The sequence below is a fragment of the Pseudomonas oryzagri genome, assembly GCF_020831405.1.
Taxonomy (GTDB): domain Bacteria; phylum Pseudomonadota; class Gammaproteobacteria; order Pseudomonadales; family Pseudomonadaceae; genus Geopseudomonas; species Geopseudomonas oryzagri.
Genome location: NZ_JAJHPU010000015.1, coordinates 225,346 through 318,456 on the forward strand (window position 1 = coordinate 225,346; position 93,111 = coordinate 318,456).

General features: G+C 69.2%; 88 protein-coding genes and 1 riboswitch (1 of these 89 only partly in view). Of the genes, 55 read left to right on the plus strand and 33 right to left on the minus strand.

Annotated features, from left to right (window positions below; translation table 11 throughout):
• The 3 genes from LMJ29_RS04375 to ligB form a co-directional block, all read left to right on the plus strand.
• Positions 1 to 520: the final stretch of a sensor histidine kinase gene (locus tag LMJ29_RS04375; RefSeq protein ID WP_229604288.1), read on the plus strand. It extends 1,295 nt beyond the left edge of the window; 520 of the gene's 1,815 nt are visible here — the last part of the coding sequence; the start codon falls outside the window, past its left edge; the stop codon is at positions 518 to 520.
• Positions 517 to 1,905 (plus strand): sigma-54-dependent transcriptional regulator, encoded by a 1,389-nt coding sequence (locus LMJ29_RS04380; RefSeq protein ID WP_229604289.1) that lies wholly within the window; start codon positions 517 to 519, stop codon positions 1,903 to 1,905. Before LMJ29_RS04375 ends, LMJ29_RS04380 begins: the two co-directional genes overlap by 4 nt.
• A 324-nt stretch (positions 1,906 to 2,229) precedes the next feature.
• Entirely contained in the window at positions 2,230 to 3,921 is a 1,692-nt protein-coding gene (ligB, locus tag LMJ29_RS04385; RefSeq protein ID WP_229604290.1) for an NAD-dependent DNA ligase LigB, read from the plus strand.
• A gap of 101 nt (positions 3,922 to 4,022) precedes the next feature.
• Here ligB and LMJ29_RS04390 read toward each other — a convergent pair whose 3' ends face one another.
• A complete protein-coding gene (locus LMJ29_RS04390; RefSeq protein ID WP_229604291.1) occupies positions 4,023 to 4,469 on the minus strand; it encodes a c-type cytochrome in 447 nt (148 codons plus the stop codon).
• 166 nt (positions 4,470 to 4,635) lie between these two features.
• Positions 4,636 to 4,764: riboswitch (S-adenosyl-L-homocysteine riboswitch) on the plus strand.
• Positions 4,765 to 4,771: 7 nt separating this feature from the next.
• Between LMJ29_RS04390 and ahcY the strand changes: the two genes are divergently transcribed.
• The 3 genes from ahcY to LMJ29_RS04405 all read left to right on the plus strand — a co-directional run bounded on the left by ahcY (position 4,772) and on the right by LMJ29_RS04405 (position 9,365).
• A complete protein-coding gene (gene ahcY / locus LMJ29_RS04395; protein ID WP_229604292.1) occupies positions 4,772 to 6,178 on the plus strand; it encodes an adenosylhomocysteinase in 1,407 nt (468 codons plus the stop codon).
• A 135-nt stretch (positions 6,179 to 6,313) separates the two neighbouring features.
• The gene (gene metF, locus LMJ29_RS04400; protein ID WP_229604293.1) at positions 6,314 to 7,159 is read left to right on the plus strand and encodes a methylenetetrahydrofolate reductase [NAD(P)H]; all 846 of its coding nucleotides are present in this window, start codon (positions 6,314 to 6,316) and stop codon (positions 7,157 to 7,159) included.
• A 277-nt stretch (positions 7,160 to 7,436) separates the two neighbouring features.
• Positions 7,437 to 9,365: a DEAD/DEAH box helicase gene (locus LMJ29_RS04405; protein WP_229604294.1), complete on the plus strand. Its 1,929-nt coding sequence runs from the start codon at positions 7,437 to 7,439 to the stop codon at positions 9,363 to 9,365.
• A gap of 33 nt (positions 9,366 to 9,398) precedes the next feature.
• On the opposite strand, the gene LMJ29_RS04410 is transcribed toward LMJ29_RS04405, so the two are convergent.
• Complete coding sequence (locus LMJ29_RS04410) at positions 9,399 to 10,433, minus strand: amino acid ABC transporter substrate-binding protein (protein WP_229604295.1); 1,035 nt, start codon at positions 10,431 to 10,433, stop codon at positions 9,399 to 9,401.
• Between the two features lie 119 nt (positions 10,434 to 10,552).
• Between LMJ29_RS04410 and LMJ29_RS04415 the strand changes: the two genes are divergently transcribed.
• The gene (locus LMJ29_RS04415) at positions 10,553 to 11,980 is read left to right on the plus strand and encodes a GGDEF domain-containing protein (RefSeq protein WP_229604296.1); all 1,428 of its coding nucleotides are present in this window, start codon (positions 10,553 to 10,555) and stop codon (positions 11,978 to 11,980) included.
• 48 nt (positions 11,981 to 12,028) lie between these two features.
• On the opposite strand, the gene LMJ29_RS04420 is transcribed toward LMJ29_RS04415, so the two are convergent.
• Together LMJ29_RS04420 and LMJ29_RS04425 are read right to left on the minus strand one after the other, a co-directional pair.
• Complete coding sequence (locus tag LMJ29_RS04420; protein ID WP_229604297.1) at positions 12,029 to 12,604, minus strand: YceI family protein; 576 nt, start codon at positions 12,602 to 12,604, stop codon at positions 12,029 to 12,031.
• A gap of 33 nt (positions 12,605 to 12,637) precedes the next feature.
• Positions 12,638 to 13,192: a cytochrome b gene (locus tag LMJ29_RS04425; protein WP_229604298.1), complete on the minus strand. Its 555-nt coding sequence runs from the start codon at positions 13,190 to 13,192 to the stop codon at positions 12,638 to 12,640.
• Positions 13,193 to 13,361: 169 nt separating this feature from the next.
• Here LMJ29_RS04425 and LMJ29_RS04430 point away from each other — a divergent pair, with 169 nt between their 5' ends.
• Both LMJ29_RS04430 and LMJ29_RS04435 read left to right on the plus strand, forming a co-directional pair.
• Positions 13,362 to 14,765, plus strand: a complete 1,404-nt coding sequence (locus tag LMJ29_RS04430) for an adenosylmethionine--8-amino-7-oxononanoate transaminase (RefSeq protein WP_229604299.1) — start codon at positions 13,362 to 13,364, stop codon at positions 14,763 to 14,765.
• 156 nt (positions 14,766 to 14,921) lie between these two features.
• Positions 14,922 to 15,641, plus strand: coding sequence for a 16S rRNA (uracil(1498)-N(3))-methyltransferase (locus LMJ29_RS04435; RefSeq protein WP_229604300.1), 720 nt, complete (start codon positions 14,922 to 14,924; stop codon positions 15,639 to 15,641).
• Positions 15,642 to 15,714: 73 nt separating this feature from the next.
• Here LMJ29_RS04435 and LMJ29_RS04440 read toward each other — a convergent pair whose 3' ends face one another.
• The 8 genes from LMJ29_RS04440 to pilG all read right to left on the minus strand — a co-directional run bounded on the left by LMJ29_RS04440 (position 15,715) and on the right by pilG (position 29,905).
• The gene (locus LMJ29_RS04440; RefSeq protein ID WP_229604301.1) at positions 15,715 to 16,191 is read right to left on the minus strand and encodes a chemotaxis protein CheW; all 477 of its coding nucleotides are present in this window, start codon (positions 16,189 to 16,191) and stop codon (positions 15,715 to 15,717) included.
• A 16-nt stretch (positions 16,192 to 16,207) separates the two neighbouring features.
• A complete protein-coding gene (locus LMJ29_RS04445) occupies positions 16,208 to 17,227 on the minus strand; it encodes a chemotaxis protein CheB (RefSeq protein WP_229604302.1) in 1,020 nt (339 codons plus the stop codon).
• Positions 17,220 to 25,412, minus strand: a complete 8,193-nt coding sequence (locus tag LMJ29_RS04450) for an Hpt domain-containing protein (RefSeq protein WP_229604303.1) — start codon at positions 25,410 to 25,412, stop codon at positions 17,220 to 17,222. The genes LMJ29_RS04445 and LMJ29_RS04450 overlap by 8 nt, the downstream gene beginning before the upstream one ends.
• Before the next feature lie 24 nt (positions 25,413 to 25,436).
• Entirely contained in the window at positions 25,437 to 26,300 is an 864-nt protein-coding gene (locus LMJ29_RS04455; RefSeq protein WP_229604378.1) for a CheR family methyltransferase, read from the minus strand.
• A 62-nt stretch (positions 26,301 to 26,362) separates the two neighbouring features.
• The gene (locus LMJ29_RS04460) at positions 26,363 to 28,411 is read right to left on the minus strand and encodes a methyl-accepting chemotaxis protein (RefSeq protein ID WP_229604304.1); all 2,049 of its coding nucleotides are present in this window, start codon (positions 28,409 to 28,411) and stop codon (positions 26,363 to 26,365) included.
• 88 nt (positions 28,412 to 28,499) lie between these two features.
• Positions 28,500 to 29,036 (minus strand): chemotaxis protein CheW, encoded by a 537-nt coding sequence (locus LMJ29_RS04465; RefSeq protein WP_229604305.1) that lies wholly within the window; start codon positions 29,034 to 29,036, stop codon positions 28,500 to 28,502.
• A gap of 44 nt (positions 29,037 to 29,080) precedes the next feature.
• Positions 29,081 to 29,446, minus strand: a complete 366-nt coding sequence (pilH, locus tag LMJ29_RS04470; RefSeq protein ID WP_229604306.1) for a twitching motility response regulator PilH — start codon at positions 29,444 to 29,446, stop codon at positions 29,081 to 29,083.
• 48 nt (positions 29,447 to 29,494) lie between these two features.
• Entirely contained in the window at positions 29,495 to 29,905 is a 411-nt protein-coding gene (pilG, locus tag LMJ29_RS04475; protein WP_229604307.1) for a twitching motility response regulator PilG, read from the minus strand.
• A 244-nt stretch (positions 29,906 to 30,149) separates the two neighbouring features.
• Between pilG and gshB the strand changes: the two genes are divergently transcribed.
• The 7 genes from gshB to LMJ29_RS04510 all read left to right on the plus strand — a co-directional run bounded on the left by gshB (position 30,150) and on the right by LMJ29_RS04510 (position 35,998).
• Positions 30,150 to 31,106, plus strand: coding sequence for a glutathione synthase (gshB, locus tag LMJ29_RS04480; protein ID WP_229604308.1), 957 nt, complete (start codon positions 30,150 to 30,152; stop codon positions 31,104 to 31,106).
• Between the two features lie 123 nt (positions 31,107 to 31,229).
• Complete coding sequence (locus tag LMJ29_RS04485; RefSeq protein WP_229604309.1) at positions 31,230 to 32,123, plus strand: energy transducer TonB; 894 nt, start codon at positions 31,230 to 31,232, stop codon at positions 32,121 to 32,123.
• Between the two features lie 61 nt (positions 32,124 to 32,184).
• The gene (locus LMJ29_RS04490; RefSeq protein WP_229604310.1) at positions 32,185 to 32,751 is read left to right on the plus strand and encodes a YqgE/AlgH family protein; all 567 of its coding nucleotides are present in this window, start codon (positions 32,185 to 32,187) and stop codon (positions 32,749 to 32,751) included.
• Positions 32,748 to 33,182 (plus strand): Holliday junction resolvase RuvX, encoded by a 435-nt coding sequence (gene ruvX / locus LMJ29_RS04495; RefSeq protein WP_229604311.1) that lies wholly within the window; start codon positions 32,748 to 32,750, stop codon positions 33,180 to 33,182. The genes LMJ29_RS04490 and ruvX overlap by 4 nt, the downstream gene beginning before the upstream one ends.
• Before the next feature lie 17 nt (positions 33,183 to 33,199).
• A complete protein-coding gene (pyrR, locus tag LMJ29_RS04500) occupies positions 33,200 to 33,715 on the plus strand; it encodes a bifunctional pyr operon transcriptional regulator/uracil phosphoribosyltransferase PyrR (RefSeq protein WP_229604312.1) in 516 nt (171 codons plus the stop codon).
• A 10-nt stretch (positions 33,716 to 33,725) separates the two neighbouring features.
• Complete coding sequence (locus tag LMJ29_RS04505; RefSeq protein WP_229604313.1) at positions 33,726 to 34,730, plus strand: aspartate carbamoyltransferase catalytic subunit; 1,005 nt, start codon at positions 33,726 to 33,728, stop codon at positions 34,728 to 34,730.
• Positions 34,727 to 35,998, plus strand: a complete 1,272-nt coding sequence (locus LMJ29_RS04510) for a dihydroorotase (RefSeq protein ID WP_229604314.1) — start codon at positions 34,727 to 34,729, stop codon at positions 35,996 to 35,998. Before LMJ29_RS04505 ends, LMJ29_RS04510 begins: the two co-directional genes overlap by 4 nt.
• Positions 35,999 to 36,056: 58 nt before the next feature.
• Here the strand turns inward: LMJ29_RS04510 and LMJ29_RS04515 are convergent, their stop codons facing one another.
• The 3 genes from LMJ29_RS04515 to LMJ29_RS04525 form a co-directional block, all read right to left on the minus strand.
• The gene (locus LMJ29_RS04515; protein WP_229604315.1) at positions 36,057 to 36,461 is read right to left on the minus strand and encodes an NINE protein; all 405 of its coding nucleotides are present in this window, start codon (positions 36,459 to 36,461) and stop codon (positions 36,057 to 36,059) included.
• Between the two features lie 114 nt (positions 36,462 to 36,575).
• Positions 36,576 to 37,724 (minus strand): PilT/PilU family type 4a pilus ATPase, encoded by a 1,149-nt coding sequence (locus LMJ29_RS04520; protein ID WP_229604316.1) that lies wholly within the window; start codon positions 37,722 to 37,724, stop codon positions 36,576 to 36,578.
• A gap of 72 nt (positions 37,725 to 37,796) precedes the next feature.
• Entirely contained in the window at positions 37,797 to 38,831 is a 1,035-nt protein-coding gene (locus LMJ29_RS04525) for a type IV pilus twitching motility protein PilT (protein ID WP_229604317.1), read from the minus strand.
• A 71-nt stretch (positions 38,832 to 38,902) separates the two neighbouring features.
• Here LMJ29_RS04525 and LMJ29_RS04530 point away from each other — a divergent pair, with 71 nt between their 5' ends.
• From LMJ29_RS04530 to LMJ29_RS04575, 10 genes are all read left to right on the plus strand, one after another.
• Positions 38,903 to 39,610, plus strand: coding sequence for a YggS family pyridoxal phosphate-dependent enzyme (locus LMJ29_RS04530; RefSeq protein WP_229604318.1), 708 nt, complete (start codon positions 38,903 to 38,905; stop codon positions 39,608 to 39,610).
• Between the two features lie 34 nt (positions 39,611 to 39,644).
• Entirely contained in the window at positions 39,645 to 40,463 is an 819-nt protein-coding gene (proC, locus tag LMJ29_RS04535; protein ID WP_229604319.1) for a pyrroline-5-carboxylate reductase, read from the plus strand.
• A gap of 9 nt (positions 40,464 to 40,472) precedes the next feature.
• Positions 40,473 to 41,066: a YggT family protein gene (locus tag LMJ29_RS04540; RefSeq protein ID WP_229604320.1), complete on the plus strand. Its 594-nt coding sequence runs from the start codon at positions 40,473 to 40,475 to the stop codon at positions 41,064 to 41,066.
• The gene (locus LMJ29_RS04545; protein ID WP_229604321.1) at positions 41,066 to 41,371 is read left to right on the plus strand and encodes a DUF167 domain-containing protein; all 306 of its coding nucleotides are present in this window, start codon (positions 41,066 to 41,068) and stop codon (positions 41,369 to 41,371) included. The genes LMJ29_RS04540 and LMJ29_RS04545 overlap by 1 nt, the downstream gene beginning before the upstream one ends.
• 206 nt (positions 41,372 to 41,577) lie before the next feature.
• Complete coding sequence (gene metX / locus LMJ29_RS04550; RefSeq protein WP_229604322.1) at positions 41,578 to 42,717, plus strand: homoserine O-succinyltransferase MetX; 1,140 nt, start codon at positions 41,578 to 41,580, stop codon at positions 42,715 to 42,717.
• A gap of 15 nt (positions 42,718 to 42,732) precedes the next feature.
• Positions 42,733 to 43,323 (plus strand): methionine biosynthesis protein MetW, encoded by a 591-nt coding sequence (metW, locus tag LMJ29_RS04555; protein WP_229604323.1) that lies wholly within the window; start codon positions 42,733 to 42,735, stop codon positions 43,321 to 43,323.
• Positions 43,324 to 43,350: 27 nt separating this feature from the next.
• Positions 43,351 to 43,788: a DUF4426 domain-containing protein gene (locus tag LMJ29_RS04560; protein ID WP_229604324.1), complete on the plus strand. Its 438-nt coding sequence runs from the start codon at positions 43,351 to 43,353 to the stop codon at positions 43,786 to 43,788.
• Complete coding sequence (gene rdgB / locus LMJ29_RS04565; RefSeq protein ID WP_229604325.1) at positions 43,785 to 44,381, plus strand: RdgB/HAM1 family non-canonical purine NTP pyrophosphatase; 597 nt, start codon at positions 43,785 to 43,787, stop codon at positions 44,379 to 44,381. The genes LMJ29_RS04560 and rdgB overlap by 4 nt, the downstream gene beginning before the upstream one ends.
• 50 nt (positions 44,382 to 44,431) lie before the next feature.
• Complete coding sequence (gene hemW, locus LMJ29_RS04570; RefSeq protein ID WP_377656673.1) at positions 44,432 to 45,565, plus strand: radical SAM family heme chaperone HemW; 1,134 nt, start codon at positions 44,432 to 44,434, stop codon at positions 45,563 to 45,565.
• Positions 45,566 to 45,743: 178 nt separating this feature from the next.
• Positions 45,744 to 46,067, plus strand: a complete 324-nt coding sequence (locus tag LMJ29_RS04575) for a DUF3392 domain-containing protein (protein WP_229604326.1) — start codon at positions 45,744 to 45,746, stop codon at positions 46,065 to 46,067.
• Positions 46,068 to 46,270: 203 nt separating this feature from the next.
• On the opposite strand, the gene trmB is transcribed toward LMJ29_RS04575, so the two are convergent.
• From trmB to LMJ29_RS04595, 4 genes are all read right to left on the minus strand, one after another.
• On the minus strand, positions 46,271 to 46,942 hold the full coding sequence (gene trmB / locus LMJ29_RS04580; protein ID WP_229604380.1) for a tRNA (guanosine(46)-N7)-methyltransferase TrmB: 672 nt from the start codon (positions 46,940 to 46,942) through the stop codon (positions 46,271 to 46,273).
• 134 nt (positions 46,943 to 47,076) lie between these two features.
• Positions 47,077 to 47,874 (minus strand): thiazole synthase, encoded by a 798-nt coding sequence (locus LMJ29_RS04585; protein ID WP_229604327.1) that lies wholly within the window; start codon positions 47,872 to 47,874, stop codon positions 47,077 to 47,079.
• Between the two features lie 51 nt (positions 47,875 to 47,925).
• On the minus strand, positions 47,926 to 48,126 hold the full coding sequence (gene thiS, locus LMJ29_RS04590) for a sulfur carrier protein ThiS (RefSeq protein ID WP_229604328.1): 201 nt from the start codon (positions 48,124 to 48,126) through the stop codon (positions 47,926 to 47,928).
• Between the two features lie 89 nt (positions 48,127 to 48,215).
• Positions 48,216 to 48,596: a DUF423 domain-containing protein gene (locus tag LMJ29_RS04595; RefSeq protein ID WP_229604329.1), complete on the minus strand. Its 381-nt coding sequence runs from the start codon at positions 48,594 to 48,596 to the stop codon at positions 48,216 to 48,218.
• A 165-nt stretch (positions 48,597 to 48,761) separates the two neighbouring features.
• Between LMJ29_RS04595 and LMJ29_RS04600 the strand changes: the two genes are divergently transcribed.
• From LMJ29_RS04600 to LMJ29_RS04610, 3 genes are all read left to right on the plus strand, one after another.
• Positions 48,762 to 49,112, plus strand: coding sequence for a cupin domain-containing protein (locus LMJ29_RS04600; RefSeq protein ID WP_229604330.1), 351 nt, complete (start codon positions 48,762 to 48,764; stop codon positions 49,110 to 49,112).
• A gap of 110 nt (positions 49,113 to 49,222) precedes the next feature.
• Complete coding sequence (gene mtgA / locus LMJ29_RS04605) at positions 49,223 to 49,918, plus strand: monofunctional biosynthetic peptidoglycan transglycosylase (protein ID WP_229604331.1); 696 nt, start codon at positions 49,223 to 49,225, stop codon at positions 49,916 to 49,918.
• A 123-nt stretch (positions 49,919 to 50,041) separates the two neighbouring features.
• On the plus strand, positions 50,042 to 50,380 hold the full coding sequence (locus tag LMJ29_RS04610) for a hypothetical protein (protein ID WP_229604332.1): 339 nt from the start codon (positions 50,042 to 50,044) through the stop codon (positions 50,378 to 50,380).
• A gap of 107 nt (positions 50,381 to 50,487) precedes the next feature.
• Here LMJ29_RS04610 and rpoH read toward each other — a convergent pair whose 3' ends face one another.
• The 4 genes from rpoH to ftsY form a co-directional block, all read right to left on the minus strand.
• Entirely contained in the window at positions 50,488 to 51,342 is an 855-nt protein-coding gene (gene rpoH, locus LMJ29_RS04615; protein ID WP_229604333.1) for an RNA polymerase sigma factor RpoH, read from the minus strand.
• Positions 51,343 to 51,458: 116 nt separating this feature from the next.
• Positions 51,459 to 52,469: a permease-like cell division protein FtsX gene (gene ftsX / locus LMJ29_RS04620; RefSeq protein ID WP_229604334.1), complete on the minus strand. Its 1,011-nt coding sequence runs from the start codon at positions 52,467 to 52,469 to the stop codon at positions 51,459 to 51,461.
• On the minus strand, positions 52,469 to 53,137 hold the full coding sequence (gene ftsE, locus LMJ29_RS04625) for a cell division ATP-binding protein FtsE (RefSeq protein WP_229604335.1): 669 nt from the start codon (positions 53,135 to 53,137) through the stop codon (positions 52,469 to 52,471). Before ftsE ends, ftsX begins: the two co-directional genes overlap by 1 nt.
• Complete coding sequence (ftsY, locus tag LMJ29_RS04630; RefSeq protein ID WP_229604336.1) at positions 53,134 to 54,393, minus strand: signal recognition particle-docking protein FtsY; 1,260 nt, start codon at positions 54,391 to 54,393, stop codon at positions 53,134 to 53,136. Before ftsY ends, ftsE begins: the two co-directional genes overlap by 4 nt.
• A gap of 124 nt (positions 54,394 to 54,517) precedes the next feature.
• Between ftsY and LMJ29_RS04635 the strand changes: the two genes are divergently transcribed.
• From LMJ29_RS04635 to LMJ29_RS04660, 6 genes are all read left to right on the plus strand, one after another.
• Positions 54,518 to 55,897, plus strand: coding sequence for a M16 family metallopeptidase (locus tag LMJ29_RS04635; RefSeq protein ID WP_229604337.1), 1,380 nt, complete (start codon positions 54,518 to 54,520; stop codon positions 55,895 to 55,897).
• A complete protein-coding gene (locus LMJ29_RS04640; RefSeq protein WP_229604338.1) occupies positions 55,890 to 57,377 on the plus strand; it encodes a M16 family metallopeptidase in 1,488 nt (495 codons plus the stop codon). The genes LMJ29_RS04635 and LMJ29_RS04640 overlap by 8 nt, the downstream gene beginning before the upstream one ends.
• On the plus strand, positions 57,377 to 57,994 hold the full coding sequence (gene rsmD / locus LMJ29_RS04645) for a 16S rRNA (guanine(966)-N(2))-methyltransferase RsmD (protein ID WP_229604339.1): 618 nt from the start codon (positions 57,377 to 57,379) through the stop codon (positions 57,992 to 57,994). The genes LMJ29_RS04640 and rsmD overlap by 1 nt, the downstream gene beginning before the upstream one ends.
• A 141-nt stretch (positions 57,995 to 58,135) precedes the next feature.
• Complete coding sequence (locus LMJ29_RS04650) at positions 58,136 to 60,937, plus strand: diguanylate cyclase (RefSeq protein ID WP_229604340.1); 2,802 nt, start codon at positions 58,136 to 58,138, stop codon at positions 60,935 to 60,937.
• An 85-nt stretch (positions 60,938 to 61,022) separates the two neighbouring features.
• Positions 61,023 to 61,502, plus strand: a complete 480-nt coding sequence (gene coaD, locus LMJ29_RS04655) for a pantetheine-phosphate adenylyltransferase (RefSeq protein WP_229604341.1) — start codon at positions 61,023 to 61,025, stop codon at positions 61,500 to 61,502.
• Positions 61,503 to 61,575: 73 nt separating this feature from the next.
• Positions 61,576 to 61,827 (plus strand): YfhL family 4Fe-4S dicluster ferredoxin, encoded by a 252-nt coding sequence (locus tag LMJ29_RS04660; RefSeq protein ID WP_229604342.1) that lies wholly within the window; start codon positions 61,576 to 61,578, stop codon positions 61,825 to 61,827.
• Positions 61,828 to 61,875: 48 nt separating this feature from the next.
• On the opposite strand, the gene LMJ29_RS04665 is transcribed toward LMJ29_RS04660, so the two are convergent.
• The 3 genes from LMJ29_RS04665 to mutM form a co-directional block, all read right to left on the minus strand.
• On the minus strand, positions 61,876 to 63,714 hold the full coding sequence (locus LMJ29_RS04665; protein ID WP_229604381.1) for a Na/Pi cotransporter family protein: 1,839 nt from the start codon (positions 63,712 to 63,714) through the stop codon (positions 61,876 to 61,878).
• A gap of 207 nt (positions 63,715 to 63,921) precedes the next feature.
• Positions 63,922 to 64,290, minus strand: a complete 369-nt coding sequence (locus LMJ29_RS04670) for a multidrug transporter (RefSeq protein ID WP_229604343.1) — start codon at positions 64,288 to 64,290, stop codon at positions 63,922 to 63,924.
• A 110-nt stretch (positions 64,291 to 64,400) separates the two neighbouring features.
• Complete coding sequence (mutM, locus tag LMJ29_RS04675) at positions 64,401 to 65,213, minus strand: bifunctional DNA-formamidopyrimidine glycosylase/DNA-(apurinic or apyrimidinic site) lyase (protein WP_229604344.1); 813 nt, start codon at positions 65,211 to 65,213, stop codon at positions 64,401 to 64,403.
• A 131-nt stretch (positions 65,214 to 65,344) separates the two neighbouring features.
• Between mutM and LMJ29_RS04680 the strand changes: the two genes are divergently transcribed.
• The 4 genes from LMJ29_RS04680 (at position 65,345) to LMJ29_RS04695 (ending at position 70,142) form a co-directional block, all read left to right on the plus strand.
• Positions 65,345 to 66,538, plus strand: coding sequence for a class I SAM-dependent rRNA methyltransferase (locus LMJ29_RS04680; protein WP_229604345.1), 1,194 nt, complete (start codon positions 65,345 to 65,347; stop codon positions 66,536 to 66,538).
• Positions 66,539 to 66,749: 211 nt separating this feature from the next.
• Entirely contained in the window at positions 66,750 to 68,588 is a 1,839-nt protein-coding gene (gene ilvD, locus LMJ29_RS04685) for a dihydroxy-acid dehydratase (RefSeq protein ID WP_229604346.1), read from the plus strand.
• 185 nt (positions 68,589 to 68,773) lie between these two features.
• Entirely contained in the window at positions 68,774 to 69,412 is a 639-nt protein-coding gene (locus LMJ29_RS04690; RefSeq protein ID WP_229604347.1) for a hypothetical protein, read from the plus strand.
• 115 nt (positions 69,413 to 69,527) lie between these two features.
• The gene (locus tag LMJ29_RS04695) at positions 69,528 to 70,142 is read left to right on the plus strand and encodes a helix-turn-helix transcriptional regulator (RefSeq protein ID WP_229604348.1); all 615 of its coding nucleotides are present in this window, start codon (positions 69,528 to 69,530) and stop codon (positions 70,140 to 70,142) included.
• A gap of 63 nt (positions 70,143 to 70,205) precedes the next feature.
• Here the strand turns inward: LMJ29_RS04695 and LMJ29_RS04700 are convergent, their stop codons facing one another.
• Positions 70,206 to 70,721 (minus strand): dihydrofolate reductase, encoded by a 516-nt coding sequence (locus LMJ29_RS04700; protein WP_229604349.1) that lies wholly within the window; start codon positions 70,719 to 70,721, stop codon positions 70,206 to 70,208.
• Positions 70,722 to 70,944: 223 nt separating this feature from the next.
• Between LMJ29_RS04700 and LMJ29_RS04705 the strand changes: the two genes are divergently transcribed.
• The gene (locus LMJ29_RS04705) at positions 70,945 to 72,324 is read left to right on the plus strand and encodes a DUF2868 domain-containing protein (RefSeq protein WP_229604350.1); all 1,380 of its coding nucleotides are present in this window, start codon (positions 70,945 to 70,947) and stop codon (positions 72,322 to 72,324) included.
• Complete coding sequence (locus LMJ29_RS04710; RefSeq protein ID WP_229604351.1) at positions 72,317 to 73,687, plus strand: GTPase/DUF3482 domain-containing protein; 1,371 nt, start codon at positions 72,317 to 72,319, stop codon at positions 73,685 to 73,687. Before LMJ29_RS04705 ends, LMJ29_RS04710 begins: the two co-directional genes overlap by 8 nt.
• Positions 73,688 to 73,705: 18 nt before the next feature.
• Here the strand turns inward: LMJ29_RS04710 and LMJ29_RS04715 are convergent, their stop codons facing one another.
• Positions 73,706 to 74,449 (minus strand): hypothetical protein, encoded by a 744-nt coding sequence (locus LMJ29_RS04715; RefSeq protein WP_229604352.1) that lies wholly within the window; start codon positions 74,447 to 74,449, stop codon positions 73,706 to 73,708.
• Between the two features lie 258 nt (positions 74,450 to 74,707).
• Between LMJ29_RS04715 and LMJ29_RS04720 the strand changes: the two genes are divergently transcribed.
• Together LMJ29_RS04720 and LMJ29_RS04725 are read left to right on the plus strand one after the other, a co-directional pair.
• Complete coding sequence (locus LMJ29_RS04720) at positions 74,708 to 75,331, plus strand: 2OG-Fe(II) oxygenase (RefSeq protein ID WP_229604353.1); 624 nt, start codon at positions 74,708 to 74,710, stop codon at positions 75,329 to 75,331.
• A gap of 77 nt (positions 75,332 to 75,408) precedes the next feature.
• Complete coding sequence (locus LMJ29_RS04725; RefSeq protein WP_229604354.1) at positions 75,409 to 75,840, plus strand: DUF4399 domain-containing protein; 432 nt, start codon at positions 75,409 to 75,411, stop codon at positions 75,838 to 75,840.
• 55 nt (positions 75,841 to 75,895) lie between these two features.
• Here LMJ29_RS04725 and serA read toward each other — a convergent pair whose 3' ends face one another.
• Entirely contained in the window at positions 75,896 to 77,128 is a 1,233-nt protein-coding gene (gene serA / locus LMJ29_RS04730; RefSeq protein WP_229604355.1) for a phosphoglycerate dehydrogenase, read from the minus strand.
• Positions 77,129 to 77,310: 182 nt separating this feature from the next.
• Between serA and LMJ29_RS04735 the strand changes: the two genes are divergently transcribed.
• The 4 genes from LMJ29_RS04735 (at position 77,311) to LMJ29_RS04750 (ending at position 81,546) form a co-directional block, all read left to right on the plus strand.
• The gene (locus tag LMJ29_RS04735) at positions 77,311 to 78,702 is read left to right on the plus strand and encodes an FAD-binding oxidoreductase (protein WP_229604356.1); all 1,392 of its coding nucleotides are present in this window, start codon (positions 77,311 to 77,313) and stop codon (positions 78,700 to 78,702) included.
• Positions 78,703 to 78,812: 110 nt separating this feature from the next.
• Positions 78,813 to 79,478, plus strand: coding sequence for a fumarylacetoacetate hydrolase family protein (locus tag LMJ29_RS04740; RefSeq protein WP_229604357.1), 666 nt, complete (start codon positions 78,813 to 78,815; stop codon positions 79,476 to 79,478).
• Positions 79,479 to 79,589: 111 nt separating this feature from the next.
• On the plus strand, positions 79,590 to 80,516 hold the full coding sequence (locus LMJ29_RS04745) for an SdiA-regulated domain-containing protein (RefSeq protein WP_229604358.1): 927 nt from the start codon (positions 79,590 to 79,592) through the stop codon (positions 80,514 to 80,516).
• Positions 80,517 to 80,598: 82 nt separating this feature from the next.
• Positions 80,599 to 81,546: an SdiA-regulated domain-containing protein gene (locus tag LMJ29_RS04750; protein WP_229604359.1), complete on the plus strand. Its 948-nt coding sequence runs from the start codon at positions 80,599 to 80,601 to the stop codon at positions 81,544 to 81,546.
• 9 nt (positions 81,547 to 81,555) lie between these two features.
• Here LMJ29_RS04750 and LMJ29_RS04755 read toward each other — a convergent pair whose 3' ends face one another.
• Together LMJ29_RS04755 and rpiA are read right to left on the minus strand one after the other, a co-directional pair.
• Entirely contained in the window at positions 81,556 to 81,894 is a 339-nt protein-coding gene (locus LMJ29_RS04755; RefSeq protein ID WP_229604360.1) for a YegP family protein, read from the minus strand.
• Between the two features lie 173 nt (positions 81,895 to 82,067).
• Positions 82,068 to 82,739, minus strand: a complete 672-nt coding sequence (gene rpiA, locus LMJ29_RS04760) for a ribose-5-phosphate isomerase RpiA (RefSeq protein WP_229604361.1) — start codon at positions 82,737 to 82,739, stop codon at positions 82,068 to 82,070.
• Between the two features lie 136 nt (positions 82,740 to 82,875).
• On the opposite strand from rpiA, the gene ilvA reads away from it, so the two are divergent.
• From ilvA to LMJ29_RS04775, 3 genes are all read left to right on the plus strand, one after another.
• Positions 82,876 to 84,390 carry a threonine ammonia-lyase, biosynthetic gene (gene ilvA / locus LMJ29_RS04765; RefSeq protein WP_229604362.1) on the plus strand — a complete coding sequence of 505 codons (1,515 nt, stop codon included), beginning with the start codon at positions 82,876 to 82,878 and terminating at the stop codon, positions 84,388 to 84,390.
• Positions 84,391 to 84,464: 74 nt separating this feature from the next.
• The gene (locus LMJ29_RS04770; protein ID WP_229604363.1) at positions 84,465 to 85,730 is read left to right on the plus strand and encodes an SDR family oxidoreductase; all 1,266 of its coding nucleotides are present in this window, start codon (positions 84,465 to 84,467) and stop codon (positions 85,728 to 85,730) included.
• Positions 85,727 to 86,194: a DUF2269 family protein gene (locus LMJ29_RS04775; RefSeq protein WP_229604364.1), complete on the plus strand. Its 468-nt coding sequence runs from the start codon at positions 85,727 to 85,729 to the stop codon at positions 86,192 to 86,194. The genes LMJ29_RS04770 and LMJ29_RS04775 overlap by 4 nt, the downstream gene beginning before the upstream one ends.
• A 162-nt stretch (positions 86,195 to 86,356) precedes the next feature.
• On the opposite strand, the gene LMJ29_RS04780 is transcribed toward LMJ29_RS04775, so the two are convergent.
• Positions 86,357 to 87,013 (minus strand): histidinol-phosphatase, encoded by a 657-nt coding sequence (locus tag LMJ29_RS04780; protein ID WP_229604365.1) that lies wholly within the window; start codon positions 87,011 to 87,013, stop codon positions 86,357 to 86,359.
• A gap of 141 nt (positions 87,014 to 87,154) precedes the next feature.
• Here LMJ29_RS04780 and LMJ29_RS04785 point away from each other — a divergent pair, with 141 nt between their 5' ends.
• From LMJ29_RS04785 to LMJ29_RS04805, 5 genes are all read left to right on the plus strand, one after another.
• Positions 87,155 to 87,634 (plus strand): RNA pyrophosphohydrolase, encoded by a 480-nt coding sequence (locus LMJ29_RS04785; RefSeq protein WP_229604366.1) that lies wholly within the window; start codon positions 87,155 to 87,157, stop codon positions 87,632 to 87,634.
• 44 nt (positions 87,635 to 87,678) lie between these two features.
• Entirely contained in the window at positions 87,679 to 89,958 is a 2,280-nt protein-coding gene (gene ptsP, locus LMJ29_RS04790; protein WP_229604382.1) for a phosphoenolpyruvate--protein phosphotransferase, read from the plus strand.
• Positions 89,959 to 90,154: 196 nt separating this feature from the next.
• Complete coding sequence (locus tag LMJ29_RS04795) at positions 90,155 to 90,937, plus strand: sulfite exporter TauE/SafE family protein (protein WP_229604367.1); 783 nt, start codon at positions 90,155 to 90,157, stop codon at positions 90,935 to 90,937.
• 9 nt (positions 90,938 to 90,946) lie between these two features.
• Positions 90,947 to 91,747 (plus strand): prolipoprotein diacylglyceryl transferase, encoded by an 801-nt coding sequence (lgt, locus tag LMJ29_RS04800; RefSeq protein WP_229604368.1) that lies wholly within the window; start codon positions 90,947 to 90,949, stop codon positions 91,745 to 91,747.
• A gap of 276 nt (positions 91,748 to 92,023) precedes the next feature.
• Positions 92,024 to 92,818, plus strand: coding sequence for a thymidylate synthase (locus tag LMJ29_RS04805; protein WP_229604369.1), 795 nt, complete (start codon positions 92,024 to 92,026; stop codon positions 92,816 to 92,818).
• 66 nt (positions 92,819 to 92,884) lie between these two features.
• Here LMJ29_RS04805 and LMJ29_RS04810 read toward each other — a convergent pair.
• The coding region (locus LMJ29_RS04810; RefSeq protein WP_229604370.1) for a TRAP transporter large permease subunit at positions 92,885 to 93,111 on the minus strand (227 nt) is incomplete at its 5' end.

Consider the following 93,111-nt stretch of genomic DNA (forward strand, 5'->3'; position numbering starts at 1 on the left):
CGCCCGCCGCGACCGCAAGGCGCCGGAGACCGTGGCGCTGCAGCCGGCCCTCGACGACGCCCTGGCGCTGCTCGCCCAGCGCCGCCGCGCCCTGGAGGTGGAGCTGCTGCGCGATCTGCCCGATGCCACGCTGTGGGTGCAGGCCGGCGAGACGCGCCTGCGCCAGGTGCTCGGCAACCTGCTGGCCAACGCCCTCGACTCCCTCGCCGAGCGCGCGCCGCCGCGGCGCCTGTGGCTCAGCGCGCAGACCCTGGCCGACGGGCGGATCAGCCTCTCCCTGCGCGACAATGGCCCGGGCTTCACCGCCGAGGCGCTGGCGCGCGCCCGCGAACCCTTCTTCACCACCAAGACCACCGCGCGCGGCCTGGGCCTGGGCCTGGCGATCTGCGACAGCCTGATCCGCGCCCTCGGCGGCGAGCTGCTGCTGGGCAACCATGCCGATGGCGGCGCGCTGGTCACCCTCAACCTGCTGCCGGCCAGCGCCGGCCCCGGCACCCAGTCCCCGGAGGATCATCCATGAGTTCCGCGCCCAGCGTCGCCGCCACCACCGAAGTCCTGCTGGTCGACGACGATCCGCACCTGCGCCAGGCGCTCGCCCAGACCCTCGACCTGGCCGGCCTCAAGGTCGAGGTGCGCGGCGACGCCCGCGGCCTGACCGAGGCGCTGCCGGCGGACTGGCCGGGCGTGGTGGTCAGCGACATCCGCATGCCCGGCCTCGACGGCCTGCAGCTGCTCGAGCAGCTGCGCGGCCGCGACGCCGAATTGCCGGTGATCCTCATCACCGGCCACGGCGACGTGCCGCTGGCGGTGCAGGCGATGCGCGCCGGCGCCTGGGACTTTCTCGAGAAGCCGTTCCCCAGCGATACCCTGCTCGACGGCGTGCGCCGGGCCCTGGCGATGCGCCGCCTGGTCCTGGAGAACCGCCAGCTGCGCCAGACGCTGTCCGGCCGCGATGCCCTGGAGGGCCGCCTGATCGGCCTGTCGCCGGGCCTGGTGCGCCTGCGCCAGCAGGTCGCCGCGCTGGCCGGAACCAGCGCCGACGTGCTCATCCTCGGCGAGACCGGCAGCGGCAAGGAGGTGGTGGCGCGCGCCCTGCACGACCTGTCGGCGCGCCGCGACGGCCCGTTCGTGGCGATCAACGCCGGCGCGCTGGCCGAGTCGGTGGTGGAGAGCGAGCTGTTCGGCCACGAGGCCGGCGCCTTCACCGGCGCCAGCAAGCGGCGCATCGGCAAGTTCGAGTACGCCAACGGCGGCACGCTGTTCCTCGACGAGATCGAGAGCATGAGCCTCGACGTGCAGGTCAAGCTGCTGCGCCTCTTGCAGGAGCGGGTGGTTGAGCGCCTCGGCTCCAATCAGCTGATCCCGCTGGACATCCGCATCATCGCGGCGACCAAGGAGGACCTGCGCCAGGCCGCCGACCAGGGCCGCTTCCGCGCCGACCTCTACTACCGTCTCAACGTCGCGCCGCTGCGTATCCCGCCCTTGCGCGAGCGCGGCGACGACGTGCTGCTGCTGTTCCGCCACTTCGGCGCCCTGGCCGCGCAGCGCCACGGCCTGCCGCTGCGCGAGCCGGACCCCGGCGAGCGCGCCGCGTTGCTCGGCCACGCCTGGCCGGGCAACGTGCGCGAGCTGCAGAACGCCGCCGAGCGCTTCGCCCTGGGGCTGGATCTCGGCCTCGATGGCAGCGCGGCGCTACCGCCGCTGCCGACCGAAGGCAACCTGGCGGCGCGCGTCGAGGCCTTCGAGCGCAGTCTGATCGCCGCCGAACTGGCCCTCGGCCACACCTCGCTGCGCAGCCTGGCCGAGGCCCTCGGCGTGCCGCGCAAGACCCTGCACGACAAGCTGCGCAAGCATGGCCTGGGCCTTGGCGAAGGGAGCGGAAATCCCCAGGACGAGCTGGATTGAGGCGGCCGGACTTTCGCTAAGCCCGGCGCGCGCCCGGAAACGGGAGGCGCTGCTGCCGGGCCGGGCTACAGGGCGGGGGCCAAGGCCCGGTCTGCATGACCTGGCGGAACACCGGCGCCACCAGGTCCTGGCTCGCCCGGGCCCTGCCGAACTGGCTGGGGACAAGCTGATCGCAGCCCCCTTGCGCTGGTAAGGCGTTCGCCCCGTCTCCCGTCGGAGTTTCTTCGTCCGACGAAGGGCGCGCGGTTCCGCGACCCGGCGCACAGCCGACCCGCCCTGCCGCCGCTAAGCTGCCGTCTCCCTCGAGCAAGGACGCTCACCCCCATGCCTCGCCGCCCTCTGCGCGCGCGGGCCGCCGCCGTCCTGGCGCTGGCCCTGCTGCTGCCTACCCTCGCCCACGCCGACTGCCCCGACTGGTCCGAATCCCGTGCCGCCCGCGAGGTGCAGATCCTCGCCGCACGGATCGAAGGCTGGGACACCGCCTATCACCGCGACGGCCAGAGCCCCATCGACGACAGTCTCTACGACCAGGCGCGCGCACGCCTCGCGCAGTGGAACCAGTGCTTTCCGGCCCTGGCCTGCGAACCCCAGGCCCTCGCCGCCGCGGCCGGCCCGCTAGCCCATCCGGTGGCGCACACCGGCCTGGCCAAGCTCGACGACACGGCGGCGGTGGAAGCCTGGGTCGCCGGGCAGAGCGACCTGTGGGTGCAGCCCAAGGTCGACGGCGTGGCGGTCAGCCTGGTCTACGAGGACGGCCGGCTGGTCCGGGCGATCAGCCGCGGCGACGGCCGCCATGGCCAGGACTGGACCGCCAACGCGCGGCGCATCGCCGCCATCCCTGCGCGCCTGGACAGCGGCCCCGGTCGCCTGGTGCTGCAGGGCGAGCTGTACTGGCGGCTCGACCGGCACGTGCAGGCCGAACACGGCGGCGCCGGTGCGCGCGCCAGAGTCGCCGGCCTGCTGGCCCGCCAGGCGCTGAGCGAGGCGGACGGCCAGCGCATCGGCCTGTTCGTCTGGGAGTGGCCGGAAGGCCCGGCGGCGATGACCGAGCGCCTGGCCGGCCTGCGCCGGCTCGGCTTCGACAGTCCGGACTACACCCAGGAGGTCACCCATGCCGACGACATCGCCCGCTGGCGCGAGCACTGGTATCGGCAGGAGCTGCCGTTCGCCAGCGACGGCATCGTCATCCGCCACGGACAGCGCCCGCCGGCCACCCGCTGGCGCGCCGAGCCGCCCTACTGGGCGGTCGCCTGGAAGTACCCGGCCGAGCAGGCACTGGCCGAGGTACGCCAGGTGGAGTTCCGCATCGGGCGCAGCGGACGCATCACCCCGCTGCTGCACCTCGAGCCGGTGGAGCTGGACGGCCGGCGCATCGCCCGGGTCAGCGTCGGCTCGCTCAGGCGCTGGCGCGCGCTGGACATCCGCCCCGGCGATCAGGTGGCGGTGCGCCTCGCCGGCCAGACCATCCCGCACCTCGACGGAATGGTCTGGCAGGGCAGCGAACGCCCGCCGCTGCCGGTGCCGGATCCGGCGCGTCATCATTCCCTGAGTTGCTGGCGGGCCAGCGAGGCGGACTGCGCCGGGCAGTTCCAGGCCCGTCTGGCTTGGCTGGGCGGACGCCAGGGACTGGCACTGGAGGGCGTCGGCCCGGCCACCTGGCGATCCCTGCAGGAGGCGGGGCTGGTCGACGACCTGCTCGACTGGCTGGCGCTGGAGCAAGATCGGCTGGCCGCCCTGCCGGTCTTCGGCCCGGCGCGCGCCGCCAAACTGTGGCGCAGCCTGCAGACGGCCCGCCAACGACCGTTCCACACCTGGCTGCGCGCCCTCGGCCTGCCGCCGGCCGGGCGCACCCAACTGGCGGAGGACTGGGCGACGCTGGCCGCCCGTGCGGCGGCCGACTGGCAGGCCGCGGGCGCCAGCGCGAAGCAGGCCCGGCAGTTGCAGGCGTTCTTCAGCCATCCGCAGGTGGGCGAGCTGCGCAGGCAGCTGCAGGCGGCGGGCGTGGCGGGGTTCTGAGCGCTTGAGGGGCGATGTCCCCTGGCGCCCTTTGCAGGCGCCTTCGGGGCAAGGCGGACAGCGGTCATTCGGCGTGGCGATCGGCGCGCCGGGTGCGGCCGTCAGTAGATGCGGAATTCCTCGTGGCAGGCCTTGCAGGCCTTCTCCACGCGGTCGACCGGCGCGGCCAGCGCCTTGGCCTCGAGCGGCTTGGCGGTGCTGGCGACGACCAGCGCGGCGGTGCTGGCCTCGAGGTCGCGGGCCAGTTGCTGGAAGCGCTCCTGGCGTTGCCAGACGTCGTTGCGGGCGCGGCTGTCCTCTTCGCGCACCGCCGGGAAGTGCTGCCAGGGCTCATGCGACAGCGCATCGAGCTTGGCCGCGCCGGCGACGAAGCGCTGCTCGTCGAAGGTGATACGCCCGCGCAGCATGCCGCCGAGGTCCTCGCTGGTCCTCAGCATCTCCTTGAACAGCGCCTGGCGCTTGCCCAGCGGCGAGTTGGGATCGACGCGGTCGCAGGCGGTCAGGGTCAGGCCGCACAGGGCCAGCAGCAGCAGCTTTCGAACAGTCATGGCTAGATCTCGCAGGGCACAAAGCGCGCGACAGTATCCGCGCATCGCCGGCCGCGGCCAAGCCCGCAGAGCGTGTCCGGTCGCCGCACGACACGGAAAACTTGGGCGCAGCCGCATGCGCCGCTATAATCGCCCCTCCTTGCGGCCCCGCGCCGCAACCCGCCACCTGTCCGAGGGGCGCTGCAGCAGGCGTTGCGCCGGTCCTCCACCGGCCGCCTGTCAGGCTCGGACGGCTGTCGTTCCGGCTGGCCGCCTCCTGCGCCGCCGCTTCTGACTTCAACGGCGCCCATTCGCATACACGAATGGAGATACGCATGAGCGCTGCTTTTGCCGACTACAAGGTTGCCGACATTGCCCTGGCCGACTGGGGCCGTCGCGAGATCATCATCGCCGAGTCCGAGATGCCGGCGCTGATGGGCCTGCGCCGCAAGTACGCCGCGGAACAGCCGCTGGCCGGCGCGAAGATCCTCGGCTGCATCCACATGACCATCCAGACCGCGGTGCTGATCGAGACCCTGGTCGCCCTCGGTGCCGAAGTGCGCTGGTCGTCCTGCAACATCTTCTCCACCCAGGACCAGGCCGCGGCCGCCATCGCCGCCGCCGGCATCCCGGTGTTCGCCTGGAAGGGCGAGACCGAGGAGGAGTACGAGTGGTGCATCGAGCAGACCATCCTCAAGGATGGCGAGCCGTGGGACGCCAACATGGTGCTGGACGACGGCGGCGACCTGACCCAGATCCTCCACGCCAAGTACCCGCAGATGCTGGACAAGATCCACGGCATCACCGAGGAAACCACCACCGGCGTGCACCGCCTGCTCGACATGCTCAAGGCCGGCACCCTGAAAGTCCCGGCGATCAACGTCAACGACTCGGTGACCAAGAGCAAGAACGACAACAAGTACGGCTGCCGCCACAGCCTCAACGACGCCATCAAGCGCGGCACCGACCACCTGCTGTCGGGCAAGCAGGCGCTGGTGATCGGCTACGGCGACGTGGGCAAGGGCTCGGCGCAGTCGCTGCGCCAGGAAGGCATGATCGTCAAGGTTTCCGAGATCGACCCGATCTGCGCCATGCAGGCCTGCATGGACGGCTTCGAGGTGGTTTCCCCCTACCTGAACGGCGAGAACGACGGCAGCGAAGCCAGCATCGACAAGGCCCTGCTCGGCAAGATCGACCTGATCGTCACCACCACCGGCAACGTCAACGTCTGCGACGCCAACATGCTCAAGGCGCTGAAGAAGCGCGCAGTGGTGTGCAACATCGGCCACTTCGACAACGAGATCGACACCGCCTTCATGCGCAAGACCTGGGCCTGGGAAGAGGTCAAGCCGCAGGTGCACAAGATCCACCGCACCGGCGCCGGCCAGTTCGATCCGCTCAACGACGACTACCTGATCCTGCTCGCCGAAGGCCGCCTGGTGAACCTGGGCAACGCCACCGGCCACCCCAGCCGGATCATGGACGGCTCGTTCGCCAACCAGGTGCTGGCGCAGATCCACCTCTACGGCGCGAAGTTCGCCGACCTGCCGGCCGCCGCCAAGGCCGCGCGCCTGGCCGTCGAAGTGCTGCCCAAGAAGCTCGACGAGGAAGTGGCGCTGGAGATGGTCAAGGGCTTCGGTGGCGTGGTCACCCGCCTGACCGGCAAGCAGGCCGAGTACATCGGCGTCGCTGCCGACGGCCCGTTCAAGCCGGACAGCTATCGTTACTGATCGTAGGGTGGGCGCGGCCGCAGGCCGTCACCCACCGACCGGCCATTCGGCCGGCAATGGGGATGCCTGCCGGCATCCCTGGCGGGTTGCGCCGCGGTGCGGCCAACCCTCCCTGCGCATTCAAGGACCCATTCCATGTCCCAGGAACGCCGCTACAGCTTCGAGTTCTTCCCCTGCAAGACCGAAGCCGGGCATGAAAAACTGCTGAACGTGGCCCGCCAGCTGGCCGGCTACAACCCCGATTTCTTCTCCTGCACCTACGGCGCCGGCGGCTCGACCCGCGACCGCACGCTGAACACCGTGCTGCAGCTCGACGGCGAGGTGAAGGTGCCGACTGCGCCGCACCTGTCCTGCGTCGGCGACAGCAAGGCCGAGCTGCGCGAGCTGCTGACCACCTACAAGGATGCCGGCATCCAGCGCATCGTCGCCCTGCGCGGCGACCTGCCCTCGGGCATGGGCCTGGCCAACGGCGAGCTGCGCCACGCCAACGAGCTGGTCGAGTTCATCCGCGCGGAAACCGGCGACCACTTCCACATCGAGGTGGCCGCCTATCCGGAAGTGCACCCGCAGGCGCGCAGTTTCGAGGATGATCTGCTCAACTTCGTGCGCAAGGCCAAGGCCGGCGCCGACAGCGCGATCACCCAGTACTTCTTCAACGCCGACTGCTATTTCTATTTTGTGGAACGCGTGCGCAAACTGGGTGTCGAAACCCCGATCGTCCCGGGTATCATGCCGATCACCAACTACAGCAAGCTGGCGCGTTTCTCCGACGCCTGCGGCGCAGAGCTGCCGCGCTGGGTGCGCAAGCAGCTGGAGGCCTACGGCGACGATCTGGAGAGCATCCAGGCGTTCGGCGAGCAGGTGGTCACCGAGATGTGCGAGAAGCTGCTCGCCGGCGGCGCGCCGGGGCTGCACTTCTACACCCTGAACCAGGCCGAACCGAGCCTGGCAATCTGGAACAACCTCAAGCTGCCCCGCTAAGGGACGGCACACGCCGCGGCCAACGGTCGCTCGTGCACTGAGAACGAGCCCTCCGGCTCAGGGAGCCTGCCCGCGCGCCGCGCGGACGGCTTCTCCCAACGCTACGGACCTCCGTCCAGACCACCGCCCGGCGCAGGGCGATGGCCGTCGGGCGGGGGCGCGGGCCAGTTCCGCGCCCTGTTCGCAGCCGATGATGATGCGCGCGGGATCCACCGGCCGGTAGCCGGGTCGATCCCCCCCGAGTCGGCGGGTTGCCGACGTGAAACAGGAACCCCGCATGTCCTTTACTTCCCTCGGTCTCTCCGAGGCCCTGGCCGGCGCCGTCGAAGCCGCCGGCTACGCCCAGCCCACTCCGGTGCAGCAACGCGCCATTCCCGCCGTCCTGCAGGGCCGCGACCTGATGGTCGCCGCGCAGACCGGCACCGGCAAGACCGGCGGCTTCGCCCTGCCGGTGCTCGAACTGCTGTTCCCGGGCGGCCATCCCGACCGCGAACACCGCCACGCCGCCAAGCAGCCGCGCGTGCTGGTCCTGACCCCGACCCGCGAGCTGGCCGCCCAGGTGCACGACAGCTTCAAGGTCTACGCCCGCGACCTGCCGCTGAAAAGCGCCTGCATCTTCGGCGGCGTCGGCATGAATCCGCAGGTCCAGGCGGTGGCCAAGGGCCTCGACGTGCTGGTCGCCTGCCCCGGCCGCCTGCTCGACCTGGCCAACCAGAAGGCCATCGACCTCGGCCACGTGGAAATCCTCGTCCTCGACGAAGCCGACCGCATGCTCGACATGGGCTTCATCCACGACGTCAAGAAGGTGCTCGCCAAGCTGCCGGCCAAGCGCCAGAACCTGCTGTTCTCGGCGACCTTCTCCAAGGACATCACCGACCTCGCCGGCAAGCTGCTGCACAACCCCGAGCGCATCGAGGTCACCCCGCCGAACACCACGGTGGAGCGCATCGAGCAGCGCATGTTCCGCATCGCCGCCACCCAGAAGCGCGCCCTGCTCGCCCACCTGGTGACCGTCGGCGCCTGGGAGCAGGTGCTGGTGTTCACCCGCACCAAGCACGGCGCCAACCGCCTGGCCGAGTACCTGTGCAAGCAGGGCCTGCCGGCCGCCGCGATCCACGGCAACAAGAGCCAGAACGCGCGCACCAAGGCACTGGCCGACTTCAAGGCCAACGCCGTGCGCATCCTGGTGGCCACCGACATCGCTGCCCGCGGCCTGGACATCGACCAGCTGCCGCACGTGGTCAACTACGAGCTGCCCAACGTCGAGGAAGACTACGTCCACCGCATCGGCCGCACCGGCCGCGCCGGGCGCAGCGGCGAGGCGATCTCGCTGGTGGCCCCGGACGAGGACAAGCTGCTCAAGGCCATCGAGCGGCTGACCAAGCAGCGCATCCCCGAAGGCGACATGCAGGGCTTCGACCCCAGCCAGGTGGTGGACAACGCGCCGGCCGACAGCGACGAGCGCCCGCCGCGCCAGGGCCGTGGCCACGGCCGCAAGGACCTGCCGCAGGAGCGCAAGGAGCGCCCGGCACGCGCCGCCAAGGCCGAGAAGAGCGAGTCCGGCGAGAACGCCGCCAAGCCGGCCCGCGGCGAGCGCAGCGCCAAGCCGGCGCGTGGCGAAAAGACCGACAAGGCGCAGGCCAAGCCGGCCCGCGGCGAGCGCCAGCGCGGCGACAAGGCCGGCCAGAGCGCCCAGGGCGGCGACAAGGGCCGCAACCGTCGTGACGGCCAGAGCCAAGGGCAGGGTCAGGGCCAGCGTCGCGGCAAGGCGGCGGTCCAAACGGCGCCCGGCGAGCTGCCGCTGCCGGCGCGTGCCGACCGCGACCCGGAGGCCTTCCTCGACGACGACTACGACAACTTCGGCAACAGCGTCGACTACGTCAGCCCCTACCAGGGCAAGAAGCAGGGCCGCGGCGGCCGTGGCCAGGGTGGCGGCAACCGCAACCAGGGCGGCCAGCAGGGCAATCGCGGCGGCAACGCCAATCGTGCCGCCCGCGACATCGGCCAGCGCGCCCGCGACAGCCTGCTGCGCGAGCCGCCGCTGCGCGAACCGGCCGCCGTACGCAGTCCCCGCGACACCCAGCCGGTGATCGTGCACAAGCCCTCGCGCCTCGATCGTCTGCCCACCGCCGAGCAGCTCGACCAGCTCGAGCAGGACAGCCGCCCGCGCAGCGAGAAGCCGGCGCTGCTGACCCGCAACAAGTGAGTCGACGCCCCGCCGCCCGCGGCGGGGTTCCCCTCAGCGCAGCGGCGGCGGGAAGAACAGCCCGCCGTCGCGCCACAGCCGATTGAAGCCGCGCGGCAGACCCAGCGCCGAACCCTTGCCCAGGTTGCGCTCGTAGATCTGCGCGTAGTTGCCGACTTGCGCCAGCACCTGGCGCGCCCAGTCGTCCTCGAGGCCCAGCGCCTGTCCCAGTCCCGGTACGCGTCCGGCCAGCGCCAGCTGCTCGTGGCCGGCCTCACTGCCGAGCGCGCCTAGGTTGTCCGCGCCCAAGCCGTGCAATTCGCCCAGCTGGGTGACGTTGATCGTCCAGCGCACCAGGTTGAACCAGCGTTCGTCGCCGGCCGCCACGTAGGGGCCGAGCGGCTCGCGCGACAGCGACTCGTCGAGCAGACGCCAGCGCGCGGGATCGGCGATGCGGCTGGCGCGCGCGGCGGCCAGCTCCGAACGGTCGCCGCTGACCAGTTCGCAGTCGCGGCGCAGGAAGCGGTTGAGGCGCTCCTCGGTCTGCGCCGCCAGCAGCGGGCGCAGGTCGAGACCGCGGCTGCGCGAGACGTCGTCGAGGTTGGCCGCCGTGGTGGTGCCGGCCTGCACGCAGACGCTGCGTCCGCGGGCATCCTCCAGGCGGCGCACCGGGCTGTCGGCCCACACCATCAGCGCCTGGCCGTCGAAGAAGGTCGGCGCGACGAAGCGCACTCCCAGCTCGAGGTCGCGGGCGTAGGTCCAGGTGGCCATGCCGAAGGCGATGTCCACCTCGCCACGCACCAATGCCTTGAACTTGTTGGCGGTGTTGATCCGTTCGATCTCCACCGCCTCGCCGCTGCCCAGCACCGCCGCCGCCACCGCGCGGCAGAAGTCGACGTCGAAGCCGGCGGGACGCCCGTTGGCGTCGATGCCGCCGAAGCCCGGCGTGCCGTCCACCGCGCAGCGCAGGACACCGCGCGCCTGCACCTGCGCCAGGGTATCCGCCGCCGCGCTGCCCGCTGCCGTCCCCAAGCCGAGCAGCACCACCGCGCCTGCCCATACCCTCGCCCTGCTCCGTGTCGTCCGCATGTCCTGGCCTCCTGGCTGGGCGGCCGCCGGCACGGCCGCATGTGGCCATATGCTAGCATTTCGCTATAAGCCTTCTGCCAGAACGACGCCCGGCCCGCGCCCGGCGTCCGGAGATCCCCATGACCGAGCCAGCCCCGCGTCTTCGCGGCAGCGTGCGCGCCCGCCTGCGCCGCTTTTCCTGGCTGATGCTCGGCGTGGTGCTGCTGGCCATCCTCAGCCTGCTGGTCAGCCAGTTCTGGCTGGAGCGCACCAGCCTGCGCCTGCAGCGCTCGCTGCTGCCGCACTGGCAGACCGCGCAGCAGCTGAACACCGACACCCGCGCCCTCGCCGCCCAGGCCGCCCGCCTGCCGCTGGCGCTCGGCGAGGGCGAGCTGGACACCCTGCTCATGCAGGTGGAAAGCCGCCTGACGCTGCTCGACGAGGACCTCGACCGCCTGTTCCGCCATACCGGCGAGAGCCGCGATGTCGCCAGCCTGCGCCAGGCCGTCGCGCAACTGCACACCACCATCGCCCGTGCCGGCGCGGTCACCCGCCAGCGCATCGCCGTGGAGGCCGCTGCGCGCGATGCCGCGGGCAGTCGGCAGAGCGATGCCCTGCGGCGGATGGAGCGCGACCTGGCGCGGCTGCTGGACGAGCAGACGGTGGTGCTGACCAGCTACGCCAGCGCGCTGGCCAGCGACGCCGACCGTCTGCTGCTGGCCCAGCGCAACGAGTTCGCCCTCAAGCACTGGCTGCAGACCCTGCTGATCCTGCTCGCCGGCCTGACCATCGCCATCCTGCTGGTGGCCCAGTCCAACCTGCTTGAGCGCCAGCTGCTGCAACGCATCGACGCCCTGCGGCGCAGCATGCTGAGCGGCGCGATCGACGCGCGGCTGCTGAGCGGCGACGGGCGCGGCGACGAGCTCGACGCCATGCAGGCCGAACTGGCGCGCCTGCTCGGCCGCCTGACCCAGCAGAACCTGGCCCTCGAGCAGTTGGCCACCACCGACCCGCTGACCGGCCTGGCCAACCGTCGGCGCCTGTTCGAGCTGCTGGAATACGAGATGGCGCGCCAGCGGCGGACGCCGCGAGCGCTGTCGCTGCTGCTGATCGACATCGACCACTTCAAGCGGGTCAACGACAGCTGGGGGCACAACGCGGGCGACCGGGTGTTGCTCGGTCTCGCCAAGGTCCTGCTGAGCGGCCTGCGCCAGGCCGACCTGACGGCCCGTTACGGGGGGGAGGAGTTTCTCGTGGTGCTGCCGGACACCAACGCCGCCGGCGCGCTGGCGGTGGCCGAACTGATCCGCCAGCGGGTCGCGGCCAGTCAGCTGTCGCTGGCGGAGGGGCAGACCCTGCAGCTCACCGTCAGCATCGGCGCCGCCACCCTGCAGGGCGAGGAGAGCATCGCCAGCCTGATCGACCGCGCCGACCGCGCCCTGTATCAGGCCAAACATCAGGGGCGCAATCGGGTATGCAGCCTGGCCGCGGAGGAAACCGCTGCGTCGGGCGCCGCTGCGTCGGGCAAGGCCGTCGCCGACGACGGCCTGCCGCCGGGTGGCCACTAACCGTCGGCTCGGCGCTGGCGCCCAGCCCGGCCGGTGGCCGCTCGCGTGTTACTGGCGGACGCCTTCGACCGAGATGATCAGCTCCACTTCCTGGGAAGCCGGGCCGAGGTCCTTCTGGATGTCGAAGTCCTTCAGGGCGAGCTTGGTGCTGCCCTGGAAGCCGGCGCGGTAGCCGCCCCACGGGTCCTTGCCTTCGCCGATGAACTTGGCGGCGATCACCACCGGCTTGGTCACGCCGTTGAGGGTCAGGTTACCGGTGATGTCGGCGGTACCCTCACCGGTGGATTTCACGCTGGTGGACTCGAAGGTCGCGGTCGGGTGCTTGGCGACGTTCAGGAAGTCGCCGCTGCGCAGGTGCTTGTCGCGCTCGGCGTGGTTGGAGTCGACGCTGGCGGTCTGCAGTTCGACCTTGACCTTGCTGGCTTCCGGCTTGGCGGCGTCGAAGCTGAAGGAGCCGTCGAAGTCGTTGAAGGTGCCGTACAGCCAGCTGTAGCCGAGGTGGCTGATCTTGAAGTTGACGAAGGCGTGCTGGCCTTCCTTGTCGATCTTGTAGTCGGCGGCCATGGCCTGCGCGCCGAACAGCAGGGAACCGAGGCTCAGGGCCAGGAGGGATTTCTTCAGCATGGAAAGACTCCGTTGCAGTTGAGTGCGTGAAGGTCAGTCGCGCGCCTGGCCGAGCATGCGGACCAGGGTGGCGTCGCGATCGATGAAGTGATGCTTGAGGGCCGCCAGGGCGTGCAGCACGGCCAGGCCGACCAATCCCCAGGCCAGCCAGCGGTGCACGACCCCGGCGACATCTTCCTGGTTGGGCAGGCCGCTCAGGGTCGCCGGCACGGCGAACCAGCCGAACACCTCGATGGCGCGGCCATCGGCGGTGGAGATCAGGTAGCCGGAGAGCATCAGGGCGAACAGGCCGAGGTACAGCAGGCCGTGCGCCAGCGCCGAGCCACGACGGGTCAGCGCGCCATGATTGGCCGGTGCGGCGGGCGGCGGGCTGAGCAGACGCCAGCCCACACGCAGCAGCATGGCGAAGAACAGCAGGATGCCGATGCTCTTGTGCAGTGCGGGGCCGGTGCGATACCAGCTGCTGTAGTAGTCGAGACCGACCATCCACAGGCCGAGACCGAACAGGCCGAACACGGCCAGAGCCACGCCCCAGTGCAGGAGGATGCTGAGCAGCCCGTAGCGGTGGGGGGAGTTGCGCCATTGCATGAGAAAGCTTCCCGTTAAAAGCGTGGAGGAAAGACTATCAACAAACCCATCGGGTTAAAGCGGAATTTCTGGTTCAAAACAATTCAATTGCTCGATGGGTCGTTGGTCCTGCCCATGCCCTCGCGACGGGGCTAAACTGTGCGACCTGACCGTTCGAGGAGCGTCGCCGATGAGCCGCAATCAACAGTGGATGGAGCGCGACCTGGCCGTGCTCTGGCACCCCTGCACGCAGATGAAGGATCACGAGCAGTTGCCGCTGATCCCGATCCGCTCAGGCTCCGGCGTGTGGCTGGAGGACTTCGACGGCAGGCGCTACCTGGATGCGGTCAGCTCCTGGTGGGTCAACGTGTTCGGCCACGCCAACCCGCGCATCAACGCGCGCATCCGCCAGCAGCTCGACAGCCTCGAGCACGTGATGCTCGCGGGCTTCAGCCACCAGCCGGTGATCGAGCTGTCCGAACGCCTGGTGGCGCTCACCCCGCCGGGGCTCGACCGGGTGTTCTACGCCGACAACGGCTCCTCGGGCATCGAGGTGGCGCTGAAGATGAGCTTCCACTACTGGCGCAACGCCGGCCGCGACGGCAAGCAGCGCTTCGTCACCCTGACCAACAGCTATCACGGCGAGACCGTGGCGGCCATGTCGGTGGGCGACGTGGCTCTCTTCACCGACACCTACAAGCCGCTGCTGCTGGACACCTTCAAGGTGCCCAGCCCCGACTGCTACCTGCGCCCGGAGGGAGTGAGCTGGGAGGAGCATTCGCGGACCATGTTCGCCCACATGGAGCGGACCCTCGCCGAGCATCATGCCGAGATCGCCGCGGTGATCGTTGAGCCGCTGATCCAGGGCGCCGGCGGCATGCGCATGTACCATCCGATCTACCTCAAGCTGTTGCGCGAGGCCTGCGACCGCTATCAGGTGCACCTGATCCACGACGAAATCGCCGTCGGCTTCGGCCGCACCGGGACCATGTTCGCCTGCGAGCAGGCCGGCATCACCCCGGACTTCCTGGTGCTGTCCAAGGCGCTCACTGGCGGCTACCTGCCGATGGCCGCGGTACTGACCAGCGACGACGTCTACCAGGCGTTCTACGCCGACTACGCTACCCTGCGCGCGTTCCTGCACTCGCACACCTATACCGGCAACCCGCTGGCCTGCGCCGCCGCCCTGGCGACCCTGGAGATCTTCGAGCAGGACAACGTTATCGAGAACAACAAGGCGCTGGCCGCGCGCATGGCTCGCGCCACCGCCCACCTCGCGGACCACCCGCACGTCGCCGAGGTGCGCCAGACCGGCATGGCGCTGGCCATCGAGATGGTCGCCGACAAGGCGAGCAAGACCCCCTACCCCTGGCAGGAGCGCCGCGGCCTCGCGGTCTACCAGCACGCCCTGGCGCGCGGTGCGCTGCTGCGCCCGCTGGGCAGCGTGGTGTACTTCCTGCCGCCCTACGTGATCAGCGAGGAGGAGATCGACTTCCTCGCCACGGTGGCCAGCGAGGGCATCGATCTGGCCACCCGCGAGGCGGTCGGCCCGCTGGCGACGGGCGGCCCGCGCAGCTTCCACGATCCGGGCTGACGGACCGGCGGGATTACTCCGCCGGCACGGCCGCCTCCGCTGTGCAGACGACCTGCCGGTTTCTCGCGTCCGCACAGCAATCGCAGCGAGAGCCTCCAGCGCGAGGCGCCGGCAGGTTAAGCTTGCGCCCCGTCATCCACAGCCAGCGTTCCCGTCATGCGCCTGTCCCGCTTCTTCATCGATGCCCCCCTGTCCCTCGGTCGCCAGCAGCTGCCCGAGGCGCAGGCCCACTACATCGGCCGCGTGCTGCGGCTCGCCGTCGGCGACGCCGTGCAGCTGTTCGACGGCAGCGGCCACGAATACCGCGGCGCCCTGGTCGAGGTGGGCAAGAAGAGCGTAGAGGTGGAGCTGCACGAGCAACTGGCTGGGTTGGCCGAGTCGCCGCTGCGCATCCACCTCGGCCAGGGCCTGTCGCGCGGCGAGCGCATGGACTGGGCGATCCAGAAGGCCACCGAGCTGGGGGTGGCGGAAATCACCCCGATCGTCAGCGAACGCTGCGAGGTGCGCCTCAAGGACGAGCGCGCCGACAAGCGCCTGGCCCACTGGCGACAGATCGCCATCAGCGCCTGCGAACAGTGCGGCCGTTCGGTGCTGCCGACCATCCATGCGCCACTCGGCCTCGCCGACTGGCTGGCGCAGACCGAGGCGGAGCTGAAGCTGGTGCTGCATCCGGTGGCCTCGCCACTGAGCGGCCACGCGCGGCCGGCCACCCTGGCCTTTCTGATCGGCCCCGAGGGCGGTCTGGGCGACGCCGAGGTGGCCGCGGCGCAGCGCGCCGGCTACCAGGCCGCGCGCCTCGGTCCGCGCGTGCTGCGCACCGAAACCGCGCCGGTGGTGGCGCTCAGTGTGGCGCAGCAGCTGTGGGGCGACTTCTGAGCTGACGCTCGCCCAGGCCCGCAAACGCAACAGGCCCGCCGAGGCGGGCCTGTGGTCGGCTAACGGCAGCGGCTCAGATCAGGCCGATATCCGCCAGGCGTTGCTCGACGGCGATCAGGTCGGGGATACGCGCCACCATGCCCTCGACCAGCGCCGACTCCATCTCCAGCGCCGCCAGCGGCGCGCCGGCGGGGGCCAGGCTGGCATCCAGCTTGTACGGGCGCGGAATGCCCTGCACCAGCAGGGCGAAGAACTTCAGGTGCGCACGGCCACCGATGGCGTTGATCACCGCGATGCGCGCGCCGGCCGCCGGCTCGGGCGCGGCCACACCGCTGGACAGGGTCTCGAACGACAGCAGCGGCAGGCGCAGGTCGCGCCAGCTGATGTCGCCCAGGTACCACTCGGGCGCACCGGACTGCGTCTCGACCGGGCGCAGGTTGATCAACTCGGCCAGGGCCACGCTGGGCAGCAACAGGGTGCGGTCGCTGAGAGGCAGCAGCAGGCTGCTGAGGGCTTTCACCGTGCTGCCGGCAACGGGGGCTTGACTCATTGGGGACTCCCGGAAATCACTTGTCGTACTGCTCGGCCAGACGCGTCACCAGCGCCTCGGCCAGCTCGCGCGGCGTCGCACTGAGGGTGCTGTAACCGCCATCGCGCAGGCTGTCGGGCATGCTCGGGCAGGCGCAGCTGTCGCCCTTCTGGGTCCAGATCAAGCCACCCTGGCGGCGCACGTAGGCGGCGGCGGCACTGCCGTCGCTGCCCATGCCGCTGAAGGCGATGACCCCGCAGCAGGAGGGGAAGTGCTGGGCCAGGTTGAGCATCATCTGGTCGATCGACGGGCTGTAGGGCTCCGGCCAGGGCCGTGGCAGGATGCGCATGCGGCTGTCCTCGTCGAAGGACAGCTCCTGGCTGATCGGCGCCACCACCACCTCGCCGCAGCGCACCCGATCGCCGTCGCGCGCCAGGTTGACCGGCCACTGGCTATGGCGGCCGACCGCCTGCGGCAGGCGCTGCTCGAACGAGGGATCGATGTGCTGGGCGTAGACGAAGCCCAGCGGCAAGCCGGCCGGCAAGGCGTCGAGGAACTCCTTGACCGCCTGCGGCCCACCCAGCGATGCCGCCAGCAGCCACACCTGGCGCGCCGGCTGGCCGGCGCTGCCGGTGGCCGCCAGGGCGTCCGGCAGGCGCAGCTGCGAAGGGGTCTGGCCCTGCTGCAGGAGGGCCTCCAGGCTTGGCCCGACCGCCCGTGCCGGGTCGCCGACCAGGCGCTTGAGCTTGCCGACCAGGCGCCGCTCCCAGCGTGGGTAGTGCTCGGAACTGCGCTCCGGCGCCTGGCCCTCGCCGAACAGCACTGGCGCGCTGGCCCGCTCGAGAAGCAGGTCGATCAGCGGGGAATCCTCCATCTGCGCCAGATCGACCAGCCACAGATCGGGACTGCACTCCTCCAGTTGCGCATCGTCCAGCCGCTGCGGATCGCAGTTGAGCAGGACCTGATAACCGTTGGCCTGCAGGGTCTGCTGCAGCACGTGGCGCTGCAGCGAAGTATCGGCGATGACCGCGACGCGGCCGCTGCTACGTTCACTCATGGCGCTTCACCAACTGCTGGATGTGTTCGAGCAGCACCGCTTCCTGATAGGGCTTGCCGAGGTACTGGTTGACGCCGATGCCGAGGGCGCGTTCGCGGTGTTTCTCGCCGGTACGCGAGGTGATCATGATGATCGGCAGATCCTTGAGGCGTTCGTCGTGACGTACCAGGGTGGCCACCTCGAAGCCGTCCATGCGCGGCATCTCGATGTCCAGCAGCATGACGTCCGGCAGCACCTCCTGCAGCTGGGCGATGGCGTCGACCCCGTCCTTGGCGGTGACCACCTCCATGCCGTTGCGTTCCAGCAGGCGCGTGGTCACCTTGCGCACGGTGACCGAGTCGTCGACCACCATGACCAGCGGCGGGCGCTGCTGGTCGGCCGTCTCGGCGACCGGGCGCGCTGCGCCGGCATGCCGCGGCAGTTGCTGGGCATGGCGAGCCCGCAGGGTGGCCAGCAGGTCGAGAATCACCACGACGCGACCATCGCCGAGGATGGTCGCCCCGGAGATCCCGGACACGCCGGAGAACTGCGCGCCCAGGCTCTTCACCACGATTTCCCGCGAACCGGCCAGGCTGTCCACCTGCACTGCAGTGGCGTATTCCGCCGAGCGCACCAGCACCACCGGCAGCGGCAGGCTCTGGCCGCTGAGCTTGGGATGCTGACCGTTGTTCAGCAGCTCGCCGAGGTACTTGACCTGATATTCCTGCCCCGCATATTCGAAACGCGGGGCGTTGGGCTGATAGTAGGCCTCCAGCTCGAACGGCGAGATCCGTACGATACCTTCCACGGTGTTCAGCGGGATGGCGTACAAGTCCTCGCCGGAGAGCACCATCAGCGCCCGGTTGACCGACACGGTGAACGGCAGGCGGACCAGGAAACGGGTGCCCTGGCCGGGCACCGAGTCGATGGTCACCGTGCCGCCGAGCTGCTTGACCCCGGCGGCCACCACGTCCATACCCACCCCGCGGCCGGAGATCTGGGTGACCTTGGTGGCGGTGGAGAAACCGGCCTCGAGGATGAACTGCAGCACCTCGTAGTCGGAAAGGTCGGCGTCGGCGGTCATCAGGCCGCGTTCCAGGGCCTTGCGGCGCACGGCGGCGATATTCACACCCGCGCCATCGTCGGCCAGGGTCAGCAGAATGTCGCCACCTTCGCGGCTCAGACTCAGGCGGATCGTGCCGACGTCCGGCTTGCCGGCGGCGCGACGCGCCTCCAGGGGCTCGATGCCATGGTCGACGGCGTTGCGCAGCATGTGCTCCAGCGGAGCGACCATGCCTTCCAGCACGCTGCGGTCCATCTCGCCTTCGGCGTTGTGCACCACCAGTTCGATCTGCTTGCCCAGCTCGCCGGCGACCTGACGGACGATGCGGCGCAGGCGCGGCACCAGGCGGTCGAATGGCACCATGCGGGTACGCATCAGACCTTCCTGCAGCTCGGTGTTGACCCGTGCCTGTTGCAGCAACAGGGTTTCCGCGTCGCGGTTACGCGCGGCCAGGGTTTCCTTGAGGTCGAGCAGGTCGGAAGCCGACTCGAACAGCGCGCGCGAGAGCTGCTGCAGCTGCGAGTAGCGGTCCATCTCCAGCGGGTCGAAGTCCTCGTAGCCGGCGCGTTCGCTCTCGGCCTGGTAGCGGGAGAGGATCTGCGCCTGGGTCTCGGTGTCCAAACGGCGCAGCTGGTCGCGCACCCGTTCGATGGTCGCCTCCATCTCGCTTAGGGTGAAGGCGGTGTCGTTGACCTGTTGTTCGACCCGGCCACGGAAGATGGAGGTCTCGCCGGCCAGGTTGACCAGGGCTTCAAGCAATTCGGCCGGAACCTTGACCAGCTCCTGCGGGGCACGACGGGCTTCCGCCTCGGCGGCGGCCTCGCGGGCACGCTGGACGAACGGCAGGATCTTGCGCGGCGCGAGCGGGGTGGTCGGGCTCAGGCGCTGCACCAACGGCGCCAGCCTGAACCGGGGCTCGACGGCCGTCGCGGGCGCTTCCGACAGCGCCGACTCGCCGGGCAGTTGACGCCGCAGCTGCTCCACACCGTCGCGCAGACGCAGGCAACCGTCGCTGAGCGGGGACAACAGGGCCTGCAGCGCGTCGGCGTCGCCGCGCGCGCCGAGCAGACGCTGCTCGAGACTCTCGCTCAGCTCGCCGAAGGGCAGCTGACGCGCCAGGCGGGCGCCACCCTTGAGGGTCTGCAGGGCATGCAGCAGCTCATCGAGCGGCACCACGCCACTGTGCGCCCAGTCGGCCAGCGCCGCCTCCAGGCTGTCGAGCAGTTCGCCGACCTCCTCGAGGAACAGGGACAATACATCCCTGTCGTCCAACTCGGGGGCGTGATAGACGCTCGGCTCGAACTCGGTTTCGCTGCTGGCGAGCGGCTCCTCCACCACCTCGACCGGCAGCGGCTCGGCCTCCACCGCAGTCTCCTGCGCCTGGACCGGCAGCCCCAGGCTGCTGGCCTGCAACTCGTCGCGGGCGAGCTGTGCCTGCTGGCGGAAGGCGCGGATGGCGCCGATCTGCGCAGTCGCATCGGCGAGCGCCGCACCATCGCGCAGGGCTTCCAGCATCAGGGTCAGCCGATCGTGGCAGTCGTGCAGCAGACCGAACAGCGCCGGCGCGGCCTGCAGGCGACCGTCGCCGAGGCCTTCGTACAGGTACTCCAATTCGTGGGCCAGATCGCCCACTTCGCCGATCTCGGCCATGCGTGCGCCACCCTTGAGGGTGTGCAGGTCACGCTGCAGGCCCTCCAGACCGGTGCTACCGGCCCCGGCATCGATCCAGCGTTCCAGCGCCTCGCCGGCCGACTCGAGGATATCGAAGCCTTCCTCGAGGAAGATCTCCACCAGCTCCGGATCGCGCTCGACCACCTCCTCGCGCGGCAGAGCCGGAGCGAGCGCCGCAGGTGCAACCAACGGCTGCATGGTGGGCGCGGCCGTGGCTTCGGCTTCGGCTTCGGCTTCGGCTTCGGCTTCGGCTTCGGCTTCGGCTTCGGCTTCGGCTTCGGCTTCGGCTTCGGCTTCGGCTTCGGCTTCGGCTTCGGCTTCGGCTTCGGCTTCGGCTTCGGCTTCAGGATGCGGCGCGCTTGCAGCCAGGGGCAACTCCTCCGGCACGCCCTGGCGCAGGGCGCGCATCTGCGTGAGCAGTGCACCGGCGGCGGTCAGCGGCAGGCCGAGCTGCAGCTCTTCCGCCTGGCGGGCCAGCAGGTCATGCCCCTCATGCAGCAGGCGGGCGAAGGCGGGCGCCATCGCGAAGCGGCCGTCGGTCAGGCCTTCGTAGATCGATTCGAGTTCGTGGGCGAGGTCGCCGATGGCCCGCACCCCGGCCATGCGCGCCCCACCCTTGAGGGTATGCAGGTCGCGCTGCAGGGAAGCCAAAGCCGCGCGATCCTGCGGGGAGGCCAACCACTGCTCGAGGGCCAGGGCGGCACTTTCCAGAATATCGCCGGCCTCTTCCAGGAAGATTTCCACCATCTCCGGATCGAACGCTTCCTCGGTCACGGCCGGAGCAGGCGCGAACGGCGCCGGCTCGGGCTCGGCGCTGGCCTCGAAAGCGGGTACGAAATCGCGAGCGGTTTCGGGCGACTCGAGCGGGGCCGCCGGATCGGCCAGCAGCCAGTCGAGGGAGGCATCGGACTCCGCAGACGATGACTGCGGCGCCTCGGCCTGAGGCTCAAGCAGCCACTCGCTCGGCACCGCCTCGGAGACGGCAAACGGTTGCTCGACCGATGGCTCATCCGCCAGGACGAAGTCACTCAGGAGCTCGTCCTCGACAGGCGCGGCGCTGGCGTCAGCTTTAAGCGGGGAGGACTGTGGCGCCTCGGCCTGAGGCTCAACCAGCCACTCGCTCGGCACCGCCTCGGAGACGGCGAACGGTTGCGCGGTCGACGGCTCATCCGCCAGGACGAAGTCGCTCAGGAATTCGTCCTCGACAGGCGCGGCGCTGGCGTCGGCTTCAAGCGAGGAGGATTGCGGGGTCTCGGCCTGAGGCTCAACCAGCCACTCGCTCGGCACCGCCTCGGAGACGGCGAACGGTTGCGCGGTCGACGGCTCATCCGCCAGGACGAAGTCGCTCAGGAGTTCGTCCTCGACAGGCGCGGCGCTGGCGTCGGCCTCAAGCGGGGAGGACTGCGGCGTCTCGGTCTGAGGCTCAACCAGCCACTCGCTCGGCACCGCCTCGGAGGCAGCGACCGGTTGCGCGACTGACGGCTCATCCGTCAGAACGAAGTCGCTCAGGAATTCGTCCTCGACAGGCGCGGCGCTGGCGTCGGCTTCAAGCGAGGAGGATTGCGGGGTCTCGACCTGAGGCTCAACCAGCCACTCGCTCGGCACCGCCTCGGAGGCAGCGACCGGTTGCGCGACCGACGGCTCATCCGTCAGAACGAAGTCGCTAAGGGCCTCGTCCTCGGCAGGCGCCGCCTCCGGCCCCTCGCTGAGCAGCCAGGCCAGCGAAGGATCGACACCGCTGTCGGCCGGCGCCACGGGGGCGACGTCCGACGCCGGTTCGGCCGCGAACTCGGCCAACGGCAGGAACTCGAAGTCCGCCGCAGCATCATTGGCTTCCCCCTGGGTGGCGGACAACGCCGGCGCGGTATCCAGCGGCAGCCAATCGGCGGACAGATCGAACTCTGCCGGAGCATCGCCGCCAGACGAAACGACGGGCTCCGGAATGGTCGCGTCGTCCGGCAGCATCAGGGATTCGCGGGACTCGGTTGCGTCCTCCTCGCTCGCCGCCAGGCTTGGGCTGTCCACTTGGGCCGCGCCTTCCGGTGCAGGCCAGTCCAGCGACAGTTCGGTCTCGACTGCCAACGGCGCATCGACAAGTTGTTCCGGCTCAGCCGGTGTCGGCGCCAGGGCGATGGCCTGGCTGAGCAGGCGCTCCAGCGCCTGGACCCGCTCCGGCTGCGGACTGACCTCCAGTGCGGCAGCCACCTGATCCATCATGCCGATCAAGGCTTCGTGAGCGGCCTCGACTTCGCGGAAGAAGGTCTCGTCGACCACCAGTCGCGATTCGCCCACCGCGGTGTAGATCGCCAGCAGGGCGCTGCACAGCACCTCGACCTGCGGCAGCTCGGCATGCCGTGCGCCATGGCCCAGGCTGGTCAGTTCCGTGCGCAGGGCTTCCAGCTCCTCGCGCTCGGCCGGATGACCGCGCCAGCGGGCGAGCAGTTCGTCGGCGTCGAGCAGGATGTCCATGCCTTCGGCGAGGAACTGACTGATCAGCTTGGGATCGCGCTTGGCCTGGCTGCGCCAGCTGGCTTCCGCCGCCGCCAACTGCTCCTGGTGCAGTTGCTGCACGCGGGCCAGCAGCTCGATGCTACCCGGCAGACTGGTCAGGGGCGCCTTGCCCAGTCCCTGCAGACCCTGCCGCAACAGGCGCTCGGCATCGCGCAGCAGCTCGACCATCGCAAGGCCAACCGGGATCAGGTTGGTCTTGAACTCCTTGAGCAGCTTCTCCAGCGGCGCCGCCACCTCGGCAATCGGCTGGATGCCGGCCATGTAGGCGCTGCCCTTGAGGGTGTGCAACGAACGCTGCAGCTCGTCGGTGACCGGCTGCGGCAATTCGCGCTCGCAGGCAGCGAGGAAGCGCGCCAAGGCCTCGAGATGGGCGTCGGCCTCGGTAGAGAACACCTCGAGGAGCACCGGGTCGAGCAGCTCTCCCTCCGCCACGCAGGCCTCGGCCTCGAGCGGGGCATCGACCGCCGTCGCGACCGGCGCCACTTCGGGCTGCGCGGCGGCGGCAGTGGGCAGTGGCTCGCCTCTGGACAGCGCGTGGGCTGCCGCCGCCAAATGGTCGACGTCGTCGCGCTGGCGCTGCGCCTTGGCGGCATACTCCTCGACCAGTGCCGGCAGCAATGCCACCACATCGGCGATCAGCTGCAGCAACGGTGCATCGGCCTCGATGCTGCGATCGATGACCCGGTTGAGCATGTTCTCGATCGACCAGGCCAGTTCACCGATGATCAGGGCGCGGACCATACGGCCGCTGCCCTTGAGGGTGTGGAAGGCCCGGCGGACTTCGGTCAGCGCTTCACGGTTGGTGACATTGGCCGACCATTGCGGCAGATATTCGTTGATGGTCTCGAGGACCTCGCCGGCCTCCTCGATGAAGACTTCCTGCAGGTCTTCGTCCACCGGTTCTTCGTCGGCCGGCGGCGGCAGCAGCTGCGGCGGGGCATCCTTGGCCGGCGGATTGATCGCCACCACCGGGGCGGCCATCACCGCGGCCAGGCTGAGCTCGGCCACGGCTTCCACGGGCGGAGCAACCGGCGCCTGGTCGGCCGTGGCGTCCGACGACACCGGCTCGACGACCTCCGGCTCCGTCACCGCTACCTCGACGGCCACTTCGGCGACCGGCGCCAGCGGCGCTGCGGCTTCTGCAGGCTCGGCGACCTCGGCCTGAGGGGCGATTTCGGCCAGGCTCGACACCACGTGCTCGGCCGGAGCCGCAACCGGTTCGGCGGCCATGACCGGGGCGGGCGGCGCCTCGCTCGGCAGGTCGAGAATCGAGCGGGTCGGCTGCAGGCCGTAGCCCAGGGCGGTCAGGCTTTCCTCGGCGACGTCGAGGATCAACTCGCTCTGGGTGGCGGGATCTTCGGCAATTCGCTCCAGGTAATACTCGACGCTGGTCAGGGCGTCGGCCAGGGTATCCAGGCTCTGCCAGCTGGGCACCGCCTGGCGCACCAGCAGCTGCTCGCGAATGTAGCGGCAGCAGGCATCCAGAAGCGCCGCGGCACGGCTCAGCGGAATCATGCCGAGACCACCGCGCACCTGGGTCAGCAGCTCTGGCACGCGGGCCAGGTGCTCGTGATTCCACTGCGAGGCGATGAACTCGATGATGGCGTCCTTGGCCTGCTCGAGACCGGTACGCGCCTCCTTGATCACCATCTGGTGAATCTGCGCCACGTCGGTGGTCGGCAGCAGGCTTTCCTCGGCCCGCTCGCCATCGGCAGGGCCGACCATGCCGGACAGACTCGCCTCGACGAACAGCAGGGCGCCGGCGATATCCATCAGCAGGGCGTCGCTGGCCTGCTGCTGGCCTGCGACCAAACGATCGATCACCCCCAGCTGGTCGGCGATCACCTTGCGCTGCTGGCCGAAGCCGAGCACCGCCAGGGTATCGGCGATCTGCTTGAGCGGGGCCTGCAGCACGGTCAGGGTGTCCAGGCGGCTGCGATCGCCGCGCACGAACAGGTCCAGGCTATCCTTGACCCGCACCAGCTCCTCGCACAGCGCACCGACCACCGAGCGCATGGCATCGCGGTCGGGACCGGCCATACGCGCCCGTTCCTCGTCGACCACCCGGCTGTCGGGCAGTGCGTCGGCCAGCTGGAAGCGCGTCTTCAGCTCGCCGATGCGCCCTTCCTCGCTGGGACTCTTGGCCACGTAGAACAGCATGTGCTTGAGCAACTGGTCGGGGGCAGGCTGGTTGAGGGCCACCACGCCATCGTCGATCAGTCGCTTGAGTTCGCGGTCCACTTCGCGCAGCAAGGTGCGCACGCTGCCGCTGCCGGCGATGCTGCCGGCGAGCAGGCCCTCGACCACACCGGCGGCGACCGCCCACAGCGGGCCGATCGGCGCTGCCGCGCTCAGACTTTCGAGCTTGGCGAACACCTTGGCCAGCAGGCCCAGCTGGGTCTGCGGCTCCTGGTCGCGCATATAGCCGAGCAGCGCCATCTGCAGCATCTGCCGCAGCTTGCGCAGCAGGGCCGGCAGGCCGGCACGCTCGAGGCGATCGAGGGCCGCCTGGGTCAGCGGCGCCGGGCGCGCGGACAAGTCGGGGGCGAACAGGCTGGTCTCCGAGAGCAGCGCCTCGCCGCGCGCGGTGCGCAGATCGTTGAGCAGCGGCAAGACCACCAGCGGCAGGTCGCGGCGGGCACTCTGGATGCGCTCGAGATAGACCGGCAGCTGCAGGATCGCCTGCATCAGCACTTCCAAGGCGTCACCGCGGCTGCCGCGGCCGTCGATCAGGGCCTGCAGCAGCCGCTCCATTTCCTCGGCCAGCAGTGCGGCGCCGTAGAACTCGACCATCTGCAGGGTGCCCTGCACCTGATGGACGTGGTTCAGGCAGAAGCGCAGACGCGTCAGATCCTGCGGGCTCTCGACGAACGCCTCGAGGGCCTGTCGTGCCTGTTTGAGGGTTTCCGCGATTTCGCCTTTGACCCACTCCAGGGCGACATAGTCGTGCCGATCACCCATAGCGACTCCACACATTGATCATGGTTACCCCTTTCGGGTAAAGGCCAGCACCTGCTCATCGGCCACCGGTTGCAGCAGCGGATGATGCCAGTCGGCCACTTCGCCGACTCCGATCACCAGCAGCCCGCCCGGTGCCAGCCGCTCGGCCAGGCGCGCCAGGATGTCGCGCCGGCGCCAGCGCCGGAAATAGATCAGCAGGTTCTGACAGAAGATGACGTCCATGCCGCGCTGCGGCGCACGCGCCAGATCGAGCACATTCAGACGGGCAAAACAGGTGCGCTCCCGCAGAGCGTCGCACACGGTAAAACTGCCATCGGGCTGCGCCAGGAAGTAGCGCTCGAGCAACGCTTCTTCCAGCTCGCCTACCCGGCGCGAACCATAGTTGCCCTGTCGGGCACGGGTCAGCGCGTTGAGGCTCAGGTCGCTGCCGGTCACCCCGAAGCAGGCATCCAGCCCGGCCTCGCGCTGCACCTCCGCGGCCACCAGGGCCAGCGAATAGGCTTCTTCGCCCGAGGCGCAACCCACACTCCACAACTGCCAAGCTGCCCCCGCCGCCGACCCGGCCAACTTTCCGTGCAGATACTCGCCGAGCAGCCGGAACGACGGCGAATGACGGAAGAAGTGGGTTTCCTGCACGGTCAGGTGGTCCATCAGGTGCGACCATTCGACCGCACCGCGCGGCCCGTCGGTCACCTGCTGGTAGTAGGCGGTGTAGCTGTCCAGCCCCAGCTCGCGCAGGCGCGTCGCCAGGATGGTCTGCAGGAAGGCGCGGCGCTGCTCGTTGAGTACGATGCCGCTCCGGGTTTCCAGCAATTCCTGCCAGGCCCGGAATTCCGCTGCCGTGATATCGGGCAGGGGTTTCATCGCCCAGACCGCGCTTGGCTGCATGCCGCGCCCCTCGTTCATGCTCGTCCGGCGGCGGCCCGCTCAGGCCGCCGCCCTCCCTGGTTTCAGGCCTGTTCCCGGTGTTCCGGCAGGGTGAAACCGGATACCGACTTGCGCATGTCGCTGGCCATCTTGGCCAGGTTGCCGATGCTGCGCGCCGTGGCGGTGGTACCCGACGAGGTCTGGGTGGTGATCTCCTGGATCACGTACATGGTGTTGGAGATGTGGCCCGCCGAAGACGACTGCTGACGGGCGGCGTTGGAAATGTTCTGAATCAACGCAGCGAGGCTGCGCGATACCTTCTCGATCTCCTCCAGGGCCACACCGGCGTCCTGGGCCAGGCGGGCACCGCGTACCACCTCGGTGGTGGTCTGTTCCATCGAGATGACCGCCTCGTTGGTGTCGGTCTGAATGGTCTTCACCAGCGCCTCGATCTGCTTGGTTGCCGCCGAGGAACGTTCAGCGAGGCGCTGCACCTCGTCCGCAACCACCGCGAAGCCGCGGCCGGCGTCACCGGCCATCGACGCCTGGATCGCCGCGTTCAGTGCCAGGATGTTGGTCTGGTCGGCAATGTCGTTAATCAGGCTAACGATGTCACCGATCTCCTGGGACGATTCGCCGAGGCGCTTGATTCGCTTGGAGGTGTCCTGGATCTGCTCGCGGATGTTGTCCATGCCGGAGATGGTGTTCTGCACCACCTCGTTGCCCTTGTTGGCGATGGCCACCGAACGCTCTGCTACCGCGGCGGATTCGGCGGCGTTGGCCGATACCTGGTCGATGGACACCGCCATTTCGTTGATCGCCGCGGAAGCACCGGCGATCTCCTGGGCCTGGTGCTCGGAAGCCTCGGCCAGGTGCATGGCGGTGGCCTGCGTTTCCTGGGCGGCGGCAGCCACCTGCACGGCGGTCTGGTTGATGGTCTCTACCAGGTCGCGCAGCTGGTCGATGGAGTAGTTGATGGAGTCGGCAATGGCGCCGGTGAAGTCCTCGGTCACCGTGGCCTGCACGGTCAGGTCACCATCCGCGAGGTCGCCGATCTCGTCGAGCAGACGCAGAATCGCGGTCTGGTTACGGTCATTCTTCTCGGCGGTTTCAGCCAGACGCGAACGGGTATCGCGCACCAGGATCAGCGCCATCAGCATGATCGAGGCCAGCGCCACCAGACCCAGCACGTAGCCGGCCAGGGTGTTGAAGGTTCGGCTGTCGGCGAGGTTCTCGAAGTCGGTGGCCAGGGTGGTGGTGTCTTCCAGCACTTTCTGCGACACCACGAAGATGTTGTTGGCCGACTCGCGCACCTGGAACAGTTGCGGCGAGGTTTCCAGGATCTCGTCCACCGAGCCGGAAACGAAGGCGAACAGTTCGGAAATCTCGTTCAGACGGGTAATGGCCTCGGCATCGGTCACCTTGGTGATGCCCATCGCCGGGTTGCCCTCGTGCATGCCTTTCAATACGCGGCCGAACAGGCTGGCGTCGCGACCGAAGCTGTCGGCGGCCTGTACGGAGTCCTCGGCACCGGCGAGCACCTTGTTCACCGCGGCGAGAATACGTTCTGCGAGCAGGGTCTGGCGCTGGGCCACGGCCACCTGGTCGGGCGAGGCGCCGTTTTCGAGAAGGATGTCCACCACCTCTTCGTACTCGGCCTGCAGCTGCGGAATGGTTTCCGCCAGGGTCTCGGCCACCTGGTGCAGCGACAGCACGGTCTGCTGACTGGCCAGAATCGAGTCGGCACTGTCGCGCAGACGCTGCCAGTCGCCGCCCAGCGCTTGCATGTCGGCGGACACGGCTTCCGGACTGGCCGGCAGGCCGGTGTCCGCGTTGCCGTTGCTCAGCCAGCCCCAGCGCTGCTCGAACTCTTCACGCTCGGTTTTCAACAGGCTGAATGCTTCCGGCTTGCCCGCTGCGGCCTCGACCGCGTTCTTGGCGATACCCTGGGAAAGCAGCCGCAGCTCGCCTGCGTGGCCGATGTACTGCTTGTCGTAGTCAGCCTGTTGATTGAGATATGCGAAGTTGGCAAACAGCAGCACCAGCGAGACGATCAGCACGGCAAACAGCCCGCCGATCAGCATGCTGCTGCGCATACCCGTGAAGAGATTGCCTGCGTTGAGTTTTTTCATCGTCTGGCCCCCGCCTGGACCTTCCACACTAAACGGTTCCAAGTAACGGCGCGGGCCGCAGGGCGGTCCGACCGGTAGATCTAGCTAGCTATACGGCAATATCGAGAAACGCCGACTCCCTGGCCAGCGCATGCGGGCTGAATACCAGCCACGGACGCTCACGCTGGAACACGCCATGGATCAACGGTTGAACGGACGCCTCGAGCGGCGGCAGCTGCTCGGTGAAGGTTTCCACGGAGAAGTGCTGCATGCCGAATACCTCGTCGACCACCAGGCCGGCGAAGACCTTGTCATGCTCCACCACCAGGATGCGCCGCTGCTTGCGCAGCGGCGAAAGCTCGCCGCCAAGAAATCCACACAGATCCATGATTGGCAGCAGACGGCCGCGCACGTTGGCCACACCCCTGATCCAGGACTTGACGCCTGGCAGCTGGGTATAACGGGGCTCGTGCAGGACCTCGGTCACCTCGCCCATGGGTGCGACGTAGAGTCGCGAGCCCATTCGAAAGCCGATGCCGCTCCAGCTCTGCGCCACTTCCTGCTGGGCTGGCAGACCCGCGGAATAGCGACGGCAGAGCTGATCGATGTCGAGCAGGTGCTGGAAAGGAGTCATGACGTCGGACATGCCGCTGCTGGCCTATGTTCTGCGTGGCGCGGTGCGATGAACCATCAACCCGCCTGAACCGCAGCGATGGTCTTGAGCAGGGTTTCTTCATCGACCGGCTTGGTCAGGTAGTCACGTGCCCCCTGACGCCGCCCCCAGACCTTATCGGTTTCCTGGTCCTTGGTGGTGACGATGATCACCGGAATGTGACCGGTTTCCGGATCCTTGGTCAGCTGGCGAGTGGCCTGAAAACCATTGAGCCCCGGCATGACCACGTCCATCAGGACCACGTCGGGCATTTCCTGGCGCGCCAGGGCAACGCCGTCAGCACCGTTTTCCGCCTTGAGCACCTGATGCCCGTTTTTCTCGAGCATGGCGGTGAGCTTGTACATCTCGGTCGGCGAATCATCAACAATCAGAATACGAGCCATGGAATCCCCCAATTGAAGGCACGCGTCAGCAGCCGGTCAGGCCGGACATCAGGTGGTTACTTGTTCCACCGGCACAAAACCCGGGACGTGCGCCTTGATGGCCCCGAGCAGTTCTTCCTTGCTGAAGGGCTTGGTCAGATACTGGTCGGAACCCACGATACGCCCCTTGGCCTTATCGAACAGGCCATCCTTGGAGGACAGCATGATCACCGGCGTGGATTTGAACGCACTATTATTCTTGATCAGGGCGCAGGTTTGGTAGCCATCCAGCCGCGGCATCATGATGTCGACGAAGATGATGTTCGGGTGAGAATCGGCAATCTTGGCCAGGGCATCGAAGCCGTCGATCGCAGTTATGACGTCGCACCCTACTTTCTTCAGCAGCGTTTCGGCGGTCCGACGAATCGTCTTCGAGTCGTCGATCACCATGACTTTCAAGCTATCGGAATGCTGTTCCATAGTCTGCCCTACCATTGACTCGGTGACTCGTTGATTTCCATCGCCCAAACATTTGCAGCGCTGCCACCCACGGGCTGCTACCTGATCGTCGGGGCTTTTTAGCACACTATCCGATGGCAAGCCATAAGCCCCGGATGTGCAAGGTTTTTCCTTGACTCACGGCAAACTGACCGCCACCTTGGGCAACCGCCAATCGCTTTTTCGCGGCCGTCAAGCCGTTGTTTCGTCGTGGAGGACATCCCCTATGAGCGTTCGCCTGGGCATCGTCATGGACCCCATCGCCCATATCACTTTCAAAAAGGACAGCTCGCTGGCCATGCTGCTCGCCGCCCAGGCACGCGGCTGGTCGCTGTTCTACATGGAACAGCATGACCTCTACCTGCGCGACGGCCAGGTTCGCGCCCGCCCCCGCCCCCTGAAGGTGTTCCACGATCCCAAGCACTGGTACCATCTCGACGACCAACAGGATCTGGCCCTGCACGAGCTCGACGTGGTGCTGATGCGCAAGGACCCGCCCTTCGACAACGAGTTCCTGTATTGCACCCATCTGCTCGAACAGGCCGAACGCCAGGGCCTGCTGGTGGTCAACCGCCCGCAGAGCCTGCGCGACTGCAACGAAAAGCTGTTCGCCACGCAATTCCCCCAGTGCACGCCGCCGACCCTGGTGAGCAGGCGGGTCGACATTCTGCGCGAGTTCGCCGCAGAACAGCGTGACATCATTCTCAAACCCCTGGACGGCATGGGCGGATCGTCGATCTTCCACCATCGCCACGGCGACCCCAACCTGTCGGTGATCCTCGAAACCCTGACCGGCCACGGCAGCCGGCAGATCATGGCGCAGCGCTACCTGCCGGCGATCAAGGACGGCGACAAGCGCATCCTGATGATCGACGGCGAGCCGGTACCCTATTGCCTGGCACGCATCCCGGCGCAGGGCGAGACGCGTGGCAATCTGGCCGCCGGCGGGCGCGGCGAAGCCCGGCCGCTGACCGAGCGCGACCGCTGGATCGCCACCCAGGTCGGACCGACCCTGCGCGACCTGGGCCTGCTGTTCGTCGGACTCGACGTGATCGGCGAGCACCTCACCGAGATCAACGTCACCAGCCCGACCTGCATCCGCGAGATCGACGCCGCCTTCGGCACCGACATAGCCGGCCAATTGATGGACGCCATCGCCGGCAAGCTGGCGGCGCGCGCCTGAGTCGATGTCCGGCGCAGGCTTCGTCCGCCGCAGCGCGGAGAAAAGTTCAAGGCGCGGAGTGCTTCATGGACTTTTGCCCGAGGCGGCGGCAGACTGCGCCGATTAACTGTCATGCGCCCGCCGATGAACGCAGCTGTCCAAACCTTCACCTACCGCCCCGCCGAAGTGCGGCCGGCCGACCGCCTGGGCTTTACCCTGTTCGTGGCCGCCGCGCTGCACCTCGCGCTGCTGCTCGGCGTCAGCTTCTCGCTGCCCGAGCCGAGCATGGTGAGCAAGACCCTCGACATCACCCTCGCCACCTTCAAGAGCGCGGAAAAGCCCAAGCAGGCCGACTTCCTCGCCCAGCATGACCAGCAGGGCAGCGGCAGCCTGGAGCACAAGGCCACGCCGAAAACCACCGAACTCGCCCCCTTCCAGGACAGCGAGATCCGCCGCGTCGAACCCCAGGCCCGGCCCAAGCCGAACGACACCCCGCAGACCAGCCGAGCCGCCGTCGCGACCCGCGCACCGCAGCGCGACAAGACTCCTGCGAAGGCGGAAACCCCCAAGCCGGCGCAACCGGAGCAGCAGGTTCCGGACTTCGACAGTAGCCAGCTCTCCGACGAGATCGCCAGTCTCGAGGCGCAGCTCAGCCACGAGCGCCAGCTGTATGCCAAGCGCCCGCGCATCCACCGCCTGAACGCCGCCTCGACCATGCGCGACAAGGGCGCCTGGTACAAGGAAGAGTGGCGCCGCAAGATCGAGCGCGTCGGCAACCTCAACTACCCCGACGCCGCCCGTCGCCAGCACATCTACGGCAGCCTGCGCCTGCTGGTGTCGATCAACCGCGACGGCACCCTGCGCGAGGTGCAGGTGCTGGAGTCCTCCGGCCAGCCGATCCTCGACCAGGCCGCCCTGCGCATCGTGCGCCTGTCGGCACCGTTCGCCCCGTTCAGCGGCGACCTCAGCGACATCGATGTGCTGGAAATCATCCGCACCTGGCGCTTCGAGCGCGGCGACCGCCTGGCCAGCCAGTGACGGTCGACCATCGCGCGGGCCTACACTTGAAGCCAGGCGCCCGAAGCTCGAAACTAGGCCCATGAACAGCACCCCCAGCTATCTCAAGCATCACTTCCTGATCGCCATGCCGCACATGGGCGATCCTCATTTCGCCCAGACGGTGATCTATCTGGTCGAGCACAACCAGCATGGCGCCATGGGCCTGGTGATCAACAAGACCAGCGGCCTCAGCCTCGCCGACGTGCTCGAGCAGCTGAATCCCGGCGTCGAGCCGAGCGAGCACTGCCAGCACGTGCCGATCTACAACGGCGGCCCGGTGCACAGCGAGCGCGGCTTCGTGCTCCATCCGCAGGACTGGAGCTACCAGGCCACCCTGGAGCTCGGCGGCCTGGCACTCACCACCTCCCAGGACGTGTTGCTGGCGATCGCCGACGGCAGCGGCCCCGACCGCCAGTTGATCGCGCTCGGCTACTCCGGCTGGGAGGCCGGCCAGCTCGAGGCCGAGCTGATCGACAACGCCTGGCTGACCTGCCCGGCCGATCCGGCGGTGCTGTTCGACGTCGCCGTCGAGCAGCGCCTGCAGCGCGCCGCCGCCCCCCTGGGTATCGACCTCAGCCTGCTCTCCAGCCAGGCCGGCCACGCATGAGCGCGCCGCGCCTGCTGCTCGGCTTCGACTACGGCAGCAAGCAGATCGGCGTCGCCGTCGGCCAGGCGATTACCGGTCAGGCCCGCGAGCTGTGCGTGCTCAAGGCGCAGAACGGCGTGCCGGACTGGAACCAGCTCGAACGCCTGCTCAAGGAGTGGCAGCCGGACGCCCTGGTGGTCGGCCTGCCGCTGAACATGGACGGCACGCCCAGCGAGATGAGCGCACGCGCCGAGAAATTCGCCCGCCGCCTGCACGGTCGCTTCAACCTGCCGGTGTTCACCCACGACGAACGTCTGACCACCTTCGAGGCCAAGGGGCGGCGCCTGGCCGAGGGCCAGCGCGGCGGCTACCGTGAACGCCCGGTGGATGCGCTGGCCGCCGCCCTGCTGCTCGAAGGCTGGCTGGAGCTGCAGCCAGCCCCATCGCTTTGACTGCCCGAGGATTACCGATGACCCTGCCCGATCCCGCCGCCCTGCTCGCGCGGATGGCCGCCGAGCTGCGCGCCCACCTGACCCGCCGCGGCATCCAAGACCCGCTGTTCGTCGGCATCCACACCGGCGGTGTGTGGGTCGCCCGCGCCCTGCTCGAAGAGCTCGGCCAGAGCGACACCCCGCTGGGAGTCCTCAACGTGTCCTTCTACCGCGACGACTTCAGCCGGCACGGCCTGCACCCGCAGGTACGCCCTTCCGCGCTGCCGTTCGACGTCGAGGACCGCCACCTGGTACTGATCGACGACGTGCTGATGAGCGGCCGCACCGTGCGCGCGGCCCTCAATGCCCTGTTCGACTATGGCCGCCCGGCCAGCGTGACGCTGGCCTGCCTGCTCGATCTGGACGCCCGCGAGCTGCCGATCCGTGCCGACGTGCTCGGCGCCACCCTGTCGCTGCCCCCCGACCAGCGAGTAAAATTGCTCGGTCCCGCGCCGCTCGCCCTCGAGCTGCAGACCCTCGCCGCCTCCCACTGAGAATTCCGCGATGACGCCAACCGACGCCAAGCGCCCGTTGCAGCTCAACGACCAGGGCCAGCTGCGCCACTTCCTGTCGCTCGACGGCCTGCCCCGCGAGCTGCTCACCGAACTCCTCGACACCGCCGACTCCTTCCTCGAGGTCGGCGCCCGCGCGGTGAAGAAGGTGCCGCTGCTGCGCGGCAAGACCGTGTGCAATGTATTCTTCGAGAACTCCACGCGGACCCGTACCACCTTCGAACTGGCCGCCAAGCGCCTGTCCGCCGACGTCATCACCCTCAACGTGTCGACCTCCTCGACCAGCAAGGGTGAGACGCTGTTCGACACCCTGCGCAACCTCGAGGCGATGGCCGCCGACATGTTCGTGGTGCGCCATGCCGACTCCGGCGCCGCCCACTTCATCGCCGAGCACGTCTGCCCGGACGTGGCGATCATCAATGGCGGCGACGGCCGCCACGCCCACCCGACCCAGGGCATGCTGGACATGCTGACCATCCGCCGCCACAAGGGCGGTTTCGAGAACCTCTCGGTGGCCATCGTCGGCGACATCCTGCATTCGCGGGTGGCGCGCTCCAACATGCTGGCGCTGAAGACCCTCGGTTGCCCGGACATCCGGGTGATCGCGCCCAAGACCCTGCTGCCGGTCGGCATCGAGCAGTACGGCGTGCGCGCCTACACCGATCTCGCCGCCGGCCTCAAGGACGTCGACGTGGTGATCATGCTGCGCCTGCAGCGCGAGCGCATGCAGGGCGGCCTGCTGCCCAGCCAGGGCGAGTTCTACAAGCTCTACGGCCTTACCGAGCAGCGCCTGGCGCTGGCCAAGCCGGACGCCATCGTCATGCACCCGGGACCGATCAACCGCGGCGTGGAGATCGAGTCGGCGGTGGCCGACGGCGCCCAGTCGGTCATCCTCAACCAGGTCACCTACGGCATCGCCATCCGCATGGCGGTGCTGTCCATGGCCATGAGCGGCCAGCAGGCCCAGCGCCAGTTCGCACAGGGAGACGCCCAGTGAAAGTCAGCATCCACGGCGCCCACGTCATCGATCCGAGCAGCGGCCTCGACCGGGTCTGCGACATCCATCTCGACGGCGGCCGCATCGCGGCCCTCGGCGCGGCCCCGGACGGCTTCGACGCCGAACAGCAGATCGCCGCCCACGGCCTGATCGCCGCGCCCGGCCTGGTCGACCTGGCGGTGAGCCTGCGCGAGCCGGGCTATACCCGCAAGGGCAACATCGCCAGCGAGACCCGCGCCGCCGCCGCCGGCGGCGTCACCAGTCTGTGCTGCCCGCCGCGTACCAAGCCGGTGGTCGACACGCCGGCGGTGGTCGAGCTGATCCTGGACCGCGCCGCCAGTGCCGGGCATGCCCGGGTGTTCCCGCTCGGCGCGCTGAGCAAGGGCCTGGAAGGCGAGCAGCTGGCCGAGCTGATCGCCTTGCGCGACGCCGGCTGCGTGGCCTTCACCAACGGCCTGGCGCCGATGGCCAACAACCGCGTGCTGCGCCGCGCCCTGGAATACGCGGCCACCTTCGACCTCACCGTGGTGTTCAAGTCGCAGGATGCCGACCTCGCCGAGGGCGGCCTGGCCCACGAAGGCCCCACCGCCAGCTTCCTCGGTCTGCCGGGCATCCCGGAGAGCGCCGAGACCGTCGCCCTGTCCCGCGACCTGCTGCTGGTCGAGCAGAGCGGCGTGCGCGCCCACTTCAGCCAGCTGAGCAGCGCGCGCGGCGTGGAGATGATCGCCGCCGCCCAGGCCCGCGGCCTGCCGGTCACCGCGGACGTCGCCCTGTACCAGCTGATCCTCACCGACGAGGCGCTGGTGGGCTTCTCCAGCCTCTATCACGTGCAGCCGCCGCTGCGCTCGCGCGCCGACCGCGACGCCCTGCGCGAGGCGGTGAAGAGCGGCGTGGTGTCGGCCATCGCCAGCCACCACCAGCCGCACGAGCCGGACGCCAAGCTGGCACCATTCGGCGCCACCGAGCCGGGCATCAGCAGCGTCGAACTGCTATTGCCGCTGGCCCTGACCCTGGTCGAGGACGGCCTGCTCGACCTGCCGACCCTGCTCGCCCGCCTGACCTGCGGCCCGGCCGCCGCCCTGCGCCTGCCGGTGGGCCAGCTGGGGGTCGGCGCACATGCTGACCTGGTGCTGTTCGACGCCAAGGCGCAGACGCTGGCCGGTGAGCACTGGCTGTCGCGCGGCGGCAACAGTCCGTTCATCGGTCACTGCCTGCCCGGCGCGGTGCGTTACACCCTGCAGGGCGGCCGCATCAGCCACCAGGCTTAAGCACCCGCTCCTGAAACGACAAGGCCCGCCATTCGGCGGGCCTTGTGCATTGTGACGCTCAGAAGCGCCAGGCGTTGCGGATCGATACCTGGTCGTTGAGCGTCCAGAAATCGTAGAGCACGCCGACCAGGAAGAAACCACCGGTCAACAGGTAAAGGATGCCGGTCAGCCACTTGCCCATGTACATGCGGTGCACGCCGAAGACACCGAGGAAGGTCAGCAGGATCCACGCCACGTTGTAGCTGGTGCGCCCACTGTGGAAGCGCTGGTCGGCCTCGCGGTCCATGCCGGGAATCAGGAACAGGTCGACCAGCCAGCCGATGCCGAGCAGGCCGAGGGTGAAGAACCAGATGGTTCCGGTGACCGGTCGCCCGTAGTAGAAACGGTGGGCGCCGAGAAAGCCGAACAGCCAGAGCAGGTAGCCGATTGCCTTGCTGTGGGTGTCCTGAGTCAGAGTCGTCATGCAGTCCTCCTGGCGAATGACGGGGCGACAGCCCGGGCTGCGGATACGCGAAGGTGCTGCGTATCGAGTCTAGGCGGCCCCCGTTCGACCCGCCCGGCGCCCCGACGTTCCCATTCAGCGCCGGCGCAGGCCGGGCCGATCCTCCTCGGCATGCTCGAGACTGAGGGTCTGGGTGCTCGAGCCCAGGTGCTCGGCGTCGGTTTCCGAGCCCAGCTTGATCATCAGGCGCAGGTCGTTGGCCGAATCGGCGTGGGCCAGGGCGTCCTCGTAGGTGATCTCGCCGTTGCTGTACAGGTGGTAGAGCGCCTGGTCGAAGGTCTGCATGCCGTGCTCGGTCGAGCGCTTCATCAGATTCTTCAGCTCGTGCACCTCGCCCTTGCGGATCAGGTCGGCGGCCAAGGGGGTGTTGATCAGCACCTCGATCACCCCGCGGCGGCCCTTGCCGTCCGGGGTCGGCACCAGCTGCTGGGCGATGATCGCCTTGAGATTGAGCGACAAGTCCATCCACACCTGCTCGTGACGATCCGGCGGGAAGAAATGGATGATGCGATCGAGCGCCTGGTTGGCGTTGTTGGCGTGCAGGGTGGCCAGGCACAGGTGGCCGGTCTCGGCGAAGGCCACCGCGTAGTCCATGGTCTCGCGGGTCCGCACCTCGCCGATCATGATCACGTCCGGCGCCTGGCGCAGGGTGTTCTTCAGCGCCACCTCGTAGGACTCGGTGTCGATGCCCACCTCGCGCTGGGTGACGATGCAACCCTGGTGCTGGTGGATGAACTCGATCGGGTCCTCGATGGAGATGATGTGGCCGTTGGCGTTCTTGTTGCGGTAGCCGATCATCGCCGCCAGCGAGGTCGACTTGCCGGCGCCGGTGGCACCGACGAACAGCACCAGGCCGCGCTTGGTCATCGACAGCTGCTTGAGCACCTCGGGCAGCTTGAGCTCCTCGAAGGTGGGGATCTGCGTCTCGATGCGGCGCAGCACCATGCCCACCAGGTTGCGCTGGTAGAAGGCGCTGACCCGGAAGCGGCCGATGCCACGCGCGCTGATCGCGAAGTTGCACTCGTGGGTCTCGGCCAGTTCGCGACGCTGCTGCTCGTTCATCACCGACAGCACCGTCTCGCGGGTCTGCTCGGGCGCCATCGGGTTCTTGGTCACCGGCAGGATCTTGCCGTTGACCTTCATCGACGGCGGCACGCCGGCGGTGATGAACAGGTCGGAGCCGCCCTTCTCCACCATCAGGCGCAGCAGTTTCTCGAATTCCATGGCTTTCCTCGATGTTCCTGCGCGGCAGCTGCCGCGCGGCGGTGTGCCGGCCGCGCGGGCGGCCGGCGACGGTTACAGACTTTCCGGCGACTTGGCCTTTTCCTTGGCCGCCTCGCGGCTGACCAGCCCCTTGCTGAGCAGGTTCTTCAGGCAGGCGTCCAGGGTCTGCATGCCCAGCGCGCCGCCGGTCTGGATCGCCGAGTACATCTGCGCCACCTTGTCCTCGCGGATCAGGTTACGGATCGCCGGAGTGCCGATCATGATCTCGTGGGCCGCCACCCGGCCGCCGCCGGTCTTCTTCAGCAGGGTCTGCGAGATCACCGCCTGCAGCGACTCGGAAAGCATCGAGCGGACCATGGACTTCTCCTCGGCGGGAAACACGTCGACCACCCGGTCGATGGTCTTGGCCGCGGAGGTGGTGTGCAGGGTGCCGAACACCAGGTGACCGGTTTCCGCCGCGGTCAGCGCCAGGCGGATGGTTTCCAGGTCGCGCATCTCGCCGACCAGGATGATGTCCGGGTCCTCACGCAGTGCCGAGCGCAGCGCCTCGGAGAAGCCCAAGGTGTCGCGGTGCACCTCGCGCTGGTTGACCAGGCACTTCTTCGACTCGTGGACGAATTCGATCGGGTCCTCGATGGTGAGGATGTGGTGGTACTTGTTGCTGTTGATGTAGTCGAGCATCGCCGCCAGGGTGGTCGACTTGCCGGAGCCGGTCGGCCCGGTGACCAGCACCAGGCCGCGCGGCACGTCGGAGATCTTCTTGAACACCTCGCCCATGCCGAGGTCTTCCATGCTCAGCACCCGCGAGGGAATGGTCCGGAACACCGCGCCCGCACCGCGGTTCTGGTTGAAGGCGTTGACCCGGAAGCGCGCGACGCCAGGCACCTCGAAGGAGAAGTCGGTCTCCAGGAACTCCTCATAGTCCTTGCGCTGCTTGTCGTTCATGATGTCGTAGATCAGCGCGTGGACCTGCTTGTGCTCCATCGGCGGCAGGTTGATGCGGCGCACGTCGCCATCGACGCGGATCATCGGCGGCAGGCCAGACGAGAGGTGCAGGTCGGATGCGCCCTGCTTGGCGCTGAAGGCCAGCAGCTCGGTAATATCCATGGGGGTCCCCAATCACAAACAAGCGGGTAGAATGCCGCGACAGCCAGCGGCCGGGCGAAAAGCGGAACCAAATGTCCACGATCCCAGACAATATTGCAAAGGTCCGAGCGCGCATCCGTGAGGCAGCGCATGCCTGCGGCCGCAGTGCCGAAGGCGTGCAGCTGCTGGCGGTGAGCAAGACCAAGCCGGCTACCGCCCTGCGCGAGGCTTGCGCCTGCGGCCAGCGCGACTTCGGCGAGAACTACCTGCAGGAGGCCCTCGCCAAGCAGGCCGAACTGGCCGACCTCGACCTCGTCTGGCACTTCATCGGGCCGATCCAGTCGAACAAGACCAAGCCGCTCGCCGAGCACTTCGCCTGGGTGCATTCGGTGGACCGTCTGAAGATCGCCGAGCGCCTGTCCGCCCAGCGCCCCGCGCACCTGCCGCCGCTCAACATCTGCCTGCAGGTCAACGTCAGCGGTGAAGCCAGCAAGTCCGGCTGCACGCCCGCGGAGCTGCCGGCGCTGGCCGCCGCGGTCGCCGCCCTGCCCAACCTGCGCCTGCGCGGGCTGATGGCCATTCCCGAGCCGACCCCCGACCAGGGCGCCCAGCGTGCCGCCTTCGCCCGCCTGCGCGAACTGCGCGACAGCCTGCCGCCGCCGCTCGACACCCTGTCGATGGGTATGAGCGACGATCTGGAAGCGGCCATCGCCGAAGGCGCCACCTGGGTGCGCATCGGCAGCGCCCTGTTCGGCGCCCGCGACTACTCTCCCACCTCATCCGCGAGCCCCGCCTCCTGAGGCGCGACTCCCCGAGCAGACAAGGAATCTCACCATGACTCATCCGCGTATCGCCTTCGTCGGCGCCGGCAACATGGCCACCAGCCTGATTGGTGGCCTGATCGCCCGCGCCGTGCCCGCCGAGAACATCACCGCCAGCGAACCCTACGCCGAACAGCGTGAGCGCATCGCCCGCGAACACGGCATCGCGGTATTCGAAGACAACGCCGCCGCGGTGGCCGGCGCCGATATCGTGGTCCTGGCGGTCAAGCCGCAGGTGATGAAGGACGTCTGTCTGGCGCTGGCCCCGGCGCTGCCGGCCGATGCACTGATCGTTTCCATCGCCGCCGGCATTCCCTGCGCCAGCCTCGCGCGCTGGCTGGGCGACAAGGCCATCGTGCGCTGCATGCCCAATACCCCGGCGCTGCTCCACCAGGGCGCCAGCGGCCTGTACGCCAACGCGCGCACCAGCGAAGCCCAGCGCGAGCAGGCCGACGCCCTGCTCAGTGCCGTCGGCCTGGTGCTCTGGCTGGACGAGGAGCAGCAGATCGACGCGGTCACCGCGGTCTCCGGCAGCGGCCCCGCCTACTTCTTCCTGCTCATGGAGGCGATGACCGCCGCCGGCGAGCGCCTGGGCCTGTCCGCCGAGACCGCCAGCCTGCTGGCCCGCCAGACCGCTCTGGGCGCCGCGCGCATGGCGCTGGTCAGCGACGTCGAGCCGGCCGAACTGCGCCGCCGGGTGACCTCGCCCAAGGGCACCACCGAGGCGGCGATCAACACCTTCCAGGCCGGCGGCTTCGAGGCGCTGGTCGAGAAGGCCCTGCAGGCCGCCGCCCATCGCTCGGCCGAACTCGCCGAGCAGCTCGGCCAGTAAGGAGGCCCGATGAACGGACTCACCACCGCCGCCGTCTACGTCTTGCAGACCCTCGGCAGCCTGTACCTGCTGATCGTCCTGCTGCGCTTCATCCTCCAGCTGGTGCGCGCCGACTTCTACAACCCGCTCAGCCAGTTCGCGGTCAAGGCCACCAAGCCCTTGCTCAACCCGTTGCGCCGGGTGATTCCCGGCTTCGGCGGCCTCGATCTCGCCTCGCTGGTGCTGGCCATCCTGGTGCAGCTGCTGCTGATGGCGCTGATCCTGATGCTGCTCGGCTATGGCATCGGCGGGGTGCTGCCGCAGTTGCTGATCTGGTCGGTGATCGGCGTCACCGCGCTGTTCCTCAAGGTGTTCTTCTTCGCCCTGATCGTCAGCGTGATCCTCTCCTGGGTCGCTCCCGGCAGCTACAACCCGGCCGCGCAACTGATCAACCAGATCTGCGAGCCGGTGCTGATGCCGTTCCGCCGCCTGCTGCCCAACCTCGGCGGCCTGGACATCTCGCCGATCTTCGCCTTCATGGCGCTGCAACTGCTCGACATGCTGGTGATCAAGAACCTCGCCGCGCTGACCCACATGCCGCAGCTGCTCAGCCCGTTCCTTTGATGGCCTGGTTCCGCTGGGACGGCGCGGACCTGCTCCTGGACTGCCACCTGCAGCCCAAGGCGAGCAAGGACGAGTTCGCCGGGCTGCATGGCGAGCGCCTGAAGATCCGCCTCACCGCCCCGCCGGTGGAGGGCAAGGCCAACGCCCACCTGTTGGCCTTCCTCGGCAAGGCCTTCGGCGTGGCCAAGAGCCAGGTGGTGCTGGAGAGCGGCGAACTCAACCGGCAGAAGCGCGTGCGCATCCGCGCGCCCCAGAAGCTGCCGGCGGCGCTGGCCGCCGAACTCGAGGCCGGGCGCCAGGCGTAGGGTGGACAACGGCGCAGCCTTGTCCACCAGTGACGCAGGCTGGGCAACCGGCGCCGGCCTTTCGCTCCAGTCATGCGCGCATGCGGTGGAAAATCGCTGCGCGAGTTTTCCACCCTACTCCACCCTACGACCACCCCTGCCGCGCCCTTGCCCCCCGGGGGCGCCCTCTTTAGACTTGCCGCCTTCACTTTTCGAGAGCAGGGTCGATGCCCACCGTCTTCGCAGAAGATTCCGTCGGCCTGGTCAGCCCCCAGGTCCTGCACTTCAAGGAGCCCCTCCCGCTCGCCTGCGGCCGCCAACTGGCCGACTACGAGCTGGTCTACGAAACCTACGGCATGCTCAACGCCGAGCGCAGCAACGCCGTGCTGATCTGTCATGCGCTCTCCGGCCACCACCACGCCGCCGGCTACCACAGCCCCGACGATCGGAAGCCGGGCTGGTGGGACAGCTGCATCGGCCCGGGCAAGCCGATCGATACCCGCAAGTTCTTCGTGGTCAGCCTCAACAACCTCGGCGGCTGCAACGGCTCCACCGGCCCGGGCAGCCGCAACCCGGAAACCGGCCGCGCCTACGGCGCCGACTTCCCGGTGCTGACCGTGGAGGACTGGGTGCACAGCCAGGCGCGCCTGGCCGACGCCCTCGGCATCAGGCAGTGGGCCGCGGTGGTGGGCGGCAGCCTGGGCGGCATGCAGGCCCTGCAGTGGAGCATCAGCCACCCCGAGCGCCTGCGCCACTGCGTGGTGATCGCCTCGGCGCCCAAACTGTCGGCGCAGAACATCGCCTTCAACGAGGTGGCCCGCCAGGCCATCCTCACCGACCCGGACTTCCATGGCGGCCACTTCCAGGAACAGGGCACCATCCCCAAGCGCGGCCTGATGCTGGCGCGCATGGTCGGCCACATCACCTACCTGTCCGACGACTCGATGGGCGAGAAATTCGGCCGCGAACTGAAGACCGACCAGCTCAACTACGACTTCCATAGCGTCGAGTTCCAGGTGGAGAGCTATCTGCGCTACCAGGGGGAGGAGTTCTCCGGGCGCTTCGACGCCAACACCTACCTGCTGATGACCAAGGCGCTGGACTACTTCGATCCGGCCGCCGCCCACGACGGCGACCTGGTGAAGACCCTCGAGCCGGTCAAGGCCGACTTCTGCGTGATCTCCTTCTCCACCGACTGGCGCTTCTCGCCGGCGCGCTCGCGGGAGATCACCGACGCCCTGGTCGGCGCCAAGAAGAACGTCAGCTACCTGGAGATCGAGTCGGCCCACGGCCACGACGCCTTCCTCATCCCGAGCCCGCGCTATATCCAGGGCTTCGGTCGCTACATGAACCGTATTGCCGTGTAAGGACTGCCGCCGATCATGCGTGCCGATCTGGAAATCATTCAGGAATGGATCCCCGCCGGCAGCCGGGTCCTCGACCTCGGCTGCGGCGGTGGCGAGCTGCTGGCCTATCTGCGCGACCACAAGCAGGTGCATGGCTACGGCCTGGAACGCGATCCGGACAAGATCGCCCAGTGCCTCGACCATGGCGTCAACGTCATCGAGCAGGATCTCGACCAGGGCCTCGATCACTTCGCCGACGACAGCTTCGACGTGGTGGTGATGACCCAGACCCTGCAGGCGGTGCACTATCCCGACCGCCTGCTGCGCGACATGCTGCGCGTGGGCAAGACCTGCATCATCACCTTCCCCAACTTCGGCCACTGGCGCTGCCGCTGGTACCTGGCCCGGCAGGGCGAGATGCCGCGTTCGGAGTTCCTGCCCTACACGTGGTACAACACGCCAAACATCCACTTCTGCACCTTCCGCGACTTCGAGGCACTTTGCCGCGAGCAGCAATTGCGCGTACTCGACCGCCTGGCGGTGGATCGCGATCATCGCCTGGGAGCACTCGCCCGCTGGTGGCCTAATCTGTTGGGTGAGATCGGCATCTACCGCGTTACCCGCTGACCAAGGCCTCACGAAGGAGATATGCCCATGCGTCGCCTAGCCCTGCTCCTGCTCACCCTGAGCCTCGCCCTGCCGGCCGCCGCCGAGCGTCTGCAACGCTTCGGCGACCTCGAGGTGCACTACAACGTGTTCAACTCCAGCTTCCTGCAGCCGAACGTCGCCGCCGCCGCCGGCCTGGCGCGCAGCAAGACCCAGGGCGTGGTCAATGTCGTGGTCATGCGCGCCGGCAAAGCGGTGCCGAACGCCGCCGTCACCGGCACGGTGAAGAACCTGATCGGCCAGGGCAGAACGCTGAACTTCAAGCGCGTGGCCGAGGGCGAAGGCGCCGCCGAGCAGCAGGCGGTCTACCACCTGGCCCAGTTCAGCATGACCGAGCGCGAGGTGCTGACCTTCGACATCAAGGTGCAGGAAGGCGGCCAAAGCCACAGCCTCAATTTCAACCAGGAAGTGTTCCCCGACGAATGAAAGTCCTGACCGAACTGGTGCTGGCCAGCCACAACGCCGGCAAACTCAAGGAACTGCAGGCCATGCTGGGTGACGCCGTACGCGTGCGCTCGGTGGCCGAGTTCAGCACGGTGGAGCCCGAGGAGACCGGCCTCTCCTTCGTCGAGAACGCCATTCTCAAGGCTCGCCATGCTGCACGCGTATCCGGCCTGCCGGCGCTGGCCGACGACTCGGGTCTCGCCGTCGACGCCCTCGGCGGCGCGCCGGGCATCTACTCGGCGCGCTACGCCGGCGGCAAGGATGACGCCGCCAACAACGCCAAGCTGCTCGAGGCGCTGAAGGACGTGCCGGACGCCGAGCGCGGCGCCCAGTTCGTCTGCGCCCTGGCCCTGGTGCGGCATGCCGAGGATCCGCTGCCGATCCTCTGCGAGGGCCTCTGGCACGGTCGCATCCTTCATGAAGCACGCGGCGAGCACGGTTTCGGCTACGACCCCCTGTTCTGGGTGCCCGAATGCGAGTGCGCCAGCGCCGAGCTGCCCGCCGCCGAGAAGAATCGCCTGAGCCACCGCGCCCGCGCCATGGCCCAGCTCAAGCAGCGGCTGGGTCTCGCTTGAGCCTCGCGTCACCTGCCCCGGCCCTGCCGGGGCTGTTCCAGCTGCCCCCCCTGGCGCTGTACGTCCACATCCCGTGGTGCGTGCGCAAGTGCCCGTACTGCGACTTCAACTCCCACGCCGCCGGTCCCGAGCTGCCCGAGGAAGCCTACGTCGACGCCCTGCTCGCCGACCTCGACGCCGACCTCGACGCCGACCTGGCGGCCGCCCACGGCCGCGAGCTGGTGTCGATCTTCTTCGGCGGCGGCACGCCCAGCCTGTTCTCGGCGCGCGCCCTGGATCGCCTGCTGCAAGGGGTCAACCAGCGACTCGCCTTCGCCGGCGATATCGAGATCACCCTCGAGGCCAACCCAGGCACCTTCGAGCAGGCCAAGTTCCGCGACTACCGCCGGCTCGGCATCAATCGCCTGTCGATCGGCGTGCAGAGCTTCCAGACCGACCAGCTCCAGGCGCTGGGGCGCATCCATGACGGCAATGAGGCGATTCGCGCCGCCGAGATGGCCCGCGCGGCCGGCTTCGACAATTTCAACCTCGATCTCATGCACGGCCTGCCGGGTCAGGATGTCGCCGGTGCCCTGGCCGACCTGCGCCAGGCCATCGCCCTCGAACCGACGCACCTGTCCTGGTACCAGCTGACCCTGGAACCGAACACCGTGTTCTGGAGCCAGCCGCCGGAGATTCCCGAGGACGACATCCTCTGGGACATCCAGGAAGCCGGCCAGGCGCTGCTCGCCGGCGCGGGCTTCGCCCAGTACGAGACCTCGGCCTATGCGCGCGAACAACGCCGCGCCCGCCACAACCTCAACTACTGGACCTTCGGCGACTTCCTCGGCATCGGCGCCGGCGCCCACGCCAAGCTGAGCGATCCGGACGGCCGCATCCGCCGCAGCTGGAAGACCCGCCTGCCCAAGGACTACCTCGATCCGGACAAGCGTTTCCAGGCCGGCGAGCGGGAGCTGGAAGCGGCCGAGCTGCCCTTCGAGTTCATGATGAACGCCCTGCGCCTGACCGCAGGCGTGCCGGCGGCTCTGTTCGAGCAGCGCACCGGACTGCCGCTGTCCAGCATCGCGGAGGCCTGCGCCGCGGCGCGCGGCGCCGGGCTGCTCGACGCCGATGCGCAGCTGCTCAAGCCCACCGCCCGTGGCCAGCTGTTCCTCAACGACCTGCTGCAGCACTTCCTCGACTGAGCGAGAGCGGCGCTGGAAGATCGCCGTGCGAGTCTTCTACCCCAAGCCGCTACCGCGCCGCACCGTCTTGCCAGCCTGCCGCACTTTCTGCCCCAAGCGTGTTCGGAGTGGCAGGCCTGTCTGCCGCTTGCAGGTAGACTGAGGCCAGCCGTAATCGCCATACCTGCAAGGAGCCCGCATGGATCTGCTACTCGACCTGTTCGCCACCCTGTCGCGCTGGTGCCGCAGCCACCTCGACGAGATCGCCCTGGCGGTGGTCGCCGCGCTGCTGGTGCTGTTCGGTCCGCTGCTCAACGCCTGGCTGCAGCGCCAGGTCGGCAGCCTCAACTTCGTATTCCGCACCCTGCTGTTCATCCTGCTCTGCGCCGTCGGCTACGGCCTGGTCATCGTCCACGCCACGCCCTGGCTGGCCAAGGGCCTGGCGCAGCTGAACAACTACACCCTGGCGCCGGCGTTGGCGCTGGTGTTCATCGGCATCGGGGTGATCGCCGAGCGGCGCTGAGCCGTTACCTGTCGTAGGGTGGACAACGGCGCAGCCTTGTCCACCACTGTGCACGCCCCCGACGGAGCGACCGCCAGGCGGCGGTCAGCGATAGAAAATCGCTGCGCGCGTTTTCTACCCTACGGTGCTGCAGGCCTCTCCCCGGCAACGGCCAGAAATGAAGAAGCCGGGCGATGCCCGGCTTCTTCGTCAGTGCCAGTGCCTCACTCGACGCGCTGGAACTTGAGATCCCACACGCCATGGCCGAGGCGCTCGCCGCGGCGCTCGAACTTGGTCACCGGGCGCTCTTCCGGACGCGGCACGTAAGTGCCGTCTTCGGCCAGGTTGCGGTAGCCGGGCGCGGCGCTCAGCACCTCGAGCATGTGCTCGGCGTAGGGCTGCCAGTCGGTGGCCATGTGCAGCACACCGCCGACCTTGAGCTTCTGGCGAACCAGCTCGGCGAACGCCGGCTGCACGATGCGCCGCTTGTTGTGCTTGGCCTTGTGCCAGGGATCGGGGAAGAACAGCAGCACGCGATCCAGGCTGGCGTCGGCCACGCACTGACGCAGCACGTCCAGCGCGTCGCAGCTGTATACGCGGATGTTGGTGAGATTCTGCGCCAGCGCGCCGGACAGCAGCGCGCCGACGCCCGGCCTGTGCACCTCGACGCCGATGAAGTCCTGCTCGGGCGCGCTTGCGGCCATCTCCAGGGTCGCCTGGCCCATGCCGAAGCCGATCTCGAAGGTGCGCGGCGCCTGGCGGCCGAACAGCTGGTCGAAGTCGCGCAGGCCGTCCTCGAGCTGCAGGCCGAAGCGCGGCCAGCCCTGCTCGAGACCGCGTTGCTGGCCGAGGGTGGTGCGCCCGGCGCGCATCACGAAGCTCTTGATGGTGCGCAGGCGCGGCGCGTCGCCGGCGGTTTCCGGCACGTGTTGGATTTCGTCGGTCATGATGCTTCCTGAAAGACGAACGAGCCCTGCCATCGGGCAGGGCTCGCGTGTGGGCAGGACGGCGCCAGGCGCCGCCCGGACGATTAACGGATCAGGCCGTCCAGCGGCGAGGAGGCGCTGGCGTACAGCTTCTTCGGCATGCGCCCGGCCAGGTAGGCCAGGCGGCCGGCGACGATGGCGTGCTTCATCGCCTCGGCCATCAGCACCGGATGCTGCGCGTGGGCGATGGCGCTGTTCATCAGCACCGCCTCGCAGCCCAGCTCCATGGCGATGGTGGCGTCCGAGGCGGTGCCCACCCCGGCGTCGACCAGCACCGGCACCTTGGCCTCCTCGAGGATGATGCGCAGGTTGTACGGGTTGCAGATGCCCAGGCCCGTGCCGATCAGACCGGCCAGCGGCATCACCGCGATGCAGCCGAGCTCGGCCAGCTGGCGCGCGACGATCGGATCGTCGCTGGTGTAGACCATCACGTCGAAACCGTCCTTGACCAACACCTCGGCGGCCTTGAGGGTCTCGATGACGTTGGGGAACAGGGTCTTCTGGTCGGCCAGTACTTCCAGCTTGACCAGGTTGTGGCCGTCGAGCAGCTCGCGGGCCAGGCGGCAGGTGCGCACCGCTTCCTCGGCGTCGTAGCAGCCGGCGGTGTTGGGCAGGATGGTGTACTTGTCCGGGCTGATCACGTCGAGCAGGTTCGGCTCGCCGGGATTCTGGCCGATGTTGGTGCGGCGCACGGCGACGGTGACGATCTCGGCGCCGGAGGCCTCGATGGCCAGGCGGGTCTCTTCGAGATCCTTGTACTTGCCGGTACCGACCAGCAGGCGCGAGTTGTAGGTGCGGCCGGCCAGGACCAGCGGCTTGTCGATCGGGGAAGACTGGCTCATCGGGAGCTCCTCTGCAGGCGTGCGCGGACGGATCGGGACGGGCGCGGCGGACTAGCCGCCGCCGATGGCATGCACCACTTCGACGCGATCGCCGTCGCGCAGCAGGGTGCCGGCGTGCTGACTGCGCGGCACGATATCCAGGTTGAGTTCGACCGCCACGCGTCGGCCGGCCAGTTCGAGGCGGGCCAGCAGGTCGGCGACGGACTGCCCTTCGGGCAGCTCGACGGCTTCGCCATTGAGCTGAATGCGCATGGTTGGGCACTCGCAAGATCGGGGGAAAGGTCGGCATTCTAGCGCCGATCGGCGCCGATGACCAAGGCGCCGGCCGGGCGGCGGGGCACTCAGTGGCTGTGCGATCGCGCCCGCCAGGCGGCCAGCCCCAGACACAGCCAGCCGGCGAGCAAGCAGACGCCGCCCAGCGGGGTGACCACGCCGAGCTTCAGACTGCTCAGGGTCAGCAGATACAGGCTGCCGGAGAACAGCAGGATACCGGCGGCAAACAGGCCACCGGCAGCGCCGAGCAGGCGCGAGCGCCAGCGCAGGGCCAGCACGCCGACGCCGAGCAGGGCCAGGGCGTGGACCAGCTGGTAGAGCACGCCGGTCTGGAACACGGCGAAGTATTCGGGACTCAGGCGGCCGCGCAGGCCGTGGGCGGCGAAGGCGCCGAGGGTCACGCCGGTGAAGCCGAACAGCGCGGCGAGCAGGACGAAGGGACGCGACATGGGCAACTCCGGGGCAGGACAGGGCGCCATGATCGCCCCGCACCCCGCTCGCAGGCAAACCGGCCGCCGGGGCTGGGCAGGCAAGCGGATGTCGATCGCAGACAAGTCGCCTGCGTGCGGATCGCTATGGTGGAGGGCCACCCACCCGATCACCAGGGAGCCTCCATGCACCAGCCGATCACCCTGCTGCGCGACACCCGCCCGGTTCCCGTCCTCGACGCCTCCAAGTGGCAGGTCATCGAGGGCGAGCCGCGCACGGTCAACCTCAACGCCTACACCTCGCCTGACGGCCGCAAGATCATGGGCACCTGGATCTGCACCCCCGGCAAGTGGCAGGTCAGCTACGACAAGTGGGAGTACTGCCACTTCCAGGAAGGCTACTGCATCATCACCCCGGAAGGGCAGGAACCGATCCACCTGCGCGCCGGCGACATTTTCATGATCGAGCCGGGCATGCGCGGCACCTGGGAAGTGGTGGAAACGGTACGCAAGTACTTCATCTTCGTCGCCGACTGAGCCAGCGGTGCCGGGCGAACGCCCCGGCACCGCGCTCCTCCCGAACGGCAGTGCCGCAGCGGCACCGGCGCCCCCTATAATGGCCGCCCCTCCAGCCGCCCCTCTCCTCCATGCCGCACCGCCACCTGCTTCGCCGTACCGCCCGAGCCCTGCTCTACAGCCTGGCCGCCAGCGTGCTGGTCGTGCTGATCCTGCGCTGGGTACCGCCGCCCGGCAGCATGCTGATGGTCGAGCGCAAGCTCGAGTCGTGGATCGACGGCGAGCCGATCGACCTGCAGCGCAGCTGGCGTCCCTGGGAGGAGTTGCCGGACGACCTCAAGGTGGCGGTGATCGCCGCCGAAGACCAAAAGTTCGCCGAGCACTGGGGCTTCGACCTGGTCGCGATCCGCGCCGCCCTGGCGCACAACGAGCGCGGCGGCAACCTGCGCGGCGCCAGCACCCTCAGCCAACAGGTGGCCAAGAATCTGTTCCTGTGGTCCGGACGCAGCTGGCTGCGCAAGGGCCTGGAAGTCTGGTTCACCCTGCTGATCGAAACCCTGTGGCCCAAGCAGCGCATCCTCGAGGTGTACCTGAACAGCGTCGAGTGGGGCAACGGCGTGTTCGGCGCCGAGGCGGCGGCGCGCCACCACTTCGCCAGGGGCGCGCCCTACCTGTCGCGCCAGCAGGCCAGCCTGCTCGCCGCCGTACTGCCCAATCCGCGCCAGTGGAACGCCGGCCGGCCTGGCGGCTACGTCAGCCGCCGCGCCGGCTGGATCCGCCAGCAGATGTGGCAACTGGGCGGCAGCCACTACCTGCAGCGGTTGTAACCGTAGCGCGACAACGCACAGTCATTGTTACCGGCACGAAAAAATCGTTACCGATCTACACACCCCTTAGACTTTGGTATAAGATGCGCGCATCCCAACCAAGGTCCACCGAGGACAACCGCCATGAACGACCCCCAGCTTAGCAAGCTGCTTGATGATCTGGACTCCGCCCACCTGGCCGACGACGGCCTGAGCCGCCTGGTGGTGACCCGCCTGGCGGAAAAACGGATCCCCTATCAGGCGATGCTGGGCAAGGTAAAGCTGGACGGCAAGGTGATCTACCCGCACTTCTGGGTCGAGGCCAACGGCTGCGTGATCGACTATCGCGCCCGCCCGCAGCTCGACGACGAGCGCGCCCCGCACGGCGCGGTGCCGCGCGAGCAGCTGCAGGCCGAGTACGAAGGTCTGGAGATCGTCATCGATCCGCTGCCCAAGTACCTGGTCGAACTGATCAAGCACTGAGCCGTCGCCTCCCTGCCAGGCCAGCGGCAACAAAAAAGCCCCGACATCCGTCGGGGCTTTTTTATGGGGTTCGCGAGGCTGACTGAAGACGCCGGCCGGAACGCGGCTCAGGCCAGCAGACGTCCCTTGAGCTTGCTCATGGCGTTCTTCTCCAACTGGCGGATACGCTCGGCGGAGACGTTGTACTTGGCCGCCAGCTCGTGCAGGGTGGCCTTCTCCTCGGCCAGCCAGCGCTGGTAGAGGATGTCGCGGCTACGCTCGTCGAGGCCACCCAGGGCATCGTGCAGGCTGGCGTTGGCGCTGTCGCTCCAGTCGGCCTCCTCCAGCTGGCGGGCCGGATCGTAGCGGTTGTCTTCCAGGTAGTGCGCCGGCGCCTGGAAGGCGCTGTCGTCGTCGGCGTCGCTGGCCGGGTCGAAGGCCATGTCCTGGCCGGACAGACGGCTCTCCATCTCGCGCACTTCGCGCGCCTCGACGCCCAGGCTCTCGGCGACCGCCTCGACCTCGTCGTTGCTCAGCCAGGCCAGACGCTTCTTCTGGCTGCGCAGGTTGAAGAACAGCTTGCGCTGCGACTTGGTGGTGGCGACCTTGACGATGCGCCAGTTGCGCAGGATGAACTCGTGGATCTCGGCGCGGATCCAGTGCACCGCGAAGGACACCAGGCGTACGCCCATTTCCGGGTTGAAGCGCTTGACCGCCTTCATCAGGCCCACGTTGCCTTCCTGGATCAGGTCGGCCTGGGCCAGGCCGTAGCCGGAATAGCTGCGGGCGATATGCACGACGAAGCGCAGGTGCGCCAACACCAGCTGGCGGGCGGCCTCGAGATCCTGCTCGTAGTACAGACGCCCGGCCAGCTCGCGCTCCTGCTCGACGGACAGCAGCGCGATGCTGTTGACCGAATGCACGTAGGCCTCGAGGTTCGCACCGGGAGCCAGGGCATAGACAGGTTGCAGAGAGGTGGACATGGACATCCTCCAGGTGGCCGAAACGGCCTGTGACTATAGCACTGCAACATTACGACAGGGAACAGTCGCGAAAAGTTCCCTTACACATCGAAAAATACTTATAAATCAACGAGTTATCACTGAGGCTCAAGCTGCCGCAAGTGACGGGCGACGGCCAGCCAGGCGCCGACCCAGCCCAGCAGCAGGGCACCGGCCAGCAGCGACAGGGCGTCGTCGAGCGGCACGCCGCCGAGGGCGAAATCGCTGTCGTAGAGCGCCGCCAGGCCGACCACCGACTGGTTCAGCCAGTTCAGGCCGTACTCCAGCAGCCCCCAGGCCAGCAGGCCGGCGCCGATGCCATAGAAGGCGCCGGCGTAGAGGAACGGCCGGCGCACGTAGCCGTCGGTGCCGCCGACCAGCTTGATCACCTCGATCTCGGCGCGGCGGTTCTCGATATGCAGGCGGATGGTGTTGCCCACCACCAGCAGCAGGGCCAGCACCAGGGTCACCGCCAGGCCGAAGACGAAGCGGTCGCCGAGCTTGAGGATGGCGCCCAGGCGCTCCACCCACTGCAGGTCGAGTTGCGCCAGGTCGACGCCGGGCAACCCGGCCAGGCGCTCGCGCAGGCCTTCCAGCGCCGCCTTGTCGATCTCCCTGGGCGTCACCAGCACCACCGCCGGCAGCGGGTTGTCGGGCAGCTCCTTGAGCGCATCGCCGAGCCCCGAGTACTGCTGCAACTGCTCCAGCCCCTGCTCGCGACCGATCCATTCGGCGTTCAGCACTTCCGGCATGCCGGCGATCTGCTCGCGCAGGGCCTGGCCCTCGACCTCGGCCACGTCGAGTTTGACGAACACCGAAATCTGCGCGGCGCGCTGCCAGGAGCCGCCGAGACGCTCGACGCCGTCGAGCAACAGCGACAGGCCCATCGGCAGGGACAGGGCGATGCCCATCACCAGGCAGGTTAGGAAGCTGCCGAACGGCTGACGGGCCAGCCGGCGCAGGCTGTCGACCAGGCTGGCGCGGTGGCTGTCCAGGTAGGCGCGCAGCAGGCCGCCCCAATCGGTGGACTCGGCCTCCTGCAGGCGGCGCTGGCGCTGCTCCGGGGCGCCTTCCTCGGCGCCGCGCGGCAGTTGCTGGCGAGAACTCATCAGGTCGGCTCCCCGTCGCCGATCAGGCGACCGCGTTGCAGGGTCAGCAGGCGATGGCGCATGCGCGCGATCAGGGCGAGGTCGTGGCTGGCGATCAGCACGGTGGTGCCCAGGCGGTTGATGTCCTCGAACACGCCCATGATCTCGGCGGCCAGGCGCGGGTCGAGGTTGCCGGTCGGCTCGTCGGCGAGCAGCAGGGCCGGCTGGTGCACCACCGCACGGGCGATGCCGACGCGCTGCTGCTGGCCGCTGGACAGGTCGGACGGGAATTGCTCACCCATGTCCTTGAGCGACACCCGCTCCAGCGCCTCGCTGACCCGCTGCTCGATCTCCTCACGCGGCAGGCCGAGGATCTGCAGCGGCAGGGCGACGTTGTCGAACACGCTGCGGTCGAACAGCAGATGATGGTTCTGGAACACCACGCCGATCTGCCGGCGCAGGAAGGGAATTTCCGAGTTACTGATCGAGCCGATGTCCTGATCGGCCAGCAGCAGCTTGCCGCTGGTCGGGCGCTCCAGCGCCAGCAGCAGGCGCAGCAGGGTGCTCTTGCCGGCGCCGGAATGGCCGGTGACGAACAGGAACTCGCCGCGCCGGGCGCGGAAGCTCAATTCGTGCAGGCCGACGTGACCGTTGGGATAACGCTTGCCCACCTGCTCGAATCGGATCATGCGGACTCCTGTCCTGCGAACAGCGCCTTGACGAAGGCATCGGCCTCGAACGGGCGCAGGTCGTCGATGCCTTCGCCGACGCCGATGTAGCGGATCGGCAGGGCCATCTGCTTGGCCAGGGCGAAGATCACCCCGCCCTTGGCGGTGCCATCCAGCTTGGTCAGCGCCAGGCCGCTGAGGCTGACCGCCTGGTGGAACAGGCGCGCCTGGCTGAGGGCGTTCTGCCCGGTGCCGGCGTCCAGCACCAGCAGGGTTTCGTGCGGCGCGCTGTCGTCGAGCTTGCCGATCACCCGACGGACCTTCTTCAGCTCTTCCATCAGGTTGTCCTTGGTGTGCAGACGGCCGGCGGTATCGGCGATCAGCACGTCGATGCCGCGCGCCTGGGCGGCCTGCACGGCGTCGAAGATCACCGAGGCGGAGTCGGCGCCGGTGTGCTGGGCGATCACCGGGATCTTGTTGCGCTCGCCCCACACCTGCAGCTGCTCGACGGCGGCGGCGCGGAAGGTGTCGCCGGCGGCGAGCATGACCTTCTTGCCCTCGTCCTGCAGCTTCTTGGCCAGCTTGCCGATGGTGGTGGTCTTGCCGGCGCCGTTCACGCCGACCACCAGGATCACGTAGGGCTTGCGGCCGGCCTCGATGGCCAGCGGCTGCTCGACCGGGCGCAGGATGGCGGCCAGCTCGTCCTGCAGGGCCTGGTACAGCGCCTCGCTGTCGGCCAGCTCCTTGCGCGACACCCGCTTGGTGAGGTTCTGCATGATCGCGCTGGTCGCCTCGACGCCGACGTCGGCGGTGAGCAGACGGGTTTCCAGTTCGTCGAGCAGGTCGTCGTCGATCGCCTTCTTGCCCAGGAACAGGCTGGCCATGCCCTCGCCGAGGCTGGCGCTGGTCTTGGCCAGGCCCTGCTTGAGGCGGGCGAAGAAGCCGAGCTTGGCCGGCTTCTCCTCGACCGGCCTGGCGGCGATGGGCGCCTCGACGGGAGCAGGCGCGGGCGCCGGCTGGGGCGCGGCGACCGGTGCGACCGGGGTAGCGACGGGGGTCGGCGTGGCCACCGGCTCCGGCACGGCGACTTGCGCAGCCGGCGCGGCGTCGGCCGCGGGCGTTGCGACGCTATCGGCCGGGGCCTCGGCCTCGACGGCGGCGGGTTCGACGCCTGCCTGCTCAGCGGCCTCGGCAGGCGCCTTCTTGCGGAACCAGCCGAACAGGCCTTTCTTTTCTCCGTGATCCGGAGCCTTCTTGTCGTCTTTGGAACCAAACATGAACGGCTTGCATCTCAAGTGGGCGGCTGCGCACTGACGTGGCCGCCAGGAAATCGGTTGGGTATCCTAGCACCTCCTCACCCGCCGGCGCCAAAACCCACCGGCAGTCTGAAAGGTCTCTCTGATGAAAGCATCCCTGCGTCACGCCAGCCGCCTGCTGCTGGTCGCCCTGTGCCTGCCGCTGGGCGCCTTCGCCGCGGTCAGCCAGCCGACCCACGAGTTCCGCCTGGACAATGGCCTCAAGGTGATCGTCCGCGAGGACCACCGCGCCCCGGTGGTGGTTTCCCAGCTGTGGTACCGGGTCGGTTCCAGCTACGAGCGCCCCGGCTTCACCGGCCTGTCCCACGCCCTCGAGCACATGATGTTCAAGGGCAGCGCCAAGCTCGGCCCCGGCGAATCCTCGCGCATCCTGCGCGAGCTGGGCGCCGAGGAGAACGCCTTCACCAGCGACGACTACACCGCCTACTACCAGGTGCTGGCGCGCGACCGCCTGGAGGTCGCCCTGGAGATGGAGTCCGACCGCCTGGCCAGCCTGCGCCTGCCGGCCGACGAATTCACCCGCGAGATCGAGGTGATCAAGGAGGAGCGCCGCCTGCGCACCGAGGACAACCCCTCGGCGCTGGCCTGGGAGCGCTTCAAGACCGCGGCCTACCCGGCCACCGGCTACCGCACCCCGACCATCGGCTGGATGGCCGACCTCGAGCGCATGACGGTGGAGGACCTGCGCGCCTGGCACGAGGACTGGTACAGCCCCAACAACGCCATCCTGGTGGTGGTCGGCGACGTCGGCGTCGACGAGGTGCGGACCCTCGCCGAGCGCCACTTCGCCGCCATCCCGGCGCGCCCGCTGCCGGCCGCCCGCGTGCCGCTGGAGGTGCCGGCGCTCGGCGAGCGGCGCCTGACCCTTGAGGTCAAGACCCAGCTGCCCAGCCTGCTGATGGGCTTCAACGTGCCCGGCCTGGCCAGCAGCGACAATCCGCGGGAAATCCATGCCCTGCGCCTGATCGCCGAACTGCTCGACGGCGGCTACAGCGCGCGCCTGCCCACCCGCCTCGAGCGCGAGGAGGAGCTGGTCACCGGGGTGTCGGCCAGCTACGACCCGTTCAACCGCGGCGACAGCCTGTTCGTGCTCTCCGCGCGGCCCAACCTGCAACGGGGCAAGACCCTCGAGCAGGTCGAGGCCGGACTGTGGCGGGAACTCGAGCGCCTGAAGAACGAGGCGCCGAGCACGGACGAGCTGGCGCGGGTGCGCGCCCAGCTGATCGCCGGACTGGTCTACGAGCGCGACTCGATCGCCAGCCAGGCCACCAGCATCGGCATGCTGGAAACCGTCGGTCTGTCCTGGCAGTTGCTCGACCAGGAGCTCGACGCGCTCAAGGCGGTCACTCCCGCCGACATCCAGGCCGCCGCCCGGCGCCTGTTCCAGCGCGAGCGCCTGACCCTCGCCCAGGTACTGCCGCTGCCATCCACCCAGGCGTCCGCCGAGGAGAGCCGTGATGAATAAACGCCACCTGCTGCTGATCGTGGCGCTACTGGGGCTGCTCGGCCTGCTGCTGTTGATCGGCCGCCCGGCCGCCCAGCCGGACCGCCCCGCCCCGGCCGCCAGCACCGCCCCCTCGAACGCCGCGCCGCAGATCGCCTCGCTGGCCAAGATCAATGGCCAGGCGCCGGCGCGGCGCAGCCTGGACATCCAGCGCTGGACCACCGCCGAGGGCGCCCGCGTGCTGTTCGTCGCCGCCCACGAGCTGCCGATGTTCGACCTGCGCCTGACCTTCGCCGCCGGCAGCAGCCAGGACGGCGGCACTCCCGGCCTGGGCATGCTGACCAATGCCATGCTCAACGAGGGCGTCGCCGGCCAGGACGCCACCGCCATCGCCGCCGGCTTCGAGGGCCTCGGCGCCGCGTTCGGCAACGGCGCCTACCGCGACATGGCGGTCGCCTCGCTGCGCAGCCTGTCCGCCGCCGAGCAGCGCGAACCGGCGCTGGCGCTGTTCGCCCAGGTGGTCGGCGCGCCGACCTTCCCGGACGACGCCCTGGCGCGGGTCAAGAACCAGGTGCTCGCCGGTCTCGAGATGCAGAAGCAGAACCCCGGCAAGCTGGCCAGCATCGCCCTGTTCCACCAGCTGTACGGCCAGCACCCCTACGCCCAGCCCAGCGACGGCACGCCGGCCAGCATCCCGGCGATCGACCGCGCCCAGCTGGCCGCCTTCCACGCCCGCGCCTACGCCGCCGGCAACGCGGTGATCGCCCTGGTCGGCGACCTGTCGCGCGCCGAGGCCGAGGCCATCGCCGCGCAGGTCTCCGCCGCCCTGCCCAAGGGCCCGGCGCTGGTGCCGCCGCCGGCGCCCCAGGCTCCCGCCGCGGCCAGCCAGCACGTCGAGTATCCCTCGCAGCAGACCCACCTGCTGCTCGCCCAGCTCGGCATCGACCGCAAGAGCCCGGACTACGCCGCGCTCTACGTCGGCAACCAGATCCTCGGCGGCGGCGGTTTCGGTACCCGCCTGATGGAGGAGGTGCGCGAGAAGCGCGGCCTGACCTACGGCATCTATTCGGGCTTCACGCCGATGCAGGTGGCCGGGCCGTTCCTGATCAACGTGCAGACCCGCGCCGAACTGAGCCAGGCGACCCTGGAGCTGGTGCGCCAGCTGGTACGCGACTTCATCGCCCAGGGACCGAGCGAGGAAGAGCTCAAGCAGGCCAAGCGCGAGCTGGCCGGCAGCTTCCCGCTGTCCACCGCGAGCAACGCCGACATCGTCGGCCAGCTGGCCGCCATCGGCTTCTACGACCTGCCGACCACCCAGCTGGAAGACTTCATGAACCAGGTGCAGCAGCTCACCGTGGCGCAGGTGCGCGAGGCGATGGCCCGCCACCTGAATGCCGACGCCTTCGTGGTGGTCACCAGCGGCCCCACCGTGGCGCAGCAGCCGCTGCCGCCGCCCGTCGAACGTCCCGCCGCGCAGCCCGCCGGCGTACCGGAGCACTGATGGCCCGTCCTTCCGCCAAGCCCGCCCGCAAACCCGCCGCCGGCCCGTCCCAGGGCCAGCTGCGCATCATCGCCGGCGAGTGGCGCTCGCGGCGCCTGAGCTTCCCCGACGCCCCCGGCCTGCGCCCGACCCCGGACCGCGTGCGCGAAACCCTGTTCAACTGGCTGGCGCCCTACGTGGAGGGCGCCCGCGTGCTCGACCCCTTCGCCGGCAGCGGCGCCCTGCTGCTGGAGGCGCTGTCGCGCGGCGCCGGCCGCGGCCTGGCCCTGGAGCTCAACCCGCTCGCCGCCACCGCCCTGCGTGGCAACCTCGAGCTGCTGCGCGCCGGCAACGCCGAGGTGCGCCAGGCGGACGCCCTGAAGCACCTGCAGGGCGCGGTCGCCGAGGCCTTCGACCTGGTGTTCCTCGACCCGCCGTTCCACAAGGACCTGCTGCTGCCCGCCTGCCAGCTGCTGGAAAATCGCGGCTGGCTGGCCGCCGAGGCGTGGATCTACACCGAGAGCGAGAGCGCACCCTCCAGCCTGGGCCTGCCCGGCAACTGGCAGCTGCACCGCGAGAAGCATACCGGCCAGGTGCACTACGCGCTGTGGCGGCGCCGGCCGCCGGCCGGCGCCTGAATCGCCGGAACTTTGCGGACTGCATCACAGGCCAAACTGTCGATCCCATCACAAAGCTGCGGAGGCGGTGCCAGGGGCGATATCCTTGGCGGACATAGTCCGGCCGTGGCCTGCCCGTAGTACGGCGGACAAGGAGTATTCATGTCCGCCCCCCTCGATACCTCGCCCAGCCACTGCAGCCGGCGCTGTCAGTGGTCGTTGTGCTGCCTGCTGATCCTCGCCGGCCTCGTCCTCACCGTCCTGCTCACCCGCCAGCTCTGGCACGACAGCCAGGCCGTGCGCCGCCAGCAGTTCGACAGCCTGGCCGCGGAGCGCTTCGGCCGCCTGGAGGAGCGTCTCGCGGTGCGCGAGCGCGACCTCGACAGCCTGCGGCGCTTCTTCGAGAACTCCGATGCGGTCACCCGCAGCGAATTCGAGCGCTTCGTCCGCCCGCTGCTCGGCGACCATCTGGTGCTGTCCTGGGCGCCGCTGGTGGAGGTCGACCCCGCCAACCGCGACGCCCAGCTGCAGGCCTTCGCCCGCGGGGCGCAAACCCTGGTCGGCAGCGATTTCCAGCTGCGCGAAGCGGACAACGCCGGCGGCCTGCAACCGCTGCAACCGCGCGAGCGCTACTTCCCGCTGCTGTTCAGCCTGTCGCGGCGGGTCGCCGAACTGCCGCTCGGCCAGGACATGGCCTCGCCCGGTCCGCGCCGCGACGTGCTGGAAGAGGCGCTGCGCGAGGACCGCACCAGCCGCAGCGCCGTGCTGCGCTTCACCAGCGGCGACGAGGCCGACCGCCTCGGCCTGCTGCTGGCCACCCCGGTGCGCGCCCGCGCCGACACCCCGCACGCCACGCGCCACAACGCCCCGCTGCGCGGCGCGCTGTTCAGCTCGATCAGCCTGCGTCAGTTGCTGGAAGAAGGGCAGACCGCGCTGACCCTGGACAGTCTGGCGGTCGAACTGCGCGACCTCGACCACCCCGGCGGTGCGCCCCTGTACCACCTGGGCAGCCCGGCGCCCGACAGCCCGCTGCAGGTCAGCCGCGACCTGCGCTCCACCCAGGGCCACTATCGTCTGGTGATTCGCCCCACGGTCCACTTCCTGCGCCAGCACGCCACCCTGGCCGCCTGGAGCATCGCCCTGCCGGGGGCGAGCCTCAGCCTGCTGCTGGGCATCCTGCTGTACGTCCTGCTCAGCCAGCGCCAGCGCGCCCTGGCCCTAGTCGCGCGGCGCACCGCCGAGCTGCAGGAAAGTCGCGAGGCGCTGCGCGTCAGCGAGGAGCGCTGGACCCTGGCGCTGGACGGCATCGGCGACGGCGTATGGGACTGGGACCTGCTCACCGACCGCCTGTACCTGTCGCCGATGTGGAAGCGCATGCTCGGCTACGCCGAGGGCGAGATCGGCGACAGCCCCGAGGAATGGCGCAGCCGCCTGCACCCGGAGGACGCCGCGCGCAGCCAGCAGGCCCTGCACGATCACCTGGCCGGGCGCAGCCCGCTGTATCGCAGCGAGAAACGTCTGCGCTGCAAGGACGGCAGCTGGAAGTGGCTGCTGGCCCGCGGCCGGGTGGTCGAGCGGCTTCCCGACGGTCAGCCCAGGCGCATGATCGGCACCCATGTCGACATCTCGGTGCGCAAGGCGCTGGAGCTGGAGCTGCGCCAGAGCCACGCGCGCCTGCAGGGGCTGCTCGAGGCCGCCACCCAGGTCGCCATCATCGGCGTCGGCAGCGACGGGCGGATCCGCACCTTCAACGCCGGCGCCGAGCGCCTGCTCGGCTTCGAGCGCACCGACATCCACGCGCAGCCCCTCGAGCCGCTGCTGGACGCCGCGCGCCTGGCCGCCGACGGCGGCCTCGCCAGCGCGCCGGACGGAGTCCCGGCCACCCTCGCCGCCCTGCTCGAACGCCGCCAGCACCGCGAGCTGGATACCGTCCTGCTGCGCCGCAACCGCGAACCGCTGCAGGTGACCCTGATGCTCTCCACCATCCTCGAGGCCGACGGCCAGCTCGGCGGCTACCTGCTGATCGCCATCGACATCGGCGAACGCCTGCGCACCCGCCAGGCCCTGGAGGAACGCAGCGCTCTGCTGGAAAAGCTCGGCGCACAGGTCCCCGGCGCCATCTACCAGTACCGCCTGTTCGCCGACGGCCGCAGCTGCTTCCCCTACGCCAGCGCCGGCATCCGCGAGATCTACGAGGTCGAGCCGCAGGACGTGCGCAGCGACGCCGCGCCGGTGTTCGCGCGCCTGCACCCGGAGGACCGCGAGCACATCGCCGCCGCCATCCGGCACTCGGCGCACACCCTGGAACGCTGGCAGGCGGACTACCGTGTGCTGCTGCCCCGACGCGGCCTGCGCTGGCTGCGCGGCGAAGCCATGCCGGAGCGCCTGGCCGACGGCTCGGTGCTCTGGCACGGCTTCATCGCCGACATCAGCAACCTCAAGCAGGTGGAGGACGAGCTGCGAGCGCTGAGCATCACCGACCCGCTCACCGGCATCCGCAACCGCCGCTACTTCCTCGACCAGCTGGCCGCCGAACTGGAACGGCGCAACCGCAGCGGCCGTGCGCTCAGCCTGATCATGCTGGACATCGACCACTTCAAGCGGATCAACGACCAATGGGGCCACGACGCCGGCGACCGCGTGCTCGCCGAGCTGTGCCGGCGCATCGGCGCGCGCCTGCGGCGGATCGACAGCTTCTGCCGGCTGGGCGGCGAGGAGTTCATCGTCATCTGCCCGGAGACCGACGCCGAACAGGCCGGGCAGCTGGCCGAGGCGCTGCGTCGCCTGGTGCAGGACACGCCCTTCGCCGGGGTCGGCAGGATCACCGCCAGCTTCGGGGTGAGCAGCGCGCGCCCGGGCGATGGCCGCGAAAGCCTGCTGCAGCGCGCCGACCAGGCGCTGTACGCGGCCAAGGACAGCGGGCGCAACCGGGTGTGCGACGAGGCGCCGCTGCTGCAAGGCTGAGCCGGGGCTCAGGTACGGCTTGGCCGCCCGGTCGGCGCTGCGCTACCATCCGGGCCTCCACGCTCTCTGCCGACAGGACATCCGGATGAATCGCGTGCTTTACCCGGGCACTTTCGACCCCATCACCAAGGGCCACGGCGACCTGATCGAGCGCGCCGCGCGGCTGTTCGACGAGGTGATCATCGCCGTGGCGGCCAGCCCGAAGAAGAATCCGCTGTTCAGCCTCGACAAGCGCGTCGAACTGGCCGAGGCGGTCAGCGCCCACCTGCCCAACGTGCGGGTGCTCGGCTTTTCCAACCTGCTCGCCCAGTTCGCCCACCAGCAGCAGGCCAACGTGCTGCTGCGCGGCCTGCGCGCCGTCTCCGACTTCGAGTACGAATTCCAGCTGGCCAACATGAACCGCCAGCTGGCGCCGGATGTGGAAAGCCTGTTCCTCACCCCGTCGGAGAAGTACTCCTACATCTCCTCGACCCTGGTGCGGGAAATCGCCGCACTCGGTGGCGACATCGACAAGTTCGTCCACCCGATCGTCGCCCAGGCCCTGCGCGAGCGTTTCGCCGGCTGAGGCAACGGGTGCAGGTCAACGGCGCTTGCGGCACAATAGGACGTTGACCGTAGCTGCTCCAGGAGTTGTTCCCATGTCCCTAATGATCACCGACGACTGCATCAACTGCGACGTCTGCGAGCCGGAGTGCCCCAACGGCGCGATTTCCCAGGGCGAGGAGATCTACGAGATCGATCCGAACCTGTGCACCGAATGTGTCGGCCACTACGACGAGCCGCAGTGCCAGCAGGTGTGCCCGGTGGATTGCATCCCGCTCGATCCCAACCGCGCCGAGAGCCGCGACGAGCTGATGCAGAAGTACCTGATCATCAGCGGCAAGGCCTGAGCACCGCACGCCTGATGGCGAATCACGCCGGCCCACGGGCCGGCGTTTTCATTTCGGCTCCATGCGGATCAACGGCTCGTCGCCCACGCCGCGGAACGGCAGGTGCGGCATCAGCTCGCCTCCCTCGTCGAGGCCCAGCAGCAGCACGTTGCGCAGGCTCTGGCCGATGCGGCTGGCGTAGCCCAGATCGTTCATCAGCGAGCTGGCGCGCGGACCGTCCAGGCGTTGCGCGCGCACCGCGGCGAACAGTCGCTCGCGGAACGCCGCATCGAAGTTCGCCGCCTCGTCGTCGAAGAACTGCAGGCGCGCCCTGAGCGCCTCCGCCGGCAGGTCGAGCAGGCTGATCGCGCGTACCTCGCGCAGTACCCAGAGCAGGTGGTGGCGCAGCTCGGCGTAGGCGGCGCTGACCGCCGGCTCGCCGTCGGCGAGCAGCCGGCCGAGGTTCTTCTGCAGGTGCTTGGCGTCCTTCACCGCGTCCACCAGCTGCAGCGCCACCACCTGGCTGGCCAGCCAGAGGCGGCTGTGCACCTCGTCGAGGGCCGCCTCCAGGCGGCCCATGTAGCTCAGCAGATCCCCATACACCCCCTTGATGTGGCGCTGGTACAGCTGCTCGGCGTCCAGCGCCTGGCCGGCCGTCTGCGCCGAGCTGCGCAGCACCGTCTCGTCGATCTGCCGGCTGCTCAACTGGTCCACCGGCAGGTACAGGGCATGGCAGATCACCTCCAGGCTCAAGCGCGCCAGGTGCTGCAGCTCGTGGGCCACCGCCTGGACCGCCGCCTCGGCCGAGCCCAGCGCACTGTCATCGAGATAACGGGCGCGGGTCTGCGGCCACGCGCTCTCCGCCTGCCCGTTGCCCACCTCGGCGATCAGCACCTGCGGCTCGGCCGGCTCGGGCAGAAGCCGCTCCAGCCAGGCGGCCAGGGCGGAATGCCAGGGCATGAACAGCAGTACGCCGACAGCATTGAGCAGGGTATGGAACAGCGCCAGCTGCAGCAACGGATTGCCCGCGATGCCCAGCCACAGCGACAGCGCCTGCACCAGATGGGTCGCCGGTGCGAGCAGCAGCAGCGCCAGCACGGTGATCGCCGCATTGAACAGCACGTTGGCCAGCGCCAGACGCTTGCCGGCCCGGGCCCCACCCAGCGCGCCGAGCACGGCGGTGAGGGTGCCGCCGAGGTTGCTGCCGATGGCCAGGGCGAAACCCTGCGGCAGGTCGATCTGGCCGCCGGCCAGGGCGGTCAGCACCAGCATCAGACTGGCATGGCTGGACTGCATCACCGCCGTGGCCAGGGCGCCGAGGGCGACGAACAGCAGTACGCCGGGCAGTCCCGGCAGCAGCCACTGGCGGGGATCGAACACGGCGGTGGCGTCGCTGAAGCCGGTCTTCATCAGGTCGATGCCGAAGAACAGGAAGCAGATGCCCAGCAGGACGCGGCCGACGCCCTTGCTGCGCGGCCCGTTGAAGCCCAGCAGGATGCCGAACACCGCCAGCGGCAGGGCGACGTCGGCGAGGCTCGCGCTCTGGCCGAGCAGCGCCAGCAGCCAGATGCCGCTGGTGGTACCGAGGTTGGCGCCGAAGACGATGCACAGGCCGGCCGCCAGACCGATCAGGCCGGTGCCGAGGAAGGCGATGGTGAGCAGCGAAACCAGCGTGCTGGACTGCACCAGGGCGGTGGCGAAGATGCCGAAGCCGAGGCTTTTCCAGGCCTGCTCGGTGGCCCTGCCGAGAAAGCGCTCCAGCTCGCCGCCAGCCAGCACGCGCAGCCCCTCCTCCAGGCACTGCATGCCGAACAGGAACAGCGCCAGGCCGCCGGCCAGCCGAGTCCAGTCGGGACTGAACCAGAACGACAGCGCCAGCAGGACGGCCAGCAGCCACAGCGTGGCCATGTTGAGCGCGTTTTTCGACAAGTCCTTTCCCTCGCGTGCGCGTTACCGCGTCCCGCCAGGGATGAACATGGGGCGCACGAGGGTGCGCGCAGGGCATGAGCACGGCAGCGCCGCCGGCTGGCAGGCGCATACCGATTCTGCCCGAAGGGGTCGGGCGGGCGACAGCCCCAAACGACAAGGGCGCCTCGGGCGCCCTTGCTCACTGCATCACTGCTGGTACTGATTCCGGTCCTGGTACGAGCCGCCGTCGGCCCAAGACGAGGTGCAGCCCAGGCAGCGCACGAAGGCCTCGCGGCCCGGCTCGACCACCAGCGCGTGCGCGGCCTCCTCGACGTTGCCGCCCAGCGCCGAGAACGGCAGGCTGACGACGAACAGCAAGGCGCCGACGGCGGTGCCGGCGATCAGCAGCGGACGCGCGATAATCAGGTCGCCGGCCATGGCGTAGGCCGGCGGCGCCTCCAGGGTGTAGGTGGGGTCGCCGCTGACGTTGTCCTGCATGGCGGACGCGGACAGCGGAAGAGAGGCCAGACCGGTCGTCATGATCAGGCCGAGAGCGGTGGAACGGAACAGATTCATGCGCAGGGTCCTTTTGCCGCGTTGCACGTGAGGATAACTATATCAGCGAATCGTCCGGCCTCAGCGTGAACGCCGTCAATCGCCGGTCGCCGCGCCTGGCCGAAAACCCATCAACGCTGGCAGCGCGAACAATACACGCTGGCCCGCTGGCCCAGCTTGATCTCGCGCAGGGTGGCGCCGCAGGTCATGCAGAATTCGCCGCCGCGGCCGTAGACGAACAGTTCCTGCTGGAAGTAGCCGGGCTTGCCGTCGCCGCCGACGAAGTCGCGCAGGGTGGTGCCGCCGCAGTCGATGGCCAGGGCGAGGATGCGGCGGATCTCCGTGGCCAGTGTCTGGTAGCGCGCCCGCGAGATCGAGCCGGCTTCGCGGCGCGGGTCGATGCCGGCGGCGAACAGCGCCTCGGTGGCGTAGATGTTGCCGACGCCGACCACCACGGCGTTGTCCATGATGAACGGCTTGACCGCCACCTTCTTGCCGCGCGACAGCGCGTACAGGCGCTCGCCGTCGAACTCCGCGCCCAGCGGCTCCGGGCCGAGCTTGCGCAGCAGCTCGTGATTGAGCGGATCGAGGCTCCACAGCAGCGCGCCGAAGCGTCGCGGGTCGGTGTAGCGCAGCGCCATCCCCGAATCCAGCTCGATGTCGACGTGCTCGTGCTTGGCCGCCGGCAGGCCGGCCTCGACCAGGCGCAGGCTGCCGGACATGCCCAGGTGGCCGATCAGCGTGCCTTGCTCGGCCGCGATCAGCAGGTACTTGGCGCGCCGTTCGACCCGCTCGATGCGCTGGCCGGACAGGCGCACGTCGAGGTCCTCGGGAATCGGCCAGCGCAGGCGGCGCTCACGGACGATCACGCGGGTCACGCGGTGGCCTTCCAGATGCGGGGCGATACCGCGGCGGGTGGTTTCGACTTCGGGCAATTCGGGCATGGCGGCGGACACGGCAAAACGGGCGCGCCAACATAGCAGGATTGCCGGCCCCGCTCACCCTCGCGCGCCGGCCGGCAGGCGCCCGAGCCCCCGCCTTCCGCTATACTCCGCGCTTTTTGCGAGAGTGCCCCATGTCCCTGCCCAGCCTGCGACTGAAAGCCAACGCCGAGCGCCGCCTGCGCGCCGGCCACCTGTGGGTCTACAGCAACGAGGTGGACGTGGCGGCCACCCCGCTGTCGCTGTTCGAGCCGGGCGACCAGGCCATCCTCGAAATGGCCGGCGGCAAGCCGCTGGGCATCGTCGCCATCAGCCCGCAGAACCTGATCTGCGCGCGGCTGATCTCCCGCGACACCAAGCACCCGCTGGACAAATCCTTGCTGGTGCACCGTATCAACGTCGCCCTGAGCCTGCGCGAGCGTCTGTTCGACGCGCCCTGCTACCGCCTGGTGTACGGCGACTCCGACCTGCTGCCCGGCCTGGTGGTCGACCGCTTCGGCGACCACCTGGTGGTGCAGCTGGCTTCGGCGGCCATGGAGCGCCACAAGGACGCCGTGGTCGAGGCGCTGGTGCAGGTGCTCAAGCCGGCCGGCATCCTGTTCAAGAACGACTCCAGCGCCCGCGACGCCGAGGGCCTGGAGCGCTACGTGGCCACCGCCTACGGCGAAGTGCCGGAGTGGGTATCGCTGGAAGAGAACGGCGTGAAGTTCGAGGCGCCGGTGCAGGGCGGCCAGAAGACTGGCTGGTTCTTCGATCATCGCCAGAACCGCGCGCGCCTGGCGCCCTACGTCCAGGGCAAGCGGGTACTCGACCTGTTCAGCTACGTCGGTGGCTGGGGCGTGCAGGCCGCGGTGTTCGGCGCATCCGAGGTGATGTGCGTGGACGGCTCGGCACTGGCGCTGGACGGCGTCGAGCGCAACGCGGCGCTCAACGGCGTGGGCGAGAAGATGGCCTGCGTCGAGGGCGACGTGTTCGAGGCGCTCAAGGAGCTGAAGGCGGCCGAGGAACGCTTCGACGTGATCGTCGCCGACCCGCCCGCCTTCATCAAGCGCAAGAAGGACCTGAAGAACGGCGAGGCCGCCTATCGCCGCCTCAACGAGCAGGCCATGCGCCTGCTGAACAAGGACGGCATCCTGGTCAGCGCCAGCTGCTCGATGCACCTGCCCGAGGACGACCTGCAGAACATCCTGCTCTCCAGCGCCCGCCACCTCGACCGCCACATCCAGCTGCTCGAGCGCGGCGGCCAGGGCCCCGATCACCCGGTACACCCGGCGATCAACGAGACCCGCTACATCAAGAGCCTGACCTGCCGCATCCTGCCGAGCTGAGGCTGGCTCACCGCCCGGATGGCCGACGGCGCAGCCGTGGCCAGCCGGCCGGGCCCAGCGGTGGAAAAGGCCGGCGGCCGTTTGCCACCCTGCCCTTCTTCCGACACGTGGCGCGCCAGGCGCGCCACGCCCGTCCCCGCCCGCTGCACCCGCCCGCCAATCGCTGGTATCCTGAAAAGCTCAGTATCCGCCTGCATTCCGGGAATCCGCCATGCCTGACTATCGCTCGAAAACCTCCACCTTCGGCCGCAACATGGCCGGCGCCCGTGCCCTGTGGCGCGCCACCGGGATGAAGGACGAGGACTTCAAGAAGCCGATCATCGCCGTTGCCAACTCCTTCACCCAGTTCGTGCCCGGCCACGTGCACCTGAAGGATCTGGGCCAGCTGGTCGCCCGCGAGATCGAGAAGGCCGGCGGTGTGGCCAAGGAATTCGACACCATCGCCGTCGACGACGGCATCGCCATGGGCCACGACGGCATGCTCTATTCGCTGCCCAGCCGCGAGATCATCGCCGACTCCGTCGAGTACATGGTCAACGCCCACTGCGCCGACGCCATCGTGTGCATCAGCAACTGCGACAAGATCACCCCCGGCATGCTGATGGCCGCCCTGCGCCTGAACATCCCGGTGGTGTTCGTCTCCGGCGGGCCGATGGAAGCCGGCAAGACCAAGCTGGCCGCCCACGGCCTCGACCTGGTCGACGCCATGGTCGCCGCCGCCGACGACAACTGCTCGGACGAGACCGTCGCCGAGTACGAGCGCAGCGCCTGCCCGACCTGCGGCAGCTGCTCGGGCATGTTCACCGCCAACTCGATGAACTGCCTGACCGAAGCCCTCGGCCTGTCGCTGCCGGGCAACGGCACCACCCTGGCCACCCACAGCGACCGCGAGCAGCTGTTCCTGCGCGCCGGCCGCCTGATCGTCGAGCTGTGCCAGCGCTACTACGGCGAAGGCGACGAGTCGGTGCTGCCGCGCTCGATCGCCAGCTTCAAGGCGTTCGAGAACGCCATGACCCTGGACATCGCCATGGGCGGCTCGACCAACACCATCCTGCACCTGCTGGCCGCCGCCCAGGAGGCCGAGGTGGACTTCAACCTGCGCCACATCGACCAGCTGTCGCGTCGCGTGCCGCAGCTGTGCAAGGTCGCGCCCAACATCCAGAAGTACCACATGGAAGACGTGCACCGCGCCGGCGGCATCATCAGTATCCTCGGCGAGCTGGCCCGTGGCGGCCTGCTGCACACCGACGTGCCGACCGTGCACAGCCCGACCATGGCCGACGCCATCGCCGAGTGGGACATCACCCAGACCGCCGACGAATCCGTGCACACCTTCTTCAAGGCGGGCCCTGCCGGCATCCCCAGCCAGACCGCGTTCAGCCAGAGCACCCGCTGGCCGAGCCTGGACACCGATCGCTTCGAGGGCTGCATCCGCAGCGTGGAAAACGCCTACTCCCAGGAGGGCGGCCTGGCCGTGCTGTACGGCAACATCGCCCTGGACGGCTGCGTGGTGAAGACCGCCGGCGTCGACGAGTCGATCCACGTGTTCGAAGGCAACGCGCGCATCTATGAAAGCCAGGACGCCGCGGTGAAGGGCATCCTCGCCGACGAGGTGAAGCCGGGCGACATCGTGGTGATCCGCTACGAAGGTCCCAAGGGCGGCCCGGGCATGCAGGAAATGCTCTATCCGACCAGCTACCTGAAGTCCAAGGGCCTGGGCAAGCAGTGCGCCCTGCTCACCGACGGCCGCTTCTCCGGCGGCACCTCGGGCCTCTCCATCGGCCACGTCTCGCCGGAAGCCGCCGCGGGCGGCGCCATCGGCCTGGTCGAGGAAGGCGACAAGATCCTCATCGACATCCCCAACCGCAGCATCAGCCTGCTGGTCGGCGACGAGGAGCTGAAGGCCCGCCGCCTGCACCAGGACCACAAGGGCTGGAAGCCGGCCGCGCCGCGTGCGCGCAAGGTCAGCACCGCGCTGAAGGCCTACGCTCTGCTCGCCACCAGCGCCGACAAGGGCGCAGTGCGCAACAAGGCACTGCTCGAGGACTAAGCGTCCGCCGCCCCCGCCATGACAAACGCCCCGCATTGCGGGGCGTTTGTTTTTCCGGCCTGCCGTGGCGGCCGCCGGTCGGCAAGCCGCCTGCCACTCGTCCGTTGGCCTGGTCGCGGCCTATTTCGGCATTTTTTGCTGCTTTAATTGTTTCTGGGGGCCATCCATTTCGAGAGGGTACCGTCATGATCATCCGAATTCTGGCTCTGCTACTGATTGCGCTCTGCGCACCGCAGGCCTGGAGCCAACAACCCGCCCTGGCGCCGACCAGCCCGCCCGCCACCTCCGTCAAGGTCCTGGACACCCGCCTGGCCCTGCGCGACCTGTGGGTCGAACATACCTTCTGGGTCAGGAACTACGCGGTGGCCAACCAGGCCGGCAATGCCGCCCAGGCCGAAACCGCCGCCAAGGAGGTGGTGGCCAATGCCACCGCCATCGCCAACAGCCTGCAGCCGCTGTACGGCCAACCGGCCGCCGACCAGATGCTCACCCTGCTGGCTGGCCACTGGAACGCGATCAAGAGCTACAGCGACGCCAGCGTGGCCAAGGACAGCGCCAAGCAGGAAGCCGCCAAGGGTTTGCTGGAGACCAATGGCAAGGCCATCGCCGCCTTCCTCGCCAAGGCCAACCCCTATCTGCCCGAGACCAGCCTGGTAACCCTGCTCAGCGCCCACGGCGGACACCACATCAGCCAGATCGACCAGTTGGCCAAGGCCGACTACGCCGGCGAGGCCAAGACCTGGCACGCCATGCACGAGCACATCCTCGGCATCGCCGATGCCCTGGCCGACGCGCTGGCCAAGCAGTTCCCCGAGAAGTTCTGACGCCACCGGCGGGGCGCTCGCGGCGCCCCGCCCCTGGAGCCTGACGGCGACTTCGCGAGCCCGCGCAACGCTGCGGGACAGCAGATCGATCACAGCTCTTACGCGCGAGGCGACTATGTTTCCCGGTCTCGGCCACACCCAGCAGGAGTTGCTCGCCGCCCTGCTCTGCCAGCCGACAGGCATGAGCATCGACGACCTGGCGGCGCAGCTGCAGGTGACCCGCACCGCGGTGCGCCAGCACCTGGCCGCGCTGGGGCGCGACGGGCTGGTCGAGCGCGGGCCGACCCGTCCCACAGGGCGCCGCCCGGAGCAATTGCACCGGCTCAGCGAGCGCGGTCGCGAGCTGTTTCCCCGCCAGTACCAACTGCTCGCCGACCTGCTGCTCGGCGAGGTGGTGCAGCTGCTCGGCGAGCAACAGCTGGTGGCGCTGATGCGTGGCCTGGGCCGGCGGCTGGCGGCCAGTCTGGAGCAGCAGGCGGTGGACGAGGCCCGCATCGTCGCGCACATGAACCAGGTCGGCTACCAGGCGGAACTGATCGCCCGCAGCGGCGGCGGGACGGAAATCGTCGCCCACAACTGCGTGTTCCACCACCTGGCCAGCCGCCATCCATCGGTCTGCGAGCTCGACCTGGCGCTGATCGGCAGCCTGGCCGGTGCCGCGGTCGAGCATTGCGAATGCATGGTGCGCGGCGGCGCGGTGTGCCGCTTCCGCCTGCGCCGGGAAGAGTGAAGGAAGCCTGCGCCAGCAGCGGGCAAGGTCAGCAGGGCGCTGTCGCCCTGCGTCCGAGTCGCGTCAGGCGCGCTGCCAGGTCTCGTAGGCGTACGCCGGCGCCGCGGCCTCCGCCGCGTGCGCCTCGCACTCGGCCAGTCGCCAGTCGCTCTCGGCGAAAGCCGGGAACCAGGCGTCGCCCGCGGGCGCTAGGTGCACGCGGGTCAGGTAGAGGCGCTGCGCCAAAGGCAGGCCCTGCGCGTACAGCTGGGCGCCGCCGATCAGCATCAGCTCGTCGACCTCGCGCTCACGCGCCCACGCATCGGCGCGGGCGATGGCCGCCTCCAGGGAGGGGAACACCTCGGCGCCGTCCAGGACGAGGTCCGCCTGGCGGCTGACCACCAGGTTGAGCCGCCCGGGCAGCGGCCGGCCGAGCGAGTCCCAGGTCTTGCGGCCCATGATGATCGGCTTGCCGAGGGTCAGGGCCTTGAAGTGCTTGAGGTCCGCCGGCAGGTGCCAGGGCAGGCGGTTGTCGATGCCGATCACGCGGTTGTCGGCCAGCGCGGCGATCAGGGCGAGGGGGAGCGTCGAGGTTTTCATGGGCGCGAGGATAGCAGGCCGGCGGCGACGCTGACGATCATGGAGGGCCTGCGATCTGCCGCCCACCGGCCACGCGGCGTCGCAAACGGCGTCAGCACACGCATCCGTGCCCGGCAAACTCCGCAGCCTCGACCGACATTGCCGGCCTGGCCCTGGCTGGCGAGCGCACCAACGGCCGCGCAGCGGTTATCCTCTGCCTATCCCCCGACGCCATGGAGGCCGCTTGCCGCTCACCCCCATCCCCGACGCCCTGTGGCTCGCCGAAGCCCTGCGCCTCGCCGAGGAGCAGGGCGGGCCGCTGGAAGATGCCGAAGCCAGCCGCCTGGCCCGCGCCGCCGGCGGCGACCTGCAGCGGCGCATCCTCGTTCGCGCCGAACGGCTGGCCCAGCGCGACGGCCTCGACCAGGCCCTGCGTCACTGGCGCCAGGGTGCCCGCCTGGCCGTGCTGCTGCTCGCCGCGCTGGCGGTCGGCAGCGGCGCCGGGCTGGCCTTTGCGGCGCTCGGCGACGGCAGCCGCCCGGTCAACCTGCTGTGGGCGCTGGGCAGCCTGCTCGGCCTGCATCTGGTCACCCTCGCCGGCTGGGCACTGGGCTTCGCCTTCGGCGGCGAAGCCGGCAGCGCCCTCGGCCGCCTGTGGCTGGGCCTCAGCGAGCGCCTGCTGCGCGATCGCCGCGGCGCCCAGCTCGGCCCGGCGCTCTTGGGGTTGCTCGCCCGCCAAGGCCTGCAGCGCTGGGCGCTCGGCCTGCTCAGCCATGGCCTGTGGCTGCTCGCCCTGCTCGCCGCGCTGGCCGTGCTGCTCGCGCAGCTGGCCACCCGCCGCTACGGCTTCGTCTGGGAGACCACCCTGTTGCCGGCGGACAGCTTCGCCGCGCTGATCCACGGCCTCGGCGCCGGGCCCGCGCTGCTCGGCTTTCCGCAGCCGGACCTCGCGCTGCTGCGCGCCAGCGGCGAGGCGGTGGTCGGCGGCGAGGCGGCGCGACAGACCTGGGCCGCCTGGCTGCTCGGCGTGTTCGCGCTCTACGGCCTGCTGCCGCGCGCGCTGCTGGCGCTGCTGTGCCTGGTGCAGTGGCGCCGCGGCCTGGCGCGCCTGGCCCTGGACCTCGAGCAGCCCGGCTACAGCCGTCTGCGCGAGCGCCTGCTGCCGTCCAGCGAGCGCCTCGGCGTCAGCGACCTGGCTCCGGCGCAGCTGCACCAGCCGCATGCCGGTCACGCCGCAACGACCACCCCCGGCGGCCTGCTGGTGGCGGTGGAACTCGACGGCGAGCGCGCCTGGCCGCCGGCGCTGCCGGCCGGGGTCAGGGATGCCGGCATTCTCGACGACGGCGCGCAGCGCCGCCGCCTGCTCGAGCAGCTCAGCCGCCAGCCGCCGGCGCGCCTGCTGATCGCCTGCGACCCGCGCCGCTCGCCGGACCGCGGCACCCTGGCGCTGCTCGGCGAGCTGGCCCGCGCGGCCGGCGCCACGCGCATCTGGCTGCTGCCGGCGCCCTCCGGCGAGACGCTGGACCAGCAGCGCCTGGGCGACTGGCAGGCCGCCCTCGACGAGCTGCAACTGCCCTGGAACGACCGCGCGACCTGGCGCTGGCTGGAGAGCGGTGATGACTGAAGCGCTGAAAATCGTCGTGGTCGGCCACACCAACGTCGGCAAGACCTCGCTGCTGCGCACCCTGACCCGCGACGTCGGCTTCGGCGAGGTCTCCCACCGCCCCAGCACCACTCGCCACGTCGAGGGCGCGCGTCTGGCGGTGGACGGCGAGGCGCTGCTCGAGCTGTACGACACCCCCGGCCTGGAGGACGCCATCGCCCTGCGCGACTACCTCGACGCCCTCGCCGGACCCGGCGAGCGCCTCGACGGCCCCGAACGCATCCGCCGCTTCCTGGCCGGCGGCGAGGCGCACGGCCGCTTCGAGCAGGAAGCCAAGGTGCTGCGCCAGCTGCTGCTGTGCGACGCCGGGCTATACGTGATCGACGCCCGCGAGCCGGTGCTGGCCAAGTACCGCGACGAGCTGGCGGTGCTCGCCGACGGCGGCAAGCCGCTGCTGCCGGTGCTCAACTTCGTCGCCGCCGAGCAGCACCGCGAGGCCGACTGGCGCGCCGCGCTGGCCCGCCTCGGCCTGCACGCGCTGGTGCGCTTCGACAGCGTGGCGCCGCCTCTGGACGGCGAGCGGCGCCTGTACGAAAGCCTGGCGCTGCTGCTCGAGCACGCCCGCCCGGCGCTCGAACGACTGATCGCCGATCACCAGGCGCAGCGCCTGGCACGTCGCGCCGCCGGGGCGCGGCTGATCGCCGAGCTGCTGGTCGACGCCGCCGCCTGCCGGCGCCTGGTGGACGGCGATGCGGCCAGCCTGGCCGCCGCGGTCGAGCGCCTGCAGGGCGAGCTGCGCGCGCGCGAGCAACGCTGCGTCGAGGCCCTGCTCGAGCTGTACACCTTTCGCCCAGGCGACGCCGAGACCGGCACGCTGCCGCTGCTGGACGGGCGCTGGGGCGACGATCTGTTCCACCCGGAGACCCTCCGCCAACTGGGGGTGAAGGTCGGCGGCGGCATGGCGGCCGGCGCCGCGGCGGGAGCCGGCATCGACCTGATGGTCGGCGGCCTGAGCCTGGGCGCCGCCACCCTGCTCGGCGCCCTCGCCGGCGGCGCCTGGCAGACCCTGCGCAACTACGGCGAGCGCCTGAAGGGCAAGCTCACCGGCCAGCGCGAGCTGACCGCCGACGACGCCGTGCTGCGCCTGCTGGCCCTGCGCCAGCGTCAGCTGCTCATCGCCCTGGAAAGCCGCGGCCACGCCGCGCAGCAGCGCATCCGCCTGGACAACCCGCAGGAGCAGATCTGGCGCGAGGGAAAACTGCCGGAGGTGCTGCACCGGGCGCGCGCCCATCCGCAGTGGTCGAGCCTGAACGACGGCGCCCGCCCGCAGCAGGCCGAGCGCCAGGCGGCGATCCGTCGGCTGGCGGCGGACCTGCAGGGATAGGGAGAAGTAGGCGCGGGCTTACTGCGCGGTCTGCAGGCCGGCGCGGATCGCCTGCAAGGCGGCGCGGTAGTAGGCCTGGCCCTCCGCCGACTCGGCGAAGGCGGCGTACTCGCCGAGCTGGGCGTCGCTCAGCTCGCGGTACACGTACAGCAGGGTGTTCTCCAGCTGGCCGTCGATCTGCTGCATCAGCCGCTCGCGCTGGCCGCCGAGCATGTCCTGCGGGGCGCCGCCATTGCCGAGCAGCCCGGACAGGCCGGGGAGCATCTGGCTCAGGCTGTCGGCGGCCACGCCGGCCAGCGCCAGGCTGACCTCGGCGCCGGCCTCGCGCGCCGGCAGGGCCTTGCCCACGCGCTGCACCAGGGCGCGGCGGGCCGCCGACGCGGTCATCTTGGGCAGGCCGCCGCTGTGGCGGTTGAGTTCGCCCGGCGAGGTGGCGCTCACCTCGCGCTGCACCACGGCGCGGCCCAGCGGGCTGTCGAAGAAGCGGATCGCCGGCAGCGGGTCGGGCAGGGCCTGGCGCAGACTGGCCAGCGCGCGCTGATCGATCGCCTGCGGGTCGAAACGGCGGTTGCTGTTGTCGACCAGAGACTGATAGACCGCCGGTGGCAGGCTGCTCTGGTAGCGCTGCTGGGCGTTGACCAGGGCGGCGCTGAAGTGCTCGCGCTGCTGTGGCCAGCCGGCCAGCTCGTAGAGCAGCTCGTGCTCGTCGGCCCGGCTCAGCAGGCTGACGACACAAAGGGCAAGGGCGATCAGGACACGCATGGCAACTCCCGCGAAACAGGGGCGTATTGTCGGCGCGCGGCGGTCAACTTGTCGAGACAGCTCACCATACCGGTGATCGACAATCGCCCGCCGGCAAGGCGCCTGCCGAGTTGGTCCGCCGCCACCGGCAATGGTTCCCTGCGACGCGCGGCGAGTCGTGAGCGGGCAGACGACGCTGCGGCAAAAAGCGGCTCGGCAAGCCGTCCGCCAGCCCGTACACTCCGCCTCCCGTCGCCCCTCGCTGCCCCGGAGTGCGCCATGCGCGAAGCCAGTCCCACCCCCCTTTCGGCCCGTATCCTCGACGACCTGGCCGAGCGCGGCTGGTCGGTGCAGAGCGACGCCCTGCCGCCGGGCCTGGCCGGCGCGCTGGCCGCCGAATGCCGCCGCCGCCACGCCGCCGGCGCACTGGCACGCGCCTCGGTCGGCCGCGGCAGCGGCCAACTGGTCGACGAGGGCATTCGCGGCGACCATATCCAATGGCTGGGCCGCGGCGAGACGCCGGCCACCGACCAGTACCTGGATCTGCTCGACGAGCTGCGCGCGACGCTCAACCGCGAGCTGTTCCTCGGCCTCGAGGACTACGAGTGCCACTTCGCCCTGTATCCGCCGGGCAGCTTCTACCGCCGCCATCTCGACCGCTTCCGCGACGACGACCGCCGCACGGTGACCACGGTGTGCTACCTCAACGCCGACTGGCAGGCGGAGCACGGCGGCGCGCTGCGCATCGAGCTGCCGGACGGCGAGGAGCGCGACGTGCTGCCGGCCGCCGGCACCCTGGTGGTGTTCATGTCCGCCGACTTTCCCCACGAGGTGCTGGCGGCCAGCCGCGAGCGCCTGTCGCTGACCGGCTGGTATCGCCGGCGCGGCAGCGGGCCGCTCTGACCTGCGCGCCTCCACTGGAACCTTGCGCCGGGCCGGCTAGTCTGTAACGGGATTTTCCCCGCACAAGGAACCTTGCGATGCGCTCTCTGCTCGTTACCTGCGGCCTGCTCGCCGCGGTCACCCTGGCCGCTCCCGCCATGGCCGAAACCCCGCGCACTCCCGCCCCGGCCGACGCGGCCGTGGCCATCCTCGAACCGGCCGACGGCGCCAGCGTCGCCCCGACCTTCACCGTCAAGTTCGGCCTCACCGGCATGAGCGTGGCGCCGGCCGGCAGCGACACCCCGGCCTCCGGCCACCACCATCTGCTGGTGGACGTCAGCCAGATGCCGGCCATGGACCAGCCGTTGCCGACCACCGAGAACATCCGCCACTTCGGCAAGGGCCAGACCGAGACCGAGCTGACCCTGCCGCCGGGCCGGCATACCCTGCAGCTGCTGATGGGCGACAAGAACCACGTGCCGCACCAGCCGCCGGTGCTGTCGGAGAAGATCACCGTCACCGTGAAGTGATGGCGAGAACGAAAAAGGGAGGCCGAGGCCTCCCTTTTTCACATCCGGCGGACGCTTAGAACAGCACGCGGCAGCGGATGGTGCCCTTGATCTCCTGGAGCTTCTCCAGGGCCAGGTCGGAGTATTCCTTGTCGACGTCGACCACCACGTAGCCGACCTTCTCGTTGGTCTGCAGGAACTGGCCGGAGATGTTGATGCCGTTGTCGGCGAACACCTTGTTGATCTCGCTGAGCACGCCCGGAATGTTCTGGTGGATGTGCAGCAGGCGATGCATGCCCTTGTGCGCCGGCAGGGCCACTTCCGGGAAGTTCACGGAAGACACCGAGGTGCCGTTGTCGCTGTACTTGACCAGCTTCTCGGCCACTTCCAGGCCGATGTTGGCCTGCGCCTCGGCGGTGGAGCCGCCGATGTGCGGGGTGAGGATCACGCGATCCAGGCCGCGCAGCGGGCTGGCGAACTCCTCGTCGTTGGACTTGGGTTCGACCGGGAACACGTCGATGGCGGCGCCGATCAGGTGCTCGTCCTTGATGGCCTGGGCCAGGTGGTCCAGCTCGACCACGGTGCCGCGCGCGGCGTTGATCAGGATGCCGCCCGGCTTCATGGCGCGGATTTCCTTCTCGCCGATCATCCACTGGGTGGACGGCAGCTCCGGCACGTGCAGGGAGACGATGTCGCACATGCCCAGCAGCTCGTGCAGCGAGCCGATCTGGGTGGCGTTGCCGATCGGCAGCTTGGTCACCACGTCGTAGAAGTAGACCTGCATGCCGAGGGCCTCGGCCAGCACCGACAGCTGGGTGCCGATCGAGCCGTAGCCGACGATACCGAGCTTCTTGCCGCGGATCTCGAAGGAGTTGGCCGCCGACTTGATCCAGCCGCCGCGGTGGCAGGAGGCGTTCTTCTCCGGGATGCCGCGCAGCAGCAGGATGGCTTCGGCGAGCACCAGCTCGGCCACCGAGCGGGTGTTGGAGTAGGGGGCGTTGAACACGGCGATGCCGCGCTCGCGGGCCGCGTTGAGGTCGACCTGGTTGGTACCGATGCAGAAGCAGCCGACGGCGACCAGCTTCTTGGCGGCGTCGAAGACTTCCTCGGTCAGCTGGGTGCGCGAGCGGATGCCGATGAAGTGCACGTCGGCGATCTTGGCCTTGAGCTCCTCGCCGGACAGGGCGCCCTTCAGGTACTCGATGTTGGTGTAGCCGGCGGCCTTGAGGATATCCACGGCGTTCTGGTGCACACCTTCGAGAAGAAGGAACTTGATCTTGCTCTTGTCGAGAGAGGTCGTCTTGCTCATCTGCGTAAACCTGTTGTCCCGGGGGTTGTCTGGGCGGTGGACAGCGCGGGCTGTGCCGACCCGCGAGTCGGCGGCGGCGCGATCGGCGGGGTGCGTATGCTACCATAGCGCCCCCGCGAAGCGCCCATCCCCGAGCATGAAGCCTGCTCAGGGTGACCATGAACCGCCCGAGATTTCCGCAGATGAGCCAAGCTGCCCTGATCGAAGAACTGAAGACCCTGGTCGAGCCCGGCAAGGTGCTGACCGACGCCGACTCCCTGGACGCCTACGGCAAGGACTGGACCAAGCAGTTCGCCCCGGCGCCGCTGGCCATCGCCTTCCCCAAGTCCATCGAGGAAGTGCAGGGCATCGTGCGCTGGGCCAACGAGCGCAAGGTCGCCCTGGTGCCCTCGGGCGGCCGCACCGGCCTGTCCGCCGGCGCCGTCGCCGCGCATGGCGAGGTGGTGGTGGCCTTCGACTACATGAACAAGGTTCTCGACTTCAACGCCTTCGACCGCACCGTGGTGTGCCAGGCCGGCGTGGTCACCGAGCAGCTGCAGAACTTCGCCGAGGAGCAGGGCCTGTACTACCCGGTGGACTTCGCCTCGGCCGGCTCCAGCCAGATCGGCGGCAACATCGGCACCAACGCCGGTGGCATCAAGGTGATCCGCTATGGCATGACCCGCAACTGGGTGGCCGGCATGAAGGTGGTCACCGGCAAGGGCGACATCCTCGAGCTGAACCGCGACCTGATCAAGAACGCCACCGGCTACGACCTGCGCCAGCTGTTCATCGGCGCCGAGGGCACCCTGGGCTTCGTGGTCGAAGCCACCATGCGCCTGGAACGCGCGCCGAAGAACCTCACCGCCATGGTCCTCGGCGCCGCCGACCTCGACTCGATCATGCCGGTGCTGCACGCCTTCCAGAGCAAGCTCGACCTGACCGCCTTCGAGTTCTTCTCCGACAAGGCGCTGGCCAAGGTGCTGGCGCGCGGCGACGTGCCGGCGCCGTTCGAGACCGACTGCCCGTACTACGCATTGCTCGAGTTCGAGGCCAGCAGCGAGGAAGTCGCCAACGCCGCCCTGGAGCTGTTCGAGCATTGCGTCGAGCAGGGCTGGGTGCTCGACGGCGTGATGAGCCAGAGCGAGCAGCAGCTGCAGAACCTGTGGAAGCTGCGCGAGTACATCTCCGAGACCATCTCGCACTGGACCCCGTACAAGAATGACATCTCGGTCACCGTCTCCAGGGTGCCGGCGTTCCTCAAGGAAATCGACGCCATCGTCGGCGAGCACTACCCGGACTTCGAGATCGTCTGGTTCGGCCACATCGGCGACGGCAACCTGCACCTGAACATCTTGAAGCCCGACGCCCTGGCCAAGGAAGACTTCTTCGCCAAGTGCGCCACCGTCAACAAGTGGGTGTTCGAGACCGTGGAGAAGTACAACGGTTCGATCAGCGCCGAACACGGCGTGGGCATGACCAAGCGCGACTACCTGGGCTACAGTCGCTCGGAAGCGGAGATCGCCTACATGAAGGCGGTCAAGGCGGTGTTCGATCCCAACGGCATCATGAACCCCGGCAAGATCTTCGCCTGAGGCCGGCGCTCGCGCAGGGTGGCAAGCGGCCCACGGCCTTTGCCACCCCGCATCGCCACGGTGGAAAACGCCTCGCGGTTCTCCACCCTACGGATTACCAGGAGTCACGCATGAGCTACCAGCACCAGTACGTCGACGGCACCCGCATCCACTTCCCGCTGGGCAAGGTAGTCTGCGTCGGTCGCAACTACGCCGAGCACGCCAAGGAACTCAACAATCCGGTGCCCAGCGAACCGCTGCTGTTCATCAAGCCGGCCACCGCGGTGGTCGACCTGGAAGGCGGCTTCGCCATCCCCGAAGGCCGTGGCGAGGTGCACTACGAGACCGAGATCGCCGTGCTGATCGGCAAGCCGCTGTCGACCCAGCCGGACGACGACGAGGCCCGCGGCGCCATCTCCGGCTTCGGCCTGGCCCTGGACCTGACCCTGCGCGACGTGCAGGCGCGCCTCAAGGACAAGGGCCATCCCTGGGAAATCGCCAAGGCCTTCGACGGCGCCTGCCCGCTGTCGCCCTTCGTGCCCGCCGACGCGGTCGAGGACCTCGCCGACATCGGCGTGCGCCTGACCGTCAACGGCGAAGTGCGCCAGGACGGCAACAGCCGCGACATGCTGACGCCGATCCTCGCCCTGATCCGCTACATCAGCGGCCACTTCTCCCTGCAGCCGGGCGACGTGGTGCTCACCGGCACCCCGGCCGGCGTCGGCCCGCTGGGCCACGGCGACCAGCTGGCGCTCGAACTGCCCGGCCTGTGCCGCTTCGAGACCCACGTGCTGTGAGTGGCTGGCGGAGCGCAGGCCAGGCCTTCGCTCCGCACCGCTGCTGACCGTTTCACACGCTCTTCAACATTCGGCAGGCATTCTGTCGCGCCCTGTCCGCAAGGCCGTCCGATGTCCTCTCCCTCCCCCCGCCGCTGCCGCTGGCGACGCCCGCTCGCCCTCAGCCTGCTGCTCGTCACCGCCGCCCTGCTGCTCGCCGGCCACCTGCTGCACTGGGACGACCAACTGGGCCTCTACTGGCACGAGCAGCGCACCAGCGCGCAGACGCGTCAGGACAGCATCTGGCTGCCGGACTACCAGCTGACACTGGAAACCCGCCTGGCCGGCCTCGAGGAAGACGAAACCTCCGGCCTGACCTGGAGCCCGCTGACCGGCACGCTGTTCACCGTCACCGGGCAGAACCCGCAACTGGTGGAGTTCACCACCAGCGGGGTGATCCTGCGCCGCATCCGCCTCGACGGTTTCGCCGATCCGGAAGCGGTCGAGGCCCTGGACGATGGCCGCCTGGCCATCGTCGACGAGCGTCGTCACCGCCTGGCGGTGTTCCACCTCGCGCCCGGCGTCGAGCGCCTCGATCTGGACGCCCTGCCCAGCTACGACCTGGGCTTCGCCGACTCCGGCAACAAGGGCTTCGAGGGCCTGGCCTGGAATCCGCACACCCGTCGCCTGCTGCTGGCCAAGGAGCGCGAGCCGCTGGGTCTGTTCAGCCTGCCGTTCCCCGGCGAGGACGGCGCCGCCGGCACCCTGGAGCCGGTCCCCAGCGGCCACCTGCTGGTCCGCGACCTGTCCTCGGTGACCATCGACCCGCGCAGCGGCCACACCCTGCTGCTCTCCGACGAGTCGCGCCTGCTGGTGGAGCTGGATCTGCAGGGCCAGCCGCGCAGCTTCATCGGCCTGTTCGGCGGCCTGCACGGTCTGGCGCAAGGCATCAAGCAGGCCGAGGGCGTGGCGATGGACGCCGCCGGCAACATCTACGTGGTCGGCGAGCCCAATCGCTTCTATGTGTTCAGCCGCCGGCCGGCAGAGGCGCCGCGGTAAGACTAGAGTCATCAACGGGGGGCAAGCTCGTGGGCGCACATCCACCCACGAGACGCACGCCATCATGCCGAGCGCCCTGCCCATGCCGCTGTCCCCGTCCACGCCGCACCGAACGCGCGGGACTCATCCGCTTCCCTGGCTGCTCGCCGGCCTGCTGGCGCTCGGCCTGCTGGCCTTCGCCCAGCATCTGCGCCTGTTCGAGCGCGGCTGGTTCTTCGTCCGCGAATGGCAGCATGCCGGCGAGTGGCGGGCGCACGCCCTCTGGCTGCCGGACTATCGGGTGAGCATCGAGGCGCGCCCGATCGCGGGGGTGGCCGACGATCTTTCCGGGCTGACCTTCGATCCGCAGCGGCGCAGCCTGTTCGCCGTCACCAACGCCAATCCCGAGCTGCTCGAGCTGTCGCTGGACGGCCGCATCCTGCGGCGCATCGCCCTGCACGGCTTCCGCGATCCGGAGGCCATCGAGTACATCGCCCCCGGCCTGTATGTGGTCAGCGACGAGCGTGATCAGCGCCTGATCGCCGTGCGTCTCGACGACACCACCACCCGCGTGGATGCCGGCGACGGCGAGCAACTGGCGCTGGGCATGGGCCGTAACGGCAACAAGGGTTTCGAGGGACTGGCTTACGACGCCGCCGGACGGCGCCTGTTCGTCGCCAAGGAGCGCGATCCCATGAGCATCTACGAGATTCGCGGCTTCCCCCAGGCCGACGACGGGCAGCCACTGGTGATGCAGGTGCTCGACGATCCGGCGCGCGACGCCCGGCTGTTCGTCCGCGACCTGTCCAGCCTGCACTTCGACGCGGCCAGCGGCCATCTGCTGGCGCTGTCCGACGAATCGAGGCTGGTGCTGGAGCTGGACGGTGCCGGCCGGCCGGTCAGCAGCCTGTCGCTGGTGGCCGGCCGCCACGGCCTGGAGAGAACGATTCCGCAGGCCGAGGGGATCGCCATGGACGACAGCGGCAACCTCTACCTGGTCAGCGAGCCGAACCTGTTCTACGTGTTCGGCAAGCGGCCGAAAGACGAGTGAGCCGCCGACTCACTCCTGGCTTTCGTCGACCAGCACGGCGTCGGGCGCGTGGCGCTTCACCGATTCCATGCCCAGCTTGCAGCCGTCGACCGTGGTGTACATCTGGCTCTGGCCGATCGTCTGGCCGTTGCCGGCCTTGAGCACGAAATAGGGACGGCCATCCTTGCCGAGCAGCGGTTCGAAGGCGTCCTCGCGGACGGCGTTCTTGCGCACCGACTCGATGCCGTTGAGCGCCGACTCCCTGGCCTTGTACAGCTCGCTGGTCAGGATCGGCTGGCCGTTGCTGGCCTCCAGGTTGAAGTGGAACTGGCCGTTGGCGGCCTTCTTGAGGTGGAACTTGCCGGACATGGGGCACCTCCTTGTCGCGGGTCATCGGTTATCGATAACCCTAGTCGCTGGGACCACCGGATGCTCAACCGGTTGCCGCGCAGGCTGGAGAAATGCGGTGGAACGTGCGCCAGGCAACAAAAAACGCCGGGCGGCGCGAGGCCGACCGGCGTTGCGGTGTCGCGCGGACCGCCTCAGTGCTCGAGGCGGCGCACGCCCTCGGCGGTGCCGAGCAGCACCAGGTCGGCCGGGCGGGCGGCGAACAGGCCGTTGGTGACCACGCCGACGATGTTGTTGATCTGCTCCTCCAGCCCTACGACATCGCCAATCACCAGGTTGTGCACATCAAGAATGATGTTGCCGTTGTCGGTGACGAAGCCCTCGCGGTACTCCGGGTCGCCGCCGAGCTTGACCAGCTCGCGGGCCACATGGCTGCGCGCCATCGGCAGCACTTCCACCGGCAGCGGGAAGGCGCCCAGGCGCTCGACCAGCTTGCTCTGGTCGGCGATGCAGACGAAGGTCTTGGCCACCGCCGCGACGATCTTCTCGCGGGTCAGCGCGCCGCCGCCGCCCTTGATCAGCCGCAGCTGCGCATCGCACTCGTCGGCGCCGTCGACGTAGAACTCCAGCTCGGCGACGCTGTTGAGATCATACACCGGGATGCCGTGGCTCCTCAGGCGCTCGGCGGTAGCCTCGGAACTGGCCACCGCGCCATCGAAGTCGTGGCGGATCTTGGCCAGCGCATCGATGAAGCAGTTGGCGGTGGAACCGGTCCCTACCCCGACGATGCTTTTGGCGTCGAGACGCGGGCGGATGAAATCGACGGCGGCCTGGGCCACCGCCTGCTTGAGCTGATCCTGGTTCATGACGGATTCCGCGAGGAGGAAAAATCGACCTCTATTATAGCGCCATGCCGGCGCCACGCGGCCGGGCCGTTGGCCGACCATCGGTCACAGGAGTAGACTCGGTCCATTCTGCCCCTTTCGCCTGCGATCCCTCCCGATGCTCGAACAGTACGTCAAGAAGATCCTCACCTCGCCCGTCTACGACGTGGCGGTGGAAACCCCCCTGCACCCGGCGCGCAGCCTTTCCGAACGGCTCGGCAACCAGATCCTGCTCAAGCGCGAGGACCTGCAGCCGGTGTTCTCCTTCAAGATCCGCGGCGCCTACAACAAGGTCGCCCAGCTCAGCGAGGAGGAGAAGGCGCGCGGGGTGATCGCCGCCTCCGCCGGCAACCACGCCCAGGGTCTGGCGCTGAGCGCCAAGCAGCTCGGCATCAAGGCGGTGATCGTGATGCCCAAGACCACCCCGGACATCAAGGTGCAGGCGGTGCGCGCCCGCGGCGCCCGCGTGGTGCTGCACGGCGAGGCGTTTCCCGAGGCGCTGGCGCACTGCCTGAAGCTGGTCGAGGAGAAGGGCTACACCTTCGTGCATCCCTACGACGATCCGGAGGTGATCGCCGGGCAAGGCACCATCGCCATGGAGATCCTCCGCCAGCAGCCGGGGCGCCTGGACGCCATCTTCGTGCCGGTCGGCGGCGGCGGCCTGATCGCCGGCATCGCCGCCTACGTCAAGTACCTGCGCCCGGACATCAAGGTGATCGGCGTCGAGCCCGAGGAGTCCGACTGCCTGCGCGCCGCCATGGCCGCCGGCGAGCGCGTGGTGCTCGGCCAGGTCGGCCTGTTCGCCGACGGCGTGGCGGTGGCGCAGATCGGCGCCGAGACCTTCCGCATCTGCCGCGAGCACGTCGACGAGGTGATCACCGTGACCACCGACGAGATCTGCGCGGCGATGAAGGACATCTACGACGACACGCGCTCGATCACCGAGCCGGCCGGCGCCCTGGGCGTGGCCGGGATCAAGCGCTACGTGCAGCGCACCGGCGTCAGCGGGCAGACCCTCGTGGCCATCGACTCGGGCGCCAACGTCAACTTCGACCGCCTGCGCTACGTCGCCGAGCGCGCCGAGCTGGGCGAGCAGCGCGAGGCGATCATCGCCGTGACCATCCCGGAGAAGCCGGGCAGCTTCAAGGCCTTCTGCCAGGCGCTGGGCAAGCGCTCGATCACCGAGTTCAACTATCGCTACAACCGCCCGGACGAAGCGCACATCTTCGTCGGCGTGCAGACCCACCCGGAAACCGACCCGCGCGAGCAACTGGTCGCCGGCCTGCGCGAGCAGGGCTTCCCGGTCCTCGACCTGACCGAGAGCGAGCTGGCCAAGCTGCACATCCGCCACATGGTCGGCGGCCACGCGCCGGGGGCGGACAACGAGCGGGTGTTCCGCTTCGAGTTCCCCGAGCGCCCCGGCGCGCTGTTCAACTTCCTCAACAAGCTGGGCGGGCGCTGGAACATCTCGATGTTCCACTACCGCAACCACGGCGCCGCCGACGGCCGCGTGCTGGTCGGCATGCAGGTGCCCGAGGCCGACCTGTCGCTGCTCACCGAGGCGCTGAACAGCATCGGCTATCCGTACTGGAGCGCCAGCGATGACCCCGCCTACCGGCTGTTCCTCGGCTGAGCCGGCCGGACCGATCACAGGGAGGTGATCGCCATGCCCCACCCGCTCCACCGTCCGACCGGGAGGCTGTGCTGATGCGCATCCTGCTGGTCGGCGCCAGCGGCTTCATCGGCCGCCACCTGCACGCCGCCCTGCGCGCCGCCGGCCACCAAGTGCTGGCCACCGCGCGCCACCCCGATCCGGCCGCCGACGGCGACTGGCTGGCGCTGGATCTGGCCGAGCTGGCCCGCGATCCGCGCAGCTTCGCCTGGCCGGACGGCATCGAGCTGGCGATCAACGCCGCCGGCCTGCTCTCCACCGACCGCGCCCTCCTGCACGAGGTGCAGCAGCTCGGCGCCTGCGCGCTGTTCGAGCTGGCCGCCGCCCGGGGCGCGCGGGTACTGCAGATCTCCGCGCTGGGCGCCGAGGATGCTCCGGACACCGAATTCCTCGCCAGCAAGGCCGCCGCCGAGCGCCACCTGCTCGATCTGGGCATTCCCGCCGTGGTGCTGCGCCCCTCGCTGGTGCTCGGTCCCGGCGCGACCAGCAGCCGCTGGCTGCAGCGCCTGTCGCCCTGGCCGTGGACGCCGCTGCTCGACAATCGCGCGCGCCTGCAGCCGCTGCACGTCGACGATCTGTGCGGCGCGGTGCTCGCCCTGCTCGCGCACTGGCCGGCGCAGCCGTGCAGCCTGGCGCTGGTCGGCCCCGAGGCGCTGACCATGGGCCAGCTGCTCGATCGCCTGCGCGCCGCCCAGGGCTGGGGCCCGGGGCGCTACTGGACGCTGCCGCGGCCGCTGGCCGCCCTCGGTGCGCGGCTCGGCGAGCTTGGCGGCTGGTGCGCGCTGAACCGCCAGACGCTGCACCTGGCGCGGCGCGACAACCTCGCCGCGGCCGAGCCGCTGGCCGAAGCCTGCGGCTACCGCTGCCTGCCGCTCGCCGCGCGCCTGCAAGACTGGCCGCAGGCGACCCACAGCCTCGGCCTGGTGCTGCAACCGCTGCTGCTCGCCCTGCTGGCGCTGGTCTGGCTGGGCACCGCGCTGGCCTGCCTGGGCCCGGGCTTCGGCTGGGGGCTACGCATTCTCGGCGAAGCCGGCATCGACGGCTGGCCGGCGCGCATCGCGGTGGTCGGCGGCGCGCTGCTCGACGCCGCGCTGGGCATCGGCCTGCTGTGGCGACGCTGGCGGCGCCGCGCCCTGCAGGCGCAGATCGCCGTGATGCTCGGCTACACCGCGCTGATCACCTGGTTGCTGCCGCACTACTGGTTCGACCCCTTCCAGGGCGTCGGCAAGAACCTCGCGCTGCTCGCCGTCAGTCTCTGGCTGCTGTGGCTGCCCGGCGAGCGCGGACGGAGCGAACCGTGACCCTCTACCTGTTGCTCAAGACCCTGCACATCCTCTCTTCCACCCTGCTGTTCGGCACCGGCCTCGGCTCGGCCTGGTACGCCTGGCGCGCCTGGAAGAGCGGCGAGCTGACGGTGATCGCCACCACCTTTCGCCATCTGGTCGTCGCCGACTGGCTGTTCACCACGCCCACCGCCATCATCCAGCCGCTCAGCGGCCTGGCCATGGTCCATCTGGCCGGCTGGTCGCTCGGCCAGCACTGGCTGCTGGCGAGCCTGGCGCTCTACGTCCTGGCCGGGCTGTGCTGGCTGCCGGTGGTCTGGCTGCAGCTGCGCGTGCGCGACCTCGCCGTGCAGGCGCTGCGCGACGGCACGCCGCTGCCGCCGCTGGCCGGCCGCTACATGGCCTGGTGGTTCGCCCTCGGCTGGCCGGCGTTCACCGCCTTCGTGGCGATCTTCTTCCTGATGGTGGTCAAGCCGGCTTGAGCCGAGGCCAGGTCTTGCCGGGTGGGAAACGGCCACCGGCCCTTCCCCCTCCGGCCCGGCAATCGCGAGGATAACCGCTGCGCGAGTTTTCCCCCCTACGACCGCTGCGGCCGGAAACGAAGACGGCGCCCGCAGGCGCCGTCTTCGTTCTGGCTGGCAGGCTCAGCCGCGCAGCGAAATCACCGGCCAGCCGCGCGCCTCGGCGATGGCGCGCAGCTCCGGGCAGGGATCGACCGCTACCGGGTGGTCGACCTGCTCGAGCAGCGGCAGGTCGTTGCGCGAGTCGCTATAGAAGGTGCTGCCGTCCAGGCTCACGCCGCTCTCCAGCAGCCAGCGATCCAGACGGGTCACCTTGCCCTCGCGGAAGCAGGGGATGTCGGTGGTGCGGCCGGTGTACTGGCCGTCCTGCATCTCGCACTCGGTGGCCAGCAGGGTGTCGACGCCCAGGCGCGCAGCGATCGGCGCGGTGACGAAGCGGTTGGTGGCGGTGATGATCACCAGCTTGTCGCCGGCGGCGCGATGCTCGGCGAGCAGCGCCTCGCCCTTGGCCAGGATGATCGGCTCGATGCACTCGGCCATGAACTCGCGATGCCAGGTGTCCAGCTGGTCCTTGTCGTACTGGCCGAGCACCGCCAGGCAGAAGTTCAGGTAGGCATTGATGTCCAGGCGGCCGGCCAGGTAGTCCTCGTAGTACTCGTCGTTGCGTGCCTTGTAGGTGGCCTCGTCGAGGATGCCGCGGCGGCACAGCCAGTCGCCCCAGGCATGGTCGCTGTCGCCGGCCAGCAGGGTATTGTCGAGGTCGAATAGCGCCAGACGCACGGATAGGTTCTCTTCAGGCAGGAATGGGAGGGCCAAGCGTACCCCGTTTTGTCGGGGCTGCCCATGCACGGCCGCATCCGCGTTGCTGCTGTGACGGGCTTTGTGGAACAATCCGGGCATATGTGTTTTGAGGTATCTGCCGTGATCGATTCCGATGGCTTTCGACCCAATGTCGGCATCATCCTGGCCAATGAGATCGGCCAGGTGATGTGGGCGCGACGCATCAACCAGGATGCCTGGCAGTTCCCGCAGGGCGGCATCCACCCGCAGGAGTCGCCGGAAGAGGCACTGTATCGCGAATTGAACGAAGAGGTCGGCCTGGAGCCCGAAGATGTGCGCATCCTCGCCTGCACGCGCGGCTGGTTGCGCTATCGTTTGCCCCAGCGCTTGGTGCGCACCCACAGCCAGCCGCTGTGCATCGGCCAGAAGCAGAAGTGGTTCCTGCTGCACCTGACCGGCGATGAGGGGCGGGTGCGCATGGACCTGACCGGCAAGCCCGAGTTCGACGGCTGGCGCTGGGTCAGCTACTGGTATCCGCTGGACCAGGTGGTGTCCTTCAAGCGCGAGGTGTATCGCCGCGCCCTCAAGGAGCTGGCGCCGCGCCTGCCGATCCGCGACTGAATCATTCCCCGAGGCCGACCTAGAGGAGCGCCCATCCTTTGACCATGCTCCACACGCTGCGCAAGATCATCCAGGAGGTGAACGCCGCCCGGGATCTCGACACCGCCTTGACGATCATCGTCGAGCGCGTGCGCGCAGCCATGGGCACCCAGGTCTGCTCGGTGTACCTGCTCGACCCGCAGAGCAACCGCTTCGTGCTGATGGCCACCGAGGGCCTCAACAAGGACGCCATCGGCCAGGTCAGCATGGCCCCCAGCGAGGGCCTGGTCGGCCTGGTCGGTACCCGCGAGGAGCCGCTCAACCTCGAGGACGCCGCCAGCCATCCGCGCTACCGCTACTTCGCCGAGACCGGCGAGGAGCGCTACGCCTCCTTCCTCGGTGCGCCGATCATCCACCATCGCCGGGTGATGGGCGTGCTGGTGGTGCAGCAGAAGGAGCGCCGTCAGTTCGACGAGGGCGAGGAAGCCTTCCTGGTCACCATGAGCGCCCAGCTCGCCGGGGTGATCGCCCACGCCGAGGCCACCGGCTCGATCCGTGGCCTCGGCAAGCAGGGCAAGGCCACCCCCGACACCCGCTTCCTCGGCGTGCCCGGCTCGCCCGGCGTGGCCCTGGGCAGCGCCGTGGTGGTGCTGCCGCCGGCCGACCTTGAAGTGGTGCCGGACCGCACGATCGACGACATCGACGGCGAGATCGCCTACTTCTACAACGCCCTCGAGGCGGTGCGTAAGGACATGCGCGAGCTGTCCGCGCGCATGGCCACCCAGCTGCGCCAGGAAGAGCGCGCGCTGTTCGACGTCTACCTGATGATGCTCGACGACGCCTCGATCGCCGGCGAGGTGATCAAGGTCATCGAGACCGGCCAGTGGGCGCAGGGCGCCCTGCGCCAGGTGGTCAACGGTCACGTGCAGCGCTTCGAGCTGATGGACGACGCCTACCTCAGCGAGCGCGCCTCGGACGTCAAGGACATCGGCCGGCGCATCCTCGCCTACCTGCAGCAGGCCCGCCAGCAGAAGCTGGTCTATCCGGACAACACCATCCTGGTCAGCGAGGAGCTGTCGCCGGCGATGCTCGGCGAGGTGCCGCCCGGCAAGCTGATCGGCCTGGTCTCGGTGACCGGTTCGAGCAACTCGCACGTCGCCATCCTCGCCCGCGCCATGGGCATCCCCACGGTGATGGGTGCGGTCGACCTGCCCTACACCATGCTCGACGGCATCGAGCTGATCGTCGACGGCTACCGCGGCGACGTGTTCACCAACCCCTCGCCCGGCCTGCGCCGCCAGTTCGCCGAGATCGCCGAGGCGGAGCGCCAGCTCAACCTCGGCCTCGACGCCCTGCGCAGCCTGCCCTGCGAGACCCAGGACGGCCACCGCATGCCGCTGTGGGTCAACACCGGCCTGTTCGCCGACATCGCCCGCGCCCAGGAGCGCGGTGCCGAGGGCGTCGGCCTGTACCGCAGCGAAGTGCCGTTCATGACCAACGAGCGCTTCCCCAGCGAGAAGGAGCAGGTGGCGATCTACCGCGACCAGCTCAAGGCCTTCCATCCGCTGCCGGTGACCATGCGCACCCTGGACATCGGCGGCGACAAGGCGCTGTCCTACTTCCCGATCAAGGAAGACAACCCCTTCCTCGGCTGGCGCGGCATCCGCATCACCCTCGACCACCCGGAGATCTTCCTGGTCCAGGCGCGCGCCATGCTCAAGGCCAGCGAGGGACTGGAGAACCTGCGCATCCTGCTGCCGATGATCAGCGGTCTGCCGGAGCTCGAGGAGGCGCAGCGCCTGCTGCACCGCGCCTGGAGCGAGGTGCGCGAGGAAGGCGTCGACGTGCCGATGCCGCCGGTGGGGGTGATGATCGAGATCCCCGCCGCGGTGTTCCAGACCCGCGAACTGGCCCGCCAGGTCGACTTCCTGTCGGTCGGTTCCAACGACCTGACCCAGTACCTGCTGGCGGTCGACCGCAACAACCCGCGGGTCGCCAACCTCTACGACTACCTGCACCCGTCGATCCTGCAGGCCCTCAAGCGCGTGGTCGACGACGCGCACAGCGTCGGCAAGCCGGTGAGCATCTGCGGCGAGATGGCCGGCGATCCGGCCGCCGCCCTGCTGCTGATGGCGATGGGCTTCGACTCGCTGTCGATGAACGCCACCAACCTGCCCAAGGTGAAGTGGCTGCTGCGCCAGCTGTCGCTCGAGCAGGCGCGCGACCTGCTCGACCTGGTGCTGACCCTCGACCACGCCCCGCTGATCCACAGCACCCTGCAGCTGCACCTGCGCAACCTCGGACTGAGCCGCATGCTGGCTCCGGCCGGCAGCGTGCAGAACTAGCGGCCGGTCCGCCCGCCCCAAGGCCTCGCTCCCACGCCGCACTCCGCGGCGCGGACGCGTGGCAGCGCCCGGTCCCACAGCCTCGGCGATCCACAGCGGAGGCAAACGACCCGGCACCGCCACGCTATTTCACCCGGAGCCTAGAGCCGCGGGCGGCCAATCCGCTACCATGCCGCTTTGCTTGCGGGGAGTGGCAATGGAGTTCGTTATCTACCTGATCCTGGGCGCCGCGGCCGGCGTGCTGGCCGGGCTGTTCGGCGTGGGCGGCGGCATGATCATCGTGCCGGTGCTGGTCTACAGCTTCCAGGCACAGGGTTTCGCCCCGGAAGTGCTCACCCACATGGCGGTCGGCACCTCGCTGGCGACCATCGCCTTCACCTCGATCAACTCGATCCGCGCCCACCACGCGCGCGGCGCGGTGCGCTGGGAGATCGTGCGCTGGCTGGCGGTCGGCATCCTCGGCGGCAGCGTGCTCGGCGGTCTGACCGCATCCTTGCTGCACGGCGAATGGCTGCAGAAGGTGATCGGCGTGTTCGCCATCAGCGTGGCTGCGCAGATGGCCTTCAACCTGCAGCCCAAGGCCAGCGGCAGCGTCCCCGGCAAGGCCGGCCTCGGCGCCGCCGGCACGGTGATCGGCTGGGCTTCGGCGATCATCGGCATCGGCGGCGGCTCGCTGACCGTGCCGTTCCTCACCTGGCGCAGCCTGCCGATGCAGCAGGCGGTGGCCACCTCGGCGGCCTGCGGCCTGCCGATCGCCGTGGCCAGCGCGCTGAGCTTCATGTGGCTGGGCCACAATGAGCCGCAGCTGCCGCAGTGGAGCGTAGGCTTCGTCTACCTGCCGGCGGTGGTGGGCATCGCCGCCACGTCGATGTTCTTCGCCCGCTTCGGCGCCCAGCTGGCGCACAAGCTGTCGCCGCTGATGCTCAAGCGCCTGTTCGCCCTGCTGCTGCTCTGCGTCGGCCTGAATTTCCTGCTCTGAGGACCTGACATGCTGGTTTACCCGCAGATCGACCCGGTGGCCATCGCCCTCGGCCCGCTGAAGATCCACTGGTACGGCCTGATGTACCTGGTCGGCATCGGCGGCGCCTGGTGGCTGGCCTCCCGCCGCCTGGCGCGCTTCGACTCCAGCTGGACCCGCGACACTCTCTCCGACCTGGTGTTCTGGGCAGCCTGCGGCGTGGTGCTCGGCGGGCGCTTCGGCTACGTGGTGTTCTACAACTTCGAGCAGTTCCTCAGGGACCCGCTGTGGCTGCTGCGCATCTGGGAAGGCGGCATGTCGTTCCACGGCGGCTTCCTCGGCGTGATGCTGGCGATGTGGTGGTTCGGCCGCCGCCACGGCAAGAGCCTGTTCGAGCTGCTCGACTTCATCGCCCCGATGGTGCCGATCGGCCTGGGCGCCGGGCGCATCGGCAACTTCATCAACGCCGAGCTGTGGGGCAAGCCCACCGACCTGCCGTGGGCCATGGTCTTCCCGGCGTGGAGCGACCCGGCGCAGCTCGCCCGCCATCCCTCGCAGCTGTACCAGGCCGCCCTCGAAGGGGTGGCGCTGTTCGTCATCCTCTGGCTGTACTCCAGCAAGCCGCGGCCGACCATGGCGGTGTCCGGGCTGTTCGCCGCCTGCTACGGGCTGTTCCGCTTCCTGGTCGAGTTCGTCCGCGTGCCCGACGCCCAGCTCGGCTACCTGGCCGGCGGCTGGCTGACCATGGGCCAGTTGCTCAGCCTGCCGATGATCCTCGGCGGCCTCGGCCTGATGGCATACGCCTACCAGCGCCAGGCACGCGTGGCCTGAGCGGACCGCGCCGCCCCGGCCGGAAAGCAGGGTGGGTAACTCGCGCAGCGATTACCCACCTTTCGGCCGGAATCGGTGGAAAATCGCTGCACGCGTTTTCTACCCTACGGTCTCAGGCCTACCGAGATGCCGGACGTACCCTGCAGGGGGCGAATTCATTCGCCAGCGTGGCCCCGGTCAGGCGAATGAATTCGCCCCTACAGTTGTCCGGGACTCCTTGAAGGTACGGCGTGCGGCTCTTACCATTGGCCGCTTTCGCCTGCCCCGGTGTCCCCGATGAAACAGTACCTCGACCTGATGCGCCGCGTGCGCGAGACCGGCACCTTCAAGGCCGACCGTACCGGCACCGGCACCTACAGCGTGTTCGGCCACCAGATGCGCTTCGACCTGGCCGACGGCTTCCCGCTGGTCACCACCAAGAAGTGCCACCTGAAATCGATCGTCCACGAGCTGCTGTGGTTCCTCAAGGGCGAGACCAACATCCAGTACCTCCAGGACAACGGCGTCAGCATCTGGGACGAGTGGGCCGACGAGAACGGCGAGCTGGGCCCGGTGTACGGCTACCAGTGGCGCTCGTGGCCTTCGCCCACCGGCGAGTCGATCGACCAGATCGCCAACCTGATCGCGATGATCAAAAAGAATCCGGACTCGCGCCGGCTGATCGTCTCGGCGTGGAACCCGGCGCTGGTCGAGCAGATGGCCCTGCCGCCATGCCACGCGCTGTTCCAGTTCTATGTCGCCGACGGCAGGCTGTCCTGCCAGCTGTACCAGCGCTCGGCGGACATCTTCCTCGGCGTGCCGTTCAACATCGCCAGCTACGCCCTGCTGACCCTGATGGTCGCCCAGGTCTGTGACCTGCAACCGGGCGAGTTCATCTGGACCGGCGGCGACTGCCACCTGTACGCCAACCACCTGGAGCAGACCGACCTGCAGCTGTCGCGCGAGCCCTTCCCGCTGCCGCAGATGAAGCTCAATCCCGACGTGAAGGACCTGTTCGCCTTCCGCTTCGAGGACTTCGAGCTGACCGGCTACCAGGCCCACCCGCACATCAAGGCGCCGGTCGCGGTCTGACGCCGCCCGCCAACGACAAGGCCCCGCCCGGCATTGCCGGGCGGGGCCTTGTGCATTTCAGGCGGCTCAGGCGAGGGCGCCGAGCAACCACAGACTGAGGGACGGGAAGGCCACCAGCAGGACGATGCGCAGCAGGTCCGAGCACAGGAACGGGATGATGCCGCGGGCGGTCTCGCCGTAGGGCACATCGCCTGCGGTGCGCTGCACGATGAACAGGTTCATCCCCAAAGGCGGGTGGATCAGGCCGATCTCCACCACCATCAGGGCGAGGATGCCGAACCAGATCGACTTCT

Coding starts and splice junctions, on each gene's coding strand:
- LMJ29_RS04380 (WP_229604289.1), top strand. CDS start 517: ATGAGTTCCGCGCCCAGCGTCGCCGCCACCACCGAAGTCCTGCTGGTC.
- ligB (WP_229604290.1), top strand. CDS start 2,230: ATGCCTCGCCGCCCTCTGCGCGCGCGGGCCGCCGCCGTCCTGGCGCTG.
- LMJ29_RS04390 (WP_229604291.1), bottom strand. CDS start 4,469: ATGACTGTTCGAAAGCTGCTGCTGCTGGCCCTGTGCGGCCTGACCCTG.
- ahcY (WP_229604292.1), top strand. CDS start 4,772: ATGGAGATACGCATGAGCGCTGCTTTTGCCGACTACAAGGTTGCCGAC.
- metF (WP_229604293.1), top strand. CDS start 6,314: ATGTCCCAGGAACGCCGCTACAGCTTCGAGTTCTTCCCCTGCAAGACC.
- LMJ29_RS04405 (WP_229604294.1), top strand. CDS start 7,437: ATGTCCTTTACTTCCCTCGGTCTCTCCGAGGCCCTGGCCGGCGCCGTC.
- LMJ29_RS04410 (WP_229604295.1), bottom strand. CDS start 10,433: ATGCGGACGACACGGAGCAGGGCGAGGGTATGGGCAGGCGCGGTGGTG.
- LMJ29_RS04415 (WP_229604296.1), top strand. CDS start 10,553: ATGACCGAGCCAGCCCCGCGTCTTCGCGGCAGCGTGCGCGCCCGCCTG.
- LMJ29_RS04420 (WP_229604297.1), bottom strand. CDS start 12,604: ATGCTGAAGAAATCCCTCCTGGCCCTGAGCCTCGGTTCCCTGCTGTTC.
- LMJ29_RS04425 (WP_229604298.1), bottom strand. CDS start 13,192: ATGCAATGGCGCAACTCCCCCCACCGCTACGGGCTGCTCAGCATCCTC.
- LMJ29_RS04430 (WP_229604299.1), top strand. CDS start 13,362: ATGAGCCGCAATCAACAGTGGATGGAGCGCGACCTGGCCGTGCTCTGG.
- LMJ29_RS04435 (WP_229604300.1), top strand. CDS start 14,922: ATGCGCCTGTCCCGCTTCTTCATCGATGCCCCCCTGTCCCTCGGTCGC.
- LMJ29_RS04440 (WP_229604301.1), bottom strand. CDS start 16,191: ATGAGTCAAGCCCCCGTTGCCGGCAGCACGGTGAAAGCCCTCAGCAGC.
- LMJ29_RS04445 (WP_229604302.1), bottom strand. CDS start 17,227: ATGAGTGAACGTAGCAGCGGCCGCGTCGCGGTCATCGCCGATACTTCG.
- LMJ29_RS04450 (WP_229604303.1), bottom strand. CDS start 25,412: ATGGGTGATCGGCACGACTATGTCGCCCTGGAGTGGGTCAAAGGCGAA.
- LMJ29_RS04455 (WP_229604378.1), bottom strand. CDS start 26,300: ATGCAGCCAAGCGCGGTCTGGGCGATGAAACCCCTGCCCGATATCACG.
- LMJ29_RS04460 (WP_229604304.1), bottom strand. CDS start 28,411: ATGAAAAAACTCAACGCAGGCAATCTCTTCACGGGTATGCGCAGCAGC.
- LMJ29_RS04465 (WP_229604305.1), bottom strand. CDS start 29,036: ATGTCCGACGTCATGACTCCTTTCCAGCACCTGCTCGACATCGATCAG.
- pilH (WP_229604306.1), bottom strand. CDS start 29,446: ATGGCTCGTATTCTGATTGTTGATGATTCGCCGACCGAGATGTACAAG.
- pilG (WP_229604307.1), bottom strand. CDS start 29,905: ATGGAACAGCATTCCGATAGCTTGAAAGTCATGGTGATCGACGACTCG.
- gshB (WP_229604308.1), top strand. CDS start 30,150: ATGAGCGTTCGCCTGGGCATCGTCATGGACCCCATCGCCCATATCACT.
- LMJ29_RS04485 (WP_229604309.1), top strand. CDS start 31,230: ATGAACGCAGCTGTCCAAACCTTCACCTACCGCCCCGCCGAAGTGCGG.
- LMJ29_RS04490 (WP_229604310.1), top strand. CDS start 32,185: ATGAACAGCACCCCCAGCTATCTCAAGCATCACTTCCTGATCGCCATG.
- ruvX (WP_229604311.1), top strand. CDS start 32,748: ATGAGCGCGCCGCGCCTGCTGCTCGGCTTCGACTACGGCAGCAAGCAG.
- pyrR (WP_229604312.1), top strand. CDS start 33,200: ATGACCCTGCCCGATCCCGCCGCCCTGCTCGCGCGGATGGCCGCCGAG.
- LMJ29_RS04505 (WP_229604313.1), top strand. CDS start 33,726: ATGACGCCAACCGACGCCAAGCGCCCGTTGCAGCTCAACGACCAGGGC.
- LMJ29_RS04515 (WP_229604315.1), bottom strand. CDS start 36,461: ATGACGACTCTGACTCAGGACACCCACAGCAAGGCAATCGGCTACCTG.
- LMJ29_RS04520 (WP_229604316.1), bottom strand. CDS start 37,724: ATGGAATTCGAGAAACTGCTGCGCCTGATGGTGGAGAAGGGCGGCTCC.
- LMJ29_RS04525 (WP_229604317.1), bottom strand. CDS start 38,831: ATGGATATTACCGAGCTGCTGGCCTTCAGCGCCAAGCAGGGCGCATCC.
- LMJ29_RS04530 (WP_229604318.1), top strand. CDS start 38,903: ATGTCCACGATCCCAGACAATATTGCAAAGGTCCGAGCGCGCATCCGT.
- proC (WP_229604319.1), top strand. CDS start 39,645: ATGACTCATCCGCGTATCGCCTTCGTCGGCGCCGGCAACATGGCCACC.
- LMJ29_RS04540 (WP_229604320.1), top strand. CDS start 40,473: ATGAACGGACTCACCACCGCCGCCGTCTACGTCTTGCAGACCCTCGGC.
- LMJ29_RS04545 (WP_229604321.1), top strand. CDS start 41,066: ATGGCCTGGTTCCGCTGGGACGGCGCGGACCTGCTCCTGGACTGCCAC.
- metX (WP_229604322.1), top strand. CDS start 41,578: ATGCCCACCGTCTTCGCAGAAGATTCCGTCGGCCTGGTCAGCCCCCAG.
- metW (WP_229604323.1), top strand. CDS start 42,733: ATGCGTGCCGATCTGGAAATCATTCAGGAATGGATCCCCGCCGGCAGC.
- LMJ29_RS04560 (WP_229604324.1), top strand. CDS start 43,351: ATGCGTCGCCTAGCCCTGCTCCTGCTCACCCTGAGCCTCGCCCTGCCG.
- rdgB (WP_229604325.1), top strand. CDS start 43,785: ATGAAAGTCCTGACCGAACTGGTGCTGGCCAGCCACAACGCCGGCAAA.
- LMJ29_RS04575 (WP_229604326.1), top strand. CDS start 45,744: ATGGATCTGCTACTCGACCTGTTCGCCACCCTGTCGCGCTGGTGCCGC.
- LMJ29_RS04585 (WP_229604327.1), bottom strand. CDS start 47,874: ATGAGCCAGTCTTCCCCGATCGACAAGCCGCTGGTCCTGGCCGGCCGC.
- thiS (WP_229604328.1), bottom strand. CDS start 48,126: ATGCGCATTCAGCTCAATGGCGAAGCCGTCGAGCTGCCCGAAGGGCAG.
- LMJ29_RS04595 (WP_229604329.1), bottom strand. CDS start 48,596: ATGTCGCGTCCCTTCGTCCTGCTCGCCGCGCTGTTCGGCTTCACCGGC.
- LMJ29_RS04600 (WP_229604330.1), top strand. CDS start 48,762: ATGCACCAGCCGATCACCCTGCTGCGCGACACCCGCCCGGTTCCCGTC.
- mtgA (WP_229604331.1), top strand. CDS start 49,223: ATGCCGCACCGCCACCTGCTTCGCCGTACCGCCCGAGCCCTGCTCTAC.
- LMJ29_RS04610 (WP_229604332.1), top strand. CDS start 50,042: ATGAACGACCCCCAGCTTAGCAAGCTGCTTGATGATCTGGACTCCGCC.
- rpoH (WP_229604333.1), bottom strand. CDS start 51,342: ATGTCCACCTCTCTGCAACCTGTCTATGCCCTGGCTCCCGGTGCGAAC.
- ftsX (WP_229604334.1), bottom strand. CDS start 52,469: ATGAGTTCTCGCCAGCAACTGCCGCGCGGCGCCGAGGAAGGCGCCCCG.
- ftsE (WP_229604335.1), bottom strand. CDS start 53,137: ATGATCCGATTCGAGCAGGTGGGCAAGCGTTATCCCAACGGTCACGTC.
- ftsY (WP_229604336.1), bottom strand. CDS start 54,393: ATGTTTGGTTCCAAAGACGACAAGAAGGCTCCGGATCACGGAGAAAAG.
- LMJ29_RS04635 (WP_229604337.1), top strand. CDS start 54,518: ATGAAAGCATCCCTGCGTCACGCCAGCCGCCTGCTGCTGGTCGCCCTG.
- LMJ29_RS04640 (WP_229604338.1), top strand. CDS start 55,890: ATGAATAAACGCCACCTGCTGCTGATCGTGGCGCTACTGGGGCTGCTC.
- rsmD (WP_229604339.1), top strand. CDS start 57,377: ATGGCCCGTCCTTCCGCCAAGCCCGCCCGCAAACCCGCCGCCGGCCCG.
- LMJ29_RS04650 (WP_229604340.1), top strand. CDS start 58,136: ATGTCCGCCCCCCTCGATACCTCGCCCAGCCACTGCAGCCGGCGCTGT.
- coaD (WP_229604341.1), top strand. CDS start 61,023: ATGAATCGCGTGCTTTACCCGGGCACTTTCGACCCCATCACCAAGGGC.
- LMJ29_RS04660 (WP_229604342.1), top strand. CDS start 61,576: ATGTCCCTAATGATCACCGACGACTGCATCAACTGCGACGTCTGCGAG.
- LMJ29_RS04665 (WP_229604381.1), bottom strand. CDS start 63,714: ATGGCCACGCTGTGGCTGCTGGCCGTCCTGCTGGCGCTGTCGTTCTGG.
- LMJ29_RS04670 (WP_229604343.1), bottom strand. CDS start 64,290: ATGAATCTGTTCCGTTCCACCGCTCTCGGCCTGATCATGACGACCGGT.
- mutM (WP_229604344.1), bottom strand. CDS start 65,213: ATGCCCGAATTGCCCGAAGTCGAAACCACCCGCCGCGGTATCGCCCCG.
- LMJ29_RS04680 (WP_229604345.1), top strand. CDS start 65,345: ATGTCCCTGCCCAGCCTGCGACTGAAAGCCAACGCCGAGCGCCGCCTG.
- ilvD (WP_229604346.1), top strand. CDS start 66,750: ATGCCTGACTATCGCTCGAAAACCTCCACCTTCGGCCGCAACATGGCC.
- LMJ29_RS04690 (WP_229604347.1), top strand. CDS start 68,774: ATGATCATCCGAATTCTGGCTCTGCTACTGATTGCGCTCTGCGCACCG.
- LMJ29_RS04695 (WP_229604348.1), top strand. CDS start 69,528: ATGTTTCCCGGTCTCGGCCACACCCAGCAGGAGTTGCTCGCCGCCCTG.
- LMJ29_RS04700 (WP_229604349.1), bottom strand. CDS start 70,721: ATGAAAACCTCGACGCTCCCCCTCGCCCTGATCGCCGCGCTGGCCGAC.
- LMJ29_RS04710 (WP_229604351.1), top strand. CDS start 72,317: ATGACTGAAGCGCTGAAAATCGTCGTGGTCGGCCACACCAACGTCGGC.
- LMJ29_RS04715 (WP_229604352.1), bottom strand. CDS start 74,449: ATGCGTGTCCTGATCGCCCTTGCCCTTTGTGTCGTCAGCCTGCTGAGC.
- LMJ29_RS04720 (WP_229604353.1), top strand. CDS start 74,708: ATGCGCGAAGCCAGTCCCACCCCCCTTTCGGCCCGTATCCTCGACGAC.
- LMJ29_RS04725 (WP_229604354.1), top strand. CDS start 75,409: ATGCGCTCTCTGCTCGTTACCTGCGGCCTGCTCGCCGCGGTCACCCTG.
- serA (WP_229604355.1), bottom strand. CDS start 77,128: ATGAGCAAGACGACCTCTCTCGACAAGAGCAAGATCAAGTTCCTTCTT.
- LMJ29_RS04735 (WP_229604356.1), top strand. CDS start 77,311: ATGAGCCAAGCTGCCCTGATCGAAGAACTGAAGACCCTGGTCGAGCCC.
- LMJ29_RS04740 (WP_229604357.1), top strand. CDS start 78,813: ATGAGCTACCAGCACCAGTACGTCGACGGCACCCGCATCCACTTCCCG.
- LMJ29_RS04745 (WP_229604358.1), top strand. CDS start 79,590: ATGTCCTCTCCCTCCCCCCGCCGCTGCCGCTGGCGACGCCCGCTCGCC.
- LMJ29_RS04750 (WP_229604359.1), top strand. CDS start 80,599: ATGCCGCTGTCCCCGTCCACGCCGCACCGAACGCGCGGGACTCATCCG.
- LMJ29_RS04755 (WP_229604360.1), bottom strand. CDS start 81,894: ATGTCCGGCAAGTTCCACCTCAAGAAGGCCGCCAACGGCCAGTTCCAC.
- rpiA (WP_229604361.1), bottom strand. CDS start 82,739: ATGAACCAGGATCAGCTCAAGCAGGCGGTGGCCCAGGCCGCCGTCGAT.
- ilvA (WP_229604362.1), top strand. CDS start 82,876: ATGCTCGAACAGTACGTCAAGAAGATCCTCACCTCGCCCGTCTACGAC.
- LMJ29_RS04770 (WP_229604363.1), top strand. CDS start 84,465: ATGCGCATCCTGCTGGTCGGCGCCAGCGGCTTCATCGGCCGCCACCTG.
- ptsP (WP_229604382.1), top strand. CDS start 87,679: ATGCTCCACACGCTGCGCAAGATCATCCAGGAGGTGAACGCCGCCCGG.
- LMJ29_RS04795 (WP_229604367.1), top strand. CDS start 90,155: ATGGAGTTCGTTATCTACCTGATCCTGGGCGCCGCGGCCGGCGTGCTG.
- lgt (WP_229604368.1), top strand. CDS start 90,947: ATGCTGGTTTACCCGCAGATCGACCCGGTGGCCATCGCCCTCGGCCCG.
- LMJ29_RS04805 (WP_229604369.1), top strand. CDS start 92,024: ATGAAACAGTACCTCGACCTGATGCGCCGCGTGCGCGAGACCGGCACC.